110 protein-coding genes, 1 tRNA gene and 3 pseudogenes (2 of these 114 only partly in view) are annotated in these 113078 nt (G+C 62.3%); 48 read left to right on the top strand and 66 right to left on the bottom strand.

The features are described 5' to 3' along the window. Window positions 1–244, bottom strand: the 5' end (the start) of a protein-coding gene (locus RQ479_RS10810; RefSeq protein WP_352469002.1) for a Do family serine endopeptidase. It extends 1313 nt beyond the left edge of the window; only the first 244 of its 1557 coding nucleotides appear in the window; it begins with the start codon at window positions 242–244; the stop codon falls past the left edge of the window. Window positions 245–438: 194 nt separating this feature from the next. Here RQ479_RS10810 and RQ479_RS10815 point away from each other — a divergent pair, with 194 nt between their 5' ends. Together RQ479_RS10815 and RQ479_RS10820 are read left to right on the top strand one after the other, a co-directional pair. Next, window positions 439–708, top strand: a complete 270-nt coding sequence (locus tag RQ479_RS10815; protein ID WP_376705905.1) for a CopG family ribbon-helix-helix protein — start codon at window positions 439–441, stop codon at window positions 706–708. Beyond that, window positions 705–1013, top strand: a complete 309-nt coding sequence (locus RQ479_RS10820) for a type II toxin-antitoxin system RelE/ParE family toxin (RefSeq protein WP_376705047.1) — start codon at window positions 705–707, stop codon at window positions 1011–1013. Before RQ479_RS10815 ends, RQ479_RS10820 begins: the two co-directional genes overlap by 4 nt. A gap of 4 nt (window positions 1014–1017) precedes the next feature. On the opposite strand, the gene RQ479_RS10825 is transcribed toward RQ479_RS10820, so the two are convergent. The 10 genes from RQ479_RS10825 to RQ479_RS10870 all read right to left on the bottom strand — a co-directional run bounded on the left by RQ479_RS10825 (window position 1018) and on the right by RQ479_RS10870 (window position 10286). Beyond that, on the bottom strand, window positions 1018–1479 hold the full coding sequence (locus RQ479_RS10825; protein ID WP_376705048.1) for a cytochrome c-type biogenesis protein: 462 nt from the start codon (window positions 1477–1479) through the stop codon (window positions 1018–1020). Continuing rightward, window positions 1476–3464, bottom strand: coding sequence for a heme lyase CcmF/NrfE family subunit (locus RQ479_RS10830; protein WP_376705049.1), 1989 nt, complete (start codon window positions 3462–3464; stop codon window positions 1476–1478). The genes RQ479_RS10825 and RQ479_RS10830 overlap by 4 nt, the downstream gene beginning before the upstream one ends. A 71-nt stretch (window positions 3465–3535) precedes the next feature. After that, window positions 3536–3979 (bottom strand): cytochrome c maturation protein CcmE, encoded by a 444-nt coding sequence (gene ccmE / locus RQ479_RS10835; RefSeq protein WP_352717407.1) that lies wholly within the window; start codon window positions 3977–3979, stop codon window positions 3536–3538. Between the two features lie 3 nt (window positions 3980–3982). After that, on the bottom strand, window positions 3983–5119 hold the full coding sequence (gene ccmI / locus RQ479_RS10840; RefSeq protein ID WP_352469006.1) for a c-type cytochrome biogenesis protein CcmI: 1137 nt from the start codon (window positions 5117–5119) through the stop codon (window positions 3983–3985). A 161-nt stretch (window positions 5120–5280) separates the two neighbouring features. Next, the gene (locus tag RQ479_RS10845) at window positions 5281–6216 is read right to left on the bottom strand and encodes an IS110 family transposase (RefSeq protein WP_352469387.1); all 936 of its coding nucleotides are present in this window, start codon (window positions 6214–6216) and stop codon (window positions 5281–5283) included. Between the two features lie 281 nt (window positions 6217–6497). Beyond that, window positions 6498–6932: a hypothetical protein gene (locus RQ479_RS10850; RefSeq protein WP_376705050.1), complete on the bottom strand. Its 435-nt coding sequence runs from the start codon at window positions 6930–6932 to the stop codon at window positions 6498–6500. Window positions 6933–7055: 123 nt separating this feature from the next. After that, a complete protein-coding gene (locus RQ479_RS10855; RefSeq protein WP_376705051.1) occupies window positions 7056–8441 on the bottom strand; it encodes an ATP-binding protein in 1386 nt (461 codons plus the stop codon). A 37-nt stretch (window positions 8442–8478) separates the two neighbouring features. Next, complete coding sequence (locus RQ479_RS10860; protein WP_376705052.1) at window positions 8479–9144, bottom strand: response regulator transcription factor; 666 nt, start codon at window positions 9142–9144, stop codon at window positions 8479–8481. Between the two features lie 64 nt (window positions 9145–9208). Beyond that, window positions 9209–9508 (bottom strand): hypothetical protein, encoded by a 300-nt coding sequence (locus tag RQ479_RS10865; RefSeq protein WP_352468910.1) that lies wholly within the window; start codon window positions 9506–9508, stop codon window positions 9209–9211. Between the two features lie 367 nt (window positions 9509–9875). Further along, on the bottom strand, window positions 9876–10286 hold the full coding sequence (locus RQ479_RS10870) for a DUF3168 domain-containing protein (RefSeq protein ID WP_376705053.1): 411 nt from the start codon (window positions 10284–10286) through the stop codon (window positions 9876–9878). A 229-nt stretch (window positions 10287–10515) separates the two neighbouring features. Between RQ479_RS10870 and RQ479_RS10875 the strand changes: the two genes are divergently transcribed. Together RQ479_RS10875 and RQ479_RS10880 are read left to right on the top strand one after the other, a co-directional pair. Beyond that, window positions 10516–10770: a hypothetical protein gene (locus tag RQ479_RS10875; protein ID WP_376705054.1), complete on the top strand. Its 255-nt coding sequence runs from the start codon at window positions 10516–10518 to the stop codon at window positions 10768–10770. 44 nt (window positions 10771–10814) lie between these two features. Further along, window positions 10815–11039, top strand: a complete 225-nt coding sequence (locus RQ479_RS10880; RefSeq protein WP_376705055.1) for a hypothetical protein — start codon at window positions 10815–10817, stop codon at window positions 11037–11039. Here the strand turns inward: RQ479_RS10880 and RQ479_RS10885 are convergent. Both RQ479_RS10885 and RQ479_RS10890 read right to left on the bottom strand, forming a co-directional pair. Next, entirely contained in the window at window positions 11036–11302 is a 267-nt protein-coding gene (locus tag RQ479_RS10885; protein ID WP_376705056.1) for a DUF1488 domain-containing protein, read from the bottom strand. The two genes, RQ479_RS10880 and RQ479_RS10885, sit on opposite strands and share 4 nt — an antisense overlap. Then, on the bottom strand, window positions 11299–11571 hold the full coding sequence (locus RQ479_RS10890; RefSeq protein WP_376705906.1) for a hypothetical protein: 273 nt from the start codon (window positions 11569–11571) through the stop codon (window positions 11299–11301). The genes RQ479_RS10885 and RQ479_RS10890 overlap by 4 nt, the downstream gene beginning before the upstream one ends. 244 nt (window positions 11572–11815) lie before the next feature. On the opposite strand from RQ479_RS10890, the gene groES reads away from it, so the two are divergent. The 3 genes from groES (at window position 11816) to RQ479_RS10905 (ending at window position 14140) form a co-directional block, all read left to right on the top strand. Then, complete coding sequence (groES, locus tag RQ479_RS10895) at window positions 11816–12178, top strand: co-chaperone GroES (RefSeq protein WP_376705057.1); 363 nt, start codon at window positions 11816–11818, stop codon at window positions 12176–12178. Between the two features lie 98 nt (window positions 12179–12276). Beyond that, window positions 12277–13896, top strand: coding sequence for a chaperonin GroEL (gene groL, locus RQ479_RS10900; RefSeq protein ID WP_376705058.1), 1620 nt, complete (start codon window positions 12277–12279; stop codon window positions 13894–13896). Window positions 13897–13978: 82 nt separating this feature from the next. Then, the gene (locus tag RQ479_RS10905; protein ID WP_352525670.1) at window positions 13979–14140 is read left to right on the top strand and encodes a hypothetical protein; all 162 of its coding nucleotides are present in this window, start codon (window positions 13979–13981) and stop codon (window positions 14138–14140) included. 80 nt (window positions 14141–14220) lie between these two features. Here RQ479_RS10905 and RQ479_RS10910 read toward each other — a convergent pair whose 3' ends face one another. After that, window positions 14221–14925, bottom strand: coding sequence for a TetR/AcrR family transcriptional regulator (locus tag RQ479_RS10910; protein ID WP_376705059.1), 705 nt, complete (start codon window positions 14923–14925; stop codon window positions 14221–14223). 19 nt (window positions 14926–14944) lie between these two features. Between RQ479_RS10910 and RQ479_RS10915 the strand changes: the two genes are divergently transcribed. The 5 genes from RQ479_RS10915 to RQ479_RS10935 all read left to right on the top strand — a co-directional run bounded on the left by RQ479_RS10915 (window position 14945) and on the right by RQ479_RS10935 (window position 20551). Next, window positions 14945–15544, top strand: a complete 600-nt coding sequence (locus RQ479_RS10915) for a cupin domain-containing protein (RefSeq protein ID WP_376705060.1) — start codon at window positions 14945–14947, stop codon at window positions 15542–15544. A gap of 244 nt (window positions 15545–15788) precedes the next feature. Further along, a complete protein-coding gene (locus tag RQ479_RS10920) occupies window positions 15789–17948 on the top strand; it encodes a transglycosylase domain-containing protein (protein WP_376705061.1) in 2160 nt (719 codons plus the stop codon). 97 nt (window positions 17949–18045) lie between these two features. Further along, on the top strand, window positions 18046–18630 hold the full coding sequence (locus tag RQ479_RS10925; protein WP_376705062.1) for a DUF1214 domain-containing protein: 585 nt from the start codon (window positions 18046–18048) through the stop codon (window positions 18628–18630). After that, complete coding sequence (locus RQ479_RS10930) at window positions 18623–19171, top strand: DUF1254 domain-containing protein (RefSeq protein WP_352468921.1); 549 nt, start codon at window positions 18623–18625, stop codon at window positions 19169–19171. The genes RQ479_RS10925 and RQ479_RS10930 overlap by 8 nt, the downstream gene beginning before the upstream one ends. 387 nt (window positions 19172–19558) lie before the next feature. Continuing rightward, the gene (locus RQ479_RS10935; protein WP_376705063.1) at window positions 19559–20551 is read left to right on the top strand and encodes a DUF2336 domain-containing protein; all 993 of its coding nucleotides are present in this window, start codon (window positions 19559–19561) and stop codon (window positions 20549–20551) included. A gap of 10 nt (window positions 20552–20561) precedes the next feature. On the opposite strand, the gene RQ479_RS10940 is transcribed toward RQ479_RS10935, so the two are convergent. The 3 genes from RQ479_RS10940 to RQ479_RS10950 all read right to left on the bottom strand — a co-directional run bounded on the left by RQ479_RS10940 (window position 20562) and on the right by RQ479_RS10950 (window position 23491). Beyond that, entirely contained in the window at window positions 20562–20909 is a 348-nt protein-coding gene (locus tag RQ479_RS10940) for a DUF1491 family protein (RefSeq protein WP_376705064.1), read from the bottom strand. Between the two features lie 94 nt (window positions 20910–21003). After that, window positions 21004–21771, bottom strand: coding sequence for a peptidoglycan-binding protein (locus RQ479_RS10945; protein ID WP_376705065.1), 768 nt, complete (start codon window positions 21769–21771; stop codon window positions 21004–21006). After that, the gene (locus RQ479_RS10950) at window positions 21746–23491 is read right to left on the bottom strand and encodes an ATP-binding protein (protein ID WP_376705907.1); all 1746 of its coding nucleotides are present in this window, start codon (window positions 23489–23491) and stop codon (window positions 21746–21748) included. The genes RQ479_RS10945 and RQ479_RS10950 overlap by 26 nt, the downstream gene beginning before the upstream one ends. 519 nt (window positions 23492–24010) lie before the next feature. On the opposite strand from RQ479_RS10950, the gene RQ479_RS10955 reads away from it, so the two are divergent. After that, entirely contained in the window at window positions 24011–24379 is a 369-nt protein-coding gene (locus tag RQ479_RS10955) for a DUF5330 domain-containing protein (RefSeq protein ID WP_352468925.1), read from the top strand. A gap of 110 nt (window positions 24380–24489) precedes the next feature. Continuing rightward, a complete protein-coding gene (locus RQ479_RS10960) occupies window positions 24490–24918 on the top strand; it encodes a SufE family protein (protein WP_352468926.1) in 429 nt (142 codons plus the stop codon). A 111-nt stretch (window positions 24919–25029) separates the two neighbouring features. Here RQ479_RS10960 and RQ479_RS10965 read toward each other — a convergent pair whose 3' ends face one another. Together RQ479_RS10965 and RQ479_RS10970 are read right to left on the bottom strand one after the other, a co-directional pair. Continuing rightward, window positions 25030–25455, bottom strand: a complete 426-nt coding sequence (locus RQ479_RS10965; RefSeq protein ID WP_023677844.1) for a MucR family transcriptional regulator — start codon at window positions 25453–25455, stop codon at window positions 25030–25032. A gap of 414 nt (window positions 25456–25869) precedes the next feature. After that, window positions 25870–26241, bottom strand: a complete 372-nt coding sequence (locus RQ479_RS10970) for an SH3 domain-containing protein (RefSeq protein ID WP_376705908.1) — start codon at window positions 26239–26241, stop codon at window positions 25870–25872. A gap of 114 nt (window positions 26242–26355) precedes the next feature. Between RQ479_RS10970 and RQ479_RS10975 the strand changes: the two genes are divergently transcribed. After that, on the top strand, window positions 26356–28485 hold the full coding sequence (locus RQ479_RS10975) for a S9 family peptidase (RefSeq protein ID WP_376705066.1): 2130 nt from the start codon (window positions 26356–26358) through the stop codon (window positions 28483–28485). A 90-nt stretch (window positions 28486–28575) separates the two neighbouring features. After that, the gene (locus tag RQ479_RS10980; RefSeq protein WP_292658453.1) at window positions 28576–28959 is read left to right on the top strand and encodes an SET domain-containing protein; all 384 of its coding nucleotides are present in this window, start codon (window positions 28576–28578) and stop codon (window positions 28957–28959) included. Here RQ479_RS10980 and RQ479_RS10985 read toward each other — a convergent pair. The 5 genes from RQ479_RS10985 to RQ479_RS11005 all read right to left on the bottom strand — a co-directional run bounded on the left by RQ479_RS10985 (window position 28956) and on the right by RQ479_RS11005 (window position 34824). Further along, window positions 28956–31550: an AMP-binding protein gene (locus tag RQ479_RS10985; RefSeq protein ID WP_376705067.1), complete on the bottom strand. Its 2595-nt coding sequence runs from the start codon at window positions 31548–31550 to the stop codon at window positions 28956–28958. The two genes, RQ479_RS10980 and RQ479_RS10985, sit on opposite strands and share 4 nt — an antisense overlap. Before the next feature lie 114 nt (window positions 31551–31664). Continuing rightward, the gene (locus tag RQ479_RS10990) at window positions 31665–32615 is read right to left on the bottom strand and encodes a c-type cytochrome (RefSeq protein ID WP_376705068.1); all 951 of its coding nucleotides are present in this window, start codon (window positions 32613–32615) and stop codon (window positions 31665–31667) included. Window positions 32616–32624: 9 nt separating this feature from the next. Next, window positions 32625–33068, bottom strand: a complete 444-nt coding sequence (locus tag RQ479_RS10995) for a c-type cytochrome (RefSeq protein WP_376705069.1) — start codon at window positions 33066–33068, stop codon at window positions 32625–32627. A 173-nt stretch (window positions 33069–33241) separates the two neighbouring features. Then, window positions 33242–33838: a superoxide dismutase gene (locus RQ479_RS11000; RefSeq protein WP_023677850.1), complete on the bottom strand. Its 597-nt coding sequence runs from the start codon at window positions 33836–33838 to the stop codon at window positions 33242–33244. A gap of 107 nt (window positions 33839–33945) precedes the next feature. Next, entirely contained in the window at window positions 33946–34824 is an 879-nt protein-coding gene (locus tag RQ479_RS11005; RefSeq protein ID WP_292658468.1) for a branched-chain amino acid aminotransferase, read from the bottom strand. Window positions 34825–34975: 151 nt separating this feature from the next. Here RQ479_RS11005 and RQ479_RS11010 point away from each other — a divergent pair, with 151 nt between their 5' ends. Both RQ479_RS11010 and RQ479_RS11015 read left to right on the top strand, forming a co-directional pair. Beyond that, a complete protein-coding gene (locus RQ479_RS11010; protein WP_292658470.1) occupies window positions 34976–35638 on the top strand; it encodes a haloacid dehalogenase type II in 663 nt (220 codons plus the stop codon). A gap of 174 nt (window positions 35639–35812) precedes the next feature. Continuing rightward, on the top strand, window positions 35813–36637 hold the full coding sequence (locus RQ479_RS11015; protein WP_376705070.1) for a L,D-transpeptidase: 825 nt from the start codon (window positions 35813–35815) through the stop codon (window positions 36635–36637). A gap of 26 nt (window positions 36638–36663) precedes the next feature. Here the strand turns inward: RQ479_RS11015 and RQ479_RS11020 are convergent, their stop codons facing one another. Further along, window positions 36664–38196 (bottom strand): helicase HerA-like C-terminal domain-containing protein, encoded by a 1533-nt coding sequence (locus RQ479_RS11020; protein ID WP_376705071.1) that lies wholly within the window; start codon window positions 38194–38196, stop codon window positions 36664–36666. Between the two features lie 275 nt (window positions 38197–38471). Between RQ479_RS11020 and RQ479_RS11025 the strand changes: the two genes are divergently transcribed. The 4 genes from RQ479_RS11025 (at window position 38472) to RQ479_RS11040 (ending at window position 42721) form a co-directional block, all read left to right on the top strand. Next, on the top strand, window positions 38472–39914 hold the full coding sequence (locus RQ479_RS11025; protein ID WP_376705072.1) for a methylmalonyl-CoA mutase subunit beta: 1443 nt from the start codon (window positions 38472–38474) through the stop codon (window positions 39912–39914). Then, window positions 39911–42034 (top strand): methylmalonyl-CoA mutase, encoded by a 2124-nt coding sequence (scpA, locus tag RQ479_RS11030; protein ID WP_376705073.1) that lies wholly within the window; start codon window positions 39911–39913, stop codon window positions 42032–42034. The genes RQ479_RS11025 and scpA overlap by 4 nt, the downstream gene beginning before the upstream one ends. A 73-nt stretch (window positions 42035–42107) precedes the next feature. Beyond that, window positions 42108–42338, top strand: a complete 231-nt coding sequence (locus RQ479_RS11035) for an AbrB/MazE/SpoVT family DNA-binding domain-containing protein (RefSeq protein WP_376705074.1) — start codon at window positions 42108–42110, stop codon at window positions 42336–42338. After that, a complete protein-coding gene (locus RQ479_RS11040) occupies window positions 42335–42721 on the top strand; it encodes a type II toxin-antitoxin system death-on-curing family toxin (RefSeq protein WP_376705075.1) in 387 nt (128 codons plus the stop codon). The genes RQ479_RS11035 and RQ479_RS11040 overlap by 4 nt, the downstream gene beginning before the upstream one ends. On the opposite strand, the gene RQ479_RS11045 is transcribed toward RQ479_RS11040, so the two are convergent. Beyond that, window positions 42718–43191 carry a GreA/GreB family elongation factor gene (locus RQ479_RS11045; RefSeq protein ID WP_292664410.1) on the bottom strand — a complete coding sequence of 158 codons (474 nt, stop codon included), beginning with the start codon at window positions 43189–43191 and terminating at the stop codon, window positions 42718–42720. The two genes, RQ479_RS11040 and RQ479_RS11045, sit on opposite strands and share 4 nt — an antisense overlap. Window positions 43192–43265: 74 nt before the next feature. After that, window positions 43266–44144: a class I SAM-dependent methyltransferase gene (locus RQ479_RS11050; RefSeq protein WP_376705076.1), complete on the bottom strand. Its 879-nt coding sequence runs from the start codon at window positions 44142–44144 to the stop codon at window positions 43266–43268. Window positions 44145–44300: 156 nt separating this feature from the next. Here RQ479_RS11050 and RQ479_RS11055 point away from each other — a divergent pair, with 156 nt between their 5' ends. Beyond that, window positions 44301–44891 (top strand): TetR/AcrR family transcriptional regulator, encoded by a 591-nt coding sequence (locus tag RQ479_RS11055; RefSeq protein WP_376705077.1) that lies wholly within the window; start codon window positions 44301–44303, stop codon window positions 44889–44891. 154 nt (window positions 44892–45045) lie between these two features. Further along, entirely contained in the window at window positions 45046–46422 is a 1377-nt protein-coding gene (locus RQ479_RS11060; RefSeq protein WP_376705078.1) for a TIGR03808 family TAT-translocated repetitive protein, read from the top strand. Here RQ479_RS11060 and RQ479_RS11065 read toward each other — a convergent pair. Together RQ479_RS11065 and RQ479_RS11070 are read right to left on the bottom strand one after the other, a co-directional pair. Continuing rightward, entirely contained in the window at window positions 46415–47419 is a 1005-nt protein-coding gene (locus tag RQ479_RS11065) for an asparaginase (RefSeq protein ID WP_376705079.1), read from the bottom strand. The genes RQ479_RS11060 and RQ479_RS11065 overlap by 8 nt on opposite strands. A 26-nt stretch (window positions 47420–47445) precedes the next feature. Then, complete coding sequence (locus RQ479_RS11070; RefSeq protein ID WP_376705080.1) at window positions 47446–48612, bottom strand: acetyl-CoA acetyltransferase; 1167 nt, start codon at window positions 48610–48612, stop codon at window positions 47446–47448. On the opposite strand from RQ479_RS11070, the gene RQ479_RS11075 reads away from it, so the two are divergent. From RQ479_RS11075 to betB, 6 genes are read left to right on the top strand one after another with little or no spacing between them, the layout of a single operon-like run. Beyond that, complete coding sequence (locus tag RQ479_RS11075; protein ID WP_376705081.1) at window positions 48611–48787, top strand: hypothetical protein; 177 nt, start codon at window positions 48611–48613, stop codon at window positions 48785–48787. The two genes, RQ479_RS11070 and RQ479_RS11075, sit on opposite strands and share 2 nt — an antisense overlap. Window positions 48788–48836: 49 nt before the next feature. Continuing rightward, entirely contained in the window at window positions 48837–49427 is a 591-nt protein-coding gene (gene betI, locus RQ479_RS11080; RefSeq protein ID WP_376705082.1) for a transcriptional regulator BetI, read from the top strand. Continuing rightward, window positions 49424–50953 carry a choline-sulfatase gene (betC, locus tag RQ479_RS11085; RefSeq protein ID WP_376705083.1) on the top strand — a complete coding sequence of 510 codons (1530 nt, stop codon included), beginning with the start codon at window positions 49424–49426 and terminating at the stop codon, window positions 50951–50953. Before betI ends, betC begins: the two co-directional genes overlap by 4 nt. Next, on the top strand, window positions 50953–51960 hold the full coding sequence (locus RQ479_RS11090) for a pyridoxal-phosphate dependent enzyme (protein ID WP_376705084.1): 1008 nt from the start codon (window positions 50953–50955) through the stop codon (window positions 51958–51960). The genes betC and RQ479_RS11090 overlap by 1 nt, the downstream gene beginning before the upstream one ends. 3 nt (window positions 51961–51963) lie before the next feature. Next, on the top strand, window positions 51964–53616 hold the full coding sequence (gene betA / locus RQ479_RS11095) for a choline dehydrogenase (RefSeq protein ID WP_376705085.1): 1653 nt from the start codon (window positions 51964–51966) through the stop codon (window positions 53614–53616). 58 nt (window positions 53617–53674) lie between these two features. Next, complete coding sequence (betB, locus tag RQ479_RS11100) at window positions 53675–55138, top strand: betaine-aldehyde dehydrogenase (RefSeq protein ID WP_376705086.1); 1464 nt, start codon at window positions 53675–53677, stop codon at window positions 55136–55138. Here betB and RQ479_RS11105 read toward each other — a convergent pair. Both RQ479_RS11105 and RQ479_RS11110 read right to left on the bottom strand, forming a co-directional pair. After that, on the bottom strand, window positions 55102–57372 hold the full coding sequence (locus RQ479_RS11105) for an AGE family epimerase/isomerase (protein WP_352468528.1): 2271 nt from the start codon (window positions 57370–57372) through the stop codon (window positions 55102–55104). The two genes, betB and RQ479_RS11105, sit on opposite strands and share 37 nt — an antisense overlap. Window positions 57373–57389: 17 nt before the next feature. After that, entirely contained in the window at window positions 57390–58904 is a 1515-nt protein-coding gene (locus RQ479_RS11110) for a phosphomannomutase/phosphoglucomutase (RefSeq protein ID WP_376705087.1), read from the bottom strand. A 205-nt stretch (window positions 58905–59109) separates the two neighbouring features. Between RQ479_RS11110 and RQ479_RS11115 the strand changes: the two genes are divergently transcribed. After that, window positions 59110–59186, top strand: a tRNA-Pro gene (locus RQ479_RS11115). A 38-nt stretch (window positions 59187–59224) separates the two neighbouring features. On the opposite strand, the pseudogene RQ479_RS11120 reads toward RQ479_RS11115, so the two are convergent. Next, window positions 59225–60413 (bottom strand): annotated as a pseudogene (locus tag RQ479_RS11120) (integrase core domain-containing protein). Window positions 60414–60638: 225 nt separating this feature from the next. Between RQ479_RS11120 and RQ479_RS11125 the strand changes: the two are divergent. Beyond that, window positions 60639–62015 carry a hypothetical protein gene (locus RQ479_RS11125; protein WP_376705088.1) on the top strand — a complete coding sequence of 459 codons (1377 nt, stop codon included), beginning with the start codon at window positions 60639–60641 and terminating at the stop codon, window positions 62013–62015. Here the strand turns inward: RQ479_RS11125 and RQ479_RS11130 are convergent. The 4 genes from RQ479_RS11130 to RQ479_RS11145 form a co-directional block, all read right to left on the bottom strand. Then, window positions 61990–63609, bottom strand: coding sequence for an ABC transporter ATP-binding protein (locus RQ479_RS11130; RefSeq protein ID WP_376705089.1), 1620 nt, complete (start codon window positions 63607–63609; stop codon window positions 61990–61992). The genes RQ479_RS11125 and RQ479_RS11130 overlap by 26 nt on opposite strands. A 1-nt stretch (window position 63610) precedes the next feature. Then, complete coding sequence (locus RQ479_RS11135) at window positions 63611–64729, bottom strand: ABC transporter permease (protein WP_376705090.1); 1119 nt, start codon at window positions 64727–64729, stop codon at window positions 63611–63613. Then, on the bottom strand, window positions 64722–65645 hold the full coding sequence (locus RQ479_RS11140; RefSeq protein ID WP_376705091.1) for an ABC transporter permease subunit: 924 nt from the start codon (window positions 65643–65645) through the stop codon (window positions 64722–64724). The genes RQ479_RS11135 and RQ479_RS11140 overlap by 8 nt, the downstream gene beginning before the upstream one ends. 166 nt (window positions 65646–65811) lie before the next feature. Then, window positions 65812–67404 carry a peptide ABC transporter substrate-binding protein gene (locus RQ479_RS11145; RefSeq protein ID WP_376705092.1) on the bottom strand — a complete coding sequence of 531 codons (1593 nt, stop codon included), beginning with the start codon at window positions 67402–67404 and terminating at the stop codon, window positions 65812–65814. Window positions 67405–67789: 385 nt separating this feature from the next. On the opposite strand from RQ479_RS11145, the gene RQ479_RS11150 reads away from it, so the two are divergent. Beyond that, window positions 67790–68269 (top strand): TadE family protein, encoded by a 480-nt coding sequence (locus tag RQ479_RS11150; RefSeq protein WP_376705093.1) that lies wholly within the window; start codon window positions 67790–67792, stop codon window positions 68267–68269. A 1-nt stretch (window position 68270) separates the two neighbouring features. Then, window positions 68271–70055 (top strand): pilus assembly protein TadG-related protein, encoded by a 1785-nt coding sequence (locus RQ479_RS11155; protein ID WP_376705094.1) that lies wholly within the window; start codon window positions 68271–68273, stop codon window positions 70053–70055. A gap of 16 nt (window positions 70056–70071) precedes the next feature. Here the strand turns inward: RQ479_RS11155 and RQ479_RS11160 are convergent, their stop codons facing one another. From RQ479_RS11160 to RQ479_RS11205, 10 genes are all read right to left on the bottom strand, one after another. Then, the gene (locus RQ479_RS11160; protein ID WP_376705095.1) at window positions 70072–71700 is read right to left on the bottom strand and encodes an alpha-glucosidase family protein; all 1629 of its coding nucleotides are present in this window, start codon (window positions 71698–71700) and stop codon (window positions 70072–70074) included. Then, window positions 71690–73696: a glycogen debranching protein GlgX gene (gene glgX / locus RQ479_RS11165; RefSeq protein ID WP_376705096.1), complete on the bottom strand. Its 2007-nt coding sequence runs from the start codon at window positions 73694–73696 to the stop codon at window positions 71690–71692. Before glgX ends, RQ479_RS11160 begins: the two co-directional genes overlap by 11 nt. Window positions 73697–74097: 401 nt before the next feature. Beyond that, a complete protein-coding gene (locus tag RQ479_RS11170) occupies window positions 74098–75726 on the bottom strand; it encodes an alpha-D-glucose phosphate-specific phosphoglucomutase (RefSeq protein ID WP_376705097.1) in 1629 nt (542 codons plus the stop codon). A gap of 3 nt (window positions 75727–75729) precedes the next feature. Beyond that, a complete protein-coding gene (glgA, locus tag RQ479_RS11175; RefSeq protein ID WP_292653627.1) occupies window positions 75730–77175 on the bottom strand; it encodes a glycogen synthase GlgA in 1446 nt (481 codons plus the stop codon). 3 nt (window positions 77176–77178) lie between these two features. After that, the gene (glgC, locus tag RQ479_RS11180) at window positions 77179–78444 is read right to left on the bottom strand and encodes a glucose-1-phosphate adenylyltransferase (RefSeq protein ID WP_376705098.1); all 1266 of its coding nucleotides are present in this window, start codon (window positions 78442–78444) and stop codon (window positions 77179–77181) included. Between the two features lie 35 nt (window positions 78445–78479). Beyond that, window positions 78480–80693: a 1,4-alpha-glucan branching protein GlgB gene (glgB, locus tag RQ479_RS11185; protein WP_376705099.1), complete on the bottom strand. Its 2214-nt coding sequence runs from the start codon at window positions 80691–80693 to the stop codon at window positions 78480–78482. 145 nt (window positions 80694–80838) lie between these two features. Next, window positions 80839–83307: a glycogen/starch/alpha-glucan phosphorylase gene (locus RQ479_RS11190; RefSeq protein WP_376705100.1), complete on the bottom strand. Its 2469-nt coding sequence runs from the start codon at window positions 83305–83307 to the stop codon at window positions 80839–80841. Between the two features lie 174 nt (window positions 83308–83481). Then, window positions 83482–84264, bottom strand: a complete 783-nt coding sequence (locus tag RQ479_RS11195) for an ATP-binding cassette domain-containing protein (RefSeq protein WP_352624589.1) — start codon at window positions 84262–84264, stop codon at window positions 83482–83484. A 2-nt stretch (window positions 84265–84266) separates the two neighbouring features. Continuing rightward, window positions 84267–85328 (bottom strand): ABC transporter permease, encoded by a 1062-nt coding sequence (locus RQ479_RS11200; protein WP_376705101.1) that lies wholly within the window; start codon window positions 85326–85328, stop codon window positions 84267–84269. A gap of 154 nt (window positions 85329–85482) precedes the next feature. Continuing rightward, window positions 85483–86460 (bottom strand): sugar ABC transporter substrate-binding protein, encoded by a 978-nt coding sequence (locus RQ479_RS11205; RefSeq protein WP_376705909.1) that lies wholly within the window; start codon window positions 86458–86460, stop codon window positions 85483–85485. A gap of 266 nt (window positions 86461–86726) precedes the next feature. Here RQ479_RS11205 and RQ479_RS11210 point away from each other — a divergent pair, with 266 nt between their 5' ends. The 5 genes from RQ479_RS11210 to RQ479_RS11230 all read left to right on the top strand — a co-directional run bounded on the left by RQ479_RS11210 (window position 86727) and on the right by RQ479_RS11230 (window position 90945). Next, window positions 86727–87956, top strand: a complete 1230-nt coding sequence (locus RQ479_RS11210; protein ID WP_376705102.1) for an ROK family protein — start codon at window positions 86727–86729, stop codon at window positions 87954–87956. A gap of 2 nt (window positions 87957–87958) precedes the next feature. Continuing rightward, window positions 87959–88405, top strand: coding sequence for an RbsD/FucU family protein (locus RQ479_RS11215; RefSeq protein ID WP_376705103.1), 447 nt, complete (start codon window positions 87959–87961; stop codon window positions 88403–88405). Then, window positions 88402–89325, top strand: a complete 924-nt coding sequence (locus tag RQ479_RS11220) for a carbohydrate kinase (RefSeq protein WP_352467353.1) — start codon at window positions 88402–88404, stop codon at window positions 89323–89325. Before RQ479_RS11215 ends, RQ479_RS11220 begins: the two co-directional genes overlap by 4 nt. A gap of 252 nt (window positions 89326–89577) precedes the next feature. Beyond that, a complete protein-coding gene (locus tag RQ479_RS11225) occupies window positions 89578–90720 on the top strand; it encodes a DegT/DnrJ/EryC1/StrS family aminotransferase (protein ID WP_376705104.1) in 1143 nt (380 codons plus the stop codon). Between the two features lie 18 nt (window positions 90721–90738). Next, a complete protein-coding gene (locus tag RQ479_RS11230; protein WP_292653636.1) occupies window positions 90739–90945 on the top strand; it encodes a hypothetical protein in 207 nt (68 codons plus the stop codon). Window positions 90946–90967: 22 nt separating this feature from the next. Here RQ479_RS11230 and RQ479_RS11235 read toward each other — a convergent pair whose 3' ends face one another. Together RQ479_RS11235 and RQ479_RS11240 are read right to left on the bottom strand one after the other, a co-directional pair. Continuing rightward, complete coding sequence (locus tag RQ479_RS11235) at window positions 90968–91372, bottom strand: type II toxin-antitoxin system VapC family toxin (protein ID WP_352467355.1); 405 nt, start codon at window positions 91370–91372, stop codon at window positions 90968–90970. After that, on the bottom strand, window positions 91369–91602 hold the full coding sequence (locus RQ479_RS11240) for an AbrB/MazE/SpoVT family DNA-binding domain-containing protein (protein ID WP_292653638.1): 234 nt from the start codon (window positions 91600–91602) through the stop codon (window positions 91369–91371). Before RQ479_RS11240 ends, RQ479_RS11235 begins: the two co-directional genes overlap by 4 nt. Window positions 91603–91856: 254 nt before the next feature. On the opposite strand from RQ479_RS11240, the gene RQ479_RS11245 reads away from it, so the two are divergent. Continuing rightward, window positions 91857–92876, top strand: a complete 1020-nt coding sequence (locus tag RQ479_RS11245; protein ID WP_376705105.1) for an LLM class flavin-dependent oxidoreductase — start codon at window positions 91857–91859, stop codon at window positions 92874–92876. A gap of 59 nt (window positions 92877–92935) precedes the next feature. On the opposite strand, the gene RQ479_RS11250 is transcribed toward RQ479_RS11245, so the two are convergent. Continuing rightward, window positions 92936–93562 carry a CDP-alcohol phosphatidyltransferase family protein gene (locus RQ479_RS11250; RefSeq protein ID WP_376705106.1) on the bottom strand — a complete coding sequence of 209 codons (627 nt, stop codon included), beginning with the start codon at window positions 93560–93562 and terminating at the stop codon, window positions 92936–92938. A 343-nt stretch (window positions 93563–93905) separates the two neighbouring features. Here RQ479_RS11250 and RQ479_RS11255 point away from each other — a divergent pair, with 343 nt between their 5' ends. From RQ479_RS11255 to RQ479_RS11265, 3 genes and pseudogenes are all read left to right on the top strand, one after another. Further along, window positions 93906–94289 carry a phosphatidylglycerophosphatase A gene (locus RQ479_RS11255; protein ID WP_376705107.1) on the top strand — a complete coding sequence of 128 codons (384 nt, stop codon included), beginning with the start codon at window positions 93906–93908 and terminating at the stop codon, window positions 94287–94289. 97 nt (window positions 94290–94386) lie between these two features. Next, window positions 94387–94834, top strand: a pseudogene (locus RQ479_RS11260) (isocitrate/isopropylmalate family dehydrogenase); the annotation flags it as partial. Then, window positions 94831–94992 carry a hypothetical protein gene (locus RQ479_RS11265; protein ID WP_376705108.1) on the top strand — a complete coding sequence of 54 codons (162 nt, stop codon included), beginning with the start codon at window positions 94831–94833 and terminating at the stop codon, window positions 94990–94992. The pseudogene RQ479_RS11260 and the gene RQ479_RS11265, both read left to right, overlap by 4 nt. Before the next feature lie 89 nt (window positions 94993–95081). On the opposite strand, the gene RQ479_RS11270 is transcribed toward RQ479_RS11265, so the two are convergent. The 6 genes from RQ479_RS11270 to RQ479_RS11295 all read right to left on the bottom strand — a co-directional run bounded on the left by RQ479_RS11270 (window position 95082) and on the right by RQ479_RS11295 (window position 100874). Continuing rightward, complete coding sequence (locus tag RQ479_RS11270; RefSeq protein WP_376705109.1) at window positions 95082–96389, bottom strand: type II toxin-antitoxin system HipA family toxin; 1308 nt, start codon at window positions 96387–96389, stop codon at window positions 95082–95084. Then, complete coding sequence (locus RQ479_RS11275) at window positions 96389–96640, bottom strand: helix-turn-helix domain-containing protein (protein ID WP_376705110.1); 252 nt, start codon at window positions 96638–96640, stop codon at window positions 96389–96391. Before RQ479_RS11275 ends, RQ479_RS11270 begins: the two co-directional genes overlap by 1 nt. A 270-nt stretch (window positions 96641–96910) precedes the next feature. After that, window positions 96911–98089 (bottom strand): hypothetical protein, encoded by a 1179-nt coding sequence (locus tag RQ479_RS11280; RefSeq protein ID WP_376705111.1) that lies wholly within the window; start codon window positions 98087–98089, stop codon window positions 96911–96913. Between the two features lie 56 nt (window positions 98090–98145). Beyond that, entirely contained in the window at window positions 98146–99156 is a 1011-nt protein-coding gene (locus tag RQ479_RS11285; protein WP_376705112.1) for a succinylglutamate desuccinylase/aspartoacylase family protein, read from the bottom strand. 9 nt (window positions 99157–99165) lie between these two features. Next, window positions 99166–99510: a RidA family protein gene (locus RQ479_RS11290; RefSeq protein WP_292653647.1), complete on the bottom strand. Its 345-nt coding sequence runs from the start codon at window positions 99508–99510 to the stop codon at window positions 99166–99168. Between the two features lie 44 nt (window positions 99511–99554). Then, window positions 99555–100874: an alanine racemase gene (locus RQ479_RS11295; RefSeq protein WP_376705113.1), complete on the bottom strand. Its 1320-nt coding sequence runs from the start codon at window positions 100872–100874 to the stop codon at window positions 99555–99557. Between the two features lie 74 nt (window positions 100875–100948). On the opposite strand from RQ479_RS11295, the gene RQ479_RS11300 reads away from it, so the two are divergent. Next, window positions 100949–101890 carry an amidohydrolase family protein gene (locus RQ479_RS11300; protein ID WP_376705114.1) on the top strand — a complete coding sequence of 314 codons (942 nt, stop codon included), beginning with the start codon at window positions 100949–100951 and terminating at the stop codon, window positions 101888–101890. Here RQ479_RS11300 and RQ479_RS11305 read toward each other — a convergent pair. Genes RQ479_RS11305 through RQ479_RS11320 form a run of 4 tightly spaced genes read right to left on the bottom strand, consistent with a single transcriptional unit; the run spans window position 101864 to window position 106373 of the window. Continuing rightward, the gene (locus RQ479_RS11305; RefSeq protein WP_376705115.1) at window positions 101864–102835 is read right to left on the bottom strand and encodes an ABC transporter permease; all 972 of its coding nucleotides are present in this window, start codon (window positions 102833–102835) and stop codon (window positions 101864–101866) included. The genes RQ479_RS11300 and RQ479_RS11305 overlap by 27 nt on opposite strands. Further along, window positions 102832–103797, bottom strand: a complete 966-nt coding sequence (locus RQ479_RS11310) for an ABC transporter permease (protein WP_376705116.1) — start codon at window positions 103795–103797, stop codon at window positions 102832–102834. The genes RQ479_RS11305 and RQ479_RS11310 overlap by 4 nt, the downstream gene beginning before the upstream one ends. Next, the gene (locus tag RQ479_RS11315; RefSeq protein WP_376705117.1) at window positions 103794–105302 is read right to left on the bottom strand and encodes a sugar ABC transporter ATP-binding protein; all 1509 of its coding nucleotides are present in this window, start codon (window positions 105300–105302) and stop codon (window positions 103794–103796) included. The genes RQ479_RS11310 and RQ479_RS11315 overlap by 4 nt, the downstream gene beginning before the upstream one ends. A gap of 18 nt (window positions 105303–105320) precedes the next feature. Then, a complete protein-coding gene (locus tag RQ479_RS11320) occupies window positions 105321–106373 on the bottom strand; it encodes an ABC transporter substrate-binding protein (protein WP_376705118.1) in 1053 nt (350 codons plus the stop codon). A 241-nt stretch (window positions 106374–106614) separates the two neighbouring features. Between RQ479_RS11320 and RQ479_RS11325 the strand changes: the two genes are divergently transcribed. Both RQ479_RS11325 and RQ479_RS11330 read left to right on the top strand, forming a co-directional pair. Beyond that, window positions 106615–107415 carry an IclR family transcriptional regulator gene (locus RQ479_RS11325; RefSeq protein WP_376705119.1) on the top strand — a complete coding sequence of 267 codons (801 nt, stop codon included), beginning with the start codon at window positions 106615–106617 and terminating at the stop codon, window positions 107413–107415. A gap of 113 nt (window positions 107416–107528) precedes the next feature. Then, window positions 107529–107789, top strand: a complete 261-nt coding sequence (locus tag RQ479_RS11330) for a hypothetical protein (protein WP_376705120.1) — start codon at window positions 107529–107531, stop codon at window positions 107787–107789. Window positions 107790–107956: 167 nt separating this feature from the next. Here the strand turns inward: RQ479_RS11330 and RQ479_RS11335 are convergent, their stop codons facing one another. Next, a complete protein-coding gene (locus tag RQ479_RS11335) occupies window positions 107957–108229 on the bottom strand; it encodes a TetR/AcrR family transcriptional regulator (protein ID WP_376705121.1) in 273 nt (90 codons plus the stop codon). 206 nt (window positions 108230–108435) lie between these two features. On the opposite strand from RQ479_RS11335, the pseudogene RQ479_RS11340 reads away from it, so the two are divergent. Together RQ479_RS11340 and RQ479_RS11345 are read left to right on the top strand one after the other, a co-directional pair. Then, window positions 108436–108630, top strand: a pseudogene (locus RQ479_RS11340) (hypothetical protein); the annotation flags it as partial. Window positions 108631–108691: 61 nt separating this feature from the next. Then, window positions 108692–109315: a hypothetical protein gene (locus RQ479_RS11345; protein WP_376706084.1), complete on the top strand. Its 624-nt coding sequence runs from the start codon at window positions 108692–108694 to the stop codon at window positions 109313–109315. 51 nt (window positions 109316–109366) lie between these two features. Here RQ479_RS11345 and RQ479_RS11350 read toward each other — a convergent pair whose 3' ends face one another. From RQ479_RS11350 to sctQ, 6 genes are all read right to left on the bottom strand, one after another. Beyond that, complete coding sequence (locus tag RQ479_RS11350; RefSeq protein ID WP_376705122.1) at window positions 109367–109918, bottom strand: protein-L-isoaspartate O-methyltransferase; 552 nt, start codon at window positions 109916–109918, stop codon at window positions 109367–109369. Window positions 109919–110058: 140 nt separating this feature from the next. Further along, window positions 110059–110901 carry a D-glutamate cyclase family protein gene (locus RQ479_RS11355; RefSeq protein ID WP_376705123.1) on the bottom strand — a complete coding sequence of 281 codons (843 nt, stop codon included), beginning with the start codon at window positions 110899–110901 and terminating at the stop codon, window positions 110059–110061. A 161-nt stretch (window positions 110902–111062) separates the two neighbouring features. After that, window positions 111063–111878 (bottom strand): type III secretion system export apparatus subunit SctT, encoded by an 816-nt coding sequence (gene sctT, locus RQ479_RS11360; protein WP_376705124.1) that lies wholly within the window; start codon window positions 111876–111878, stop codon window positions 111063–111065. A 9-nt stretch (window positions 111879–111887) separates the two neighbouring features. Beyond that, complete coding sequence (locus tag RQ479_RS11365) at window positions 111888–112157, bottom strand: EscS/YscS/HrcS family type III secretion system export apparatus protein (protein ID WP_376705125.1); 270 nt, start codon at window positions 112155–112157, stop codon at window positions 111888–111890. A gap of 18 nt (window positions 112158–112175) precedes the next feature. After that, entirely contained in the window at window positions 112176–112829 is a 654-nt protein-coding gene (gene sctR, locus RQ479_RS11370) for a type III secretion system export apparatus subunit SctR (protein ID WP_376705126.1), read from the bottom strand. Next, window positions 112822–113078 carry the end of a type III secretion system cytoplasmic ring protein SctQ gene (gene sctQ, locus RQ479_RS11375; RefSeq protein ID WP_376705127.1) on the bottom strand. 877 nt of this gene lie beyond the right edge of the window, so 257 of the gene's 1134 nt are visible here — the last part of the coding sequence; its start codon lies beyond the right edge, outside the window — the gene reads right to left on this strand; its stop codon occupies window positions 112822–112824. Before sctQ ends, sctR begins: the two co-directional genes overlap by 8 nt.

Genomic DNA, 113078 nt, shown 5'->3' on the forward strand with positions numbered 1-113078 from the left:
CGTCATCGGCCGTCGACTGGATCTTGGCCTTGACGCGCACGCTGACGACCGCTGGCGAAACGCGCTCGACCACATCGGCGAAGCTCGGGACCTGCGGTGCCTCGACACGCACGGCGTCGGCCAGCACCGGGGCTGTCCCGGTGGCAACAGCACCAAAGCCGATCGCGCCGGCAATGGCCAGGGATGCGGCTGCGGCCAGCAGGCGTTTGCGGGTGCGCAGATATGAATTGGGGGCAACATTCATGGTTCTCGTATCCTCTTTTCAAGGGACGCCCCTTGATTGGCATCCTCGACAAAGGAAATAGAGAGCCGCACATTACGGCGCCATTTCCGGTACATGAAACTTTCGTAATGTATCACCAACAAGGGCGCATAAATCTCTTGGTCGTGCCCGTTCGGTGCCCTATGTTGTACACAGTTCAGCACAAGGCTTTCACTATGACAGCAAGCGCCACCATGACGATTCGGGTTTCGTCCGAAACCAAGCTGAAGCTTGAGCAGATCGCCGCCAACACTCGGCGCAGTAAATCCTTCCTCGCGGCCGAGGCGGTTTCGGCCTATGTCGATCGCGAGCTTGAGATCATCGAAGGCATCAAACGCGGCATAGCCGACGCGGCAGCCGGCCGTGTCGTGCCTCACAACGAGGCCATGGCGGAAATCGACGCCATGATCGAAGCGGCGGAAGCCAAACGCGCGAACAAGGCGTGAAGCGGTTCGTCGCCTGGTCGCGAGAAGCGCTGGACGACGTTAAGCAGCAAGTCGCCTTCGTCGCACGAGAGAACCCGGCCGCCGCCAGACGCCTCGCGGACCGTATTCGCGACACGGGCCGGAGTCTTGGCGATATGGCGACCGGCCGGCCGGGCCGGGTAACAGGTACCTATGAGAAACCCATCAGCCGCCTGCCCTACATCATCGTCTATGAGCTGCGGCCGATCGCCAGCCGTGAGAGCGTTGTTATCTTGCATGTCATTCACACGTCGCGGGACTGGCCGCCTGAGGAATGGCCGGATTAGCGGATTAGTTACCCAGCATCTTGTCCAACGCCGCCTGTTCCTCGGCACTTAATGCAGCGGTTGCCGTCGAGCGGCGCGAGCGGGCAGCCAGCAGGATGAACATGCCGCCGGCCAGCAGCAGAAGAACTGGCGTTCCCCAGAGCAAGACATTGCGCAGATTGAAGCGTGGCTTCAGCAGCACGAATTCGCCGTAGCGCGAAACGACATAGTCCATCACCTGCCGATCGGTATCGCCGGCGACCAGGCGCTGGCGCACAAGAATGCGCAGGTCACGGGCAAGATCGGCATCGGACTCGTCGATCGACTGGTTCTGGCAGACCATGCAGCGCAAGCCTTCCGACAAAGCGCGCGCCCGCGCCTCGAGCGCAGGGTCGGCCAGCACCTCGTCGGGCTTGACTGCCTGGGCGGCGCCGGCGAACAACAGCGCCAGCAGCAGGATCAGCGAGGCCAGTGTGACCCTTCTCATTGCGGGCTCGCCGATGGCACAGCGGCCGCAGCCTTGCGGCGCGACGGTGCGCCGACGCGCAGGCGGCGGTCGAGCAGTGACATCGCCGCACCCGCCATCATCACCAGTCCGCCGCCCCAGATCAGCGTCACCAGCGGCTTCCACCACAGACGAACGACCACAGAGCCATCGCTGCCCTCGTCGCCAAGCGAAAGATAGAGCTGGCTGAAGCCGATCGTCCTGATGCCAGATTCGGTCGTGGTCATCTGGCGCACCGGATATGAGCGCTTGGCCGAGGTGATCTCGCCGGTGACGCTGCCGTCGGCGCCAAGCAGGGCGAAGCGGCCGCGATCCTCACTGTAGTTGGGCCCCTGGGCCGGGTAGAGCCCCTCGAAGCGCAGCTTGTGGCCGGACAGTTCGACGGTCTCGCCGGCCTGCATCGACAGGATTTTTTCGGTGCCGAAGCAAAGCGTGCCGACAATGCCGAGCGTCGTCAGGCCGAGACCGAGATGCGCAAGTGCTGTGCCGAAGACCGAGCGCGGCAGGCCGGCGAAGCGCCTGAGCATGGTGGCGGGCGCGACGGTGCCGAAGCCGGATTTGACGGCGAGATCGGTGAGCGCGCCGCAGATCAGCCAGAAGGCAAGGCCGACACCGAGTGCCGCCAACACCGAAGTGCCATCGATGAACAGGGCCGTCACCAGCACGGCGAGCAGCGCCGCCGCGAAAGCCGCCATCAGGCGCTGGGCGACCGCGAAAATGTCGCCGCGCTTCCAGGCGAGCAGAGGCCCGAACGGCACGACGACCAGCAGCGGCACCATCAGCGGGCCGAATGTCAGGTTGAAGAACGGCGCGCCGACCGAAATCTTGTCGGCAGACAGGGCTTCGATGACCAGCGGGTAGAGCGTGCCGACCAGCACGGTGGCGGTGGCGGTGGTCAGGAAAAGATTGTTCAGCACCAGTGCGCCTTCGCGCGAGATCGGGTGAAACAGGCCGCCGGCCGTCAGCCGCGAGGCGCGCAAGGCAAACAGCGCCAGCGACCCGCCGATGAACAGCGTCAGAATGCAGAGGATGAAAACGCCGCGCGTCGGATCGGTGGCGAAGGCGTGCACCGAGGTCAGCACGCCGGAACGCACCAGGAAGGTGCCGAGCAGCGACAGCGAGAAGGTCAGGATCGCCAGAAGCAGCGTCCAGATCTTCAGCGCCGAGCGCTTTTCCATGACGATCGCCGAATGCAGCAGCGCCGTGCCCGCCAGCCACGGCATGAAGGATGCGTTCTCGACCGGATCCCAGAACCAGAAGCCGCCCCAACCGAGCTCGTAGTAGGCCCAGTAGGAGCCCATGGCGATGCCGCCGGTGAGGAACATCCAGGCAACCAATGTCCACGGCCTTACCCAGCGCGCCCACGAAGCGTCGATGCGGCCCTCGATGAGGGCAGCGACCGAGAAGGAAAAGCAGATCGAGAAACCGACATAGCCGAGATAGAGCAGCGGCGGATGGATGGCGAGGCCGAGGTCCTGCAAGATCGGGTTGAGATCGCGGCCTTCGATAGGCGCCGGATTGAGCCTGACGAACGGGTTCGACGTCGTCAGGATGAACAGGAAGAAAGTGGCGCCGATCGCTCCCTGCACGGCAAGCACATTGGCCCGGAGCGTCGCCGGAAGATTGCCGCCGAAGACGGCGACGAGCGCGCCGAAGAAGGTCAGGATCAGCACCCAGAGCAGCATCGAGCCTTCATGATTGCCCCAGGTTCCGGTGATCTTGTAGATCAGCGGCTGCAGCGAATGCGAGTTCTCCCAGACGCTTTCCACCGAGAAGTCGGAGCCGGCGTAGGCAGTTGCCAGCGCCACGAAAGACAGCGCCGTCAAGGCAAAGCCGGTCAGCGCGGCCGGTGCGCCGACGGCCATCATCTTGTGGTTGCCGGTGCGCGCACCGAACAGCGGCACCATCGTCTGCACCAGGGCCAGCGCAAACGCCAGGACCAGGGCGAAATGTCCGGTTTCAACCATTGTCGCCGCGCTCGCTAGGTTTTGCCGCAGGTTCTTGCCGCAAAACCGTGGAACACTTTTGCGGAACCACTCTAGTCACTCTTGCTCTCCTGCCATACGCCCTTGGCCTTGAGGCCGTCGGCCACTTCCTTGGGCATATAGGTCTCGTCATGCTTGGCCAGCACGCTGTCGGCAACAAAGACCCCGTCAGGGCCGAACGAGCCTTCGGTGATCACGCCCTGCCCTTCCCGGAAAAGGTCGGGAAGAATGCCGGTATAGGTAACCTTGACGTCCTTCTGGTTGTCGGTCACCGAAAAGGCGACGGTGGCGCCTTGGCTACGCTCTACTGTACCTTTTTCGACGAGTCCGCCGAGCCTGATGCGCTGGCCCGGCTGAAGGCTGGCGGCGGCCAAATCGGCCGGCATGTAGAAATAGGAGGCCTTCTGGCCAAGCGCATAGAAGGTCAGCCCGGTTGCAACACCGAGAAACGCCAGTCCTGCGACGATCACCGACAGTCGTTTCTGCTTGCGCGTCATCGTCTACTCCGTCGCCGTCACGCCGAGCGAGGCGGCAAAGGCGGTGAATTTCCTGGCCTGGTCGCTGTCCGCGCCAAAGACGGCGATACCGCGATTGAGCGCGTCACGCGCCTGATCTGTCTTGCCCAGCACGGCATAGGAACGAACGAGCTGCATCCACCCTTCCTCGTCGCGCGGATTTTGCCGAAGCTTTTCGTCGAGGCCGGCAACCATCGTGCTGATCATGGCTTGCCGGTCCTGCGGCGACATCGAGGAAGCAGCATCGATATCCTCGGCGCTCGGCCCTTTCGCAGGCGTTTCCGAAGCAACGCTGCGGGCGGCGGATTCGGCCAGCGCCTGCTCGACGGCACCGCGCCACGGCGAGCCCTGCGGCAAGGCGGCCAGCATCTTTTGCCAGGCCGCCGTGGCTTCAGCTAAGCGGCCCTCCTGTGCCATGCCCATGGCGAGATAGAACGAGGCCTTCGGGTTGGCCGGATCGAGCTTCAACGCCGCCTCGAACGCCGCCTGCGCTTCGGCCGAGACAATGCCGCCGGCCGCATTGGCGATCGCCTCGCCAAGACCCGCCTGACGGGCAGCGCTGTCGCCGTCGAGGCGGATGGCGTTGCGATAGGCGGTTACCGCATCGGCGTATCGCTGCATGCGCAGATAGACCGGCGCCAGCACGTCCCAGCCGCGGCCATCGGATGGGTTGGCCGCCAGGTGCGCCTCGGCGCGGGCTATCAGCTCGTCGACCGAGCTATCGGCGGGGTTCTTGGCCAGGCGTTCGCTGAGCGGCTGCGACGGCAGGTCGGGTGAGCCGAGCTGGCCATAGAGGCCCCAGCTGACCAGCGGAACAACCAGCACGGCAGCCGTCGCCACCAGCCTTGTCGACCGCGACGGCTGCGTCGCCGTGTCGTCAGCCTGGCCGGCATTGCTCAGGCGAAGGATACGGCGGGCGATTTCGGCGCGAGCCTCTTCGGCCTCAATTGGCTGGATCAGGCCACGCGCCATATCGCGGTCAAGCTCGGCCAACTGGTCGCGATAGACTTCAAGGTCGTGATCGCCGGCAGCGGACGCGTTCTTCGAACCGCCGGTCAACGGCAGCAGTACCGCCAGGCTCGCGCCCAGCGTCAGGATTGCGGCTATGACCCAGAACAGCATGGCTCTTCCAATAGAACGAGACCCTTGCCCTGCCAACACAAGCATGCTGCGACGCTTTGGCGGGACCGCTCCGATCGATAATGCATGTCGCGCAAAAAGTGTGCAGCGGTTTTGCGATAACGAACATGCATCAAAACAAAAACCTGAAGTATCCGTTTTGATCAAGGGGTTTTAGGGGCCCATTTTCGCTGCGCCTTGAGGAGAGCGTTTGCGAGGATGATGAGCTTTCGCATCAATGCGGTGATGGCGACCTTTGCGGGTTTTCCTGCCGCCTTTAGCGCCTGGTATTTTGCCTTGAGGTCCGGGTTGAAGCGCATGGCGACGAGGGCCGGCATGTAGAGAGCCTGGCGAACATTGGCCCGGCCGCCGCGAATGAAGGCGCGGCCGGTCCATGTGCCCGATTGACGGGCGACCGGAGCGAGGCCGGCGAGGCTTGCGGCCTGTGGCGGCTCGAGGGTTCCGAGTTCCGGCATGTCGATGATGAGTGCGCATGCGGTGGCATCCGAGACGCCGGGTATGCTGGTCAGGATGTCGAGGCGCTGGGCAAGGTCGGGATCGGCTTTGAGGAGCGTAAGGATCGTCTGATCGATATCGCCGAGCTGACGTTGGATCTGCTTCAGGCGCTCGTTGTTGTGGCGCCTGAGCAAGGCAAGGGTCAGGGTTTTGGCTCTGTTGCTGGCTGCGGTGCGATCCTTGATCAGAGCCGCACGGGCCAGGTGCAGGTCCTTGAGTTCATTGAGTAGTGCGCTGCCAAGCGGCCGCGCCGTCAAAGCCAGCACTGCCCCCATGCGCGCCAGCATGGCGGCGTCGCATCGGTCGGTCTTGGCCAGCTTGCCGGTCGCCTCCGCGAAGCGGCGCGCCTGGCGCGGATTGACCTTGACCAGTGGCAGTCCGGCCTTGGCGAGGCGGCGCTCAAACCCGCGATGGTAAGCTCCGGTCGGCTCGTAGACGATCCGGGTGACCCCGGAGCCGATCCAGCGCATCAGCGCCTTGTGGCCCTTGGCCGTGTTGTCGAAGCGGCAGCTCTCGCCGCTTGGGAAGCGATAGGCGTCCAGCGCCTCTTTCGAGATGTCGACGCCAATGGTAATGTCTGTCATCTTTTGCCGTGCCTCTGCTTGTCATGCGCAGCTCAAACTGCGCGTATCCGTTCAGGCCTTCGGGAAAAGACGAGGGTGATCAAACTTTAGCTCGGCCCTCAAATGGCCAGCGCGTCGACGATCCATCCCTCGCCGCTGACGAGAGAGCTGCTACTCTCTCCCAGCGGTTCATTCTCGCCTCTTCGCAATGAATGTCATAAGACAAGCGCGTCGCATGAGGCCGGTCGAACACGACGCGCTTTAGTGCCGGACCGGAATCGGCGGATCGACGGCCGGGCCAGCTACGTCAGCGGCGTCCAGCTGCCGTCGGCATTGCGGCAGGCGGTTCCACGCGCGGTGGCGCCGGCGGTGCCGGTAAACACCGTATGGGTGTATTGCCGGCAGTCCTGCGAGCCGACGCGATAGGGCTGGGCGGCGACCACTTCGCCGCGATGGGCCGAACTGTCGCTCTTCCAAGCCACTTTCTGGCCGCTCGCCGTGTATTCAAGTGCCTTGTATTCCGCCTCGAGCGCGCTGCGCTTCTCGGTCTCGCTCAGGCCGGCGCCGATCGAGCCGCCGACGAGGCCGCCGCCCATGGCGGAGATGATCGTCGTCGCCACCTTGGCGCCGCTGGGAGGCGTGGCGGCCGGCGTTACCGTAACGGTCGAGCCCTTGCCGAGCGTCGTGCAGCCGGAGACGGCGAGCAGGGCGGAAACGAGCGCGACGCGAATCTTCATGCCAATACCGGCTTTCTTGAGCTGGACCGCCGCGCTGTCAGCAGGCTGACGCGGCCATAATGTCGATGTTTGTCGGAAATTTGGCCGCGGCCGGCCACCTGAGAAAAGCAATCTGGAAAAGCATTACTGAAGGCTCCGCAACCGAACCATCGCCTTCAATCCACCCATGACGGATCGTTCCAGCGCCAGAACGCCTCCATACTCGTTGACAAGGTCGGCGACAATGGCAAGTCCGAGCCCGCTGCCCGGTTTTGTCTCGTCGAGACGCCGTCCGCGCTGCAACACTTCGCGCGCTTTGTCGTCGGGAATACCGGGGCCGTCATCCTCGATGCTAATCTCGAACAAACTGGCCGCACCTTCCTCGCCGGCAACGGGCTTGACGGAAACGGCGACCGCGCTCCTTGCCCATTTCATCGCATTGTCGAGCAGATTGCCGAGCAGCTCCTCCAGGTCCTCGCGTTCGCCGGCAAAGACGATGTCGGTGGCCGGCAGTGAAAGCGACAGCGCCGTCTGCGGGTTGAGCTTCTGCAGCACCCGCACCATGCGCTGGACCAGCGGCGCCACCGGCGTCCGGTAGACGACGCTGTCCCGCTGCGCGGCGACGCGGGCACGTTGCAGATAGTGATCCACCTGCTTTTGCATGGAAGCGGCCTGCTCGGCGATCAGCTGGCCTTTGGCGCCACCCAGCGCCCGCCCCTCGTTGAGCAGCACGGCAAGCGGCGTCTTCAGCGAGTGCGCCAGATTGCCGACCTGCGTGCGCGACCGCTCGACGATGCGCCTGTTGTTCTCGATCAGCGCATTGGTCTCGTTGGCGAGCGGCTCGATCTCGGCCGGGAAACGGCCGTCTAGGCGCTGCGCGGTTCCTTCGCGCACCATGGCAAGCGCATTCCTGACCCGGCGCAATGGCTGCAGGCCGAGCAGGATGGCAATCGCATTGATGGCGATCATGCCGACGCCGAACAGCGACAGATAGGTCAAAAGGCGCCGCTGGAAGGTGGCGATTTCCTGCTCGAGCTCGGTCTGGTTGCCCATGACACGGAAGCGCGCGGCGCGGTTTTTCGCATCGAGGACGAACTCGCTCTCGAACACCTCCAGTTGTTCGCCTTCGATGCCGTCCGCTGAATAGCTACGCTGGAAGCTGGCATTGAAGGGCACCTCGGCAACGCTTGGCGACGGGATCGCCTTGGTCATCGACGACGAATGGAGATCGCCGTGCACGCCTTCCGAGGCAGGCTCGACCGACCAGTACCAGCCGGAATTCGGCTCCGAGAACCTCAAATCACCTAGGTCGGGGGCTCCGGTCAATTGGCCGCTTTCGGAAACGCCGACCGAGCCGATCAGGTTGAACAGATGCGCCGAAAGCAGGCTGTCGAAACCGCGCTCGCTGGCCTGGCGATAGAGCGTGGTGATCAAGGTGAAGATGACGACCAGAGTGAGGATTGCCCAGACCGTGGAAAAGGCAATGACGCGAAACGCCAGCGAACGCGGCCATGACCGCAGCGACGGCATGTTCGAGACGGCGGGTTTTGCAGGCAGCGGTTCCGCGTTACGCCTCCGGCTTACGCATGCGGTAGCCCATGCCGCGAACGGTTTCGATCATGTCGATGCCCATCTTCTTGCGAAGCCGTCCGACAAAGACCTCGATCGTGTTGGAATCGCGGTCGAAATCCTGGTCGTAGAGATGCTCGACCAGCTCGGTCCGGGACACCACCTCGCCCATGTGGTGCATGAGGTAGGCAAGCAAGCGGAATTCGTGCGAGGTCAGCTTCAGCGGCACGCCGTCAATGTCGGCCTTGGAGGCCTTGGTGTCGAGACGCAGCGGCCCGCAGGTCAGCTCGGACGAGGCATGCCCGGCAGCGCGCCGGATCAGGGCGCGCACCCTGGCCAGGATTTCCTCGATGTGGAAAGGTTTGGTGACGTAGTCGTCGGCGCCGGCGTCGATGCCGGCAACCTTGTCGCTCCAGCGGTCGCGTGCCGTCAGGATCAGCACCGGCATCTTGCGGCCGCCGCGCCGCCAGCGCTCGACCACGCTGATGCCGTCCATCTGCGGCAGGCCGATGTCGAGCACCACGGCATCGTAGGGCTCGGTGTCGCCGAGAAAGTGCCCTTCCTCGCCGTCGAAAGCGCGGTCGACGACATAGCCGGCATCGACCAGCGCGTCGCCGATCTGCCGGTTGAGATCCTTGTCATCTTCGACGACGAGTACGCGCATGCGGAAGGCCTGTTGAAGCTGTTCAGATATAGGCCGATTCCGGCAGACTGGGAAACGGCACGGTTCAGTTCAGCGGAACGACGATCTCCGAGCGACGGGGACGCTGCCCGTCCTTGCCCGGAACGAGCACGACGATGACGCAGACCGGCTGGCCGCCGCGTGTCGACTGCGAGGCCTTGGCCAAGGTGCCGCCATTCTGCTCCGCCACCTGCTGGCCGATCGCGTAGCAGTCGGACGCGGCGAGGACGACCGGCTGGGGCTGCTCGGGCGCGACAGCGGGGATCGCCATCGCTTGCGACGCAAGCAGACCGGCGGCTGAGAGCGCCAGTGCCGCGGTCCGGAAGTGGGAGCGAAGGGTTTTCATGGCCAGCGTTCTAACGCGCCGGTGCTGAACGTGATATGAACGGTGAACGCTCGAATGCATGCCCGCCACACCCCTGAAGCGCGAGATTACCGGATTGCCATTTCGCCACCCGGCCCGCGAAATCGCCAATGTTTAACCTAGCCCTCCAATCCTTCGCCGACAACCGGCATCATCTGGCGGGCAGGACCATTTGGGAGGACGAAGCATCCGGCCCAAGGCAACCGATGGCAGTTCAGGCGAACCGAACCTAAAAAAAAACCCGCCTCGGGGCGGGTCGCTGGGGCCAATCAGCACCATATCCAAATTAGTAGCATAGCTGCCGGCACAAAGCAAGAACAAAATTGTCTTTGCGAAAAGTGCCCGGCGGTCAGCCCTCGTCCTTGATCTCGGCGCGGAAGCGCAGCAGCCCGTGATGGGCCGAAAGGTCCTCGTCGTAGCGGGCTTCGGCGAATTCGAGCTTGAGATGGACGCGGCGATGCTCGCCAAGCGAGAGCGCCGCATCTCGCAGGCGGGCGCCGACCAGGTCCATGATGTCGTTGGTTTCCTTGCTGGCCTCGGATTTCGACCAGACATGCAACGTCAGCAGCTGTTCGGCGTCGTTCTCCATCCCCGTTGCCCAGTCGTAGACGCTGGTGCGACCGAAGGTCATGTGGGGGAACGCAACATTTTCCGGCGCATGGTCGAACAATCTTGCATCGCCCAGTGCCGCCGACAGGTCGGGATCGCCGTTCACTGCCTCAAATATGGCCCTCTGCAATTCGACGGCCGGCGCGGTCATTGTCTTGCCCCTCGCCCGTCGCGTCGACCTCCCGGCTGCGTAGCTGCGTTGCATGAAGGCATCCCGGCAAAGCGCGAATCAGCGCGTCCTATGCGGATTATGAACCTTCATGATCTCGGGAATAAGTCCTACTCCTGGAACCCGCGACGTTTCGCGTCACGAACGCCCTTGAGGGCAATGCCAACCGGCGAATTCATTTGGCATGCATGGAGTTTGAAAAAACGGTGCTATGAAGATCCCCGGTTTCCAAACATTCGAGGTCGTTTTCGTGCGCGAGCCATCGCTGCTGCCTGTTTTCGGAAAGCTTGGAGTCAGGGCGCCGACGGTCGCGATTGCGGCGCCGACCATGTCGATGACCATCAAGAATTTGGTCAACCGCACGCGGGAGCTGCTCTCGGCGCACGGTAGCCTGGCCCTGAAGCTGTCCGTCGTTTTGTGGACGGTGCTTGTCCTGGCGGCGGTATTCTTCGTCGCCCAAGCCTGACCGAGCGACATTCATCGATCGGGCGGAAACTAAAGGACGCCAAGATGGCAAACCGCTACGCGCTGCGTATGGAACGTCCTCACAGCTGGACCGTCTTCGACGTCTTCACAGGCCAGCGGGTCGAGCTCAAGCAGCAACCCATGGTCGGCATAAACACGCGCGATGCGGACGCGATGGTCGATCGGCTGAACAGTCGTGACATCGCGGCGGGCGAAGGCGGACCGGAAGCCCCAAGAAAGCGTCCTGTGGACGGATCGCGACCGATCTAGCGAAAATCGGCCGCAGTCAGCACATATATGCTCCTGCGGGTGCGGGCATAGGCATTCCTGGCGACATCGTGGATCGCGCTGGAAGCCGTGTCGAAGGCCGCCAGATAGGTAGCTTCCGAGGCCGCCGTTCCCGGCTGCACTTTGGAGATGGCATCGGTTGCGACAGAGAAGGAAATCTGGAACATGCCGTCATGGCCGACGAAGCGGATGCGTTTGCTTGCCTCGTCGTAGCTGCGGCTGGGATTGGGAAATGTCAGGCTCATGATTTGGCCTCCGTCGATGCGGATACGGCCTGCTTGACTGTCCGCGCCGCCCGCTTCTTCTTTGGGGCGGCCGGATTCAGAGCTGCCGCCGCGCGATCCGCCTCTTCCTTGGCCAGTCGCAATTCCCTCAGCTTCGCCGTCTTGATCATCCTGGCCTTCGCCTCCGAGAGATATTCGGCAGTTGCTTTGTTCCGCTCCGCTGTTTTCTTTTGATTTTCCATGAAGCGAGCCTGAGCTTTTTCCATGATGTTCTGATTGCCTTCGGCCATCGGTAAAATCTCCCTTGCAGCGAAAGTCGTGAATGTGAGCTTCACCGTAAAATAGGTGTTCAAGGACAGAAATTCAATTTCATTAATATTCGGCAAGGCCCCGAACACCGGGGGATGGCCTAGCAAAATAATACATTCAATATTTGACATGCCCTATGAATATTTTTTGGCACTCCTATCAATCGAGTGCCAGAGCGCCTATAGAGAGGGGCGGCCGCCTAAGCCGGCCCCAGAAAGAGTCCCCATGAAATTCCGGCCACTCCACGATCGCGTCGTCATTCGGCGCGCCGAAAGCGACTCCAAATCCAAGGGCGGCATCATCATCCCCGACAATGCCAAGGAAAAACCGCAGGAAGGCGAAGTGATCGCCGTCGGGCCGGGCGCGCGGGACGAAAGCGGCGTGCTGATGGCGCTCGACGTCAAGGCCGGCGACCTCATCCTGTTCGGCAAATGGTCCGGCACCGAGGTCAAGATAGACGGCGAGGACCTTCTGATCATGAAGGAGGCCGACATCATGGGCATCATCGACAAGAGCGAGATGGGCATCATCGACAAGAGCGAGATGGGCATCATTGCCAAGAGCGTGGCTGCCAAGAAGGCCGCCTGATTGGAATGCCGCGCGCCCAACCGGGCGCAAAGGATGCTCCAAGCTTTGATTCAGGCGCTGCAAGCGTCTTGCCACGACCAACCGAACTGGAAAAAATCATGTCTGCCAAGGAAATCAAATTCTCCACCGACGCGCGTGACCGCATGCTGCGCGGTGTCGAAATCCTCAACAACGCCGTCAAGGTGACGCTCGGCCCCAAAGGCCGCAACGTCATCATCGACAAGGCCTATGGCGCGCCGCGCATCACCAAGGACGGGGTGACGGTGGCCAAGGAAATCGAACTTTCCGACAAGTTCGAGAACATGGGCGCACAGATGGTGCGCGAAGTGGCCTCGAAGACCAACGACCTCGCCGGCGACGGCACCACCACCGCCACAGTGCTTGCCGCTTCCATCCTGCGCGAGGGCGCCAAATTCGTCGCCGCCGGCATGAACCCGATGGACCTCAAGCGCGGCATCGACCTTGCCGTCAGCGCCGTCGTCAAGGAAATCCAGGCCCGAGCCAAGAAGGTCAAGTCCTCAGGCGAGATCGCGCAGGTCGGCACCATTGCCGCCAATGGCGACACCAGCGTCGGTGCCATGATCGCCAAGGCGATGGACAAGGTCGGCAATGACGGCGTCATCACCGTTGAGGAGGCCAAGACCGCCGAAACCGAACTCGACGTCGTCGAAGGCATGCAGTTCGATCGCGGCTATCTCTCGCCCTATTTCGTCACCAATGCCGAAAAAATGCGCGCCGAGCTGGAAGACCCCTACGTGCTCATCCACGAAAAGAAGCTCGGCAATCTGCAGGCGCTGCTGCCCATCCTCGAAGCCGTGGTGCAAAGCGGCAGGCCGCTGTTGATCATCTCCGAGGACGTCGAGGGCGAAGCGCTGGCGACGCTGGTCGTCAACAAGCTGCGCGGCGGCCTCAAGGTCGCGGCCGTCAAGGCGCCTGGCTTCGGTGACCGCCGCAAGGCGATGCTGGAAGACATCGCCGTGCTCACCGCCGGACAGATGATTTCCGAGGATCTCGGCATCAAGCTGGAGAACATCACCATAGACATGCTCGGCCGCGCCAAGCGCGTGCTGATCGAGAAGGACACCACCACGATCATCGACGGCGCCGGCGAGAAGACCACCATCCAGGCGCGCGTCCAGCAGATCAAGGGGCAGATCGAGGAAACCACTTCCGACTACGACAAGGAGAAGCTGCAGGAACGTCTCGCCAAACTGGCGGGCGGCGTTGCCGTCATCCGCGTCGGCGGCGCCACCGAATCCGAGGTCAAGGAAAAGAAGGACCGCATCGACGATGCGCTGAATGCCACGCGCGCCGCCGTCGAAGAAGGCATCGTTCCCGGCGGCGGCGTCGCGTTGCTGCGCGCCAAGGCTGTGCTGAACGGGCTGACCGGAGCCAATGCCGATGTGACGGCGGGCATTTCGATCGTGTCGAGAGCGCTCGAAGCGCCAATCCGGCAGATCGCCGAGAATTCCGGCGTCGAAGGTTCGATCGTCGTCGGCAAGCTCGCCGACAGCAAGGATCACAACCAGGGCTTCGATGCCCAGAACGAGGTCTATGTCGACATGATCAAGGCCGGCATCGTCGACCCCGCGAAGGTGGTGCGGACGGCGCTGCAGGACGCGGGGTCCATTGCCGCGCTCCTGATCACTGCTGAAGCCATGATCACCGACGTTTCGGCCAAGGAAGCCGCTGCTTCGCCCGGCGGCATGGGCTATTGACCAGCCGCTGCCGCAAACCGGCCTGAAAGACAGCCGCCGGGGTATCTTCCCCGGCGCGCACCATCGGCAAGGAGATCGATCCATGATCGCATTCGTCCCGAAGCCAAATGCGGCGGCGAAGACCAAAGTGGCCGAGGAAAGCCGCTTCGATCGCATTCGCAGGCTTGCCGACAAGCACAGGAAAGCCGACGCCGGCACGATAGGCCGCGACCCGAAAAAGATCGCGGACAAGCGTCCCATGTGATCCGCGAGATCAGCGTCAGATCATGAGACCGGCGGCCAAAAGTCTACAAGCATCCGTTTCCAGCGCCGACGGTTGTCAAGTCAACGGCTGGTTACCTCGGCATCCCGCAAACTCGACCTGACGCTGCGGACGAGGACGAGCATGGTTTCCACCGCCTCTTCGTCAGAGAGGCCCTGGTTCTCGACAAGCGACAGCCAGGTCGTGAAGTCCAGCGCATGTCCTATCGCGGCAACGAGCAACCTTGCAGTTCCGCCATCCGGGTCGAGGTAGCCTTGTGAAAGGATCGCGACGCCTTTTGCGAGAACCTCTCGCCGGCGGGCCAGTGCGGCAGCGACAACCGGCATTTCGGCATCGCGATACAAATTGGCTAGGAGCTGCCGCTTGCGCCTGTAGTAGCTGTACAGTTGGAAAAGCGCCGTCCGGAGCCGGACTTCCGGTTCGACGATCGATCGCCAGGCTTCAGGGTTGGGAGGCGGGTCCTGGCCGAACGAATATGCCGAGCAAGCATTGAAGACCGCTTCCTCGTCGGGAAAATGGCGGTAGACGGTCAGCCGCTGCACTCCGGCCTTCTCGGCGATGGCGCTCACCGTCGTTCGCGATGGACCCACCGAACAGTGCAGATCGAATGCTGCGCGGGCGAGCGCAAGATGGGTCTCGGCCTGCTTGATCGCGCGTCGCTGCAACCGGTATGAGCGCCGCTGGCCTTCTTTCAGTGAACTCATGTGATCACCGATATTGACTTGGGTTTGAATGGCGCGTAGAAATGGGTGATCGGCAGCGTACACCCATTTTCAGGAGGATGATATGGAACGCGCAGTGCCTGAACCAAGCCTCCAACGTGCGACGGCTTACTCGCCTCACAGCCACTCATCTGATCCCATCACAATTCTGCCTGGAGCCGGTGATCGCTTTGACCTGGGCGGTTTCGGCATCCACTGGAAGATAGACGGATTCCACACCGGGGAGCGCTTCTCCATCGTGCACCATCCGCTCGCCCCTCGTGCGCTGGCCGCGCCCTTGCACCGGCATCACCGTGAAGACGAATATTCATATGTGCTGAGCGGCAGTTTGGGCGCGTTACTGGGAGAGAACGTGGTTACCGCCGGGCCGGGCACATGGCTGTTCAAGCCGCGAGGCGAATGGCATACGTTCTGGAACGCGGGCGACACGCAGTGCGAAATCATCGAGGTGATTTCGCCCGCCGGCTTCGAGAACTATTTCCGCGAACTGGCCGTCATCTGGCCAGACAGAATAAAGTCGGGCGAACTTTTGCGGAAGTACGAACTGGATATGGACTTCGACAGTGTTCCAGGCCTCTGCACCCGATTTGGACTGACATCCGCACGCACCGCCGCTGCAACGGCCGCACGGCAGAATAGATACACGCCTGATCGCCCGACGTAGCGGCCTTCATACTCGCCCAGATCAACGACACCACCTACTCGCGCAGGGCAGTCAGCATCTTTCGCTGACGCAGCACGGGAGCCGTCTTCCCCTCGACAAACCTCCCGCTATATCTTCACCGCCCTTATCTTCATCGCCCTTGTAGGCAGCGCCAAAATGGACGAATAGTCATAGCGGCGCGCCGCCGTGAAATTGCCGGCATGCGGTTTCTCAGTTGGCGGCATCCCCGCAGCCGGATCCTGGAATGGCCAGTCCTTTGGAACCACGCAAGAAAAGAGGTCCGATCGCTGCAAGGCTGCTGGCGGTGGATGCGTGGATCGATTCCTCGGTCTACGAAATCGGCTTCAGGGCGCGCCAGTTCTGGGAGGCGGCGACCATCTTCTCGCGGCGTTTCCGCGTCGGCGGCTGGCGCCGCAGCCTGATCGAACTGTTGAGTGAAGGCTTTACGCTCGGTGCCGGCGGCATCGTCGTGCTTTTGGCGCTGGCCTTGCCGGCCTTCCAGATAACCGCCGGCGACTGGCGCACGCAAGGCGACTTCGCAGTCACCTTCCTCGACCGCTACGGCAACGAGATCGGCCAGCGCGGCATCATCCAGCGCGATTCGGTGCCGGTCGACGAGATGCCCGACCATGTCATCAAGGCGGTGCTGGCCACCGAGGACCGGCGCTTCTTCGACCATTACGGCATCGATGTACTCGGCCTGTCGCGCGCCATATTCGAGAATGTGCGGGCAAATTCCGTCGTCCAGGGTGGCTCGAGCATCACCCAGCAGCTGGCCAAGAACCTGTTCCTGACCAATGAACGGACGTTCGAGCGCAAGATCAAGGAAGCCTTCCTGTCGCTGTGGCTCGAAGCCAATCTGTCGAAGAAGGAAATCCTGCAGCTTTACCTCGACCGCGCCTATATGGGCGGCGGCACCTTCGGCATCGAGGCGGCAGCCGATTTCTATTTCGGCAAGAGCGTCAAGGACCTGAACCTCGCCGAGGCGGCGATGCTGGCCGGCCTGTTCAAGGCGCCGACCAAATATGCGCCGCACATAAACCTGCCCGCCGCCCGGGCGCGGGCCAATGTGGTGCTGTCCAACCTGGTCGATTCCGGCTTCATGACCGAAGGCCAGGTGCTGCAGGCAAGATTGCACCCGGCCGAAATCGTCGACCGCGGCGAGCAGAAGAGCCCCGACTATTACCTCGACTGGGCCTTCGACGAGGTCAAGAAGATCGCCGCCAAAGGCGGCCCGCACTCGCTTGTCGCCCACACCACCTTCGATGCCAACATCCAGAAGGCGGCCGAAGAATCGATGGAGTTCCACCTCCGCCAGTTCGGCAAGGAATACAACGTCACCGAGGGCGCCATCGTCGTCATCGAGACCAATGGCGCGGTCAGGGCGATCGTCGGCGGCCGCGACTACGGCGCCAGCCAGTTCAACCGCGCCACCAAGGCGCTTCGCCAGACCGGCTCCTCGTTCAAGCCCTATGTCTATGCGACGGCGATGGAGCATGGCTTCACGCCGGATTCGGTGGTTTCCGGCGGCCCCATCTCCTGGGGCAGCTGGTCGCCCCACAATTACAATGGCGGGTCGGCCGGCAAGGTGACGCTGATCACGGCGATGGCCAAATCGATCAACACCGTGCCGGTGCGGCTGGCCAAGGATTATCTCGGCATCAAGCCGATCAAGGCGATGGCCGAGGCGATGGGCGTCGAGTCGCCGCTGGAATCACACAAGACTATGGTGCTCGGCACGTCGGGCATGACTGTAATGGACCAGGCGACGGGCTACAGCGTGTTCGCCCAGAACGGCTTTGCCGGAACCCGGCACGGCGTCAGCCAACTCTTCACCCGCACCGGCGAGGTGGTCTACGACTTCGCCAAGGATGCGCCGCCGCCGCACCGGGTGCTGTCGGAGCAGGCGCTCAAATACATGAACACCATGCTGGCGGCGGTGCCGGTGATCGGTACAGCCCGGCGCGCGGCCCTTCCAAACATCGTTGTCGCCGGCAAGACCGGAACGACCCAGTCCTACCGCGATGCCTGGTTTGTCGGCTTTACCGGCAACTACACGGCCGCCGTCTGGCTCGGCAATGACGACTTCACCGCAACCAACAAGATGACCGGCGGCACGCTGCCGGCAATGGTGTGGCAGCGGCTGATGCTCTATGCGCACCAGCACATCGATCTCAAGCCGATCCCCGGCCTCGATCACCCCTTCGTCGATGCCGAAATCGCCGCCAAGGCCGAGGAAGCGGAAAAGAAGAACGCCGAACAGGCAGCAGCCGATGCCGCCGCCGAGCGTCCGCCGGTGCTGTCCAGCCGGACCACCCAGACCCTGAAGGAACTGACCAGGCTGTTCCAGGCGGCCCCCGTGCTCGACGCGCCCGCTGCGCCGGAGACCCTGTCGGCGCTGTGACGGCCAATTGCGCGGGGCCGCTTGCCATAAGGCCCTGCGCCGCGATATCCCCGGGCGGCAATCTTTCTGTCCCCGGCCTTCGGTTCCCTGCCTCCTCATGCTCAAGAACGCCTTCCTGACACTGCTTTCGCTTGCCATCGCCATCGCCGGCGGTGGCGGCAGTGTCTGGTACGCGCTGAAGCTGCAGGACGGCGTCGGCGCCATCAGGATCGGCCAATGGACCGCCTTCCCCGATATCGGCACGCCGACGGCAGATCCCTATTCGAAGGCCCGCGTGGCTCGCGAAGGCGTGCTGGCGCTCGGACAGGCGGAAGGACTGTCCTTCATAGCCGAGCGCGATTCCGGCGGCGAACAGCTCAAGCGGCAATGCACCTACAAGATTGCGGGCGGCTTTCCCACCGCCCGGTTCTGGACGCTTTATGCCGCCGACCAGTCGCTTGGCGTGGTCGAGACCGGCAAGCCGAGGCCGGCTGCCCTGCAGTCCTATCAAGTGCTGCGCCAGGCCGACAATTCGGTGGTCATTTCTGTCGGCAGCCGCCCTGCACCCGGCAACTGGCTGCTGACCAGCGGCGCCGGCAAGATGTATTTGGTGCTTACGTTCTACGACACGCCGATCGCCAGCAGCACCGGTCTCTCGGACGTCACGCTGCCGCAGATCCAAAAGGTCGGCTGCAATGCGTAGCCTGCTGCATGCCGTGCTGCTCGGCCTGCTCGGCGCCGGCATCGTGCACATCATCGTGCTGCTGCTCGTCCCCGAGTTTTCCGAACGCGACGCCTGGTCGCGATTGGCCATGGCTTCGGATCTCTACAAGATGACCAGGCTCGACGCGGAAGCCGGCGGCGCGCCGGTGGTGAAATCGGTCGATCCGCTGTTTTATGCGGCGGCTTGCCGCTTCGACCTTGCGGAGGGGATGGTGCGGGTCAAGGCGCCGGGAAAGGTGCCGTTCTGGTCGATATCGGTCTATGATCGCAGCGGCCACAACATCTACTCGTTCAACGACCACAGCGCGACCGCAGGCGTGCTCGACACCGTTGTACTGACGCCGGCTCAGATGATCGAGGTCCGCAAGGATCTTCCCGAGGAACTGCAAGGGGCCATCTTCGTCGAGGCGCCGATGGAGGAAGGCGTGTTCGTCATCCGTTCGTTCGTGCCCGACGACAGCTGGAAGCCGATCGTCTCGCGGTTTCTCGAACAGAGTTCCTGCGAACTGCAGGATTTTTAAGCCGGTTCCGATGCTCAGTGATGCGGTACCGGCAATGTCCCCGAAGGTCCAGGCTTGTCGGGGCCGGCCGGCCGCGTTTGGCCCGTCAGCGGCCGCTGCTCGTAGCGCACCCCGGGAAAGATAATCACTGCCGCCGGCGCGGTTTGTTGTGCTCGATTGGTTGCCGCCGTTCGCGGCACGAAAGACAGTACCATGCCCATGGTTCGCGTATTCCTCTCGGTTGCCCCGGAGCACAACGCAACGCCTCCATAGTCGATTAAGAAGGCAGTAGGTTAACGGAGCGCTAACGGATCGCCGCTAAATTGATCTTTGTTCTTGGGAAACGCGAAACCGGTACAGCCCGGCAGAGCGCTGTCCAGATCGTGTCGAGTGTCGGGCGTATCCTTCGTGTCAGCTTCGGATTTCAGGCAAATCGCAGCAGGAGCTGAATCGGGAAAGGCCGAAAGGCTGTTTCGTGCGGCGGTATCGGCGTTCTGCTCGCTCACCCGCCCTTCGCGCCGGGAGATCGCGCAGCTCGAAGACTTGACGCTGCCGCTGTTCGACAATGTCTCGGTCGAATCGCGCCGCTACGTCGCGGCAGCCCTTTCCGAATGCGAATATGCACCCGCCGCGCTGGTGCGGCGGCTTTGCCAGGAGCGGGTCGACATCGCCGCTCCGCTGCTCATCCGCTCGCGCGCCCTCAGCGACGTCGACCTGATCGCGCTGATCGGGCGTCACGGCCTGCCGCATGCCCGTGCCATTGCCCGCCGCAAGGATCTCAATCAAACGATCGCGGATCTCATCAAAGTGCTCGAAAGGCCGACGCTGGTACGGTCGCAGCAGCCCGAGGCGACTGCCAGCGCCGCGTCCGAAAACGCCGAAGTGGTTGCGGGCGAGGCCAGCAGGCAGGAGGCTTCCGATGCCGCCGCCGAAACTGTACGCCGCCGGCTGCGATCCATGATGCGCGCCGGTTCGTTCGTCGAGCCGCAAACCTACGTCAAGCTGCGCGAGACCGCACTGACCGGCAATGCGGCGTTCTTCCAGACAGCGCTCGCCGATGCGCTCGAAGTCGATTTTTCAACGGCGCGGACGCTTACCGTGAGCCACAACTACACGCCGCTGCTGGCCGCCCTGCGCGCGCTCGACCTCAGCGAAGACAAGGCGTTCCTGATCACGGCCGCAATCTATCCGACCGAGTTTCCGCACCCGCAAGCGATCCGCATCTTCCTCGACCGCTACCGCCTGCTGCACCGCGACGCGGCATTGGATAGGCTCCGGGGCTGGAAGGCCGACACCGTGTCGAAAATCGTTCGCAAGCCCGGGCGCGTCGCCGCAAATGCCGACCTGCGCAAGCCGAACAACGCCGATATAACCGCCGCCCCAAAGGCGCGTCGCGTCTGAAGGCTTGCCGTTACGACGCCTTGACCGAGATAAGCTCCTCGACGGGAATGGCGCCCGCCTCGATTTCGACCACCCAGATATCCGGATCGAATCTCTTCTCGCGCTCCAGCCGCGCGTCGAAGATGGCGGCATCGTCGCCTTCGCCGAGCAGGCTGAAAAAGCGGTCGTCCGGCCTGGCCGAATCGTAGCTCGTCTGCGGCGCCGGCCCGAACAGCGCCATCTCCCCCAGCCTGCCACGCGCCAGCACGAAAACCGCGCCGGCTTCCGTCGCGCCGCGCTTGACCACGGCGGCAAAGCCGCCGGCGCTGAAAACCCGGCGCAACAGCGCCGACACCCACAGATCGGTGGTTATCCGCATGGAGAATTCCTGGACATGCGGCGGTCCTTACAGCATCGGCCGGAAAACCGTAACCGGTCTTTGCCGAGCGACCGGCGAGCGGCCGTCACGACCCTCAGTTGGTCAGGCCGATCTCACGCATCTTGACGTAGACGATCTCGTCGGGCTCGCCGGTCTCGGGTAGGCCGAACAGCGCCTGGAATTCCTTGATCGCGGCCTTGGTGCGCGCGCCTACGACGCCATCCAATTGCATGTCGTCATTGCCGAACGCTTTCAGTCCGGCCTGGATCTTGATGATGCGGGGATCCGGCGCCACCGCATTTGCCGGTGCGGACGCTGGAATGGCGGCTGGAACAGCGGCCGTTTCGACCGGCCGCGGCACCGGACGCGGAACCACGGCCGCGGTCTTTGGCGTGGCGCCCAGTTGATCCAGCAGGACGCCGTCGATCTCGCCGGAGGCATTCAATCCGACCTTCTGCTGATAGGCCTGGATGGCCTTGCGCGTATTCGGTCCGGGGATACCGTCGACGGTGCCGGAATAGAAATCGAGATCCTTCAATATGCCCTGGACCTGCTCGACGACCGGGTCGCTCTTGATCGGCGCAGCGGCCGGACGCACGATATTGATGGTTGTTTCGGGCTCGTCGCTCTCCGCCCGGGGAAAGCGCTCGATGCTCCTGGTGACGAAAAACGCGCCGGCATGGGGAAAGGGCTGATACCAAAGAGCGTTCGCCGAAACGTAGAACAGCGTCACCAGGAATGCGGTGGAGCCGCCGACCACAACAGGATTGCGCGAGATCAGGCTGCCCAGAGCCATCGCTCCGTGCTCGAAGGCATTGCCGCGGCGTTTGACCGCCTTAGGCTGTTTTGCGGAGCGACCCATTACTCTCCCCTTTGCCACCGTCCGCTCTGGCTTTGGCTGCGGACATCGGCACCACGCCAGTCTTCTCCGTCGAGCGGCCCGTCGGGCCGCTCACGGGAAGGCTGATCGTCACCGTGGTGCCCTCGCCCGGCATGCTTTCGATCGACATTGTGCCCTCGTGCAGCGCCACCAGCCCCTTCACCAGCGAAAGCCCAAGCCCGGTGCCTTCGAAACGGCGGGTATAGTCGTTCTGGATCTGCATGAACGGCTTGCCAAGATTGGCGAAATCTTCCTCGGCGATGCCGATGCCGGTGTCCCGGACCCAGAAATGCAGCCGCGAGCCGATCCGCTTGGCGCCGATGACGACATTGCCGCCTTCGGGCGTGAACTTGATCGCGTTGGAGACGAGATTGATCAGGATCTGCTGCACGGCGCGACGGTCGGCATTTATTTCGCCTGCGTCCGGCGCGATCTGGGCCTGCAGATCGATGGCCTTTGCCTCGGCTTGCAGGCGCATCATCGACTGGCACATCTCGACCGCTTCGCGGAAGCGGAACGGTTCCGGTTCGGTCGCGTAGGCGCCCGATTCGATCCGCGATACGTCGAGTATCGAGGTGACGACGGCAAGCAGGTGCTGGCCCGAATCCCTGACCAAGCCGACATATTCCTTCTGGCGCGAATCCTTGAAGGTGCCGAACATCTCGTGCAGCAGCATGTCGGAAAAGCCGATGATAGCATTGAGCGGAGTGCGCAGCTCATGGCTGACGACGGCAAGGAAGCGTCCTTTCGCCACCTCGGCCGAAGCAGCCGCCTCATTGGCTGCGGCAAGCTCCTGGCGCAGTCCGGCCAGTTCATCGTTCTCGCGCAGAAGAAGCGTGAAGACAGTCCCCTGCCCCGGCGCGCGCATCATCTCGAGCGAGAACGGCCGGTAATTGTCGGCCGTCACGCCGCTGTTCTGCGGCAGCCGGACGCGAAGGTCGAGCCGGCGCGACAGGGCGCCATCGCGCATATCGGCCAGCGCACTGAGGTACGGGACGCGATCAGACAGATGGATGCGATCGAAAAGTCCGGTGCCGAAAAGCAGCTCCGGCGGCAGCCTCAGCATCGTGCGTGCCTTAGCCGAGGCGTCCAGAACCTCGCCATGCGCCGCGATTCGCAGCACGACGGCGTCGATGAGGTCTTCGAGCCGGTCGCTGCCGGCCGGATCGAGCTGTGCGTTGGCGGCGCCACGAAGTGGAGAGACACGCGGAATGAGTGTGAGTGCCCAGGCCAGTGGTACCAGCCAGTGCCATGCGGCGATTTCGGTCTGGTCGAGTGGCAAGACGGAACCGGCTAAAGGCTGCAGCAAGACTGCGACAAGGGCCGATATGGCGCCCCAGATCACGGCACGGCGCGACTGGCCGATCCACCAGGCTTCAAACGGCAGCGCCACCGCAAGCACGGCAACCGGCGAAGCCAGACCGCCGGCAGCAGCGATAAGGGCACCGAGCGCAACGCTGCCGACGACCAAGGCGAGTTGGCCGGCCAGGGTCATCTTGCCCGATGCAGCCACCAGCAGGGCGGCGAACCAGCAAAGGCCGAACGCCGCAAAGATCGCAGCCACAGTCACGGCCGCGCCCATGCCCGACGTGACCAGCGTCACCGCTGCACCCGCGCTGAAGAAAGGAGCCGCCAGCATGACGCCAATGAACCGGCTGTGGCGGCGACGATCGCTCTGACCGAGGACGGACGGATGAACCATCCGTTCGCAACCGGCGGCTATCGCGCCTGGCAACTCGGCGTATCTGGCCTTGATCGCACTCAACTCAACGCACCCGGTCGTGAACGGCCCTGCTTTGCAGGCGGCTTTTGTCGATCCGAAACTCGCATCCAGCGTTTAAGGAATGGATAAGGCTGGGCCGATCGTCCCCCGGCAGGCTGCAAATATCCGGATACCGGCGGGGAAAAACCGGGGCAAATGCCGCCATAGTAAACGGAGCGTTATCCGGACCGCCCGCGGCTGCACCTGCGGCCGATGGCATCAAACTGTCGCCGGTTAAGAAAATGACCAGGAAAAACAATAGGTTGGATGGTTATCAATTGCTGAATAAAATCTGAGCCTTTCGAGGCAAATGAACTTCAAAACGCTTCGTTTCGATTCTGCCTAAAATTTGAGGAAAACTGTTGCTTTCGAGACAAGCCGTCCTTTGCGCGTCTGTGCCAATATCGCGGTACACGGGTCGTCCGGTTCGAATGCATGACCCTCATAAAGGACAGACAGATGGGCTTTCTGATAAGAGCTGCTTTCTGGTTTTCGCTGGTGCTTTTGGCGCTGCCGCTGGGTGCCGGCTCCGATGATGCGGGCCGCGAAAGCGTCGGGCCGCTCCAGGCGCTGTTTGCCGCGCGCGAAGCCGTCGGCGACATCGCCGGCATCTGCGAGCGCAAGCCGGACGTTTGCGAGACCGGCAAATCGGCAATGCACACCATCACCGCCCGGGCAAAGGAGACCGCCAAGATCGCGGCTGCCATGCTGGACGACAAGGCCGCTGAACCCGATACGGTGACGACCACCGGCAGCGTGCCCGAGGAAATCGTCTTGCCGGCGAAAGTCGATTTGCCGCTGAAAGTGCACTTGCCGGCAAAGAACTGACTGTTTCGGCCGAATTCATCGCCAGACCGCAAGGCTTCCCGCGCCCGGCACCTGCGGCGTTTCTCCTCTTTTTCCGTGACGTGGCAGCGCCGGATGACTATATCCGGGGAATGACGACGACGATCCAGACCATCCGGGACGACTTTTCCCTGCTCGACGAGTGGGAAGACCGCTATCGCTATGTGATTGAACTGGGTGAAGCGCTGCCGCCGTTTCCCGACGAGCAACGCATACCGGCCAACAAGGTGCCCGGCTGCGTCAGCCAGGTCTGGTTGACCACCGAACAGGGCGAAGGCGGCGATCCCGTTATCACCTTCAAGGGCGATTCCGACGCCCATATCGTGCGCGGCCTGGTCGCCATCATGCTGGCGCTGTTTTCGAGACGGCCGGCCAGCGAAATCCAGAGGACTGACGCAGAGGCAACGCTAAAGGCGCTCGGACTTGACGAGCACCTGTCGCCGCAGCGCGCCAATGGTCTTCGCTCGATGGTCAAGCGCATCAAGCGTGACGCCGAGGCAGCGCTGAAGCAGACCGCCTGACCGGACGGCAGTTGCCGGCAGCATGGCGGGTTCGACCTTGACCCCATAATACAAAAATACAAAACGGCGCCCGCAGGCGCCGTTTGAGTGTCAAACCGGAAGAGCCGCTTGTCAGCGTCCCTTGCGCTTGCGGCCGAGACCCATCTTCTTGGCGAGTTGCGAACGGGCGGCCGCATAATTGGGCGCAACCATCGGATAGCTCGGGTCCAGGTTCCACTTTTCGCGATACTGGTCCGGCGTCAGATCATAGTGGGTCATCAAGTGACGCTTGAGCGACTTGAACTTCTTGCCGTCTTCGAGACAGATGATGTAGTCGTCATGCACCGAACGCTTCGGATTTACCGCCGGCTTCTGCTTGTCGGCAGGCGGCTGCTCGGCGGCCCCGCCGACGCGCCCGAGAGCGGCATGGACATCGGCGATGAGGTTCGGCAATTCGCCGACCGGCACGGGATTGTTGCTGACATAGGCGGCCACCACGTCGGCGGTGAGCTCGATCAGCGCGTCACTGTTTCTGGAAGGTGTTTCGGTAATATCCATGGCGTTCAGGCCCCAACGAGAATTGTTTCTGTTTGCGCCCGTTCTGATAGGCTGGGCATCGCGCGAACTTGTGCAGGAAAAAGCCTCCGCGATTCGCGTCGCGGTATCTTAATGGGCCTGGGCGGCAAGTAAGTCAATTCGCTTCTTGCGGTCTATTCAGCGATGCAAGTCAAATCTTTCATATTCAGCTTCACTCTTTCGTGCAGAGTGTAACTTTGCCGTTTTTTCTGGTCAGACCAGCATCGACTGACGCTGCGGCAAGCGGCAATTACACAGACGGCAGCAGGTAAATAGAGCTCAATGCTTGATCCTGCCGGCAGCATTACAGCCTGGCCGATCGCCGGATTCAGTAAAATCATAGGTTGCGAAGCGTTACTGTTGCTCGTGAGCCTTCGGCCGGAGCGACGTGCTGCGTCACTGAAACGGGGTGATGTATTTTCCGTAGACCCAGCCGGTGACGAACTGGCCGTTCTGTGCCGGATCGTACCAGACTTCGCACCAGCGATGGCGGATCTTCTGTTTCTGCTGCCAGTACGAATGGTGGGCGAGATCGAGCAGGTTTATCCCACCGGTGCATTTGCCGGTCATCTGCAGAACCGTCCCGTTTGGATAGGCGGCCTGCTTCTGCGAAGTTCCTGAAGGATACTTGCGCACGTTGAGCGTGTCGCCGAACGGCACATTGGCCACTTGCCAAGCCGCAAAGGCAGTTGCATGAGATTGACCGGCATTGGCCAGGGTCATCGCAGCGACGGCGAGGGCCGCGGCAATCCGAGAAAAAATATTCATTGTCCTCTCCTCCGCCCATCTTCTGAAGGCACCACGACAATAGATCGTAGCCCTTGAACCCGCGCTGATCGGCGTGTTCATTCGCCATTCAAGTAACTTCCATAGCGAGACGTAATGACCAAAACCCCAGTGTTTCCGACCGCCACCCCACCGCAGCCGGAGAAGCGGCCGATCTTCGACACGCATCACGGCATGACGCGGACGGACGACTATGCCTGGCTGAGGGCCACCAATTGGCAAGAGATGTTCAGGGATCCGTCCCTGCTCGACGGCCAAATCCGCGCCCACCTCGAAGCCGAGAATGCTCACCAGGCGGCGCTGATGGCCGATACGGTCCAGCTGCAGAAGCAGCTTTTCGCGGAAATGAAGGGACGCATCAAGGAAGACGATTCTTCCGTGCCGATGAAGGACGGGCCTTACGCCTACGGCTCCTCCTTCAAGCTTGGCGGCCAGCAGCCGCGTTATTTCCGCACGGCGCGCGACGGCGGCGACAAGCAGATATTGCTCGACGGCGATGCCGAGGCCGAGCGCAAGCCCTATTTCCGCCTGGGCGGCGTCGACCATTCGGACGACCACAGCAAGCTGCTCTGGGCCTTCGACGACAAGGGTTCCGAATTCTACACGCTGCGCGTCCGCGATCTGGCCGGCGGCAACGATCTGGCGGACAGGGTCCCGGACACCGGCGGCGGCGGTGTGTGGGATGCCGGCAATGACGGTTTTTTCTACACCCGCCTCGACCCCAACCACCGTCCTTCCAAAGTGCTGTTCCATGCGCTTGGCGACAATCCTGAAAACGACCGGCTGATCTACGAAGAAACCGATCCCGGCTTCTTCATGGATGTCGGCGGCACGCGCTCCAACGAGTGGATCATGATCGGCATCAACGACCATGAGACCTCGGAATACCGCATCATGAACGCCAACGATCCGTTCGCAGAGCCGAAGCTGGTTGCGGCGCGCCAGACCGGCCTGCAGTACGAGCTCGAGGAAGGCGGCGACATCTTCTTCATCCTCACCAATGCCGACGGCGCCAAGGACTTCAAGATCATGACGGCGCCGGCCCATGATCCGGTGCGCGCCAACTGGCAGGAACTGGTGCCGCACGAAGCGGGCCGGCTGATCCTTTCGGTGATCGGCTTCAAGGACCACATGGTCCGGCTCGAGCGCAAGGAAGGCCTGCCACGCATCGTCGTACGCGACCGCAAGAGCGGGGAGGAGCACCTGATCTCCTTCGAGGAAGAAGCCTTCTCGCTCGGCCTGTCCGGCTCCTACGAATACGACACCGAGATCATGCGCTTTTCCTATTCGTCGATGACGACCCCGGCGCAGGTGTTCGATTACAACATGCGCACCCGCGAGCGGGTGCTGCTCAAGACCCAGGAAGTGCCGTCCGGCCACGACCCGGAGCACTATGTCACGCGCCGGCTGATGGCGCCTGCCGCCGAAGGCGAACTGGTGCCGATCTCGCTCCTCCACCACCGCGACACGCCGCTCGACGGGTCGGCGCCTTGCCTGCTTTACGGCTACGGCTCCTACGGCATCACCGTGCCGGCCGCGTTCAACACCAATCTGTTTTCGCTGGTCGACCGCGGCTTTGTCTACGCGATAGCCCATGTTCGCGGCGGCAAGGACAAGGGCTATGGCTGGTACGACGACGGCAAGCGGGCGAACAAGATGAACACGTTCACCGATTTCATCGCGGTCGCCCAGCACCTCGTCGCTGAACGCTACACCGCGCATGACCGCATCGTCGCGCAAGGCGGTTCGGCCGGCGGCATGCTGATGGGCGCGGTCGCCAACATGGCGCCGCAGTGCTTCGGGGGCATCGTCGCCGAGGTTCCCTTCGTCGACGTGCTCACCACCATGCTCGACGCCAGCCTGCCGCTGACGCCGCCGGAGTGGCCGGAATGGGGCAATCCGATCGCCTCGGCGGAGGATTACCGGACCATCGCCGCCTATTCGCCCTACGACAATGTCGCCGCACTCGATTATCCGCCGATCCTGGCGCTGGCCGGCCTGACCGACCCGCGCGTCACCTACTGGGAGCCGGCCAAATGGGTGGCACGGTTGCGCGACCGCAAGAGAGGTGAGAATCCGGTGCTGTTCAAGATCAACATGGATTCGGGCCATGCCGGCGCCTCCGGCCGGTTTTCCAGGCTGGAGGAAATCGCCTTCACCTACGCCTTCGCGCTCAAGGTGACAGGCAAGGCCAGGCTTGCCGCTGCAGCCCCGCCCGAAGCCTGATTTTCCGCTCGCAATTGCAAAAGTCGCGCGCTACCCAGTGCGCGGCCTGGTCACAGCCGCCGCCAACACTCAATCACCCAGGGATCTGCCATGTTGCTCGTCGATGTTTATCTCGACAAATCGCCCATCCAGGGCATCGGCGTCTTTGCCAAAAATCACATTCCCCGCGGCACGCTGGTCTGGAAGCTCGACCCGAAATACGATCGCCGCATCGAGGTGGCGGCCTACGAACGGGAAACCGGGCCGGTGAAAACCTATCTCGACCGCTACGCCTACCCGGACCGGCGCGACCCGAACTACATCGTCTTCGAGGCCGACGATGCGCGCTACATGAACCATGCCGACGACCCGAATTGCGACGTCTCGCAGCCGGAGGAGACCTATGCCTCGCGCGACATTGCGCCCGGCGAGGAAATGACCTGCGACTACAATCACTTCTTCGAAACCGGCTTCGACTTCCTCGGCGACCGCTAGACCGAGTGCAATTCCGGCTGGCGTCCCATCGCAGATCTGCTGAGCAGGTTACGAAGACTTGCCCAGGCCTTGCCGGCGACGATACCGATGCCAATGCCGCCCGTAATCGCCAGCAGATGAAAGAACGGAGCCGGTAGCGTGCGTGCCACGGGCGCCAGCAACGCCTCCGGGACGAAGCGGTGCGACAGATAGATAGGAAAGGCAGAGACAGCAATCAGTGTCACCACACGGCCCACCCCGCCCGGCAAGCGAACACGCGGCACGTAAAGAACAGCCAGAAGCGCCGCGAAAATGGTTAGATACTTGACCGTTGTGCCGAGCCAAACTGTCTCCCAGAGAGCGAGATAGCCTAGTACTGCCGCGGCCAACGCCGTCAAAATGAGCTTTCTTGCCGGATTGTCGGCAAAACCGGCACACCAACCGAAGACGGCGAGGTGGAAGACCCAGTAGATCGTAAAGATCTGGCGGTTGCCGATGTCGACGAACGGGGGGATGGAAAAACGCGCAGCGACGGCAAGCCCCAGCAGGCCGAGCGAGAAGGCGAAGGGTCGCACCTGCGCCAACCTGCGCGCGGCCGGCGCGGCGAAGATGAGGGAGAAGACGAGAAGGGTCTGCGCATAGGCCTCGATGAACCAGTAAAGATAGGGAATCATCTCGTGGCGCTCCGGCTCGGCATAGCCGAAATTGCCGGTAAGCGTTATCGAGGCCCAAGGAACTGCCTGCCAGGCGACTGCATAGGCCGCGACGATGAGGAAATAGGGGACCAGGACGTCGATCGCAGGCCTTAGCGCGTGTCGGAATCGACCGGTTAGGAAATGGGTTGACTGGAAGCGGGCCAGGCTGAAGCCGGCGAGCAGCATCATAACGCCGGAGCCGCCGGGAATTGGCCACAGCGTCTCGTGATGTACCACCACCAGCAGGATCGCCATCGCCCTGAGCACCAACTCGGTCGGCAATCCGCCTGCCTCTTTGCGCTTGAAGGGCCATCTCCCACCGCGGTTGCCAAGCTCGGCGATGCTCTGGTGTTCCCAGCCGTCCGGCAGGTGAACATCAAGGCGTTCGAGTTCCATGACCAACTGCAAGAAGCGGAGGGAATCCCCGCCGAGCGTGACGAAACTGTCGTTGCAGCCAACGGTGAGTGGGTAGAATACGCGACGATAAGCACCAAGCACGCTGCCCGTCTCAGAGCGGACCTCCGCCCGTCTTTTCAGCCTCTCCTGCTCAAGGCATGCGTAGTCAATCTTGCCGGAAGCAAGCCTGGGAAAGTTCTCGCGCGCAGCAACGCAAACCAGGTTGGCCGGGAGACGACTGGCCTCGGTGAGGATGCGCTGTGCCCTTCCGGTCATGTCTGCGTCGGTCACATAGGCTTGCAGCCCTTCATCGTCACCCAGTACCGCGGCAGCAATGCCCGCCCGCCCCAGCACCTGCTCCATAATATCGAAGCCGATCCTGAGGCCTGCAATCTTGGCGAAGCGGCTCTTGCGCCCGACAATGCGGAAGAAACCCTGTTCGTCCCGCATGGCAATATCGCCAGTATTCAGTGCCTCGAGTTCGGCGCCGCGTGCGAGGTCACAGCGCCGATCGCCATACCCCATCATCACGTTTGGGCCGCGATAGACAAGTTCCCCAGGAGTGCCCGATTGGCTAATCGGCTTTCCTTCGGCATCGACAAGGCCAAGGCTGCCTCCGGGGATGGCTATGCCGATCCGCTCCTCGCTGTCGGAAAGGCTTTCCGGCGGGACGAAAGCAATGCGCGCCGTCGCCTCGGTCTGGCCATACATGACGAAGAAGCGGCCGCTCTTGGCGTGCATGTGGTCTCGGTAGAGGCGGACAAGGTCGGATCTGAGTTGTCCGCCCGCCACGGTCATCATGCGCAGCGCCTTGAGCTCGGCGGCGCGGAAGCGCGCCCTCTCCAGGAGTTCGTAGGAGTACGGTACGCCGGAAAAATTTGTGCAGCCGGCGTCGCCGATCACCCCGAGGAAATCGCCGTTCATGACCGACACGCCAGGAAAGAGCACGCTGCCGCCGGCAATCAGATGGGAATTGAGGACCGACAGCCCATAGGAATAATGGAGTGGCAGGACCAAAGCGGCCCGGTCGGCGGACGATAGTTCGAGATAGGCTGCGATCGAGCGCGCATTGGCTTCGAGATTGCCGTAGGAAAGCCGTACCGCCTTGGCAGCGCCCGAGCTACCGGATGTCATAAGCAGCAGCGCGAGATCGGGGTGCAACGGCTGCGCGTCCCTCCCGGGACGAGTCTCTTTGATGAGACGCCAGCGGCCATCGGCTGGCCGGAAAGTGAAATCCGGCTGGAAGGCCGCCAGAAAATCATTCCACAGCCTCTCGTCGCAAGGCGGCATCATGGCCACCGCGTGGCCCGCCCGCAGGGCCCCGAGATAAGCGACAACCACATGCTCCGAGGCTTCCGCCGAGATGGCAACGAGTAGCTTTTCTCCTTGTCCCAGCTGCGTGGCGAAGCGCAGCGTACGGCTGTTGAGTTCCGCATAAGAGAGAGCTCGCCCGTCGGCAAACAGAAGGGCCGTGCGACTCTCGCCACGGGCGATTTCGGGCACAAGGTCGATGGAGGGCATGAGCAAGCTTCGGATTACAAGAAAACCAGCCGAAGCGCCTATGATACTTGAGTATTCAAGTCAACTAATACGCAGACGTTTGCAATGCGCCTCGTGACTCCCAGGGTTCCCGGATCAGCTCGACGGCTTCTTGCGAGCCGGATAGCCGTTGGGATGCGGCGGCACGGCTTTCAGATAGGTGGCGATCGCCGAGCGGTCCTCCGGGGTCAGCACGGCCATGTTCCGTTGCACATCGACCATCGCGCCGCCGACCGTATCGAAGTCCGGCGTAAAGCCGGTTTCGAGATAGTTGGCGATGTCGGCTTCGGACCAGTCGGCGATGCCGCCCTCGCCCGACGTGATGTTCGGCACGATGCCGCTGCCTTCGGCGGCGGCGGCACCTGCTAGCCATTGGCTCTTCCTGGTGCCGCCGGTAAGGTCCCGCGGCGTGTGGCATTCGCCGCAATGGCCGGGGCCTTCGACCAGATAGCGGCCGGCCTGCACCGGCTGCGGCGTGCCGTCGGGAAAAGAAACGACCGGCTGGTTACTCAGATAGAGCAGTTTCCACAGACCAAGGCCGCGTCGGACGTTGAAGGGAAACCCCAGCGAATTGGCGGGTGCCTTGCCGGCGACCGCGGGCAAGGTCTTGAGGAACGCATAGAGATCGGCAATGTCGGCCGGCTTCATGCGCGCGTATGAAATATAGGGAAATGCCGGATAGAGATGCTCGCCCGACGGTGACACGCCCTTCAGCATGGCGTTGGCAAAGTCCTCGACCGACCAGGCGCCGATACCGTCCGTTGCGTCTTGCGAGATGTTCGGCGGCACGAAGGTGCCGAATGGCGTCTTGAGTTCAAGGCCGCCGACCAGCTGAAGGCGGGCGTCGCCTTGCGAGCCGGGCTTGGCATGACATGATGTGCAGCCGCCGGCGTAGAAGATGCGCTTGCCCCTCGCGGCGTCGCCAGGACCAAGCTCAGCCAGCGTTGCGGCATCGAGCCTGACCGGAGCCGACAGGAACCAGCCGGCAATCGCTGCGAGGCCGCCCAGAACGAGGGCGGCGCCGACGATCTTCTTCAGCAAGGGCATCGGCCGGGATCAGCCTTTTTTTACCCTGTAGCCCTTGTGGCAGGTGCCGCAGTCGCCGCCGATGGTGTCGAACTGTACCTTCAACGCCTCGGCATCCGCAGGTGCTGCGGCAACCGCTGCCTTGACGTCGGCGAGGTACTTGCCTTCAGCCGTCTTGAAGCCGGCCATGTCTTGCCAGATTTTTGGGGACGCCGTGGTGTCGCCGGTGTCGCTGCCCGCCGGGAAAAGCGTGTCGACGCCGGCATGGAATTTCTCGGCATTGGCCTGCAGTGCCTGCAACGCCGTCAGCACCGAAGCTGCGTCGTAGGGCGTCTCGCCCTTGACCACTTTCGACAAGCCGGCGGCGATCTTGCCACGTTCCTTCATCAGGGCCTGCCGGTCAGCGACCGGGTCGGCAAATGCCGCCGAACCGGCGAAGGCGAGCATCGAGATGGCGAGGATAAGCTTTCTCATTCACTTGGCTCCATGTTGAAGGCAATTCAGGATGCGGTCCACCCCGATGACAAACGGCAAGGACGGCATAAAAATTCCGACGCTTCGCCTCACGCTTGCGTGAATTTTTTGCAACTGTCGTTCTGATGCTGAAAAAGAAAAGCCCCGGTTCTGCCGGGGCTTTCTGGAACGGATCAGGCCTTTTCGTAGAGTTCGAGCACATAGTCCCAGTTGATGAGACTGTCGACGAAGGCTTCGAGATATTTCGGCCGGGCGTTGCGATAATCGATGTAGTAGGAATGTTCCCAGACATCGACGCCGAGGATCGGCGTCGCGCCATGGACTAGGGGATTCTCGCCATTCGGCGTCTTCGAGATCGCCAGCTTGCCGTCCTTGACCGAGACCCAGGCCCAGCCCGAACCGAACTGGGTGGTGCCGGCGGCGATGAAGTCCGCCTTGAACTTGTCGTAGCCGCCAAGATCGCTGTCGACCGCCTTTTGCAAGGCGCCCGGCAGCTTGTTGCCGCCGCCGCCCTTCTTCATCCATTTCCAGAAATGGATGTGATTGTAGTGCTGGGCGGCATTGTTGAAGAGGCCCGCATTCTTGCCGAAGGACTGTTTGACCGCCTCTTCGACCGACAAATCGCCCATGCCCGCTTCGGCGGCCAGCTTGTTGCCGTTGTCGACATAGGCCTTGTGGTGCTTGTCGTGGTGATATTCCAGCGTTTCCTTGGACATGTAAGGCTGCAAGGCCTCGTAGTCATAGGGCAAAGCGGGCAATTCAAAAGCCATCGGTCGTACTCCCTCGTGAAAAAATCCGGTGTCGATACCGAACTAACATAGGACTGGATTGGTCTGGAACAACTCCGGAAACGAAGCGCCGGCCGCTTTTTAGCGGGTCAGCCGGGCGAAGTCGAATGCGCCCATTCCCAATAGAGTTCGCGCGCCTTCTTGGCCACCGGTCCGGGCTGCAGATTGCGATCCTCGATGCGGGTGACCGGCACGACTTTCGAGTGGTTTCCGGTCGAGAAGATTTCGTCCGCCTCAAGGAAATCGCGGATCGACAGCGTCTTTTCCGTCGTCGTGAACCCGTATTCGCCTAGCAGGGCCATGGTGCGCGCGCGGGTAATGCCGGACAGGAAGGTGCCGTTCGGCGCCGGCGTCAGGACATGGCCGTCCTTGACCAGAAAAATATTCGAGGTCCCGGTCTCGGCGACATTGCCCAGCATGTCGAGCACGAGCGCATTGTCGAAGCCGCGCATCTTGGCTTCGAGGATGGCCCGGCCGTTGTTGGGATAAAGGCAGCCGGCCTTGGCGTTGGTCGGCATGGTTTCGATGGTCGGGCGCCGGAACGGCGACACCGTCACCGAAAACCCCGCCGGCGAGATCATCGGCGATTCGTAGAGGCAAAGGCAGAAACGCGTCGAGGCCGGGTCGGCCGGCACGCCCATATAGCCGCCATGCTCGGCCCAATACATTGGCCTGATGTAGACCGCCGTCTTGCCGTCGAACTTCTTCAGCCCATCCCAGGTCAGGCCGACGATCTTGTCGGTGCTCATCGTCGGCTTCAGGCCGAGCGCGATCGCCGAGGCGTTCACCCTTGCTGCATGGCGATCGAGGTCGGGGGCGACGCCCTCGAACCAGCGGGCGCCGTCGAATACGCTGGTGCCGAGCCACATGGCGTGGCTGCGCGGCCCGAGGATGGCAACGTTGCCCTCGTACCAGTCGCCGTCGACGAAGGTCCATGTCGCGGATTGCGCCGCAGTCGCCAGTGTCATTGCCAGGTTCCGTTCGATGCTTGTTGCGGCGCATTGGAAGATGCTTTGGCGGCCGCCGTCAACCGGCCTGGCTGAGATTTGTTGAGGCCAGCGGGCTGGCGGACTGCAATCAGCGCTTGCGCCTTGCCTTGCGCAGCCTCAAAACTGTTGCATGCACCATGCGGCTTACGTTTTCGATGCCTATGGCACGTTGTTCGACGTGCACGCGGCCGTGCGCCGTCACGCCGACCAGATCGGGCCGGACGGCCAGTTACTGTCCGAGATATGGCGCGCCAAGCAGCTGGAATATTCCTGGGTCAGGACGCTGATGGGAGCCTATGCCGATTTTTGGCAGCTCACCGAGCAGGCTCTCGATTTCGCCCTGCGCAAGGTTCCATCCGCGGATGCCGGGCTGAAGGCGAAGCTGCTCGAAGCCTATTGGCGGCTGGACTGCTATCCTGAGGTGCCGGCCGTGCTCAAAGCGCTCAAGGCATCGGGAGCAAGGCTGGCGATCCTGTCCAACGGTTCGCCTGAAATGCTGGAGGCGGCCGTCAAGTCCGCCGCGCTCGACCAGGTCCTGGACGACGTCTTTTCCGTCGACAGCGTCAGGCGCTTCAAGACCGATCCGTCGGTCTACGATATGGTCACCACGGGCTGGCGCCTCTATCCAGGCGCTGTCTCTTTCCAGTCCTCCAACCGCTGGGACGTCGCCGGCGCCACCAAATTCGGCTTCCGGACGGTGTGGATCAACCGCACGAACCAGCCAGAGGAATACCGGGATTTTCCACCGGCCCTGATCCTGCCGTCACTCGAAGGTCTGATCTCCGGGGTTTGATGCCGGACATGTTGCCTCGGCGCAACAGTGACGATCCAGTCACAGCTTTGCCTTTGTTTGTCCACCCTGCGGCCAGAATTGGAACCGCCTATCGCGCCGGGCATTGCTCGAGCACCTGCGCGCAACCGGACGCATTTATGCATTGTTGCGATTTGAGACTTAAAAAAGGCAATCATGTTCACACCCCCATCGTCCTCTCTGCGCCTGAGCCGTCGCGATTTCCTCAACGCAGCAGCCCTTGGCGCCGCCTCGGTCGCGGTCTCCAGTTGCACCACGCTGTCGCAGCAGCCGGTCGAGCCACCGCCGCCGACCTATGTCGAGCCGGCGCTCAGCGACTACGTGACGATGTATGGGCCGATGTCGGATGGCGGTTTCGAGCTGCCGGCCATACCGGTCGACAAGATCGACCCACAGTTCCTGCGCCAGATCGTTGACGATCCGACCGGTCAGCAGCCGGGCACCATCGTCGTCGACACGACCAATCACTTTCTCTACCTGGTGCGCCCGGGCGGCCAGGCGATCCGCTATGGCGTTGGGCTCGGCCGCGCCGGTTTCGAATGGTCGGGCGATGCCGTGGTCCAATGGAAGCAGAAATGGCCGAAATGGACGCCGCCAGACGAAATGATAGCGCGGCAGCCGGAGTTGAAGCCGTACAGCGCCGATAATGGCGGCATGCCGGGGGGGCTCAAGAACCCGCTAGGCGCGCGGGCGCTCTATCTCTTCCAGGACAACCAGGACACGCTCTACCGCTTGCACGGTTCGCCGGAATGGCGGTCGATCGGCAAATCGGTGTCGTCCGGCTGTGTGCGCCTGATGAACCAGGACATCATCGATCTCTACGATCGTGTGCCGAACAAGAGCCCGGTCGTGGTGACGGCCGATATCGGCCAGCCGATGGTGGCGACAGCAAACCGCAAAGCCATTCCGATCGACGCCGGCGTGCCGGAAGGATCGATCCTGCTCGGCCCGATAAAATCGATCACAAATTCGATCTTCTGAGCTGGTCCAAAGCGCTGGAGCGGGCCTCATCGCCCCCTGGCCAAACTCCCCAGAATACCCCGCACGATCGCCCGTCCGACCGACGAGCCGACCGAGCGCACCACGGATTTGATCGCCGCCTCCGCCACCGTCTGGCGGTTGGAGGGCCGCGGCGCGCGGCGGCCGCCAGCTGGCTGAGGATCGTCATTGCCGAAGCCGGGAATGGTCCAGCGCGAACGGCCGCCCTCCTGCTGCTGGGCTTGCGCCTCCTGGGCGTCCTTGGCCTTTTTCTGCAGCATCTCGAAAGCCGATTCGCGGTCGATGGTCTGATCGTATTGTCCCGCAACCGGGCTCTCAGTGATCAGCTTGCGGCGCTCTTCGGGTGTGATCGGGCCAAGGCGCGAGGACGGCGGGCGGATCAGCGTCCGCTGCACCATGGACGGCACGCCCCTGGCTTCCAGCGTCGAGACCAGCGCCTCGCCGGTGCCGAGCTGCGTGATCACGGTCGCGCAGTCGAAATCGGGATTGGGTCTGAACGTCTCGGCGGCCGTCTTGACGGCCTTCTGTTCGCGCGGCGTATAGGCACGAAGTGCGTGCTGCACGCGGTTGCCGAGCTGGGCCAGCACCGTTTCAGGGATATCCAGCGGATTTTGCGTGACGAAATAAACGCCGACGCCCTTCGAACGGATCAGCCGGACGACCTGTTCGACGCGGTCGACCAGCACCTTCGGGGCGTCGTCGAACAGAAGGTGCGCCTCGTCGAAGAAGAAGACCAGCTTCGGCTTGTCCGGGTCGCCGACCTCGGGCAGTTCCTCGAACAGTTCCGACATCAGCCACAGAAGGAACGTCGCATAGAGCCGTGGATTCATCATCAGCTTGTCGGCGGCGAGCACGCTGATGGCACCGCGTCCATCGCGCGTGGTGCGCATGATGTCGGCGATCCGCAATGCCGGCTCGCCGAAGAAATTGGCAGCGCCCTGCTGCTCCAGAACCAGCAGCGTGCGCTGGATGGCGCCGACCGAGGGCTTTGTCACATTGCCGTAGCGGGCGCCGATCTCTTCGGCGCGGTCGGCGATGTTGGCCAGCAGTGACTGCAGGTCCTTCAAGTCGAGCAGCAGAAGGCCTTCCTCGTCGGCGATGCGGAAGGCGATGTTCATAATGCCTTCCTGCGCCTCGGAGAGGTTCATCAGCCGCGACAGAAGCAGCGGCCCCATCTCCGAGATGGTGGCGCGGATCGGGTGGCCCTGCTCGCCGAACAGATCCCAGAAGATGACCGGGAATTCCTGGAACTCACAGGGATCGAGCTTGACCTGCTCGGCCCGCTTGATCAGGAAATCCTGCGCCGTGCCCATCATGGCGATACCCGACAGGTCGCCCTTGATGTCGGCGCAGAATACCGGCACGCCGGCATTGGAGAAACCCTCGGCCAATATCTGCAGGGTCACCGTCTTGCCGGTGCCGGTCGCGCCGGTGACCAGGCCGTGACGATTGCCATATTGCAGCAAAAGCTGTTCGGGCCGCTGATAGCTGTCGTCCGGCTTGCGGCTGGCTCCTATGAAGATACTGGTATCGTCGGCCATGTCTCCGGTCTCCGCAAACCTATAGGCTTGAATGCCCTGATCCCTTGAAGAAAAGGGAGCCCCGCCGCAGGTATAGTGAGGCCATTGCACAGCGACAATGGGCGTCGTCGAAAATGGCTTTTGGAGCTTGCGGAACCTGCCCATGTTTGGCAATCGGTTGACGGTCACCATCACGGAAGGCGTGTTGCACGGCATGTGTGCTGCATTGTGATATCGGGCCGGGGACCGTAGACTGACATAGTCGGCCGCTGCGGCCGCTAGAACGAGGAGAACCGATGGGCGCCGGTGCCTTGACCCAGGATGCCGACCTTCCGAACGCCGACCGGCAACGATGGCGGGCGCTGGCAGAGAAGGCGCTGGCCGGCGGGTCCTTCGAGGAAAAGCTCGTCTCGCATACGGACGACGCCATCCGCATCGAGCCGCTCTACGAGCGTTCGGTAACCGCCGAGCCTGTCGTGCGCGCCAACCCGGAATCACCGTGGATCGTCAGCCAGCGTATCGACGATCCGGACATAGGCCGCGCCAGTGCGCAGGCGCTGGAAGACGTCGCGCAGGGTGCTACCGGACTGTCGCTTGTCTTCGAAGGTGCGCCGAACGCCTTCGGCTACGGCTTGCCGAGGACGGCGGAGGCGCTGGAGGGTGTACTCGACGGCGTGCCGCTCAACCGCATCCAGATCCGCATCGACGCCCATCCCTGGAGCCGCGCCGTGGCCGACTGGCTGGTGGCGTTTTTGACCAAGCGCCGCTCCGACCCGGCAAAGCTCAACCTCTCCTTCGGCATCGATCCGGCGGCGATCTTTGCCGGGACCGGCAGGCTGCGCATGTCGATCGAGGCTTTACAGGCTTCGATGCCGCAATCGCTGGCGCATTTCTTTTCGATGGGTGTGCCCGGCGTGCTGCTGGAAGCCGACGGGCGGGTGTTCCACAATGCCGGCGCAACCGAGGCGCAGGAGCTCGGCACCATGCTCGCCTCGGCCGTCTCCTATTTGAGGCTGTTCGAGAAGGCGCGCCAGCCGCTCGTCTACGCGGCGCCGCATATCGGTTTTGCGCTGAGCGTCAACCAGGACCAGTTCGTGTCGATGGCCAAGGTCAGGGCGTTGCGCAGGCTGTGGGCGCGTGTCCAGGAGGCCTGCTCGATACCGCCCTCCACCGCCAGCATCCATGCCGAAACCTCCTTCAGGATGATGACGGCGGCCGACCCGGAAACCAACATCCTGCGCACCACCATCGCCGCTTTTGCGGCTGCCGCCGGCGGCGCGGATTCGATCGCCATCCTGCCGCACACGATCGCACACGGCCTGCCCGCGGGTTTTGCCCGCCGCGCTGCCCGCAACGCGCAACTGGTCATGGCCAATGAAAGCCACATCGACCACGTCGCCGATCCGGCTTGCGGTTCGGGCGCCGTCGAAGCGCTGACTGCGGAGCTCTGCGCGGCGGCCTGGCAGGAGTTTCAGCAGATCGAGGCTGAAGGTGGCGTGCTGTCCAGCCTTGAGCAAGGCGATATCCAGAAACGCGTCCAGGCAGCTTCCGCCCGCCGCAACGCTGCCTACCAGGCGGGCGAACGGGCGATGATCGGCACGACGCTGCACCCACCTAAAACCGAGCGTCCTGTCGAGACACTGGCGGCGGAGCGGCGGCCAGCCTTCACCGAAGGCGTTGCGATGTGCGAGCCGCTGTTTCCGATCCGCATCGATCAGTCGATCGGAGCCGCACCATGATCCCGGATTTCAGCCAGATCGGCTGGTCGCCGCCACGGCGGGTTCCGATCGAGGTCAAAGGCCAGCGGATGACGCCGGAAGGCATCGCCGTCAAGCATCTCTACAACCAGGGCGATCTCAAGGGCTTGGCGCATCTCGATAGCTATCCGGGCCTGCCGCCTTTCGTGCGCGGCCCCTATCCGACGATGTATGTCCAGCAACCCTGGACGATCCGGCAATATGCTGGCTTCTCGACGGCCGAAGAGTCCAACGCCTTCTACCGACGTAACCTTGCCGCCGGCCAGAAAGGCCTGTCGGTCGCCTTCGATCTCGCCACGCATCGCGGCTACGACAGCGACCATCCGCGCGTCGCCGGTGATGTCGGCATGGCCGGCGTCGCCATCGATTCCATTCTCGACATGCGCCAGCTGTTCGACGGCATCCCGCTTGACGAGATGACGGTATCGATGACGATGAACGGCGCGGTGCTGCCGATCATGGCGCTCTATATCGTGGCGGCGGAGGAACGGGGCGTCGCGCAGAAGGATCTCGCCGGGACCATTCAGAACGACATCCTGAAAGAGTTCATGGTGCGCAACACCTACATCTATCCGCCAAAACCTTCGATGCGGATCGTGTCGGACATTTTTTCGTACACCTCGACGCATATGCCGAAGTTCAATTCGATCTCGATCTCCGGCTACCACATGCAGGAGGCGGGAGCGACGGCGGACCTTGAACTCGCCTACACGATTGCCGACGGTATCGAATATGCCCGCGCCGGCGTCGCGGCCGGCCTCGACATCGACCGTTTCGCGCCGCGCCTTTCCTTCTTCTGGGCGATAGGCATGAATTTCTTCATGGAAGTCGCCAAGCTGAGAGCAGCGCGCCTTTTGTGGGCCAGCCTGATGCTGAAGAACTTTTCGCCGAAGGACGAGCGCTCGCTGTCACTGCGCACCCATTGCCAGACTTCGGGCTGGTCGCTGACGGCGCAGGATCCCTACAACAACATCATCCGCACCATGATCGAGGCGATGGCGGCGACTCAAGGGCACACGCAGTCGCTGCACACCAATTCCTTCGACGAGGCAATGGCGCTGCCGACCGACCATTCGGCCCGCATCGCCCGCAACACACAACTCATCCTGCAGAAGGAATCCGGCACGACGCGCATCATCGACCCGTGGGGCGGCTCCGCCTATCTCGAACGGCTGACGCATGATCTGGCGGCGCGTGCGCTAGCACATATCGAGGAGGTCGAGAACCTCGGCGGCATGGCCGCGGCGATCGAAAAGGGCCTACCGAAGCTGCGTATCGAAGAGGCAGCCGCGCGCACCCAGGCGCGCATCGATTCAGGCGAACAGATCGTCGTCGGTGTCAATGCCCACCGGCCTGGGACGGATATCGACGTCGACGTGCTGAGGATCGACAATGCCGAAGTCAGGGCGCGGCAATTGTCGAAGCTGCAGCGGCTGAAAGGCACGCGTGATGTCGCCGCCGTCGAGAGCGCGCTCGATGCGCTTACCCGTGCTGCCGGGAGTAACGGAAACCTGCTGGAATTCGCCATCCGGGCTGCACGCGCCAACGCAACGGTCGGCGAGATTTCGCTGGCGCTGGAAAAGGTTTTCGGCCGCCATGTCGCCTCGGTGCAGACGATCTCCGGCGTCTACCGCAACGCGCTCGGCGACAATCCAGTGGTCGACCGGCTGCAGGACAAGATCGTAGCATTCGAGGAAAAATTCGGCGGCAAGCCGCGCATCCTGGTCGCCAAAATGGGGCAAGACGGCCATGATCGCGGCCAGAAAGTGATCGCCACCGCCTTTGCCGACCTAGGCTTCGACGTCACCGTCGGGCCGATGTTCCAGACGCCGGACGAGATCGCCAGGCTGGCCGTCGAGCATGACGTACACATCGTCGGCGCCTCGTCGCTGGCGGCAGGCCATTTGACGCTTATTCCCGAACTCAAACAGGCGCTGAAGAGGCTCGGCCGCGACGACATGCTGATCGTCGCCGGCGGCGTCATCCCGCCGCAGGATTACGACGCAGTTCGGCAGGCAGGCGCCACTGAGATTTTCCCGCCCGGCACGGTCATCCCGGAAGCGGCGGACCGGCTGATGGACCGGCTGCTGCAGGCCGGCTGACGCTTTGTTATAATGTCTGTTGTAACGAGAAACACGCAGAGTTATAATCAGCGTTGCAACAGGATGTCTCACCATGAACACGACCATTCGCAAGATCGGCAATTCCGAAGGCGTGATCCTGCCGAAGGAAATTCTCGACCGCATGAACCTGAAGGCGGGCGACAGCATCGTCATCGTTCAGGAAGGCGATGAGCTTCGTCTGCGCCGCAGCGAGGACACTGCTGAAGAATTCGAGCGCAAGATGAAGATCGCGCGCGAGCGGATGAAGAAGTATGAGGTTGCCTACCGCGCGCTCGCAAAATGACCGAGCATCATTCGCGGGAATTCGTGGAGGCGCTTCACGCCGAGCAGCTGCGCCTCCACGGCGGCGCAGCGGGCATCCGCGACGAAGGAATGCTGGAGTCGGCGCTCTACAGGCCGCAGCAGAGGGAAATCTATGGCGAGCCCGATCTCTGTGAGCTGGCGTCCGCTTATCTTTTCGGTATCGCCAAAAACCATCCATTCGTCGACGGAAACAAGCGTACTGCTTTCGCGGCGGCCGATCTGTTCCTTTATTTCAATGGCTTGAGCATCGAAGCCGAGCAGGCGGACATTATTCAACTGGTCATGATGGTCGCCGCCGGCGAAATCGACGAGGCCGGTGCCGCGGCGTTCTTCCGCGACGATGTCGTCAAGCTCGAAGACTAACTGTCGGAGAGCTTGACGATCTCCCATTCCTTGCCATTGACCACGGCAACTTCGCCGACCTTCTTGCCGAACAGCGCCATCGCCATGGGCGACATGTGGGAAATTGTTCCCTTGGCCGGATTGGCTTCGTCCTCGCCGACGATCTTCCAGTGCACCTTCTTGCCGCCGTCGCTTTCCAGGGTGACGCCCATGCCGAAGCGAACCATGTCGCTGCCCGGTTCCGGCACGGAAAGCTCGGCGCTTTCACGCCGCGCCGTCCAATAGCGGAGATCACGCGACACCAGCGCGATGCGCTCGCGGTCGGCCCTCTTTTCGGCTCTGCCCAGTTCGTCGCGCAGAGCGGCCACCTCCGCATCGATCAGCGCCAGGCCGCGTTCCGTCACCAGATTGCGGTGATGACTGATCGGCCGCTCGCCGATGCCGGCGATGGCGTTTTCGCTGTCTTCCTCGCGGGTGAAGGCCCTGCTCATCTGTCGAACTTAGGCTTGGAATGGCGACTCCACAAGCCATTGCTGATGAAGAGGCTAGTGACGAAAATCTGAGTTCAATGCCCGGCATTAGACAGCCGCTTGGGGTCCGGTTGCGCAACTAGATAGCGGAGCCGCTTGGTTCCGACATCGCCTCGCTCAACGACATTGAAGCCTTGCCGCCCGAGATCCGCTGCAACTTTGTCCAAATCGACGTGCCCATGCCGGTGGAACCGAAAGGTACTCTTCTGGCGCGGCGGTTTTGCAAAATCGACGATGAGCGCACGACCGCCCGGCTTCAGGACGCGCAAGGCTTCTCCGCCGAATTCCTCGCGGCCCTTCTTTGGAAGATGGTGGAACATCAGCGTGCTGAGGACGACATCAAATTCCCCATCCTTGAAAGGCAGTTCCTGGGCGGTGGCGGTCGAGAACCCGACTTGTAACCCTGCTCGCCGGGCCTTTGCCGTCGCGCGCGCAACCATTTCGGCGGAGGCGTCGACGCCGTCCACACGCCCCGCCGGCCCCACCTTTCTTCTGGCGAGGAGCGCGGTGGTGCCGGTACCGCACCCGACATCCAGGACCACTTCTCCCGGTTTCAGCTTCGCAAAGCTTAGTATCCTTTCGCGAAAAGTGCGTTCGCGGCCGAAAGTCAGAAGCCACGCCAGCATATCGTACAGGGCGGCGGAATGAAGCGTGATGCCGACATGCGGCGCCTTCTCCTCTCCGGCGACCGGTCTGCGGGCCTTGGCGGACAGCCGTCCGTGAGCGCTTTGCCATATCAATAGGCTTGCGATTACGGCGAGTGCACCGGCATGAAGCAGAAGGACGGGAATTCCCAAGGAAAAGAGCGCATTTGCCTGTCCCAAAGAGAAAAATGCCGCAAGCACCACGGCCACTTTGACGAGCGCGACCAACGCATGCCCGCCAACTATTGTTCCAAAAAGGCGTTGGTGCATTGCCTCATCTCCTGCCGGCCGGCCTCGCGATGGGCCTTCCATAGGAGCATATGATATTGGACACTGTGTCCAGTATCAGTTTTACTGGCCACATCGCACCGGCGCGCCCAATACTGGACGGTTTGGTGGCCTATGACCGGAAAAAGGATGTTGCCGATGCCAGCCGGATCGATCGATCGTCGGGTCGCCAGGACCCGTAGCCGACTGCAGCAGGCGCTCTTCAGGCTGACCACAGAGAACGGGTATACGGCGATCACGGTCGAGGATATCTGCAGGGAAGCCGATGTCGGCCGCTCGACTTTTTACACGCATTATCCCGACAAGGACTGCTTGAGGAAAGCAACGATCGACGAGCATATTAAGAGCTTGCAGGCACGCGGTGCCGAACGCCATTCGCAGAGAAATGCAAAGGGTTTTTCCTTCAGCGGTCCGGTGTTCGAGCATGCTCACGCCACGCGGGAGATGCACCGTGCGCTGATGGGTGGGAAAAAGCGCGAAATGCCTGAAGAGATCCGCGGCTGGATAAGCAGGCAGGTTCGCAATGAATTGGCGAATATCCAAGGTGATGAAGGCGGAGGCAGACTTGAGATCGCCACACGCTTCATCGTTGGCGCGTTCTTTGAAGTGATGCACTGGTGGCTTGAGACGGATACGAAGCTGTCCCCCGCGGAGATCGACCAGATATTCCGGCAACTTGCCTTCAACGGGGTAAATGCGGTGTTCGCCGAGCCAACGAGGATCGAATAGAAGCCAAAAAGAGGCTTCGTTTGATCGCCCATAGAAAGGTCGCAAGCGATATTCCGTCTTGACTAGCAAGCTTCAGATTTTCACCACGAGTTCGACCGGGCTAGTCTGGCACGAATCCTGCGGTGCGACCGTCGAACGCAAGGAATCTGTGCCGATGTTGAACAGACGAACGCTGCTTGCACAGACCGCCGGCTTTGCCGTCGTGGGGCTTTCACTCGGCAAGGCAGCGGCGAAAAACCTGCCCGGCATCGAGAAAGCCGCGATGCGTGGCGCGATCAACGCGACCGAGCTCGGCGTCCGGCCCGGCGCGCTTGACGATCAGAGCAAGGCTTTCACCAAGCTGCTGCGCGACGCGCACGACCGCGACATGCCGGTGTTCCTGCCGCCGGGGAACTATATCGTTTCCAACCTGTCGCTGCCCGGCCGCGTGCGCCTGTCCGGCGTGCCGGGCGCATCGCGGATCGTCTACGGCGGCAATGGCCATCTCATCATGGCCGAACAGGCCGAGCATATCGAACTCAGCGGGCTCGTGTTCGACGGCAGCAATCGCTGGATGGGCGACTACACGCAAGGCCTGCTCGATCTGCGCCGCATCGTCCATCTGGTCGTCGACAATTGCCAGTTTACCGGCAGCGGCAAGAACGGTCTGGCGCTCGAGCACGCCTCGGGCCGTATCGAGCGCTCGGAGATATCCGGTGCAGCCGATGCCGGAATCTATTCGGTCGAGGCCGATGGCCTGGAAATATCAGGCAATAGCGTCTCCGACTGCGCCAATGGCGGCATCCTCGTGCACCGCTGGCAGGCAGCGGAAGACGGCACCATCGTCAGCGGCAACCGCGTCGAACGCATCCAGGCGCGCGGCGGCGGAACCGGCCAGAACGGCAATGGCATCAATGCCTTCCGCGCCGGCAATGTCATCATCTCCGGCAATATTGTTTCGGACTGCGCGTTTTCGGCGATCCGCGCCAACAGTGCCAGCAATTTGCAGATCGCCGGCAATACCTGCTCGCGCTCGGGTGAAACGGCCGTGTATTCCGAATTCTCATTCGAAGGCGCGGTCATCGGCAATAACATCGTCGATGGCGCCGCGAGCGGCATTTCGATCGTCAATTTCAACGAAGGCGGCCGCATGGGCGTCTGCTCCGGCAACATCGTCCGCAATCTGTCGACCAGCGGCCCCTACCCTGCCGACGCGCCCGGCTTCGGCGTCGGCATCAGCGTCGAGGCAGACACCACAGTTTCCGGCAATGTCGTCGAGAATGCGCCGCTCTATGGCATGCAGATCGGCTGGGGACCGTTCATGCGCAATGTGGTCGCCACGGGAAACGTCATCCGCAAGGCAGGGACCGGTATCGTCGTCACCGTGGTCGAAGGTGCCGGGACGGCAATCATTTCCGACAATGTCATCGACGGGGTCCAGAACGGCGCGATCGTCGGCCAGCGCTGGGCCGAGCCGGTAACCGGCGACCTCGCCGCGTCAGGCAATGCCGGCTATGCGCATTTGACCGTCGAGCGCAACCACGTCAGTTGAGGGCGGCGGTGGGCCGGAGCGCGCCGACCTTGGCGCCGATCCGGCTTTCGATAGGCGCATTTGCCTGTTCGATCAACTTTGCAGCCAGCGCCTGATCGGCTTGCAAAAGCTTTGCCAGCACGGCCGCGACCATGACTTCAGCGGCGCGGCCGGCGCCATCGTCGCACTTCAGCGCGACGCCAAGGCCAAGCTCCGGAAGGGCTGCACAAAAAACACCTTCGGCGCCTCCCTTGACGAAAATCCGCCCGGGCGCGGCCTCCATCATCGCGACGTCGGACCTGCCCGTGCCGGCGACGAAAAACGGCTCGGCCATGCAAGCAGAAAGCAGCCGCTTCGCCGCCCGGGCGCGCACCGGCTCGAAGCCGGCACCTGTCGCCATGCGGGCAAAGCCAAGGGCAAAGCTGCGCAACGGCACGGCATAGGTCGGAATCGAGCAGCCGTCGGTGCCGCGGTGATCGGCGTCATGGGCAGCACCGGTCACCGCCTGCATCGCTTCGCGCACCATCTCCTGCAAGGCATGGCCAGCCTTGACGTAACCACGATGGGCGATGCCGCTGTGAACGCAGGTGCATAGGAAACCTGAGTGCTTGCCGGAACAATTGTTGTGCAGCGCGTTCGGCACGCTGCCGGCGCGGGCAAGCGCCAGCGTCGCCCCATGGCTCGACGGCCAATGCGCGCCGCATTCGAGTGCCGTCTCGTCCAGGCCGGCCTTCGCCAGCATGGCGCGCGCGAGCTCGACATGTGGCGGCTCGCCGGAATGCGAGGCGCAGGCCAGCGCCAGCTCCCGATCGCCGAAGCCGTAGGCATCGGCAGCGCCGCTCTCGACCAGCGGCAGCGCCTGGATCGCCTTGACCGCCGAACGCGGGAACACCGGCTGTGCCGTGTCGCCGATCTCCCAGACGGCCTTGCCGTCGGCGTCGAATACGGCAACAGCGCCGCGATGCGCGCTCTCGACGATTGCACCGCGCAAAACTTCGACCAGAACCGGATTTGTCATGCCACCTCCCGCAACTGCGGGCGGGTTTATCTGATCCGGTCGAGAATGGAAACGTAGTTGGCGACCGCGGCGCCGCCCATGTTGAAGATGCCGCCGAGCTTTGCTCCCGGTACCTGGATGCCGCCCGCCTCGCCGACGAGCTGCATGGCGCTCAGCACATGCATCGATACACCGGTGGCGCCGATCGGATGGCCCTTGGCCTTCAGCCCGCCCGACGGATTGACCGGCAGCCTTCCATCTTTCGCCGTCTCGCCATCCAAGGCCAGCTTAGCGCCCTCGCCCGGCTTTGCCAGGCCCATCGCCTCATACTCGATCATTTCGGCGATGGTGAAACAGTCATGCGTCTCGACGAAGGACAGGTCGCCGAGCGTCACGCCCGCCTGCTTCAGCGCCTGGTTCCAGGCCTGCTCACAGCCTTCGAAGGCGAGAATGTCGCGCTTCGACATCGGCAGGAAATCCTGCACATGCGCATTGGCGCGGAAGGCGACCGCGCGGCGCATCTTCAGCGCCGTGGCCGTGTCGGCAAGGACAAGCGCGGCGGCACCGTCCGACACCAGCGAGCAGTCTGTGCGCTTCAGCGGACCGGCGACGAAGGGGTTCTTCTCGCTTTCCTGCCGGCAGAACTCGTAGCCGAAATCCTTGCGCATCTGCGCGTAGGGATTGTCGACGCCGTTCTTGTGGTTCTTGGCGGCGATCATCGCCAGCGCATCCGACTGGTCGCCGTAGCGCTGGAAATAGGCTTGGGCGATCTTGCCGAAGACGCCGGCGAAGCCTGCCGGCGTGTCACCGTCCTCCGGCAGATACGAGGCCTTGAGCAGGTTCTTGCCGATCTCGGGACCGGGCGTCGTCGTCATCTGCTCGGCGCCGACCACCAGCACGATACGGGCGGCATTGGCGTCGATGGCGCGGATGCCTTGCCTGACCGCCGCCGAGCCGGTGGCGCAGGCGTTCTCGACGCGGGTCGCCGGCTTGAAGCGCAGCCGGTCATCGGCCTGGAGGACTAGGCTCGCGGTGAAATCCTGGGCGGAAAACCCGGCGTTAAAGTGGCCGAGCACGATCTCGTCGACGTCATCCGGACCGATGCCGGCATGATCGAGCGCCTCGACTGCCACCTTGGTGATCAGGCCCTCCAGCGTCTCGCCTTCGAGCTTGCCGAAGCGCGAATGCGCCCAACCGACGATGCATGCTGTCATGGCGATCTCCATCCTGTGGACCGGGCTACGCGATACTGCGCGCGCATCAGCATTGTTCAAGCATGAACCGTTGCGCCGGCTTCGTGAAGGGGCCAGAACCGCACAATCGCTTGATCTTGATCATCTGGTCATCGTGCCTGGCTTTTGCCAGCAAATTAGGCTGGATTTTTGTTGATTGATGCGTCAATAAAAAATAATCTTTGCCGCAAAAGGCCGGAGCAGGAATGCCGAAACTCGGAATGGAGCCGTTGCGCCGCAGGGCGCTCATCGACGCAACGATCTCGGCGATCGGCGAGCGCGGCTCGCTTGATGTGACGATGTCGGAAATCGCCGGGCGTGCCGGCGTGTCCTCGGCGCTTGCCCACCATTATTTCGGCGCCAAGGACGAATTGCTGTTGGCGACGATGCGGCATATCCTGAGCGAGCTCACCGCCGACACGCGCCGTGCACTTCGCGCGGCCGGCACGGCGCGCCGGCGCGTCTCGGCAGTGGTCGCGGTCAATTTCTCCGACATCCAGTTCCAGCCCGAAACGATCGCCGCCTGGCTCGCCTTCTATGTCGAGGCGCAGAAATCGGTAGCACTTCGCCGGCTGCTCAAGGTCTATGCGCGGCGGCTGCATTCCAATCTGCTCAGCGGGCTGGCCGGCATCCTGCCGAGAAGCGAGGCCGACCGGGTCGCCGAAGCGACGGCGGCACTGATCGACGGGCTCTATATCAGGCGCGCGCTGAAGGACGGCGTCCCCGATGCCGCGACCGCGATTGCACTGGTCGAGGACTATCTCGAAACGAAGCTCAGCGGACGGCAGAAGCAGTGACATCCAAGCGACCCAACATTCTGATCGTGATGGTCGATCAGCTCAACGGAACGCTGTTTCCGGATGGGCCGGCGGACTTCCTGCACGCGCCGCATCTGAAGGCGCTGGCCACACGTTCGGCGCGTTTTTGCAACAATTACACCGCCTCGCCGCTCTGCGCGCCGGGCCGCGCCGCATTCATGAGCGGCCAGTTGCCGTCACGCACCGGGGTCTATGACAACGCCGCCGAATTCGCGTCTTCGATCCCGACCTTTGCCCATCATCTGCGCGCCGCAGGTTATCACACCTGCCTCTCCGGCAAGATGCATTTCGTCGGGCCGGACCAGTTGCACGGTTTCGAGGAGCGGCTGACCACCGACATCTATCCGGCCGATTTCGGCTGGACACCCGACTATCGCAAACCCGGCGAGCGCATCGACTGGTGGTATCACAATCTCGGCTCGGTGAGCGGCGCCGGTACCGCCGAGATCACCAACCAGCTGGAATATGACGACGAGGTCGCCTTCCATGCAGTGCAGAAGCTTTATGATTTTGCCCGCGTCTCCGACGATGCCGCACATCGGCCCTGGTGCTTGACGGTTTCCTTTACCCATCCGCACGATCCCTACGTCGCACGGCGGCGCTACTGGGACCTCTACGAGGATTGCCCGGCGCTTGAGCCTGAGGTCGGCTTCATTCCTTACGACAGGCAGGACCCGCATTCGCAGCGACTCTACCGCGCCAGCGACTATGACAGCTTCGATATCACCACGGAGCAGATCCGCCGCGCGCGGCGCGGCTATTTCGCCAACATCTCATATCTCGACGACAAGCTCGGCGAATTGCTGTCCGTGCTCGAGCTTACGCGCATGCTCGACGACACGATCATCCTGTTCTGCTCGGACCATGGCGACATGCTCGGCGAGCGCGGGCTGTGGTTCAAGATGTGCTTTTTCGAGGGTTCGGCGCGGGTGCCGCTGATGATCGCCGGCAAGAGCATACACGCCGGGCTGATCGAGACGCCGGTTTCCAATCTCGACGTGACGCCGACGCTTTGCGATCTCGCCGGCATCGACATCAGCGCGATTGCGCCGTGGACCGACGGCCAGTCGCTGCTGCCGCTGCTAAGCGGAAAGAAACGCTCCGCGCCGGTGCTGATGGAATATGCGGCCGAAGGCTCCAATGCGCCGATGGTGGCGATGCGCGAGGGCCGCTACAAATTCATCCATTGCGAGATCGACCCGCCGCAACTGTTTGATCTTGAATCAGATCCGCGGGAATTGACCAACCTCGCCGCCGATCCGGCCAATGCGGCTTTGGTGGCCGCTTTCACCGACAAAGTGCGGGCGCGCTGGGACATGGCGGCGTTCGATGCCGCGGTGCGTGCCAGCCAGGCACGCCGCTGGGTGGTCTACCCGGCGCTGCGCAACGGCACCCATTATCCTTGGGAATTCCAGCCGCTGCAGAAAGCATCGGAGCGCTACATGCGCAATCACATGAACCTCGACCTGCTCGAAGAGCAGAAGCGCTTCCCGCGAGGCAAATGATGGCAGACAGTCTCGTCCCCTCTGTCGACCACCTCAGGCAGGCCTATGCCGTCACCTCGAAGGCGACGCAGATCACACCGCTGCTGGAATCGGCGGCACTCGCCCGCGAGACCGGCGCCGCCCGCGTCTTCGTCAAGGCCGAGTCGCTGCAATGGGCCGGATCGTTCAAGGTGCGCGGCGCCTATTGGCGGCTGAAGCGGCTGTCGCCCGACGAAGCCAAAATGGGCGTCGTCGCCTATTCCTCCGGCAATTTCGCGCAAGGGCTGGCAGCGGCAGGCCAGGCGCTTGGCATTCCCGTAACCATCGTCATGCCGATCGACGCGCCGGCCGCCAAACGCGATGCCACGTCGGGCTATGGCGCCCGTGTCGTGCTGACCGACCATGGCGAGCGCGCGCGTGAGGAAGTCGCCGCCGCCAAGGCGCACGAGATCGCCGCGAGCGAAGGCCTGGCACTGCTGCACCCGTTCGACGATCCGGAGATCGTCGCCGGCCAGGCCGGTGCCGGGCTGGAGGCACTCGACCAGCTCGCCGCCAGGCAAGCCGAGGCCGATCTCTTGTTCTGCTCGGTCGGCGGCGGCGGCCTGATCGGCGGTGTTTCGCTGGCCTTCCACTACCTGTCGCCAGCCACGAAGATCATCGGCGTGGAGCCGGAAGGTTTTGACGGCATGGGCTCGTCGTTGGCGCATGGCGCGATCGAAACCATGCCGATCGGGCCGAAATCGATCTGCGACGGGCTGATGTCGCGGCGGCCCGGCGACGCGCCGTTCGCAGCGGTGAAGGCCGCCGGCGTTCGCGGCGTCACCGTCGACGATGCTTCGGTGCGGCGCGCCATGCGCCTCGCCTTCGAGCGGCTGAAGCTGGTGCTCGAACCATCCGGCGCTGCTTCGCTGGCGGCGTTCTTCGGCAGCAAGGTCGACGTGACCGGCAAGACCGTTCTCGTAATGGCAACCGGCGGCAACGTCTCGCTGGCCGATTTCATTGCGCATATGAACCATGGACGCGCATGAACTATGCTTGAAGCGGATTTCGTCATTATCGGCTCCGGCTCGGCCGGTTCGGCCATGGCCTACCGGCTGTCGGAGGACGGCAAGCATTCGGTGATCGTCATCGAATATGGCGGCAGCGATATCGGGCCGCTGATCCAGATGCCGTCGGCGCTGTCGATCCCGCTCAATATGAGCCTCTACGACTGGGGCTTTGCCAGCGAGCCGGAGCCGCACCTCGGCGGCCGCGTGCTGGCGACGCCGCGCGGCAAGGTGATCGGCGGCTCGTCGTCGATCAACGGCATGGTCTATGTGCGCGGCCATGCCCGCGACTTCGACCACTGGGCTGAACAGGGCGCGGCCGGCTGGGGCTTTGCCGACGTGCTCCCCTATTTCAAGCGCATGGAGGACAGCGCAGGCGGCGAGGATGGCTGGCGCGGCCATGGCGGCCCGCTGACTGTGCAGCGCGGCTCGAGGACGAACCCACTCTATGGCGCCTTCGTCGAGGCAGGCCGTCAGGCCGGCTTCGAGCTGACCGACGACTATAACGGCGCGAAGCAGGAAGGCTTTGGGCCGATGGAGCAGACCATTCGCGGCGGCCGTCGCTGGTCCGCGGCGAGCGCTTATCTGAGGCCGGCGCTGAGGCGGAAAAATGTCAGCCTGGTTAAGGGTTTCGCCCGGCGGGTAATCATCGAGAATCAACGCGCCACCGGCGTCGAGATCGAAGTGCGCAAACGGATTCAGGTGGTCAGAGCGCGGCGCGAGGTGATCGTTGCCGCGTCCTCGATCAACTCGCCCAAGATCCTGATGCTGTCCGGCATCGGCCCCGGCCAGCACCTTAGGGAGAACGGCATTCCGGTGATTGTCGACCGGCCCGGAGTCGGCCGCAATCTGCAGGACCATATGGAACTCTACATCCAGCAGGAATCGACGAAGCCGATCACGCTGAACTCGGTGCTGAACCCGTTTTCGAAGGCGCTGATCGGGGCACAATGGCTGTTCTTCAAGTCCGGCCTCGGCGCCACCAATCATTTCGAGGCGGCCGCCTTCGTGCGCTCGCGCGCCGGCGTCGATTATCCCGATATCCAGTATCACTTCATCCCGGCCGCGGTCCGCTATGACGGCAAGGCGGCGGCGAAGGCGCATGGTTTCCAGGCGCATGTCGGGCCGATGCGGTCGAAGTCGCGCGGTTCGGTCACGCTGCGCTCGCCCGATCCCAAATCGAAGCCGGTGATCCGCTTCAACTACATGTCGCATCCGGACGACTGGACGGAGTTCCGCCACTGCATCCGGCTGACCCGCGAGATCTTCGGGCAAGCGGCCTTCGATCCGTACCGCGGCAAGGAACTGTCGCCGGGCTCGCATGTGCAATCGGATGAGGAGCTCGACGCCTTCATTCGCGACCACGCCGAAAGTGCCTACCACCCTTGCGGCACCTGCAAGATGGGCCGTGCCGATGATGCGATGAGCGTCGTCGATCCGGAATGCCGCGTCATTGGCGTCGAAGGGCTTCGGGTCGCCGATTCCTCTATCTTTCCACGCGTCACCAACGGCAATCTCAACGCGCCGTCGATCATGACCGGCGAGAAGGCCGCCGACCACATTCTCGGGCGTACGCCGCTGCCACCGTCCAACCAGGAACCATGGATCAATCCGCGCTGGCAGGCGTCGGACAGATAGGCCATGATCCGGCGGACGCATATTCCGATGCCGCGAAAAGACGATTTGGAGAACAGTCATGCGCGCCCAGCCAACGGCATCGCATTATGTCAACGGCCGCTATATCGACGACGAGCGCGGCGCGCCGCTGCCGGTAATCTATCCTGCAACCGGCGAGACCATCGCCATGCTGCGCTCGGCGACGCCGAACGTGCTGGAGCTCGCGATCGAGGCGGCGCGTGCGGCACAACCCGCCTGGGCGCGGCTGAAGCCGGTCGAACGCGGCCGCATCCTGCGCCGCGCCGCCGACATTTTGCGCACGCGCAATGCCGATCTGGCGCGCATCGAGACGCTGGATACCGGTAAGCCGATCCAGGAGACGCTGGTTGCGGACGCGCCTTCAGCCGCGGACTGCCTCGAATATTTCGGCGGCGCGGTCGCCGCCTTTAATGGCGAGGCCGTCGATCTCGGCGGACCCTTTGCCTATACCAGGCGCGAGGCGCTCGGCGTCTGCGTCGGCATCGGTGCCTGGAACTACCCGATCCAGATCGCCGGCTGGAAATCCGCACCGGCGCTCGCCATGGGCAATGCGATGGTGTTCAAGCCGTCGGAGAGCACGCCGCTTTCAGCGCTGGCGCTCGCCGAGATCTATACCGAGGCCGGGCTGCCGGACGGGCTGTTCAACGTCGTGCAGGGTTTTGGCGACGTCGGCGCCGGCCTTGTCGGCCATGAGGTCGTCGCCAAGGTCTCGGTGACCGGCTCCGTGCCGACCGGCCGCAAGGTGCTGTCGCTTGCCGGCTCGAAGATGAAGCGCGCGACGATGGAGCTCGGCGGCAAGTCGCCGCTGATCGTCTTCGAAGACGCCAACCTCGAAAACGCCATCGGCGGCGCGATGCTCGGCAATTTCTATTCGACCGGCCAGATCTGCTCCAACGGCACGCGGGTGTTCGTGCAGAGCAGCATCCATGACCGTTTCGTCGACAGGCTGACCGAACGGACCAAGAAAATCCGCATCGGCGATCCGCTCGATCCGGACACGCAGATGGGGCCGCTGGTCTCCAAGGCGCAGCACGACAAGGTGGTCTCTTACATCGAAGCGGGCAAACAGGATGGCGCGGTACTCACCTGCGGCGGCAATGTGCCTTCGCTGCAGGGTTTCCAGGGCGGCTTCTTCGTCGAGCCGACCGTGTTCACCGGTGTCACCGACACGATGCGCATCGCGCGCGAGGAGATTTTCGGGCCAGTGATGAGCGTGCTGAAGTTCGACAGCGAGGACGAGGTGATCGAGCGCGCCAACGATACCGAATTCGGGCTCGCCGCCGGCGTGTTCACACGCGACCTGGCGCGCGCCCACCGTGTCATCGCCGAATTGCAGGCCGGCACCTGCTGGATCAACGCCTACAATCTGACGCCGGTCGAAATCCCCTTCGGCGGCTTCAAGCAGTCCGGCATCGGCCGCGAGAATTCGCTCGCGGCACTGGCACTCTATTCGCAGCTGAAGTCGGTCTATGTCGAGACGGGGGACGTCGCCAGCCCATACTGATCCTTGCGGGCGGTGCCGTCCAGATACTGCGTCAGCGCGCAGACGAGATGATAGAAGATGCTGGCCGGCACCTCGCTTGCCAGCGAGCGGCCACGCTCGTCGATGCGGTCGATCCACAGGCCGAGCGGTGCCGGATTGATGTGCCAGCGGAACAGCCGGCCGACACGCGCCTCGATTTCCGGCTTCAGGTCGGGACCGCCCGAACCGTCCAGCGCGATCGCCGCCTTGATCGCTTCGGCCTGCGGCCAGCTGCGCGAGACGCGGTCGAGCGGCAGTCCTTGCCGCGAGACCGCGCCGTAGGCGAGGCCTGTGGCGCGGTTCAGGCCATTGGCAATTGCCGACGCATAAAGTTTCCGGGCGAGCCCTGTCAACCCGCTCTGGCCACTACGGCCGGCGAAGTCGACCAGCAGCGAGGCCCATTCGAAATGATGGCCCGGTTCGGTCCACGTGCCCTTCTCGCCAGGGGCCGGCCGCCATTCATTGTCGAAATACTCACCCAGTGTCCAGCTCTCCGGGTCGAAGAAATGGCTGCGGAACAGATCGACGATACGCGCGGCGCGGCGAAGATAGGCGCGCTCGCCGGTCGCCTGATGCCAGGCCAAAAACGCCTCGAGCAGATGCATGTGCGGGTTGGAGCGGCGCTCGCCCTCGCCGCTCGAGGTCTCGCGGAAGCCGGTCAGGCGCTCGTCCTCGAGATGCGCGTCGATGAACGCAAAAGTCTCCTCGCCAAGCCGCAACGCATCGGGATTGCCGCACATATGGGCATGCGCCAGCGCCAGGAGCACGCAGGAATGGTCGTAAGCATCCTCGGCTGCGTCGGCGACGGTGCCGTCGACGTTGAGCGTGCGTACCCAGCCGCCATTGTCGGTACGTCCGTGCCTGGCCATGAATTCGAGGCCGTGGCTGATCAGCCGATCGGCTGGGCCGTTCCAGCCGCGCGCCTTAGCGACGGCGAAGGCGTAGATCTGCCTGGCCTGTGTGCGCATGCGCTTGGGTTTCATCAGCGGGGCGGCATCGAAGCCGAGCGCTTCGTGGAACCCGCCATGGCGCTCATCGACGCCGACCGTCGACCATAACGGCACCGTCTCCTCGAACAGCCAATGGTGCACGCGGCGCTGCCAGGCGCCGCTTTCGATGACACGATCGTCGGCGGGCGTGAACCTGGTCTCCAGGCGGCCGCTCTTTTCGAGCTGCTCGACGATCTTCTTGACGTTCTGGCTGTGGCTGACCGGAGCGACGAAAGTGGCGTCGGCGGTCGACACGATGGCGACGTCCTTCAGGCCTATGGCCGACAGCAGGCGGCCGTCGCTGCGGATATAGGAGTTCTCGCAATCGATGGCGACGACGTCGCCGACGATGACATTGCCCTGCGTGTCGGAGGGGCCGACGTCGAGCAGCGATTGCCACGAGCCGAGATCGTTCCAGCGAAAGCCGGCCGGCACCATGGCGATGCCGCTGGCGCGCTCCATGATCGCATAGTCGATCGATGTCGATGGGATGGCGGCATAGAGCTCCAGAGGCATGTAGAGGCCGGAAAGGTCCGATGTCGCAGCCTGGTAGGCAGCCTCTGTGGCGCTCCAGATGTCTGGCTGGAAAGCCATGAACGCGTCGCGCATGGCACTGGCGCGAAACAGGAAGATGCCGGTGTTCCAGTAGAAATTGCCGGCCTCGAGATAGCTCTGCGCGGTGGCGAGATCGGGTTTTTCGACGAAACGCGAGACATCGCAGATACCATCGCGCTCGCCGGCCACCTCGATGTAGCCATAACCGGTCTCGGGTTGGGCGGGCTTGATGCCGAACACCACCAGCCTGCCTTGGCGCGCGGCCGCCGTGCCGGCCTCGACGCTCCGCCAGAATTGCTGCGCGGTCGCGATCTCATGGTCGGACGGCACCACCAGCACCAGGCTGTCGCCGAATTCCGACAAGGTGCGCAGGCTTGCTAAAGCGACGGCCGCGGCAGTGTTGCGTCCGGTCGGCTCGAACAGTGGACCGCCGCCGGAAAGCTCGTGACCGGCAATGTCGGCATGAACGCGGTCGGCATGCCTTTCCGACGCAATCAGGAAAACCGGCGTTTCGCCTTCCGGCCGCGCGGTCAGCCGGCGCAGCGTCTTGGCCAGCATCGAGCCGTCGCCTGAGAAATCATGGAACTGCTTGGGATTGTCCTCGCGCGACAGCGGCCACAGCCGCGAGCCGACGCCGCCGCTCATCACAAAACTGACGATCCGTTCGGTCATGAAAACAAGCCCCGCGTTCAAAAGGTCTGATTGTAGGCGCCGACTTCCGGGCTGCGGCGCAGCACCGCGTCGACGGCTTCGAACATCTGCCGCCGCCGCTCGGACGATATCGGGCTTTCGACCACCACCACAAGCTCCGGCTTGTTCGATGATGCCCGCACCAGCCCCCAGGTACCATCCTCCGCCACGACCCTGACGCCGTTGACGGTGATCAGTTCGGCTATCTTCTGGCCGGCGAAGACCGCGCCCTCGTCCTTCATCTTGCGAAAGTCGCCTACGACGCGCTCGACGACGCCGTATTTGAGCTCGTCGGCGCAGTGTGGCGACATGGTCGGCGTGCCGAAGGTTAGCGGCAGATCGCGATAGAGGTCGGCCATGCTGCTTTGCGGGCTGCGATCCAGCATCTGGCATATGGCGATGGCCGTTACCAGGCCATCGTCATAGCCGCGGCCGATCGGCGGATTGAAGAAGAAATGGCCCGATTTTTCGAAACCGGCGGCGGCGCCGAGTTCGGCGACGCGCCGTTTGATATAGGAGTGACCGGTTTTCCAATAGTCGGTGACCGCGCCATTTTCCCGCAGCACCTTGTCCGTCATGAACAATCCGGTCGACTTGACGTCGACGACGAAAGTCGAGCCTGGGTAGAGGTGCGAGATGTCGCGCGCCAGCATGACGCCGACCTTGTCGGCGAAGATCTCGTTGCCTTCATTGTCGACCACGCCGCAGCGATCGCCGTCGCCGTCGAAACCGAGCCCGACATCGGCGCCCGTTTCCAGCACCTTGTCGCGAATGGCGTGCAGCATCTGCATGTCTTCGGGGTTGGGATTGTAGTTGGGAAACGTATGATCGAGCTCGACGTCGAGCGGGATCACCTCGCAGCCGATCCTTTCCAGTGCCTCGGGAGCGAAAGCCCCGGCGGTGCCGTTGCCGCAGGCGGCTACCACCTTGAGCTTCCTGGAGATACGCTTGCCCGCTGTCAGGTCGTCAAGGTAGGTTTTGCGGAAATCCGCAACGAAGTCATAGGAGCCACCACCGACAAGGTCGAAATCGCCTGAGAGCACGATCGCCTTCAAGGCGCTCATCTCCTCCGGACCAAAAGTCAGCGGGCGCGCCGCGCCCATCTTGACGCCGGTCCAGCCATTCTCGTTATGTGAGGCAGTGACCATGGCGACGGACGGCGTGTCGAGCGCGAACTGGGCGAAATAAGCCATAGGCGACAGGGCCAGCCCGACATCCCTGACCCGTGCGCCGGCCGCCATCAACCCGGAAACCAACGCCAGCTTGATGGCAAGCGAATAGGAACGGAAATCGTGACCGGTGACGATGTCGGGTCCGGCACCCAGGCGACGGATCAGCGTGCCGAGCCCCATGCCGAGCGCCTGGACGCCGATCAGATTGAGTTCCGGCGGCTCGTTCGAGCCGGGATGGCCGAACCACCAGCGCGCATCATATTCGCGAAACCCGGACGGCTTGATCAGCGCCGAGGTTTCAAACTCAAAAGTGTTTGGTCTGACATCGCTAACGATCTTCATCGACAAGGCTGCAAACTCCAGGCGGCTGAATCAGGTGCTTCGAGGCAAGTGGACGATTACCCAGAAGCCCCTTTAAGCCGTGTTTGTGCGACAGGAAACTGAAACCTGTAGACGTGGCGGCGAAACCGAAAGAAATGCGACAGAAGCGCTGCCATTGGCGCTTGCAGTAACCAAACGCGGCGGCTATAAGCCCGCGGTCTGGTCACGGAGTGTAGCGCAGCCTGGTAGCGCACATCGTTCGGGACGATGGGGTCGCAGGTTCAAATCCTGCCACTCCGACCAGAAAAAACATGGTCCATTCTGGACACATAGGTTACGGTTTATACCGGAGACATGGGTAACAACCTCGTGCCGAACGGGTTGTCGATGGTCTGCAAGGTCCTCTGTTCCAAGTCGATATATCCCAGATCATAGTGCATGAAGGAGACGAGCCAAATGCCGTCGTCGACTTCGGTGATACCAAGCCTCTGGCCGGCGAGCACGGTGGAGATGTTGATCTTCTTCCTGTGCATGCAGATGCGGCCGCAGGCGGTGACGAGAATGTCCTTGTCATGGAAGGGATATTCCAGCTCGGGGAGACCTTGATAGGCTCTTGAAGAACCTCTGTAGAGTTCGGCCGGCATCTTCATTTGGATCGCCTCGTGAGGCCTCTCGTCATTGAATTCGCTCATGAAAGCATCGAACCTGGCCTGCTGCTGGAGGGCGTTCATGCCCGGCGGCCGCGTGGTCTCGGCCTTGAGCGTGCGGTGCATGCGCTCGTGGCGGCCGTTCTCGTGCGGGTTGCCGGGCCGGATGCGCTCGATCGCGATGCCGAGCCTCAGCCAGAACACCGACAGCCTTGATAGATTGTAGAGGCCGTTGGGGCTTGCGAAGGGAAGGCCATTGTCGCTTCTGATCGCTTCCGGCAGACCGCGTTCCTTGAAGAGCCGGACGAAAGCCTCGATGACCGGAACCTCCTTTGTCGATTCAAGGGCTTCGCAGGCCAGCAGATAGCGCGAAGCCTGGTCGGTGACGGTCAGCGGGTAACCCGTTGCCGAGCTTGAACTCGCCCTTGAAGTCGGCGCACCACAGATCATTGGGCCGCGTCGCCTGGGACAGTTGCGTGCCCACGGCCTTGTTCGCCCGGTTCCTCTTGCGGGCCTGGCTCACAAGGCCGTGGCGGTCGAGCACGGCATGAACGGTGCTCTTGGCCGGAATGCGTACATCGCCTGCGAGCTTGCGCACCAGCAACTCGCGTATCTTCCTGGCGCCCAAGTGCGGCTTCTCCCGCTTGCTCTCTATGATCATCCGTTCGATCTGGACCGGCAACTGGTTGGCATAGCGCACCGGCCGGCGCGAGCGGTCCGTCAGGGCCTCGAGGCCCTCATCCTTGTAGCGATTGAAGATCTTGTAGCCCGTCTTGCGCGAGATGCCGAACTCCCGGCATACATCGCTCATGCCTTCCCCGTCGAGAAGGCGAGCTACAAAACGAAGACGTTCCTCCATCACCGAACACTCTTTCCACGGCATCAACACCTCCGGCCAAAAGCCAAAAGTGTTACCCATGTGTCCGGTACAAAACGTCACCTATGTCTCGGGTCGCTCACATGTCCACCCCGGGAGGCATGGTTCAGGGCCCGTAGGCGCTCTTTCCAAATTGCGCCTACACATTCGACAAGAAGGCAGGTTTGGCCGAGGAGAGGCTCAGCGGTGCCCGCAGTGGCATCGGATCGCGGTTATTGCCGACGCGAGCGGATGTTCGTCACCGACAAAAAGCGAGATTTCCGAGGCAGCGGAAACCTCCCCCGCTTCGGAATGCCAAGTCGTCCCGTGAAGGCCGGCGTGAAATTTACACCTCAGTTGCAACCGGAACGTGAGATAGCCCGAGCCACCATTTTGATGCGGCTGTCAGCTACCCTCCGGGAACTCACCAAAACTCATTCCGGCGGGAAAGCCAAGCCGGTGCGATTCCTCCGCCGCATTTCGCAAGCCTTTGTATCTCGCGGCGCTATCGCCCATTTTGCTTGTTGCAGAGCCGGTCTTGTACCTCTTCTAATGATCCCCGTCCGCAGGACGAACAAGTTCGCAGCGAAAAGGGGGACCACCGTGACGACCCATCATCATGCCCGCACGGCAGCGGTGTCTAGCGGCGCAGGTATGCTGCGCCCTCAACTCGGGCCTGCCACCGCCGACAAATATCAGCAGCCGATCTCTAAGACCGATGCGCGCCGCCTGACTGTCGGTGACATCCTCGCCGCCTATACCGAAGCGCGCCAGGCCAAGATTGCCGGTCGCAAGGGATTTCTCGCCAGGATGCGTTTTCTGAACGAATTCTTCGGCACCGAGCCGGTCGCCAGCATCAATGGAGATCGCTGCCGCGCCTATGTCGAGCACCGTTCGCGCGAGCGCAATCGGATACAGCGTGAGCGAATCGCCAAGCTCAACGCCGCGGCGATGGAGACCCGCCTTGCGTTACTGCCGGCGTGGCAAGACAAGGACTTTACATCAGGCCCGCGTCGCGATCTTGAGGACCTCCGCTCGGCGATCAACTTTTGCGCCAAGGAATACGGTCTCGATGCGAAGCCGTCCGTCACCTTGCCAGACAAACCAGCAGCGCGCGCGCGCTGGCTGACGCGCGAGGAAGCAGCGGGACTGCTACGCGCGGCCTTGCGGCTGCGCCGGAAGCACGGTCAGTATGCTCATCTCTGCCGCTTTATCATTGTGGGGCTCTACACTGGCTGCCGACATCGTTCAATCCTGCAACTCAATTGGGATGGCGAGACCGCAGAAGCTTGGCCAGACCTTGGCCGCGGCGTGCTCTATTGCAAAGATCAGCACGCGAAAAAAAGCAAGAAATGGCGTCCGCCGGCGCGACTGCCGTCACGGCTGATCGCCCATATGCGCCGCTGGAAGCGTATCGATTGCGACTGCGGGCCAGTCGTCCATGGCAGTCTGGGCGAACCGATAAAGCGCATCGAGAAGGCGTTCCGCACCTGCCGCGTGGAAGCCGGGCTCGGCGACGATGTCACCCCGAATGTGCTTCGCTATACCCGCGCCATGTGGCCTGTGCTGTGCGACGTCGATATGTGGCAGATCGCCAGCAAGGCTATGCGCTCAGGCGAAATCGCGTGACATCGATGGCCGCGGCCATCAGTGTCTGCGTGTAGGTGGCCTGCGGATTGCTGAAGATCGCCTCGGCCGGTCCCTCCTCGACGATCTTGCCCTGCTTCATGACGATAATGTAGTCGGCCATGGCGCGCACGACGGCGAGATCGTGGCTGATGAACAGATAGGACAGCTCGTGGTCGGCCTGCAGCTTGCGCAGCAATTCGACGATCTGCTTCTGCACGGAGCGGTCCAGCGCCGAGGTCGGCTCGTCCAGCACCACCACTTTCGGCTTCAGTATCATGGCGCGCGCAATGGCGATGCGCTGCCGCTGCCCGCCGGAGAATTCGTGCGGATAGCGGTTGCGCGTGTTCGGGTCGAGCCCGACTTCAAGCAAGGCATCGACCGCGCGGAGATCGCGCTGCCTGCCCGACAGATTGGGCTCGTGGACCAGGAGCCCCTCGGTGATGATCTGGCCGACGGTCATGCGTGGCGACAGCGAGCCGAATGGATCCTGGAAAACCAGCTGCAATTCGCGCCGCAGCGGCCGCATCGCCTGCCGGTCGGCGTGGGAAATGTCGCGATCGCCAAGCCGGATGATGCCATCGCTGGGCAGGAGCCGCAGCAAGGCGCGGCCGAGCGTCGATTTTCCCGAGCCGGATTCGCCGACGATGCCGATGGTCTGGTTGCGCTTCAGCTGGATCGAAATGCGATCGACAGCGCGCAATGACAGCGGTTCTCCGCCAAGAAATCCGCCGCCGATCTTGAAGGTCACCTCGACGTTCCTGCCTTCAAGCAGGACAGGGGCATTCGGAGGCGGCGGCGCCTTGGTGCCGGTCGGTTCGGCGGCGAGCAGCATCTTGGTATAGGCGTGCTGCGGGTTGGCGAAGATCGCTTCCGCCTCGCCCTCCTCGACGACCTCGCCATAGCGCATCACATAGACCCGGTCGGCAAAGCGCCTGACGATGCCGAGATCGTGGGTGATGAAGACGATCGCCATGCCGAGCTTGCGCTGCAATTCGGCGAGCAGCATGAGGATCTGCGCCTGGATGGTGACGTCAAGCGCGGTCGTCGGCTCGTCGGCGATCAATATGTCGGGGTCGTTGGCCAGCGCCATGGCAATCATGACGCGCTGGCGCTGGCCGCCCGACAACTCGTGCGGATAGGATTTCATCCGCCGCTCCGGATCGGGAATATGGACCAGCCGCAGCAGCTTGAGCGCCTCCTCGCGTGCCGCAGCGGCGCCAAGTCCGCGATGCTTGCGGATCGGCTCGATCAGCTGGTTACCGATCGAATAGAGCGGGTCGAGCGAAGTCATCGGCTCCTGGAAGATCATGCTGATCTTGCGGCCGCGGATCTTGTTGAGCTCGGGCTTACTCAAGATCAAAAGATTGCGACCGCGATAATCGACGGTGCCGGTGGCTTCGCCGTTCGAGGCGAGCAGGCTCATCGCCGCCATCATCGTCTGGCTCTTGCCGGAACCGGATTCGCCGACGACGGCAACAGTCTCGCCTGATTTGACGTGGATATTGATGCCCTTCACCGCCTCCACAACACCGTCGAGGGTGCGGAAGCGGACGCGAAGGTCCTTGACGCTGAGTATGGTTTCGGAAGCAGCCATCTCAACGATCCTTCGGGTCGAGCGCGTCGCGCAGCCCATCGCCGACGAAATTCAGCGCGAACAGCGTGGAGACGAGAAAGAAGGCCGGGAACAAAAGCAGCCAGTTGGCCGAGCCGATGTTCTGGGCGCCGACCGAGATCAGCACGCCCCAGCTGGTCATCGGCTCCTGGACGCCGAGCCCGAGGAACGACAAAAAACTCTCCAGGATGATGACCTGCGGCACCAGCAGCGTCATGTAGATCACCACCGGCCCGAGCAAATTGGGGATGACGTGGCGCAGCAGAATGCCGCGCTGGCCGACGCCCATCGCCTCCGCCGCCTGGACATATTCCTGCCGGCGGATCGACAGCGCCTGTCCGCGCACGATGCGCGCCATGTCGAGCCACAGCACCGCGCCGACCGCCAGGAACATCAGCACGAAGTTCCTGCCGAAGAACACCACCAGCATGATAACGAAGAAGATGAACGGCAAAGAATAGAGCACGTCGACGACACGCATCATCACCTCGTCGACCCTGCCGCCGGCGAGGCCGGCGGTGGCGCCGTAGAGCACGCCGATGACCACGGCCACAATCCCGGCAAGCAGGCCGATGGCCAGCGATATGCGCCCGGCCATCAGCGTTCTGGACAGGAGATCGCGGCCGGTATTGTCGGTGCCGAACAGGAAATATTGCTGCTTGATCGAGGCACTCATCACCATTTCGAGACCGTCCGGCGATTTGCTCTCGATCTTTGTGTTATCAAAGGTGTCGGAACGATCAAGGTAGCGAATGTTGCGGTCGTCGATCGGCTTGGACGATTTGACGGTAACGAACACACGGCTGCCCTCCTGCCGCCACTCCTTGATGTCGACGCGCATGCGCCTGATCGCCTCGTCGAGAGCGCCTTCGATCATGTCGGCCTTCGGATAGGCGGAGAAGCTCGGCGGCGTGCGGACATAGTGGGCATAGATGGTGGTGTATTGGTGCGGCACGAAATAAGGCCCAAACACACTGATGACGGCGATGAAGGCAAGATAATAGAGGCTGAACATGGCCGCGCGATTGGCCTTGAGGCGTGCCCAGGCGTCACCCCACAGGGACCGGCCGACGACCGGTGCGGCAACTGCGATATCAGTCATAGCGCACCCTCGGATCGACGACCCCATAGAGGACGTCGACGATCAGGTTGAAAACGATGGTGAAGAGCGCGATGACCACCACCGTCCCCATCACCAGTGTGTAGTCACGGTTGAGCGCGGCAACGACAAAATGGCGGCCGATGCCCGGGATAGAGAAGATGGTCTCGACGATGATCGAGCCAGTGAGAAGGGCCGCGGCTGCCGGACCCGTGAAGGAGACGATCGGCAGGATGGCGCCGCGCAGTGCATGCTTGACGACGACTGACCAGTCGGACAGGCCGAGAGCGCGCGCGGTGCGGATGTGATGCGAGTGCAGCGATTCGATCATCGAGCCGCGCATCAGGCGGGCAACGATGGCGATCTGCGGCAGAGCGAGCGTCAGTACCGGGCCGACCTTGTTGATGAGGGCTCCATCGCCCCAGCCACCGATCGGCAGCAGCTTCCAGGTCAATCCGAATACAAGCTGGATTACCGGGGCGATGACGAAGGTCGGTATGGTGCTGCCGGCAGTCGCCAGCGCGATCACCGAATAGTCGGCAAGCTTGTTCTGGTTGAGCGCGGCAACAGTGCCGAGCACGCTGCCGAGGAGCAGCGCCAGAACGAGCGCCGAAGCGCCGAGTTGGATCGAGATCGGCAGGCCTTCCCTGAACAGCTCGCCGACGGTGAAATCCGGCATGTTGTAGCTGGGGCCGAAATTGCCGCGCAGAAGATTGCCCAGATAATGGAGGTACTGCAGCCAGAGCGGGTCGTTGAGCCCGAACTGGGCCTCGAGATTGGCTCTGATCTCCGGGCTCAGGCCCCGCTCCTGGTTGAACGGTCCGCCCGGTGCGACGCGTATCAGGAAGAACGCCATGGTCACGATGACGAACAGCGTCGGGATGGCGGTCAGCAGCCGCCGGAATACGTAACGCAGCATCGATGCCCCGCTTGATCCAGAGCAGCGCGCGTCCGGCTGGACGATTGCGCTCTAGCCTTCAAATCTTCGCACCGGCATTGTCGAAAATCGAATCCGGTTCCCGGGCCGATGCGATGGCAAACCAGCACCGCCGCGCATTGAGTTGCGCGGCGGCCTGGCTAGTGGATCAATCCTTGCTGATGAAGCGGGACGGATGGATGTCCATCACATTGTCGTCGAAGCCATGCAGCTTCGAGGAAACGATGTCGTGATAGCTATAGTAGAGGATCGGAATGTTGCCGACCTCATCGACGAGGATGCGCTCGGCCTTGGCGAGTTCCTTCATGCGCTCTTCGGGCTTGCCGCCGGCGGCGGCGGCCTTGTCCATGGCCTCTTCGTATTTCGGGCTGTTGTAGATGGAATAGTTGTTGCCACTGGCCTTGCGGGAGATGCCAAGGAAGGTTTCCGGATCCTTGTAGTCCGCAATCCAGGCGGCACGCGCGACGTCATAGTCGCCCTTCTGCTCGAGGAACGAGTAGTGGGTCTTGGTATCGGTGTTGAGCAGGCTGACCTCGACGCCAAGCGGCTTCAGCTGTTCCTGGATGGCGACAGCGGTGTTCTTGTGGTTTTCCGAGGTGTTGTAGCGGATTTCCATCTTCAACGGATGCTCGGGCGTATAGCCGAGCTTTTCCAGGATTTTCTTGGCTTCATCCTCGCGGTCGATCTGCGACATGTCGGCGTATTTGGCCAGTGCCGGCGTGTAGCCCTCGATGCCCGGAGGCACCATCGAATAGCCGGGCAGCATCGAATTCTGCCAGACTTTTTCGGCGAGGAAGTCGCGATCGATCGCCATCGAGATGGCGTTGCGCAGTTCGACATTGTCCCACGGCGCCTTGTCGGTCTTGATCGCATAATAGTAGGTGCCGAGATATGGTCCGACACGGACCTGGTCGCCGAATTTGGCCTTGAGGTCGGCGAGCTGTTCGGTCGGCAGGTCACCGTAGCTGTCGAGTTCGCCGGCCTCGAAGCGCTTCATCGCAGACGACCGATCCTCGGTCGGGATGTAGTTGACCACGTCGAACTTGACGCTGGCGGCATCCCAGAATTTCGGATTCTTGACCAGCTTCAGATGGTCGTTGGGAATCCACTCCGCTGCTGTAAAGGCCCCGTTGGAGACCAGCTTGCCTGCCTTGATCCAGTCGGCGCCAAGCTTTTCGATAGACGCCTTGTTAACCGGATAGGTCGCCTGATGGGTCAGCATCTCCAGGAAGTAAGGGGTTGGCGCCTTGAGCGTGACTTCGAGGGTATTTGCGTCAATCGCCTTGACGCCCATATCCTCCGGCTTGCCCTTCTTGGTGTTGACTTCCTCGGCACCCTTCACTGGATAGAGCATGGAAGCGTATTCGGCAGCGGTGGCCGGATCTTCCAGCCGACGGAACGAATAAACGAAATCGTCCGCCGTCACCGGGCTGCCATCCGACCAGAGGCCGCCCTTGCGCAGCTTGAAGGTGTAGACAGTGCCGTCGTCGGACACCGTCCAGCTTTCGGCGGCGCCCGGAATGAGGTTCGTCTTCTTGTCATGCATGACGAGGCCCTGGAACAGGTCGCGTATGATATCGGCTTCGTAGACCGTCGAGGTCTTGTGCGGATCGAGCGTCTCCGCTTCGGCGGCGGCCCCGCGGTTGTAGACAGTTTCGGCGAAAGCCGGCGTGTAGAACGTACCGGCGGCCAAGACCATGGTCGTGGCGAGTACCGTCGCCTTCAGCACATGTTTCAGCATGGAGTTCTCCCTAATGACGTCGCCCTTCAGCCACGTCTCTAAGTGTTGACGCCCCGAAACCGATTGGCTGGTTCCTTTCGAGCGCGCAGCCGGTTCCCTTTCCGGCAGCTGGTGGCCAAACAGTAACGTGGAGATTTTTTATTTCAACAGACTCTCGGGGTCACCCAAAGTAAGGCGCCGGGACAGTCGCCTTGCGAGCTGCCAATCAATGGTCGAAATCATTGGCCTTGGCTGCGTTTCATCGCCCAGAAAACGCCCGTCCGTGGGAGATAATCTGGCGGATCATTTCAGTTTGCGAGAATGTATTAATTAGTTTTTAGTCAACCATGGGTTACATATTTGGGCGGCTTCGGCACATCTCTCTTAAGTTCCGTGGACAAGGGCAATGGATAAGACAGACAGTAAAACTGTCTCATTAGCGGCAAAAAACATACGCCAATTAAGGACAAAGCTACGCCTGATTGGGGAAGAATCTGGAACTTCTGCGGTCGAATTCGCCCTGCTTTCACCGGTCTTTATCCTGCTCCTGCTCGGAATGGTTGCATACGGTATCTATTTTGGTGCAAGCAACTCCTTGCAGCAAATCGCCGCCGATGCCGCCCGCACTGCAATTGCCGGATTGAACCAAACCGAGCGCCGGGCGCTGGTGGCGAGTTTCGTCAAAAACAATGCCAGTGGATACCCGTTCGTCGATTCCGGCAAGCTGACCTATCAGGCGACGGACAGCACGGCCGACGGAAATCAGTTCGTCGTGTCGATCCAGTACGATGCCAGCAACCTGCCGATCTGGAACCTGTTGCCAAGCCTTGCAATGCCGCAAACCACGATCTCGCGCAGATCGACCATCAGGATTGGAGGCATCTGAAATGCCACATTGCTTGGTGAGGAGCATCGACCGGATCGGGCGCTCGATGTTTGGTGACGTGAAGGCGAACTTTGCCGTCATGACGGCGCTGATAGCGCCATTCGCGCTGGGGCTGGCGGCCTTCGCTGTTGACGAAGGTTCGATCTACACGGAGCGCAGGGAAGCCCAGGCCATGACCGATCTGGCGGCGATCACCGCGGCATCGAACATCAACAATATGGAAGCCGCGGCAGTAACGACGCTCAGCGACAACCGAATGCCCGGCATCATTGTTCAAAAGCCAGGTCAGACAATCGTTCCCACGGTTGGAAAAACCGTCGTGTCGGTCACCGGCGGCCGATACTCAGCGGTGTCCTCCGTTGGTGTCGACAAGCGCTTCGAGGCCGGTAAAACGCCTTACAACGCCGTTCGCGTCACTCTGCAAAAAATCCCCGCCCGGTATTTCGCCAGTTCGCTCATCCCTACTCCGGTTGTCGGCACCGAAGCCATTGCCAGCGTAACCCCGCAAGCGATGTTCTCGGTCGGGTCCAGGCTCCTCAGCGTCAATGGCGGCATCCTCAACGCGCTTCTCAGCAAGTTGTTGGGCGCCAACATCTCGCTCAGCGTCATGGACTACAACGCGCTGATCTCGGCCGATGTCAACGTGCTTTCGTTCGTCGATGCCCTTGCCGTGCAGTTGCAACTGACAGGTGTCAGCTATTCCGACGTGCTGGCGTCAAAAGCGACGGTAGGCCAGATCGCGACCGCCATGGCCAATGCGTCCGGGTCGGGCAGCGCCAGCAAACTTGTGTTGCAGACGATCGCGTCCAGGGCCACCAACACGGTCAAGATACCCCTCAATCATCTTGTCGATCTTGGCTCGATCGGCAAGCTCGGCCTCGGACAAAAGTCTCCTGGCTTTTCCGTCGACGCAAGCGCGATGGGCATGCTGGGTGCCGCCGCCTCGCTGGCCAATGGCTCAAACCAGGTCCAGGTCGATCTCGGCGCCACTATTCCGGGACTTACCTCCACCACGCTCGCCATCGCCATCGGTGAACCGATGCAATATTCACCCTGGCTGGCCGTCGGCGAAAAAGGCACCGTGGTGCGCACCGCGCAGACACGAATCAAGCTGGTCACCACAGTCGGCATCGGCAATTCCAATCTCGGCGGCGGCATCAGTCTGCTGTCCGTCAACCTGCCTCTGCATGTCGAAGTCGCCTATGCGGAAGCTAAGCTAACCGACATCAGCTGCCCGACGGGCCGGCCGGATAGCATCAAGGTCTCGATCGCCGCGCAGCCAGGCGTGGCCTCGCTGCACCTTGCCGCCAGCGACGCCGACAACAACCCATCGGCCTTCGCCGATTTCAGCAATCCGCAATCGTTCTCCGACGCCACGATTGCACAGGTAAGCGTGAAGCTTCTGCTGCTTACCCTCAATCTGCTCGATGTGAAGGGTTCGTCCTCACTTGCCATCACCAACAACGATCCGACCACATTGACGTTCGACAGCACCGATATCGCCAACAAGACGATAAAAACTGTCGCCACAAAAAACCTGACGCAATCGCTCACGACATCGCTGGTCAGCGGCCTCTCGCTCTCGGTCAATGCACTGGGCCTCGGGCTGGACGTGACGGCCCTGCTCGGAACGGTGAAGCCGGCGGTGGTAACGGTTCTGAACGGCGTGACGGCGCCTGTCGACGCACTGGTCTATAACGTGCTTGCGGCGCTTGGTATGCATGTGGGCGAGGCCGATGTTCGGGTTGTCGGCGCGACTTGCGGGCGCTCCGTGCTCGTTCAATGAGATGACGAAATAGAGCTCAGCCGATCCGGCCGAGGAAGCAGCCGAGCGGCGGCTGCGACAGAGTTCTTTCCTGCAAGACCCCGTCAGCACCGCCAAGATCTACCAGCTCTATCGCATCCAGATCCGGCGGCAATTGCCAGCCGGCGGGCTCGTCGGCGAAATTGAAGACACAGAGCAGCTTTTCGTCACCGCCTTCTCGAATGAAAGCAAGGACGTCGCCTTCGGCATCGAGGAACCGGATCGAGCCTCGAACCAGCGCCGGATGCTGCTTGCGCAAGGCCAGCATCGCCCGGTAGCTCGCCAGGACGGACGTTTGCTCGCCGTACTGGACGTCGACCGCCCGGGCGCGATGGCTTGCCGGGATTGGAAGCCACGGCTTGCCGGTCGAAAAGCCGGCATTGTCGACGCTAGCCTCCCAGACCATCGGCGTTCGGCACCCATCCCGCCCCTTGATTGCCGGCCAGAAGCGGACGCCGAAAGGATCGCGCAAATCCTCGAAGGCCAGTTCGGCCTCCTCCAGCCCGAGCTCCTCGCCCTGGTAGAGGCAGATTGATCCGCGCAGGCAGGAAAGCAGCACAATCGAGAATTTCGCCAGCTTGTCCGGCGCGCCGCCCTGCCTTGCCCAGCGGCTGACATGGCGCACGACATCGTGGTTGGAAAATGCCCAGCAAACCCAGCCGTCGAACACCGTACTCTCGAAGGCCTCGACACAGCCACGCACATGCGCCGCCGAGAATTGCGGGCCGAGCAGGTCGAAGGTGTAGGACATTTGGAGCTTGTCGCCACCGCCGGTATAGGCGGCGAGTGTCTGCAACGAACGGGTTTCGTCGCCAATCTCGCCGACCGCGGCGCGGCCTTCATATTCGTCAAGCAAGGCCCGGAAGCGCCTGAGGAAAGCCAGGTTTTCCGGCTGGCTCTTGTCGAACAGATGCTCCTGGTAAAGATAGGTGCTGGTTGCCGTATTGATGCCGGCGACGCTTTCCGCCAAAGGCGGGTTGCTGCGCAGCCAGCGGTCGTGGACATAGTAGTTGACCGTGTCCAGCCGAAACCCGTCGACGCCGCGCTCGAGCCAGAACCGCACCGTTTCCAGCAAGGCGTCCTGCACCTGCGGATTGTGGAAATTAAGGTCCGGCTGCGAGGCGAGGAAATTGTGGAGGTAATATTGCCTGCGCGTTGCGTCCCATTCCCAGGCCGGGCCGCCGAAAAGCGACAGCCAGTTGTTGGGGGCGGTGCCGTCGGGCTTCGCATCGGCCCAGACGTACCAGTCGGCCTTGGGGTTGTCGCGGCTCGTGCGGCTTTCGACGAACCATTCGTGCCGATCCGACGAATGCGACAAGACCTGGTCGATGATCACCTTCAGGCCGAGTCGATGCGCCTCTGCAATCAGCGCGTCGAAATCCTCTGATGTGCCGAACATCGGATCGACGGCGCAGTAATCCGAAACGTCGTAGCCCATGTCGGCCATTGGCGACTTGAAGAAAGGCGACAGCCAGACTGCGTCGACACCAAGCGATGCGACATGGGCCAGCCTCGAGGTGATGCCGCTGAGATCGCCGCTGCCGTCGCCTGTCCTGTCCTGGAAGGAACGCGGGTAGATCTGGTAGATGACGCAGCCGCGCCACCATTCGGCATTGTCAGCCATCATGGCTCTCCTCTGCGCCCGCCTGCGCGGTCCTGCGTTCGATCATGAACATGACCGTTCGCCCAGGCACCGGCCGTGAGATATCGCAAGAATCGGTTTCGGTGGCCGTGCGCCAATGAAAACCCGCCCGTACCGGCAGCGTGAACATGCAGGCCCGGCGGTCGCCGTTGATGATCACTGCAAAACGACTGTCCCGATCGCTAGTGAGAACCATGACCAGCCGATGCCGCCTAGCGTCGTGCCAGGCTGCCTCGTCAAGCGTCACGCCGGTTTCCGTCAGCCAGGCAACGTCTGGCATTTCCGAGCCGGCCGCTGGCTCGCCGGTGAGAAAGCTTGTGTCCAAAAATGCCGGCACAGCACGACGCATCTTGGCGAGCAGAACGGTGTACTGCTCGAGCGCCTGGTCGCGCCCGGCCCAGTCGAGCCAGGTGATGTCATTGTCCTGCGCGTAGGCGTTGTTGTTGCCGCGTTGCGTGCGGCCGAACTCGTCGCCGGCCGTCAGCATGATCGTGCCGCGCGAGGCAAAGAGCGTCGCCAGCAGAGCGCACAGGTCATCGAAACGGGCCGTAACGATCGCGCGGTCGTCGGCCTGGCCCTCGACGCCATTGTTCCAGGACAGGTTATCGTCGTGACCATCGCTGTTCTGTTCGCCATTGGCCTCGTTGTGCTTGTGCTCATAGGCAACGATATCGGCCAGCGTCATGCCGTCATGTGCAGCGATGAAATTGACGCTGCGGCTCGTTGTCTGGCCTGCTTGGGAAAAGACGTCGGACGAACCGGCAAGCCGCGTCGCCAGCGCACCGATCATGCCGCCGTCGCCGCGCCAGAAGCGGCGGATATCGTCACGGTATTTGTCGTTCCATTCGAGGAAGGGCGGCGGAAAATTGCCGAGCTGATAGCCATCCGGTCCGATGTCCCAAGGCTCGGCGATCAGCACCCGGTCGCCAAGAACAGGGTCGTTGCGGATGGCGTTCAGAAGCTGCGCATCAGCGTCGAAAACGCCGTCAACGCGGCCGAGGATCGGCGCCAGATCAAAGCGGAACCCGTCGACACCGGCGCGCTGGGCAAAGTGACGAAGTGCGTCGAGGACCATTTCCCGGACGACAGGATGGTCGCAGGCGAGCGTATTGCCGGTTCCGGTGTCATTGACCAGAGCGCCGTCGGCCTCGTGCCGGTAGTAGGCGCGGTTGTCGAGCCCGCGCAGCGACAATGTCGGGCCGAGCCGGTCGCTTTCGCCGGTGTGGTTGAACACCAGGTCGAGGATGGTGCCGATGCCGGCCTCACGCAGCGCGGCAACCGTGGCGCGCAACTCGGCCAGACCACCGGGCGCCAGTCGCGGATCGAGCGCCATGAAGGTCACGGGATTATAACCCCAGGCGTTGCGCAGACCGAGCGGCGGCAAATGCCGTTCGTCGATCGATGCAGTCACCGGCATCAACTCAATGGCTGCGACGCCGAGTTTTTGCAGGTACTCGATAACAAGGGGATGAGCGAGCGCTGCAATGGTGCCGCGTTGCTTCTCGGGAATGTCCGGATGCAGCTTTGTGAAGGCGCGTACCGGCACTTCGTAGATGAGGCCGCCGGGCCGAAACAAAGGCGGCAATGCGGGCAAGGGTTCCGGCAAGGCGCCAGCAATGGCCTTCGGCATCAGCGACGCCGTGTCGGCCCCCTCGCCCCGGCGCGCGACCAGCCGGCCGTCATAGGCATAGGGCCTGTCGATCTCGACGGCATAGGGATCGGCCAGCAGCTTGTCGGGATCGAACCAGAGACCGTGTTCCGGCGCGTAGTCGCCGTCGGCGCGGAACCCATATCGGGTGCCGGCGGCGAGACCGGCAACAAAAAGCGTATGCACGCCGTCGCCCTCGGGCTGGAGTTCAAGCCGCTCGATCTCGCGGTTGCCGCGCTCGTCGAAGATCGAGACCCAGATGCGCCGAGCCGACGAGGACCATGCGGCGAAGCGGATACCTTCCTTGGTGATGGTTGCGCCGAGCTGGCTCACGCGGACCAACCTTGTTGTTGAGCAGCGCAAAGGTTCGGGATTGGCCGAGCAGGCCTCTCCAACTTCATCATTCCTGGGCGAAGCAGGAGCGAAGCTTCGTCGCGAAGACCCTGGGATCCATGCCGTGGCCTCGGCCGAAGTGCACGGCCGAACAGAATTCTGCACCGGGGCATCGCTCCGGAGTCATGGCATGGATCCTGGGGTCTGCGCCGCGTCGCTTCGCTCCTTGCTTCGCCCCAAGATGACGAAACGACAGGTGTTGTGGTCGATCTCCAAGGCATTCGATCCGCCAGCGCAAGCACATCCGACCTGTCAAATATCTGCGTCGCGAAAGCAGCACCCCGATCGGCAATACGGTCCAACCCTCCTGATAAGCGCGAGGACAAAGTTGGACGCCAAGCTCACGTAATCACGCTCGGCTTGGCGCGGCCGGTATGGCTGCGAATCCCGGCGATATCGTCGGCGGCCGCAATCAGGTCGGCAAGCGCCTCCTGGGTGTCGAGATCGTGGCGGCTGTTGTCCGGCTCGTAGCGCTCCACATAAAGACGTAGCGTCGCGCCCGAGGTGCCGGTGCCTGACAGGCGGAAGACGACGCGTGAGCCGCCTTCGAACAACACCCTGATGCCCTGGTTCTTGCTGACCGAGCCGTCGACCGGATCGTGATAGGCGAAATCATCGGCGCTGGCGATCGTCATGCCGCGCACGCTGGCGCCAGGCAGCGAGCCAAGCTTGGCGCGCAGCTCGTCGACAAGCGCATTGGCGCGATCGGTCTCGACCTCCTCGTAGTCGTGGCGCGAATAGTAGTTACGGCCATAGGCCGCCCAATGCTGGGTGACGATCTGCTTGGCGCTTTCGCCGCGCACGGCAAGGATGTTGAGCCACAAAAGCACGGCCCACAGGCCGTCCTTTTCGCGGACATGGTTGGAGCCGGTCCCGGCACTCTCCTCGCCGCAGATCGTTGCCATGCCGGAATCGAGCAAATTGCCGAAAAATTTCCAGCCGGTTGGCGTCTCATAGATGCCGATTCCGAGCTTTTCGGCGACCCGGTCGGCAGCACCGCTGGTCGGCATCGAACGGGCGATGCCTTTCAGCCCGGCCTTGTAGCCCGGCGCCAGATGGGCGTTGGCGGCGAGCATCGCCACCGAATCCGACGGGGTGATGAAAATGCCCTTGCCGATGATCAGGTTGCGGTCGCCGTCGCCGTCGGAGGCAGCGCCAAAGTCTGGCGCATCCGGCCCCATCATCTCGTCGTAGAGGTGTTTTGCGTGGACCAGATTGGGATCGGGATGGTGGCCGCCGAAATCCGGCAGCGGAATGAAATTGCGGGCGGTGCCGTTCGGCGCGCCTAGCCGGTTTTCGAGGATCTCCTTGGCATAGGGGCCGGTCACCGCATGCATCGCGTCGAAGCGCATGCGGAAACCCGATTTGAACAGCGCCCGCAAGGCATCGAAATCGAACAGGCTTTCCATCAGTTCGGCATAATCGGCGACCGGATCGATGATCTCGACGGTCATGTCAGCCGTCTTGACCGTGCCGATCGTGTCGATGTCGACCGGTCCGATATCGGCGATCTTGAAGCTTAAGATCGCCTTGGTTTTTTCGAAGATCGCGTCGGTCAGCTTTTCCGCCGCCGGGCCGCCATTGCCGGCATTGTACTTGATGCCGAAATCCTCATGCGGGCCACCCGGATTGTGGCTGGCCGACAGGATGATGCCGCCGAAGGTCTTGTATTTGCGGATGACATGCGAAGCGGCGGGCGTCGACAGGATGCCGCCCTGCCCGACCATCACCTTGCCGAAGCCGTTTGCCGCGGCCATGGCGATGGCCTTCTGGATGACCTCGCGGTTATAGAAGCGGCCGTCGCCGCCGATCACCAGGGTTTTTCCCTCGAATCCGTCCAGCGCGTCGAAGATCGACTGGATGAAGTTCTCGGCATAGTGCTCCTGCTGGAACACCGGGACCTTTTTACGCAGCCCGGAGGTGCCGGGCTTCTGGTCGGGATAGGGTTTGGTGGCGATAGTGCGGATCATCAGTCAGGCAGCCCTTTTCGAAAGCAGCAAGCGATAGAGTTCGACATATTTTTCGGCGCTTTTGTCCCACGACACGTCGGCCTTCATGCCTTGCCGCTGCATCGACGTCCACACCGCGGGATTGGCATGCGCCTCGACAAGGCGGCGGACGGCGTGCAGCAAGGCGCCGGCATTGGCGGGGGCAAACTGGAAACCGGTCGCCACGCCGGCCGAGATGGCGGCTTCGTTGGCATCGATGACCGTGTCGGCAAGGCCGCCGGTGCGGGCGACGACCGGCACACAGCCATAGCGCAGGCCGTAAAGCTGTGTCAGCCCGCAAGGTTCGAAGCGCGACGGGATGATGATGGCGTCGCAGCCGCCCTGCATGGTGTGGGAGAGTCCCTCGTCATAGCCGACGACGACGCCGATGCGACCACGATGGCGGGCTGCGGCGGCAAGCAACGCGCCTTCCAGCCCAGCGTCGCCAGACCCAAGGATTGCCAGCCGTGCACCTGCCGCGACAATGCCATCGACGGCCGCCGCCAGTATGTCCATGCCCTTTTGCCAGGTCAGCCGGCTGACGACGCAGACGATCGGGCTATCATCGCGATCGAGGCTGAAACGGTCCTCGACCGCGGCCTTGTTGGGCATTCGCGCCTTAAGCGTCTTTGCCGTGTAATTGGAGACCAGATGCTTGTCGGTTTCCGGGTTCCAGATCTCGGTATCGATGCCGTTGACGATGCCATGGAGATCGACGGAGCGCATGTTGATCAGGCCGTCGAGGCCCATGCCGAATTCGGGCAAGCGGATTTCCTGCGCATAGGTCGGGCTGACCGTGGTGATCGCCCAGGCGGCCTGCAGGCCGGCCTTGAGGAAGCCGACGCCGCCATAATATTCGACGCCGTCGAGCGCCATCGCCGGTGCCGGCAGGCCAAGCTCGCCAAAAATGCCGGCGCCGAACTGGCCCTGGAAGGCGAGGTTGTGCACGGTGATCATCGACGGCGTGCCGACCGCCTTGCCGTAGCGCATGTAGGCGAGCGTCATCGCCGACTGCCAGTCATGGGCATGGACGATATCGGGCAGGTAGCCTGAGATCGCGCCGCCGGCAATATCACCGCCTACCTGGCTCAAGGCCGCGAACCGCCGCCAATTGTCCGGCCAATCGGCGCCGGTCGCGTTGCCGTATGGGCCGCCGGGGCGGTCGAAAAGATGCGGCGCGTCAAGCACGAACAGGTCGAGCCCGGCGATCTGGACGGCATGCACCGAAGCCTTGCCGCCCTGCAGCAATGAATATTGCTGAACCGCCTTCTTTTTCCTGAAGGCGCCCATCACCTGGGGATAGCCCGGGACGAGCGTGCGCATGGTGACGCCGTTGCCGGCCAACGCCACGGGCAAGGCGCCAGTCACGTCGGCGAGCCCTCCGGTCTTGACCAGCGGAAAGATCTCGGGCGCCACCGACAGAACCTGCATGCACTACGATCCCAGCCTGTTGATCATGTCCTGCGTGACGAGGCAGATGCCTTTTTCCGAAACGCGGAAACGCTTGGCGTCGAGGACAGGATCCTCGCCGACCACCAGCCCCTCCGGGATCCTGACGCCGTGATCGATGACCACGCGCTTCAGCCTGGCGTTGCGGCCGACATGGACGTCGGGCAGCATGACGACCTCCTCCAGCGTCGAATAGGAATTGATGCGCGCGCCAGTGAAGATCAGGCTTCGCTTCAGCGAAGCGCCCGAAACGATGCAATCGCCCGACACGAGAGACGACACGGCCGACCCGCGGCGGCCATCCTCGTCATGCACGAACTTTGCCGGCGGCTTCAATTCGGCATAGGTCCAGATCGGCCAGTCGCGGTCGTAGAGATCAAGTTCCGGCGTGATGTCGGTCAGGTCGATATTGGCTTCCCAATAGGCGTCGACCGTGCCGACGTCGCGCCAATAGGCCTCGTTCTCGGCGGTCGAGCGCACGCATGATTTGGCGAAGCGATGCGCGATCGCCTTTCCGTGTTCGACGATGTAAGGGATGATGTCCTTGCCGAAGTCGCGGCTCGAGCCGGGCTCCGCCGCATCGCGACGCAATTGCTCCATCAGGAACTTGGTCTTGAACACATAGATGCCCATCGAGGCCAGCGCAAAATCCGGCTTGTCGGGAATGCCCGGCGGATCGGCGGGCTTTTCGATGAAGGAGATGATGGTGTCCTTGTTGTCGACATGCATGACGCCGAAGCCGGTGGCTTCCATGCGCGGCACTTCGAGGCAGCCGACTGTGACGTCGGCGCCGGCCTCGACATGCTGGCGCAGCATCAATTCGTAGTCCATTTTGTAGATATGGTCGCCGGCCAGGATGACCATGTATTCCGGCCCATAGGCCTCGATGATGTCGATGTTCTGGTAAACGGCGTCGGCGGTGCCCTCGTACCATTGCGTTTCCGACACACGCTGGCTGGCCGGCAAAATGTCGAAGCTCTCGTTGCGCTCGGGCCTCAGGAAGTTCCAGCCGCGCTGCAGGTGGCGGATCAGCGAATGCGCCTTGTACTGGGTGGCGACGCCGAGGCGGCGGATACCGGAATTGAGCGCATTGGACAGCGCGAAATCGATGATGCGGGTCTTGCCGCCGAAATAGACCGCCGGCTTGGCGCGGCGGTCGGTCAGTTCCTTGAGCCGGCTGCCACGGCCGCCGGCCAGCACGTAAGCCATGGCGTCGCGTGCCAGCGGCTGTGTTCGTTTTATTTCAGCCATTCCTATCCTCCCAGGTTAGATGCTCCAGACATAGCTCAGTCCGGGACGAATTCGAGCATGATCGTCGACAGCGGCGGCAAAAGCATCGTTGCCGAAATGCCTCCTCCTTCCGCCCGAGCCTCGACGCCGCCGCTATTGCCCTTGCCGGAACCGCCATAATCCGTGGCATCGGTGTTGATGATCTCGCGCCATTTTCCGGCCTGCGGCAACGGCACGCGGTAATTGTCGCGCGGCACCGGCGTGAAGTTGGAAATGACGGCGACCGGATTGCCGCCCGGCGCGCTGCGTAGCCAGGCAAATACCGAGTTCGCGCTGTCGTCGACGATCAGCCAGGAAAAGCCCTCCGGCTCGCAGTCGCGGGCATGCAGCGCCGGGCGCGAGCGGTAAAGATAGTTCAGATCGCGCACCGTCTGCCAGACGCCGCGGTGGAGCCGGAAATCGAGCAGGTTCCAGTCGAGCGCGCGCGCCTCGCTCCACTCGCGGCGCTGTGCGAACTCCTGGCCCATGAACAACAGCTTCTTCCCGGGATAGCCCCACATGAAGGCGTAATAGGCGCGCAGCGTCGCGAATTTCTGCCAGTCGTCGCCGGCCATCTTGTTGAGCAGCGTGCCCTTGCCGTGCACCACTTCGTCATGGGACAGCGGCAGCACGAAATTCTCGCTGAAGGCGTAGACCAGGCCGAAGGTGATGTCGTTGTGGTGATGCTTGCGGAAGATCGGCTCCTTGGAGAGATATTCCAAAGTGTCGTGCATGAAGCCCATGTTCCATTTGAAACCGAAGCCCAGTCCGCCTTCATGCACCGGCTGCGAGACTTTCGGCCACGAGGTCGATTCCTCGGCGATGGTCATCACACCCGGATGGTGGCCGTAGACCTCCTTGTTCATACGCTGCAGGAAGCTGACCGCTTCGAGATTCTCGCGCCCGCCCTTCTCGTTGGGAATCCATTCACCGGCCTTACGCGAATAATCGAGATAAAGCATCGAGGCGACCGCATCGACGCGCAGACCGTCGACGTGATATTTCTCTGCCCAGAACAGCGCATTGTTGACCAGGAACGAAATCACCTCGCGACGACCGAAATTATAGATCGCGGTGTTCCAGTCGGGATGGAAGCCCTTGCGCGGATCGGCATGTTCGTAGAGTGCGGTGCCGTCGAACTTTGCCAGACCGTGTTCGTCAACCGGGAAATGCGCCGGCACCCAGTCGAGGATGACGCCGATGCCGGCGCGGTGAGCACCGTCGACGAAGCGGGCAAAACCGTCCGGATCGCCAAAGCGGGCAGTCGGCGCATAGAGACCCGTCGTCTGGTAGCCCCAGGACGGGTCATAAGGGTGTTCGGAGATCGGCATGAATTCGATGTGGGTAAAACCGGTCTCGACCACGTAAGGGATCAGCCTGTCGGCGAGCTCGTCCCACGACAGGAAGCTGCCGTCGTCGTGAAGCCGCCATGACCCGGCATGGACCTCGTAGATCGATACGGCTTCGCGCCTGTGGTCGGCATTGCGCCAGTAGTTCCGGTGCGCCTCGTCGCCCCATTCATGCGCCGGCGGCAATGCCGTCACCGAGGCGGTGGCCGGGCGCAGTTCGGACTTGAAGGCGAACGGATCTGCCTTGAGCGGCAATCTCACGCCATCCGGCCCGATGATCTCGTACTTATACGGGCGGCCAGCGCCGATGTCGGGAATGAACAGCTCCCAGATGCCGGTGTCGCGGCGGACGCGCATGGTGTGCCTGCGGCCGTCCCACTCGTTGAAGTCGCCGACCACCGAGACGCGCCTTGCATTGGGCGCCCACACCGCAAAATGCACGCCCGATGCACCTTCATGGTCGATGAGATGGGCGCCGAGCTTGTCGAACAGCCTGAGATGCGATCCTTCGGCGATGTAATAATCGTCCAGCGGGCCGAGCACGGGGCCGAAGGAATATGGATCGGTCAGCCACCAGTCACCGCCGGAATTCCTGGCATGATAGCGCAGCGGCTGGCGTTTGCGCAGCGACAGTTTGCCTTCGAAGAAACCGCGATCGTCGCGTCTCGACAGCTCGCCGGCCTTCTTGCCGGTCAGCGTGTAGGCGGTGACGACCTCGGCATGAGGGACGAAGCAGCGGGCGACAAAGCCCTTCCCCGCCTCATGCACGCCGAGCACGGCAAACGGGTCGCCATGCGTGCCGGCGACAATCGCCGCGACATCGCCGGCTGGCGCCAGTCCGTCCGGCCCGCTTGTCGCAACGGTCGCGCGCGGCTTGCTCATCAGGCAGTGTCCCTCCTCGGGCACCAAGTGTGTGTTTCTAGTGAAGTTTTGAATTCGACAGTCGCAGGCCGCCTGACCTTCCAAGGGATGCGAAGGTCAAATCACTCCACTAGGGCCACATTGTTCCTGGTCTCATGCAATCACATCAGGCGGGCACGTGCCAGATGTCTTTCGCATATTGGCGGATCGTGCGGTCGGACGAGAACCAGCCGACGCGGGCGACATTGCGGATCGCTCTGGCGTACCAGTCCGGGCTGTTGCGCCAGACGGCATCGACGTCGCGCTGGGTGGCGGCGTAGGCATCGAAATCCGCAGCGACCATGAACCAGTCGCTCTGGTAAAGGCCGTTGATCAGGTCGCGATAACGGTCCGGATCGCCAGGCGAAAAGACCCCGGACGAAACCGCGGCAAGCGCCTGCGCCAATTCAGGCGATCCCTCGATTGCGACGCGCGGATCGTAACCATTGTTGCGCCGCTCGGCGACTTCCTCTGTGGTCAGGCCGAAGATGAAGATGTTGTCGTCGCCGACGCATTCCTTGATCTCGACGTTGGCGCCGTCGAGCGTGCCGATGGTCAGCGCGCCGTTCAGCGCGAACTTCATGTTGCCGGTGCCGGACGCTTCCATGCCGGCGGTCGATATCTGCTCCGAAAGATCGGCGGCCGGCATCATGATCTCGGCAAGGCTGACATTGTAGTTCGGCACGAACACCACTTTCAGCAAACCGCGCACCGCCGGGTCGCGGTTGATGACCCGGGCGACGTCGTTGGCAAGTTTGATGATCAGCTTGGCGTTGTGATAGCTGGGCGCCGCCTTGCCGCCGAAGAATTTGACGCGGGGCATCCAGTCGCGCTCCGGATGCGAGCGGATCTGGTCGTAAAGCGCGACCGCTTCGAGAATGTTCAAGAGCTGGCGCTTGTATTCGTGGATGCGCTTGACCTGGATGTCGAACAGCGCCGAGGGGTCGACCTTGATACCGAGGCGGTCGGCAACGAGATTGGCAAGCCTCGTCTTGTTCGCCCGTTTGACAGCGGCGAACTTGTCGCGGAAGGCGGCGTCCTCGGCGAAAGGATCAAGCCGCTTTATCTCGTTGATGTCGTCGAGGAAACCGTCGCCGATCGCCTCTCGGGTGAGTGCCGTGAGGCCGGGATTGCACTGTATCAGCCAGCGCCGCGGCGTGATCCCGTTGGTCTTGTTGTTGATGCGGTCCGGGTAGAGCTTGTGAAGGTCGGCAAACACCGTCTCCTTCATCAGCTCGGTATGCAGTGCCGAGACGCCGTTGATCGAGTGCGAGCCGACAAAGGCCAGATTGCCCATGCGCACGCGGCGATCGCCATTTTCCTGGATCAGCGAGATGCGGCTGATCTGCTCGTCCGAGAACTGGTCGGAGGCGCGCGCCTCGAGCAGCACCTCGGCGTTGATGGCGTAGACGATCTGCATGTGGCGCGGCAACAGCCGCTCGAATAGCGGCACGGGCCAGCTTTCCAGCGCTTCGGGAAGCAGCGTGTGGTTGGTGTAGCCGAAGGTGCGCCTGGTGATGCTCCAGGCCTGATCGAAATCCATGCCGTGGACATCCATCAACAGGCGCATCAGCTCGGGGACGGCGATGGCCGGGTGGGTGTCGTTGAGATGGATCGCCGCCTTGTCGGGCAGCGATTGCAGGTCGCCATACTGGCTGAGATGACGCTGGACGATGTCCTGCAGCGAGGCGGTGGAGAAGAAATACTCCTGCCTGAGCCGCAACTCCTGGCCCGCCTTGTGGGAATCTGCGGGGTAAAGGACGCGCGACAACGCATCGGCCTTGTTGCTTTCGGCGAGCGCACCGATGTGATCGCCGGCGTTGAACTTGTCGAGCAGGATCGGGTCGACCGGCATGCCGGACCACAGACGCAGCGTGTTGACGCGGTTGGCCCGCCAGCCGACAACCGGCGTATCGTAAGCAACGGCCAGAACATGTTCGGTCGGCTTCCAGACGTGCCGCTCGAGCCGGCCGTCCTTCGAGGTGACCGATTCCACCGAGCCGCCGAAGCCGACCTCGAAGGAGCGTTCGCGGCGCTCGAACTCCCAGGGGTTGCCGTGATCGAGCCATGTCTCGGGCAGCTCCACCTGCCAGCCGTCATGGATCTCCTGCCGGAACATGCCGTTGGCGTAGCGGATGCCGTAGCCATGCGCGGGGATATTGACGGTAGCCATACTTTCCATGAAGCAGGCGGCGAGCCGGCCAAGACCGCCATTGCCAAGGGCAGCGTCCGGTTCGAGCGCGGCAATGATGTCGAGGTCGACGCCAAGCGACGACAGCGCCTCGCGCATATTGTCCATCAGGCCGAGATTGGAGAAGGCATCGCGCATCAGGCGGCCGATGAGGAATTCCAGCGACAGGTAGTAGACGCGCTTTTCCTGCTGGGCGTAGGCCTCTTGGGTCGCCTGCATCCAGTGATCGACGATGCGGTCGCGCACAACCTTGATCGAGGCGGTGAGCCAATCGTACTGTGTTGCAACGTTGGTGCCCTTACCGACCCTGTATTTGAGGGCCTGCAAGACTTCCTCGGCGAGCGTCTTGGGATCCGGGTTTTCGAGCGTGGGCAGAGGAGCTTCGGTTGTCATCGCGCGCGTCATGCTGCCTCTCGTGAAATTGCCAGGATCATGCGGCTTTCACCATCTGTGCCAATGCTAACGCATCTCACCGAATGTTCAATCGATTCAGGCGACCGCAAGCCGGGTTGCCCTGCGGCAATTTGGTATTTTGAAACAGCGCGTTTGGGCCCCTCGGCGATGGCCTCAAATTCTTGCTCAAGCCGCCAGCGCCGCTTCCGGCGGCACCTTGGCGCCGGTCATGAAGGCGACCGCGTCGGACATCGTATACTGCTTCGGATCGATCACGCACAGGCGACGGCCGAGCCGGTGAATGTGGATGCGGTCCGCCACCTCGAAGACATGCGGCATGTTGTGTGAAATCAGCACGATCGGCAGGCCCCGCTTCTTCACGTCGAGGATCAATTCGAGCACGCGGCGGCTCTCCTTGACGCCAAGTGCTGCCGTCGGCTCATCCATGATCACCACCCGACTGCCAAACGCGGCGGCGCGCGCCACTGCCACGCCCTGGCGTTGACCGCCGGAGAGAGTTTCCACGGCCTGGCTGATGTTCTGGATGGTCATCAGGCCAAGTTCGGTGAGCTTGTCGCGGGCACGCTTTTCCATCGCCGGGCGGTCGAGCATGCGCAGCCATTCGCCGAGGAACCCCGGCTTGCGGATCTCCCGGCCGAGGAACATGTTGTCGGCGATGGACAGCGCCGGCGACAGAGCCAGGTTCTGATAGACTGTTTCGATGCCGGCCTCGCGGGCCTCCATCGGCGATTTGAAGGCAATGGGCTTGCCTTCAAGTCGTATCTCACCTTCGTCGGGCACGACCGCGCCGGAAATCGCCTTGATAAGCGACGACTTGCCGGCGCCATTGTCGCCTATGACGGCAAGGATTTCGCCCGGATAGAGATCGAAATCGGCATTGTCGAGGGCGGTGACGCGGCCATAGCGCTTGACCAGACCGCGCGCGATGAGGATGGGTTCCTGGGTCATGGCTATGCCGAAACCTTTCTGATCCATTGATCGATCGCCACGGCGCCGATGATCAGCACGCCGGTGAGCAGCACCTTCCACTGCGGATCCGCGCCCAGCATGTTGAGGCCCATCGAGACGACGCCGACGATCATGGCGCCGAACAGCGTGCCGAGGATCGAGCCGCGCCCGCCGAACAGCGAAATACCGCCGATCACCGTCGCGGTGATGGCCTGAAGATTGTAGTCGGTCACGGCGGCGGAAGGAGAGATCGAGCCATTGCGGCCGATTGAGACCCAGGCTGCGAAAGCGGCGATCAGCCCGGCAAGGGCATAGACCGTCATCAGCACCTTCTTCGTCTGGATGCCCGACAGTTTCGCAGCCTCCTGATCGTCGCCAACCGCGTAGACATGGCGGCCCCATGCGGTGTGGTTGAGCACGTACCAGAGGACCAACACGAGAACGACCATGGCAATGACGCCAAGCGTCAGCACGGCCGTGCCGACCTTAAAGCTCAAGGCAAACAGGTGCAGCAGAGGCGCCTGAACGTCGACGTCGGTGTCGCGGATCGTCTCATTGGCCGAATAGATGAAGTTGGTGGCCATGACGATGTTCCAGGTGCCGAGCGTCACGATGAAGGGCGGCAGCTTCATGTAGGCGACCAGCACCCCGTTGAGCAGGCCGCATGCGCCACCGGCGACAAGCCCGATCGCCACCGCGAGCACTGCCGGCATACCGTAGCTGACCGCGCAATTGCCCATGATCACAGCCGAAATCACCATGATCACGCCAATCGACAGGTCGATGCCGGCGGTCAGGATCACCAGGGTCTGCGCAGCGCCCAGAATGCCGACAATGGCGATCTGCTGAAGGATCAGCGTCAGCGTATAGGATGAAAAGAAACGCCCGCCGATGGTAATGCCAAAAATAATGATCGCCAGAACCAGCACGATAAGCGGCACCGCGGCCGGCGTAGAATGCAGAAAATGCTGGGCACGCTTGACGGCCGATTTATGCTCGTCGAACGCGGCGACGCTTGTGTCGCTGCTCGATAGAACTTTTTCGAATTCTTGTGCTTGAGCCATGTTTCCTCCCTTGGGCTTCGGCCAACCGCCGACGCCGTCCACGCCTTCCGGTCTGCCGCCGGGACTATTTGCGTTTAGATCGGCACATCGTCCACCCGGAGCGGCCGGGGATCAAGCCCCGGCCGCTCGCGATCTGTTGCCGGTCAGGCCAGGCTCAGCCCCAGCACTTGGCAAGGCCTTCCTTGGTGTCGATGGACTTCACACCGTTGGCGGGCTTGTCGGTGACAAGATTGACGCCGGTATCGAAGAAGTTCTTGCCTTCGGTCGGCTTCGGCTTCGTCCCGTCCTTGGCGAAAGTGGCGATCGCCTCGATGCCGAGCGCCGCCATTTGCAGCGGATATTGCTGCGAGGTAGCTCCGATCACGCCTTCGGCCACCGATTTCACGCCGGGGCAGCCACCGTCGACCGAGACGATCAGCACCTGGCTTTCGAGACCGACAGCCTTGAGCGCCTGGTAGGCGCCGACAGCCGCGGGCTCATTGATGGTGTGGATGACGTTGATGGTGTTATCCTTCTGCAGAAGGTTCTCCATCGCCTTGCGACCACCCTCTTCATTGCCGTTCGTCACGTCGTGGCCAACGATGCGCGCATCGTCCTCGTCGCCGATCTTGTTGGCGTCCTTCACATCGATGCCGTAGCCCATCATGAAACCTTGGTCGCGCAGCACATCCACCGTGGGCTGCGACGGGGTCAGGTCGAGGAAGCCGATCTTGGCATCCTTGGCCTTGTCGCCAAGCGTCGCGGCGGCCCATGCGCCGATCAGCTTGCCGGCTTCCAGATTGTCGGTCGCGAAGGTCGCGTCAGCCGCATCGATCGGATCAAGCGGGGTGTCGAGCGCGATCACCAACAGCCCGGCGTCCCGCGCTTTCTTCACGGTCGGCACGATGCCCTTGGTGTCGGACGCGGTGATGAGGATACCCTTGGCGCCGTCGGCGATACAGCTCTCGATTGCAGCCACCTGGCTCTCGCTGTCGCCGTCGATCTTGCCGGCGTAAGTCTTGAGATCGACGCCAAGCTCCTTGGCCTTGGCCGTCGCACCTTCCTTCATCTTGACGAAGAAGGGATTGGTGTCGGTCTTGGTGATCAAGCAGGCGCCGACCCCGGCGGCCGATGCCGTCGAAGCAAAGGCCATCAGGCTCAGTCCGGCCGCGGCAAACACGGTGGATTTCAACAGTTTTGACGTGGTCACGATTTTCCTCCCATGGAACCATTTAGGATGCCGGCCAACCGGCATCTGCAGCGCGTCCGACGAAATCTCCCAGTGTCGGCGCCGACCTCAAGAGACACCAGTCCGCCAGCACTGTCAATAATTAAATCACTCTTATTTATTATTGACAACGCAGGATTGTTCACTCACTCTAGACCAAAAGCATTGAGGGAAACGACGGGAGGAACAGGGTGGAGACCGGCATTACGAGGCACGGCTCGCCCGATGCGGCCGAAAGCCGCCTGCACCGCGGCACCAATCAAAGCGGCATGCGGGACCACAATGAGCGGCTGGTGCTGTCGCTGGTGCGCCAGCACGGCAGCCTGGCCAAATCCGACATCGCACGTATGACCGGGCTCTCGGCGCAGACAGTATCAGTCATCATGCGTGAGCTGGAGGAGGACGACCTGCTCGTTCGCCAGGCGCCGTTGCGCGGCAAGATCGGCCAGCCCTCGATACCTATGGCGCTCAATCCCGACGGCGCCTATTTCATCGGCCTGAAGATCGGCCGCCGCAGCGCCGAGCTGGTGCTGATCGATTTCCTCGGCAATGTGCGCTCGATGCTGCAGCATTCATACCGCTATCCGGCGCCGCGCGAGACGGTGGAGTTCGTCACAAGCGGCATGAAGAAGATGCGCGGCGAACTCACCCCTGCGCAGGACAAACGCATTGCCGGGCTTGGCATCGCCATGCCGTTCGAATTGTGGAACTGGGCCGACACCGCCGGTGCACCGCGCGAAATCATGGACGAATGGCGCCATCGCGACATCCGCGCCGACATCCAGGCGCAATGCGAATTTCCAGTCTATCTGCAAAACGACGCCACCTCGGCCTGCGGCGCCGAGCTCGTGTTCGGCCAGGCGGCGGGTGCGGCACGCGATTTCGTCTATTTCTATATCGGCGCCTTTGCCGGCGGCGGCATCGTGCTGAACGGCCGGTTGTTTGGCGGCCCAACCGGCAATGCCGGCGCGCTGGGCTCGATGCCGGTGCCCGGGCCGGACGGCAAGCCGACGCAGTTGATCGACGTGGCGTCGATCGCCATGCTGGAAAAGGCGCTCAACGCGCGCGGCGTCGAGGCCTCGCATCTGTGGACGTCACCGGGGGACTGGGGCGAGATCGGCGCCGATCTCGACGGCTGGATCGCCAGCGCCTCGCAGGCGCTCGCCTACGCCATCGTTTCGGCGTCCTCCGTCATTGATTTCGAAGCCGCGGTGATCGACGGGTGGATGCCGCTCGCCGTGCGCCGCCGGCTCGTCGGTGCCGTCATCGAAGCTATCGGCAGGATCGACGGCGAAGGCCTGAGGCTGCCGGGCGTTCGCGAGGGAACCGTCGGCATCCATGCGCGGGCGCTGGGTGGCGCCAGCCTGCCGCTGTCGGAGCGCTTCCTCATCGGCTCGACCACGATTTCCCGGAGCTTCTGAGCATGCTGATCGGCATCCCGGCGCTGCTCGGCCCGGAGCTTCTGGCGATATTGCGCGCCATGGGCCATGGCGATGAGATCGCCCTGGTCGACGGCAACTACCCGGCCGAGCAGCAGGCACGGCGGCTGATCCGCGCCGACGGCCATCATCTCATCCCGGTGCTCGATGCCATATTGAGCGTGTTGCCTGTCGACGACGCCGTGCCTGACGCGCTTTTTCGCGCCTCGGCCAAAGGCGATCCCCTGCTCGCCGATCCGGTTCACCACGAGATGGAAGCGATCTGCGCGAGGCGTGTGCCGGGCCGCAAGGTGGTTGCGCTTGCCGGCGCCGACTTTTATGCACGGGTCAAGGCCGCGCACGCGATCGTAGCGACGAGCGAGCCGCGGCTTTATGCCAACATCATCATCCGCAAGGGCGTGATCTATCCGCCGGAAAGCAAGACTTCATGATCCTCTGCTGTGGCGAAGCCCTGATCGACATGCTGCCGCGCACCACGACGGAGGGCGAGTCGGCCTTTGCGCCCTATGTCGGCGGTGCCGTCTTCAACTCGGCAATTGCGCTTGGCCGGCTCGGCGCGCCCGCTGCCTTCTTCTCCGGCCTGTCGTCGGATCTGTTCGGGGGCCAGCTCAGGGAGGCGCTGGGAGCCAGCAAGGTCAGTTCCACCTATGCACACACCTCGCCGCGACCAACCACGCTCGCCTTCGTGCGCCTCACCAACGGCCAGGCGACCTACACATTCTACGACGAGAACACCGCCGGGCGCATGCTGACCATCGAGGATTTGCCGGAACTCGGCAGCGAGATCGAGGCCATGCTGTTCGGCGCCATCAGCCTGATCTCGGAGCCGGCCGGGTCGGCCTATGAGGAGTTCATGCGACGCGAGCATGAGCGCCGCGTGATGATGCTCGACCCCAACATCCGGCCAAACTTCATTCCGGACAAGGCCAAGCACCTCAGGCGCATCCGCAACATGATGGCGATGGCCGACGTCGTGAAACTGTCGGACGAGGATCTGAACTGGTTCGGCGAAGCCGGCTCGCATGAGGACGTGGTCCGCAACTGGCTGGACCGCGGTCCGAAGCTGATCGTCGTCACCCATGGCAGCGAGGGCGCGGTTGGTTACAGCAGCCAGCACCGGGTCACCGTCGTACCGGACAAGGTCGAGGTGGTCGATACGGTCGGCGCCGGCGACACCTTCAACGCCGGCATCCTTGCTTCCTTGCACGAACAGGGCCTGCTCTCGAAGACGGCAATCGCCAGCCTGCCGGAAGATGCCATCCAAAAGGCGCTGACGCTCGGCGCCAAGGCCGCAGCGGTGACGGTATCGCGGGCCGGCGCCAATCCACCATGGCGGCATGAACTCGCTTGACCGGCTGGTGCGCAGCCCATGGACTGCTCACCGGCGATCACTTTATGTTTCGTCCAGCCTGGCGGGCGGGATGCGAAGCCTGTATCAGGCCGGCCGAAGCCCGGATTTCCCCGCATTTAAGAGGGCAGATCGGAAATCAGAGGTAACAGGCTGCGACACTTGAGCAATTCAGGGTTTTGCCCTGCGGCTTTCTCGGCCGTGCCAAGTCTGCTACCAGCGGCCGGTTATCTGGCTAAACCGTTTGAGGCCGACATGCAGTTCATCGATCTTGGCGCGCAGCGCGAACGCATCCGCGACAGGCTGAAAGCGGCAATCGACCGGGTTGTCGAGGAGGGCCGCTATATTCTCGGACCTCAGGTCACCGAATTCGAAAACAAGCTCGCCGCCTATATCGGCACCAAGCATGTGGTCGCTTGCGCCAACGGCACCGATGCGCTGCTGCTGCCGCTGTTTGCCGCCGGCATCGGCCCGGGCGACGCGGTGTTCGTGCCGAGCTTCACCTTCGCCGCCACGGCCGAAGTGGTGGCGCTGACCAAGGCCGAACCGGTATTCGTCGATGTCGATGCCGACAGCTACAATATCGACATCGCCAGCCTCGAGGCGGCAATCGCCATGATCAAGGCGGAGGGCCGGCTGAGGCCAAAGGCAGTCATTCCTGTCGACCTGTTCGGCCTCGCCGCCGATTACGAGGCGATCATGGCCATCGCCGATCGCGAAGGCCTGATGGTCATCGAGGATGCGGCGCAGGCGACCGGCGGCTCGGCCGACGGCAAGATGTGCGGCTCGTTCGGCACCGTCGGCTCGACCAGCTTCTATCCGGCAAAGCCGCTCGGCTGCTATGGCGACGGCGGTGCGATGTTCACCAATGACGATGCGCTGGCCGAACAGCTGCGCTCGTTTGCTTTTCACGGCAAGGGCGAAACGCAATACGACAATGTCCGCGTCGGCATCAACTCGCGGCTCGATACCCTGCAGGCAGCGATCCTGATAGAGAAGCTGGCCATCCTCGAGGACGAGATGGTGGCGCGGCAAGCGGTCGCCAATCGCTATGCCGAAGGTCTCGGCGATATCGTCAAGGCTGCGCGCAATCTGGGCGGCGGCCGCTCGGCCTGGGCGCAATACGCCATCGAAACGCCGAAACGCGACGGGCTCAAGGCACATCTCGGTGAAAAGGGCATTCCGTCAGTCATCTACTATGTGAAACCGCTGCACAGCCAGATTGCCTATCGCGATTATCCGCGCACGCCGACCGGCCTTGCCGTTTCGGAAGGGCTGCCGAAGCGCATCCTGTGCCTGCCGATGCATCCCTATCTGAGCGAGGCTGACCAGGACCGGATCATCGAAACGATCCGTAACTATATCGGCTCGAATTCGGCGCATGTAGCGGCGGCATAAATTCGAAAGCTTCGAAGCGTGGTCGCGGATTACATCGACGAGTTCATCATGTTCTGCGCCGGGTTGTGGATGGCTGGCGTCGGCTTCGGATTTTTCTCGGACCCCTCTCAAGCTCGCCCCGGCCAACAGCAGGCATGGTGGACCAACTTTGGAACCCATTTTAAATGGATGGGGCCGCTGTTGATCCTCATCGCGATAGTGCTCGCATTCGCGGCACCTTCCTAGCGGACCCTATTCGGCGGGCTATTCACGAGTTCGGTGCGATCAGCTTGAGTGATGGAAAATAGGTACGATAACGACCAACATCGCGAGTGAGCAGCGGCAGCCCATTGACGGCGGCATGGGCGCCGATGAAAAAGTCGGGCAGCACGCCGGAGCGCAACCCGCCCGATCTCCTGTATTGGGTAAAGACCTTTCCCGCGAGGAACAGTGCTGCCCGTGGCATCGAAGCGATTTCGAGACCAGCTTTGTCAAGAAACGCGTCGAGATCCTCGATGCGCCCGTATCGGACGGCCAACTCCGCATAGACAGCATCGTTGATCAACAGCGGTCCATTCAGGCTTTGGGCCTCAAGCTGGGCGATCGACCAATCCGCCCAGTTCGGATCATTGGTGACAAGATCGAGCAGAACGTTGGTGTCGACCAGCGTCACACGTCGCCACGCGTCAGTGCCATGATCGCGTCGGTATCGAGACCCTTGCCGGCATGGCCGCGCAATTTCGCGAAGCGGCTCGCGGGCTGCTTCTTGTCACTGCGCGTAATCACGACGTTGCCGTCATCGGCGCGGCGGAAGTCGACTCTGCTGCCCGGGACGATCCCAAGCAGTTCGCGGACCGGCTTTGGAATAGTCACCTGTCCCTTGGCTGTGACTTTGGTGGTCATGTTCGAACCTCGGTAATACCAATAATCAACAAGGTATTACCCGTCGTGTTGGATTTCAACCGCTAGATCGGTATCCATCCGTCATTTTACGGTCGCACATTGGCCTTCTGCACTGCCAGAACTCATCCCCTGCCCTCTCTCCCAAATCGGCCGGCGCGGCTTTGAAAGATTGCCGTCAGGGCAAAATTTTTGAAGTGCTTTGCTCTGCGCCGAAGCATAGTCTGCACCTGTCTTCCCTCTAGGCTGGCTATTTCATGAAGAAGATTGGTTTCCTCTCGTTCGGGCACTGGACGCCCTCGCCGCAATCGCAGACGCGGACGGCATCCGACGCGCTTTTGCAGTCCGTCGAGCTGGCGGTCGCGGCCGAGGAGCTGGGTGCGGACGGCGCGTATTTCCGCGTGCATCACTTCGCGCGCCAGCTCGCCTCGCCCTTCCCGCTGCTGGCAGCGGTTGGGGCGAAGACCAGCCGAATCGAGATCGGCACGGCGGTGATCGACATGCGCTATGAGAACCCGCTCTACATGGCCGAGGACGCCGGCGCCGCCGACCTAATCGCCGGAGGGCGTCTGCAGCTGGGCATCAGCCGCGGCTCGCCGGAGCAGGTGATCGAGGGATGGCGCTACTTCGGCTACGCCCCGCAAGAGGGCGAGAGTGATGCCGACATGGCCCGCAGACACACCGGAGTGCTGCTCGAAGTGTTGCTGGGCAAAGGCTTTGCGCAGCCCAACCCGCGGCCGATGTTTCCCAACCCGCCTGGCCTGCTTCGCGTCGAGCCGCACTCGGAGGGCCTGCGCGAGCGCATCTGGTGGGGCGCCGCCACAAACGCCACCGCAGAATGGGCTGCGAAACTGGGGATGAACCTGCAGAGCTCCACGCTCAAATTCGACGAAGGCGGAAAGCCGTTTCACATCCAGCAGGCCGAACAGATCCGGGCTTTTCGTGAGGCCTGGAAGGCGGCAGGGCACACGCGCGAGCCGCGGGTGTCGGTCAGCCGGAGCATTTTTGCGCTGGTCGACGATCGCGACCGCGCCTATTTCGGCAGCAACCAGAGCGGAGATCATTTCGGCTATATCGAGGCAGACAGGCTTGCCGTGTTCGGCCGCTCCTATGCCGCCGAACCGGACGTCCTGATCGAGCAGCTAAAGGGCGACGAAGCCATCGCCGAGGCCGATACGCTGCTGCTTACCGTCCCCAACCAGCTCGGCGTCGACTACAATGCCCACGTCATCGAGGCGATCCTGACCCATGTCGCCCCTGGCTTGGGCTGGCGCTGACGCGCGACTTTGTTGGAAAAGCCCACGGCGGTCGATACGATGCTCGCGTTCTAGCGGTCTCACGGCTGCTTCCCGTCGGCTCGTTTCAGCATCGCAAATGCGCGGCTGATCCGTTGCAGCGCTGTCGCGTTGGCCAGCACTGCGTAAAGCGCGAACCCGCCCGCCAGAATCCAGGGCGAAGCCGCGCCCATGGCGTTCGCGACTCCGTCGGCAGCGAGCAGCACGCAAATGAACACCAGACGTTCCATTCGCTCAAAGAAATCCGGCCACCCGTGGTTTTCCACAGGAATTTCCAGCGCCGTCCGCGCCTTGGCGTAACTGGTGAGGATCCCGCCGGCGAACGCGAACATTGCGATCGCCCACAGATCGGCGACCCAGCCGATTGCCGCAAAGACGGCCAGCTCCTGATAGCGGTCGACGACGGCGTCGAAATAGCCACCGGCCTTGGTGCTCATATTTGTCCGGCGGGCGACCGCACCGTCCAGCGCGTCGAAGGTGAAGGCAAACGCCAGGCAAAGGCCAAAGGCAAGACTTGAATGGTGATAGACATAGGCGGCCGACGACAAAGCGACGAGCACGAGCCCGCTGGCCGTAACCTGGTTCGGCGTCATGCCGATCCCGATCAGCGGAGAGGCGGCCTGCTCCCATAGCGGGTCGATGCGACTTTTCATGAGACCGGCGATCATGGCGGCTCCTCTGATGATGTCGTTTCACCGAGCTTTACCAGCAATTTGCGGGTTTGTTCCACCGCTCGCCAGCGTTCGACTTGGTCAACGCAGACGGAGAACTGGCTCAACAGCGATTTCTTTTTGGCGGATGCGGCCGGCGGATTAAGGTGCTCGCCAAGCTGACGGCGCAAATCGACCGGCGGTCTGGCGGCCGCACCCGAACGATGTGACTATGATTGCTTGCCATCCGTCGGAAGCCGGCCGAAACTCGATGCATAAATTTTCACCCAAGTTTGCCTACCTGCTCGCGACCTCTCTTGGCGCGGGATTATCTCCAATATGGCCGGGCACGGCCGGCGCAATGGTTGGAGTGGCTGTTGCCGCGGCTTTGATACCTGCATCGCCTTGGCTGACCGTGCTTGCCTATGCGGCCCTGTTCGCCGTCGGCGTATGGGCGTCATCGCATGTCATCTCCCGAACCGGGACGGAGGACCCGCAGATCGTCGTCATCGATGAGACCTTCGGCGCCGCCGTGACACTTTCCATGCTGCCACTCGACCCACTCTGGTGGGCAGCAGGCTTCCTTGCTTTCCGGTTTTTCGACGTCGTCAAGCCTTGGCCCATCCGTATCATGCATGACAAGGTAAGGGGTGGGGCCGGCATCATGCTGGACGATGCTGCCGCGGCTGTCGTCGCTGGGGCGTTGCTGCTCCTGCTGAACGGTTTGATTGAACATTTGCGGTAACGGCGACATTCGGTCTGCCAAGACCACGTGGTCCATCGGAGTTTAGCGCCACAAGGGGAGACCGGACCAACGCGAAGCTACAGGATTGCGGCCATTCGACATCGCCCGTGAGGTCGCGGCCGATTTCCCGGATGTCGCACGGGACAAAATGCTGGTCGACGCGATGACCGTGCGCATGACGCTCAATCCGCGCTCGCTCGACACGATCGTAGCGACCAATCTTCACGCCGATATCCTGTCGGATATTTCGGCGGCACTTGCCGGATCGATCGGCATCGCGCTGACTGCGAACCTCAACCCTGAGCGGCGGTTTCCGTCGATGCTCGAGCCGATCCACGGCTCGGCGTTCGACATCACCGGCAAGGGCATCGCCAATCCGGTCGGCACGTTCTGGTCGGCGGTGATGATGCTGGAGCATCTCGGCGAGCCGGCTGCCGCGGCGCGCCTGATGCGCCGCCATCGAGCGCGTGACCACGGACGCGTCACTGCACACGCCCAGGCGGGGCTCGCCGAACGGATTCCGTCGCCAAGCGATCGCCGTATGAAACTTGTCAAGCTTACACCAAAGGGTGCTGCAACCATTGAGGAATTGACAAGGGAATATCACAAGCGCCCTGCCGAGATGCTTGCGCTTCCACGCGCTGATCTGAATCAGCTGATTGGCCTGGTTAGAAAGTTACAGGCTGGCAAGTCCTTGGGTTGATTACATCCCGCGCGGCGTTGCCGCTGTTAAGAAAGATCAATTGGACCGTCCCAATGGCTATCAGTCTGGTTGTGCCTCGATCTTCAGCATCACACCTCTTCCAGTCTGCGCACGCGAGCTTTGACCCCATTGCTAATGGCATCTGCGACTTGCGAAGGGAAACCCTTTGGGAGTGATGCAGAAACTAGTTCAATTGCCGTTAGCGCCTGTTGGCGCAGCTCGTCAAAGATCGCCGTGACGGGTTTTTGACCAATTCCTGCCTTGGCGGCGGTCTGGATGAAATGGCGCGGCATGACGCTATCGATAAGGTAGTGGCGTGCATCGCCTATAGCCATCGCCAACTTCATTTTGTTGCGCCTGATCTGTCCCGCATTAAGGCTGCTCTGCGCTGAGATCACATCATATAGCGGCGTCATGCGGAACCGGCCGCCGGGAGAAAGAAAGACGCTAAAATTCTTGGCATGCCCATCTGTGGCGCCGAGAAGCCAAAAGGCGACCACGGCCTTCAGAACCGCAGCTTGATCTAGCTCCGGTTGGTCGCTTCCCTTCATCAGACCAAGGATAGCCGGAACCCCAGGCCCGCCATCGGATTCGTATTTCAGCGACGGAGGCACAGACAAAGCCTGGCAGCAGTCTTCCTGGGGCAAGCGCAGGAGACGGTTGTCACTCGTCCATCGGCGATCGAAACGTTCGACTACGAGCACGCGATTGCCTTCGAACTCCTCGATTGCGGCGACGGCGCACGGGAGCCCCAGGGCGGCTGTCATCTTGAGGCAGAATAATTCGTTTTCAACACTGAAGGAAAGGTCGATGCCATTTGGCAAGCGTCCAATCTGTGGCTTGAGGATGTGCGTTGTAGCAGTCGTCGCCAGCGGCTTGTACCAACGTCCTTTCCAGAACAAGAGCGCAGTCTTTTCCTGAGCGCCAGCGATCGAGATCCGAAAATCCTCATCCTCGCCCAGCCCGAGGGGGGCCGATGCCAGATCGCGGAGGAGACGAGCAATCTCGGTATCGTCAACGGGTTTGCCGTCGACAATACCGGCGGGGCCCGGTTCGACATCATCTGGCAGGAATTGCAGTGCGCCGACACAATCCCGTCCGACAGCGGCAAGCAAGTCATAGGCGTCTATCCCTTGGGCATGAACACGCTCCGCCATACGGCGGCGAATCGGGATGCTGTCGGGCAAGAGATTGTCGAAGACGGCAATGACGGGTGCACCGATATAGCGATCTTCACGTAGAGGCAGAGATAGCGAGACTGGTAGCGCGTGCTCCCAGTCAAGCCAGGACGGATCATACTGAAAATCGATCGCGCCGCTGGATTGTCTATTCAGCCGCCCGACGAGACGGCTGTTCAAGAAGACATTGAGCGGGAGGTGCCGCCGCGGACGAGCCATCAGAAGACGTCCTCGATCTCGGTCGACTTTGCCCTGGTCCGAGAGCGGACAACCAATTCAAGGTCGAGCGCTGCGAGAATGTCGCAAAGCGTTCCGAGCTGTGTCCCGGGCGCACCATTCTCGACGGCCGAGATGGTCGCTTGGCGCAGCATCGTGCGCTCCCCGACAGTGGTCTGGTTCAGACCGAGTCTGCGGCGCTGCCGGCGGATGGCATCTCCGAGTTGCTTGGGCGTTCGGGCGATTTGGTCCACAGCGTACCTCTCTAGCTATGAAATATACGCTTCCGAAGATAAATTTCAATATGCGCTCGCGCGAATAAACTGGAAGATACGCTCGACCGTATAACCCCCTCCCATCCCGCGTGGCCTCTCGCAGCCATGCCTCGACTTTCAGTTAGGCTGCTGGCCGCCGGCCAAAGGCGATGCGAGGATCCATGCGGGAAGTCCTCCCAGCGACTCTCCGGCATTACGCGCAATGCTCGAGGCAAATGAGGTCTATTGGATCGACAGTGGATCGATTGTTCACACAGATCGTGCGGCACTCACCCAATCGAGGCGTGCGGCAGGGACAAGGCCGTAATTGTAGAAATTAATGCCATCGACGCCCGCCGCCAGCGCCGGTTTCAGTTTGGCGGCGAGAATGTCGGGGCCTGCCATTTCCGGATGGAACAGCCGGTAACCGGTCCCAAGGAATTTCTCTGCTCCGAGCGTGGCACGGCCAGTGGCCATCAGATCTGCGACATCGCTGGCCTGCATATCGTAGGCGCACAGGATCGCGCCGTCGCAAGCCTGGCCGAGAGCTGCCAGATCGCAGCCGCCCAACCAGCCGTCCTTCAGGTCAATGATGAGGACACGTGTGCCCGGATCAGCAACGTCGCGCAGCTCGGCAACCAAGCTGGTCACCGGCTCGAACCGCCACAGCAGAAAGTCGTATAATTCTGGCCAGGGCCGGAAGGTATCGAAGCTACCGTTCGGAAAGTCCGGAAAACGCGGTGCCGGAACGGCACGATCACAGGTCTCGACGATCCACCCTCTGACCAGTTTGCGCGCCGCCTCGCCGTCAATGCCGGCATAAGCGGCGCGGGCGAGGCAGGACGGGCAAAAGCACAGCGACAGAAGGAAGTCATCTTCCGCGGTCAGCCCGACACCGTCTTTCTCGTGATGGTATTCGTGGGCGAAGCTCATGAATGACGGGCTTTCGAGCTCGATCCTGTCCGGCTTGTAAGTGTGCGTAACGTCGGCGACCAGCGCGCGAACATAGGCGCGCGCATCCGGATGCGAGGGACAAAGGTTGTAATAATTGGGATCGCCGAAGGCATTTCGGGTAACCACCTGCGGATAAAGCATGCCGGCGCGGGTATTGTGCAGGCACACCGTCCAGCACGAAACACCCAGCCCATTGGCGTCTCGTCTGCGGACGAGCTCGCCAAGCACGTCGCCGCCCTGCGAGATCACGTCCGCCACCTTGGGCTGAATTGCGAGGTCGGCCCATCGCGCGGCGGTTGGCTTGAAGTAGATCGTGCCGTCCTCCGGGAAATAGGCTTTGCGGCGCGGGCTGCGCGGCTGAAGGAAGCGCCCCGCATGATACGAGGCAGCAAGGCTAATCATGTTGAGCCCGGCGCGTTCGACCAGATCGCGCTCGACCATCTCGAAACCCAGATCCTGGACATCCCAAGGGTAGGTCCACATGGAAAGCTGCATAAGATATCCTCAGTTCTCCAGAGTGACGCAGCAGGCAGACGCCGTGCGGTTTCCCTTTAGGCTTCTACGGGTTCGGCGACTTGCATGAGGCAGTCTCCTGCCTCGCACATTGTATGCAGCCGCCGCGAAAGCACGATGCCGTTTTCGGCAAAATGCAAGGCTTCCTCGGCAAGATCGAGCCTTTCGAGATCGTGATACCAGCCAGCCAATTGTGCGGCGTTCACGCTGTCGCCAACCCTCACGGCGGGTTCGAACCAGCCGCGGCGGGTGGCGTAGAGGCCTTGGCTATGCCGCGAAAGCGAAAGCAGTCGCGTCGGCATTGAATCCATTGGCTCCGCGCCAACAACTGGCCCGTCGACCAGGCCTAGCGCAATCAGCAGATTGTCGATCGCGCGAGCGGTGATCGCCATCGTGTCGACCGTGGCGGTGCCGCCGCCCCCGAACTCACCGCTGACGCCGATGGCGCCGGCACGGCGCGCTGCGCCCATGGAGGTCGGCGAGGCCTGGCCATTGTCGGCCACGAAGCCATAGGGCATGCAGAGCGCCCGCATCAGCTCCACGCCGCGCCTGTGGCGCTCGGGATCGGCATTGCGCTCGACGAGTGCAGTCGTCAGATGTTCCATCGAAGTGCCCCCCGAATGGATGTCGAAGACAATGTCGTGTCGGGGGAACAGGTCTGTCTCGAGAAAGTTGGCGAGCCGGCTTGTCGGCGTGCCCGACGGATCTCCGGGAAAGGCGCGATTGAGATTGCCGCCATCGAGCGGCGAGCAGCGTTTGGCGGCCATCACCGCCGGCACATTGGCCATCGGCAGGATGGTGACGCGGCCCCTGACGCGCGCTGGATCGAGCCGGCGGACCAGCTTCGCCAAGGACAGCTCGCCTTCATATTCATCGCCGTGATTGCCGGCCATAAGAAGCAGCGACGGACCCTCACCGTTGCGAATGAGGCAGATCGGGACCTTGATTTGGAAATATGGCGAACGGTCTATCGAGAACGGGATGCTCAGATGGCTGAGCGTCTTGCCGTCCCGATCGAAATCGAGCGAATGGCTGATGCCGGTGTGCATGGCGGTGGTTCACACAGCCGCGACGGCGGTGACCTCAATGCGGAGGTCAGGATCAGCGAGACGCGCCTCGACGCAGGCACGCGCCGGCAAACGGGCGGAATCCACCCAGGCATCGTAGATACTGTTCATGGCGTCGAAATCGCCAATCTGCGGCAGGAAGATGTTGACCGCCACGAGCTTCGACTTGCTGCTGCCTGCCTCGACCAGGAGCGCCTCGACCTTGGAGAGTACCTCGCTCGTCTGACCCTCGATGCCGGCCTTGCGATCCTCTGCGACCTGGCCCGCTATGTGCACGAGGCCGCCATAGACGACCGCCTGCGACATGCGGGAGCCGGACTGGAAGTACTTGATCATATCAGATCCTTTCGAGGTTCTCTGTTTGGAAATCGCGACGATGGTCAGCCGAAATAGGTGGGAAAAGCGTGGCTGACATACCCGGCCGCGTCGACGCCGAAGATCACGCGATAGCGATCGAGGCAGGTGCAGGGATGGGAGATGCCGAATTCAACGGTGTCGCCGACGGCAATGTCGTCGCCCGACGCAATCGTCAGGAAGGCGTGCTGGTCGTTGAGCTTGAAGACCTCGGCACGCGCTATCGGCAGCTGCTTGCCGGCACGAAAGATGGTCAGGACCATCGGAAAGCCCTGGTCGAACGACACGTCGCGCATGCCCATGCCGCAGATCGCAAGACAAGGCTCCGGCCGCGACAGTACCTCGGCCCACAGGCGCAAAGCCGGACGGAACGAATTTCGTGCGGACGCATTGAAGCCGCCGACTGCAAAACCCTCGCGGGCATCGAGTGCGCCGAGCGAGCGGTCGTAGACGCCATGGTCGTGGAAGAAGATGGCGCCGCTGCGCAGCACCAGCGTCGCGCTGCTGTCCCTGGAAACGAGAGGCGAAAGCGCTGCGACCACTTTGTCGAAGTATACCGAGCCGCCTGCCGTGACGATGAGCGGGGTGTCGCCGCCGACGCGGGCGCGCAGCCGCAGGAACATGTCGGCTGTCATTGCCAGCAGGGCGGATATCGCCTCATCGGTGCGGCCAGGATCGGGCTGCGCCGCGGCACCTTCATAGGTTGCGACGCCGGCGATCAGCAGCCGGCCGCCAGCTGCTACAATCGCGTCGGCAATCGCCTCGGCTTCGTCGGTGGTCCGGGCGCCTGCCCTGCCCGCTCCAAGTTCGACGAGCACGCGCAATGGCGGCAGCGTCGCATTGGCCCGCCAGGCTTCGGCAAGCGCATTCACAGCGGCGATCGAGTCGGCGAAAACGTAGAACTCGGCGCGTGGCCAGGCGCTGACAAGAACCGCAAGCCGGTTCGCACCACCTGGTCCGCCGACCTCATTGGCGATGATCAGCCGAGAGAGTCCGGCTTTGAGCATCACCGTGGCCTGCCTTATGTCGGCGACGGTCGTGCCCCATGCTCCGGCCTCGATCAGGGACCGGGCAAGATCAGGCGCCATCGGGGTCTTGGCATGCGGGGCGATCAGGGCGCCCTGTTCTCGCGCATAGCGCAGGAACAGGTCACGATTGGCGATGAAGGCCTCCTCGTCGACGGTCAACACCGGCAACGACATACGCCCATGCGCTGGATGCCAGCGCTCAGATGCGACAAGGCTGCTGTCCAAGCCGAGGGTGCCAGGCGGCACGCCGCGGATACGGTCATCGAGTAGGAAATTTTCTCGGGTCGCCAGCGACAGTACGGGTGAGCTTTCGGTCATCCGATGCTAGTCCTTCCTTCACAGGATGAAGTCCGGATCGATTTCCGATTCCGGCCACACCATGAGAGAGATGCGTGCCAACACCTTACCGCGGACCGATCATCGATGCCCACCATCATCTTTGGGATCTCGGCCTCAGCCGGCACCCCTGGCTCGCCACAACGGCTGGCGAACGCGGCGGTCTGGGGGAGCTTGGCCCGTTGCGGCGAAACTACCTTCCTGAAGATTATTTGCGCGACGCCGGCCGGCACAATGTCGTCGCAACCGTCCATGTCGAAGCCGGCTGGACCGGGGATGACTGCGTCGGCGAAACGCGATGGCTTGAAACGCTCGACAAGTCGCGCGGCGTGGCCGCCCGTTATGTCGTTCACATACCGCTGGCGAGCCGCCAAGCGCCGGCGCTGGTGGAGGCGCAGGCGGCATTCGACCGGGTCGTCGGTGTGCGCGACATACTGAGCTGGGATCCGGATCCTGCCCGCCGTTTTGCTGCCCGTGACGGCATCATGGACGATCAGGCCTGGCGTGCCGGCCTGTCCCTGCTTGGGCGCCACCGGCTGGTTTTCGACCTGATGGTGTTTCCGCGCCAGCTCGCCGGTGCGGCGCGCCTCGCAGCGGCCTTTCCGGACCAGCTCTTTGTTCTCAACCACTGCGGCAGCCCGATCGATCGCGATGCGGACGGGATGCGGGTGTGGCGCGAAGGGCTGCGGCTTTTGTCGGAGTGCGACAACGCTGCCATCAAGATATCGGATCTGGTCGCCTACGATCATGACTGGACACTCGACAGCCTGAAGCCGGTTGTCATGCATTGCATCGACTGTTTCGGTACGCAGCGGGCGATGTTCGGCAGTGACTTCCCAGTCGCCGGCCTGCATGCGTCGTTCGATGCAGTATATGACAGCTTCAAAGCCATTGCAGGAGAGCTTTCCGCGGACGAGCAAACGGCGCTGTTCTTCGGCAACGCAAGGCGTATCTACCGGCTGCACGATATTTCATCGGCGGGCCTGCTCCCTGCCTGAGAGAAGCAGCAGCCCCAGAATCAGCGACCCGAACAGGATACTGCGCCAGCCGGGCGATGCGTTGACGACGGTGATCAGCGCCGTGATCGTGACCAGCAGGATGGCGCCGGGGATAGTACCGGCATAGGTGCCGAGCCCGCCCAGTATCGAGGTGCCGCCGAGCACCACGGCGGCAATCGAGGCGAGGAGATAGGGATCTCCGATCCCGACATAGCCTTGGCCGTTCATGCCGAGGACCAACACTCCGGCAAGTCCCGAACAGAAGCCGCTGATGCCGTAGACCGCGAGCGTGGTCGAGGCGACGGAAACTCCGGAGAGCGCCGCGGCAAGCGGATTGGCGCCCATCGCGAAAATCCGGGCGCCGAGGGATGTCGCATGCATCGTGGTCAGAACGATCACGGAAATGCCCACCCACAAAAGCACGCCTGCCGGAATACCGGCTGGCCGCGCATTGCCGAGCCAGCGGACCAGCGGGTTCTCGGCGGTCACGGCGCTGCCGCCGGCGATGATGATCAGGAGGCCCTGCAGGAATGTCGCCATCGCCAGTGTCATGATCATTGGATGAACGCGCAACAGCGCCACGCCCAGCCCGTTTACGAGACCTATCGCGGTCGTCAACGCAAGCACTGCAAGAACGGCTGTGAGCCCGGTCGGATCCGCCTGCAATGAGAGCAGCGGAAGGCTGACGGCACTGACGGTGACGATCGCCGCGACGGAAAGGTCGATGCCGCCGGCAATCACCACGAAGGTCTGGCCCGCCGCGACCAGGCCGATCACCGCGCCCAACTCGACCAAATAGCGCAAATGACCATAAGCGCCGAAGCCACGTGAAGCGAAGCTCGCCACGATCCACACCGCGGCAACGATAGCGACCGTGAGGAAGGGCCGGCTGCGCAGGATCGTCAACGCCCGCCTGCCGCGCGCGCTCTCTTTCCGTGCTGTCATTGCTGCACCTTGCGGAATTGCGGGATGGCGACCGCCCCGATGATGATGAGGCCTTGGGCGACATACTGAGCAACTGGCGTGAAGCCGAGGAAGAACATGACACTGATCATCAGGCTGAGCAGCAGGCTGCCGGCAAGCGCGCCGCGCATCGTGCCCTGGCCGCCGAGGAAGCCGATTCCGCCGAGCACCGCGGCGGCAATGGAATTCAGCGTGAAGGCCGTGCCTATGACCGGATCGCCCGAACCCGTTTGCGCGGCGACGAACAGGCCGGCGCCTGTGCAAAGCAGACCGCTGATCGCATAGGCCGCGATCCGCGCGCCATCGACCGGCACGCCTGAGCGATAGGCGCCGACCGGATTCTCACCGGCGGCATAGAGGCTCAACCCAAGCGGCGTGGCGAGATAGAGTTTCCACAAAAGCACGACGAGCACCAGCAACACGAATGCCGCCGGCCTGTTGCCGGCAAGCAGGTCCGACAGCCACTCCGGAATGGCGCCGCCCGGCCTCGGCAGGATGAGCAACGCAGCACCGCCGATGATGAAGGAGCCGGCGAGCGTCACCACGATGGCCGGCAACCGAAGTTTCACGACGATGAACCCCGTCGCGGCACCGATGCCGATACCGGTCAGCGCCACCGCGGCGGTACCGCCGGCTACGCCCAGCGGCCCGATCATCGTCGTCGCGGCGATTACCGCGCCGAGACTGACCATTGCGCCGATCGCCAAGCTGATGCCGCCGGTGAGCATGAGGATCGCCTGGGCCATCGCGACCAGCGCCAGCGGAAACCAGCTCTGGGTGAACTTGGCGAAGCCGGACGCCGTCAAGAGGCCGGGGAACAACACGCCGTAGGCAACGAGGAACGCCAGAACCACGGCGAACAGGCTGCGCACGCCAACATTTCGGCGCAGCTGAACCGGCCAGTAGAGGGCGCCGGCTTGGCTTGAGGATACAACCGTGCTCATGCCGCAACTTTCTGCTGTTCGGCGCCCATTGCGGCCGAGACGATGGCTTCCTCGCTCAGTGCCTCGCGCTCGAGCATGGCCTTGATGCGACCTTCGCGGACCACGGCGACGCGGTCGCAAAGGTGCACCAGTTCGGGTGTGTCGGAACTGAGCAGGACGATCGCCTTGCCGGCGGCAGCGAGATTGCGAAGCATCATGTAGATCTCACGCTTGGTCTCAACATCGACGCCGCGCGTCGGATCGTTGAGGAGAAGCACAAGCGGATCGTGTGGCATCCATTTCGCCAGCGCGACCTTCTGCTGGTTGCCACCTGAGAGTGCCTGCGCCGGGCGGTCGAGGTCGCCCTTGATGGCAAGCTGGGCGGCGAGTCCCCTCGCCATGTCGCGCTCGGCACGCCGGCTGCGCAGCTTCAACGCCGGCAGCCTTGCGAAGGCTGGTAGCATCATGTTGGTGATGATGGGATGGATCAGGTGCAGGCCTTCGCGCTTGCGGTCGGCCGGGACATAGGCGAGGCCGAGCGCATTGGCGCTCGGCACGCCGCCCGGCAAACCCGTAGCAGCGTTTACGGTCGCAGATGCCGTCCTAGCCGGGATCGCGCCATAGAGGCCAAGCAGCAGATCTTCCTGCCCCTGCCCGACCAGGCCGCCGATCCCAAGCACCTCGCCCGTCCTGATGTCGAGATCAACGTCGCGCATCAGGCCGGCCGAAAAATTACGAACCGAGATGGCGTTGGCTGGCGATGGCGAAGGCTGCCATCGTGGAAAGAGATCGCCCGGGTCGCGGCCAACCATCAGCCGCACCAGCCCGGCGGCATCAGTTTCTTCCAGCGAGCGGTCCGCCGTGCAGGCGCCGTCCTTCAGTACGGTGACATGCTGGCACAGTGTCATCACTTCGTTCAGCCGGTGTGAGATGTAGAGAATGGCGATGCCCTCGGCCCGGAGCCTTTCCAGCAGGTCCGTGAGGGTTTTTGTCTCGGTTGCCGATAGCGATGAGGTGGGTTCGTCGAGAATGAGCACGCGCGGCCGCCGGTAAAGCGCCTTGGCGATCTCCACCATCTGACGGCGGCCGAGTGACAGATGCCCCACCGGCGTCGACAGCGGTTCGCGAAGGCCGACAAGATCGCATGCGGCCCTGGCCCGTGCGGCCAGTTCGGTGTAATCGACCAAGCCGAATCTCTTGGGATAGGCGCCGAGCCCGATATTTTCGGCGATCGAGAGACTGGCCGTCAGGCTGAGTTCCTGTTGGACAACGGCGATCCCGGCGTGCCGCGCATGAGCGGGGCTCATGCGCGATACCGGGCGTCCATCAACCTCGATCGCCCCGCCGTCCGGGCGCAGGGCGCCGGACAAAAGGTTGATCAGCGTCGACTTCCCCGCGCCGTTCTCGCCGAGCAGCGCATGCACGCGGCCCGGCTGCAGAGCGATGGAAACGTTGCGCAGGACGGGGTTGCCGAAGAAGGACTTCGAGACCCCCCGCGCGGCGAGAAGCGTAGCCGTGGTTGTCAATGCTACAACCCTTCAGGCTTATTTCTGGGCCAGCAGCTTCTTGAACAGATCCTCATCGTACGGCGAATAGATGTAACCGTCAGCCGGGAAATCCTTAGCCCGGGCGAGATATTCGTCGATGTTGGAATTGTCGATCACCGGCAGCGGGATCTTGACGAAAGCCGGCACATCCTTGCCGTCCAGCGCCTGTACGGCGGTGTAGGTGGCGAAAGCGCCGAGCCAGTTCGGCTGCATCGTCGCCCAGCTCTTCAAGCCCTTTTCCTTCCACAGTTCGAGGAACTGGCGCGCATTCTCGCCGGTGATCGGCACCTGGTCGCGACCCTGCTTGTCGAGCGCGAGCACGGCACCCGCCGACAGAGCGCCGCCGAGCGACAGGATGCCGTCGATTTCGGGATTGGCGAAAAGCAGGCTGGTGACGGCTTCCTGGGCGGGCGCGACATTGTAGGGCGTGTTCGTTTCGGCAAGCACCTTCACATCGGGATGAGCCTTAAGCTCGGCATCGGCGCCTTTGCGCCGGTCGTCACTGACCGAAACGCCGGCTGGGCCATTGAGGATCAAAATTTTGCCCTTGCCGCCGATGGCGTCGATCAGGAACTTGGCCGCCTGATCGCCCCACTGTGAGGAATCGGTGTTGACCTTGGCGGTCACCTGGTCGGTGTCGACGAGGCTGTCGAAATTGATGATCGCGATGCCCTTGGAGCAGGCGTCCGCCAGCACGCGCGCCGGCGCGGTCGACGAGCCAGCGATCAGGATGATGGCATCGACATCGGAATCGATCATCGACTGGATTTGCTGAATCTGGACGTTGGCATCGCCTTGGGCGTCGGTCACGACGAGCTTGTCGACCAAGCCTTGCTTCTTCAAAGTCTCGACTTCGGCTTCGATCGTGCCCTGTGTCTGCTTCATCCAGGTCGGCACTGAATAGATGTTGGCCCAGCCGATCGTATACGGCGCCTTGCGGTCGCCCTTGATGCATTTAGCGGCGGCGTTGGCCTGCGAACCGGCGCCAACGCTGAGGAGAAGACCGAGGCAAAGGGCGCTGGCGGATGCGAAAAACGATGATTTGGTCATGATTGTTCCCTTCTGAGGTTATGCCTGGACGTGCGGGGTCGAGACGAGAAAACCCGCCGGTTGCCGCATCTCGGAAACCGCGCTTTTTCTCGTCAGGACTTTCTGCGCCAGGTTCGTTATTGTCCGATATTCCAGACAAGAGACCTATATATCGGACAGATCGGATGCTAGACTGAGCCTTGACATCTTTCAAGCGTCTTGAGACGAGGGCCGAAATGATTTTGCGCGGGGTGCGGCCCACATGAGCGATGGCGTCACTGGTTTGATCGAAACGGAAGTCCGCGCCGAGCCGCGCAATGGCGAACGGCGCCGCGGGATCGACCGCGTTATCACGCTGCTTGAAGCGCTTCTGCGGCAGCGCGCGCCGATGCGCGTCGGCGATATCGCCAAGATGATCGGCGCGCCGCGTTCGACCACTTATGAGATCGTCAACAGCCTGCTGGAAGCCGAAATGCTCGAGAACGTCGGGACGGAAGGCTATGTCTATTTCGGAAAGGCGATGCATCTGTTCGGCTGGGCCTACTCACATCATAATGCCCATTATCGGCGCATCATCGAAACCCTGGACAGACTAGGCGCGGAGACGGGCGAGACCGTCCAACTGTGTGGCCTGCGCGGGAACAAATACGTCGTCCTTGATTGCCGGGACTCGCCCGGCCCGTTCCGGATTTCAAGCGATGTAGGGGTCGAGGTGCCGATCCCGTGGACGGCGTCCGGAAGGCTGCTGCTCGGCCATATGAGCGAACAGGAAATACAGGCCTTCATTCCGCCTGGCGACTACAAGCTTCCCGACGGCCGCGTCATTGCGCCAGCCGAGTTCTTCGGCGATGTAGCTCTGGCGCGCCAGCAAGGTTTCAGCGAGACGGCTGCTCTGGCCGACCGCTTCACCTGGTGCATGGCCGCGCCCATCCGCGACGGCAACGCGGCCATCAACAAGACTCTTTGCTTCGTGTTGCCCGTCGACACACGGGAAGCCAGGCGCAGCGAATTGCTTGCCCTTCTATGCGAGCGCGCCCGTGGGTTGTCGCTGGCGGGAGGCTAGTACAAATCGGCACGGAAGGACCCTCGGCGGCGTGGGCAAATTGGCGGCGGTGAGCAGACCTGCTATTCCTGCTTGAGATGACCTGCTCGCGTTGCGAAAATCTGGATGAGTATGTGCGCTTCAGGACGCGAGGCGAGCTATTTCGTGCTGTTGGCACGATCCGTCAGGCCGTGTCCGATGGAGACATCAAAGAGATCGATGCAGGTCCCATGAAGGGCACGATGGCATTTGGCGATCTATACGAAGCGGGTCCGCTCGACGATCTTTTGCTCTATCGTTTCCGCTGCCCCGACTGCGGGCAAAACTTCGTGCTGGGAGCGGAGACGTATCACGGAAGCGGCGGGTCATGGAGCAAATCTGAGCCTCTCAAATGAGAGTGACTGACGAGGCACGCGCGGGTTGATTCAAGGCTGCTTTTTGGAGGCAGGCTTGAGCAGGGGCGATCTGACCGAAGCGGAATGGCGCGTTCTGAAGGACTTGTTGCCGATCGACCCTGAAAACCGTGGTTGAAGCAGGCGACCTGAGCAGAACCGCTCGATCATCACTCATCGAGCTGCATATCGAGCCGGTCGAAGAACCGGATGTCGGGAGTCGTCCAGAAGCGTTTGATCCGGGCCTCGGCGTTGGCAGCGAAATCCGCGATCAATTCCTCCATCAGCTGACGCTTGTTGCCGAAGTGATGATGGATGTTGGCGCGCATCGGGCCGATCGCCGCCGCTATATCGCCGAAGCTGAAACCGTCGTGGCCGCGCAGGACATAAAACTCGGCCGTGACCTCTTTGATTCTGCTCCGCGTAGAGGTGCGCCTCGTCACCGGGAGGTCCTGAAATGTTGGCTCTCATATGCCTTCCGAAATCAATGCCGCTCGCTGCCGAGACGATCACTATGCCGGAACGAGCCGCAACCGCCCGCCAACCGGCACCAGACGCGATCAGCGTCGCTATCACAAATTTGTCATGCGATGCGTGACCGAGGCCGAACTGGAGAGGGACACATGACGACGGCGCCGGGCCCCAGACCATGGAGCAGAAGAGCGGCTGGGCCACGGACTGCTCGAGATGCCGGCGTTCCAGACTCAACGCTGAACGGGTCCATGAAACTCATTTACCAGACCCACTCCCCTACGCGCGCAAGGTTCTGGTCTTTGTCCACGAGGCCGGACTTGCCGGACGTCTGCGCTTCATTCATCAGGAGACGAGCCCCACCAATCGCAACGATGATGTGTTTGCAATCAATCCGCTTGGCAAGGTGCCCGTTCTCGTTCTCAACGACGGCTATGCCGATCTTCGATTCGGACGTGATCTGCGACTATCTCGACAATCTCGAAAGCAGTCGTCGGCTCATCCCCGAAACAGGGCGAGCAAAATGGTCCGCCTTGCGCCTCCAGGCGCTCGCCGGTGGCATGTGCGACGCAGGCATTTCCATCCGCTGGGAAAACGAGCGCCGCCCTGAACATCTGCGTTATCCTGCCTTGAGCGCAGGCATGACGATGAAGCTTATCGAATCCTATGACTTCGTGGAACGCGAGGTCGAATTCGACGCGCCGCTCCATGTCGGCCACATCGCGCTCGCCACTTGTCTAAGCTGGCTGGAAGTCCGCGGACTGCCCGACTACTTGCAGGGAAGGCCACGACTGGCACCATGGTATAGATCCATGCTTGCCACACCTACTGCGGTGACACGCGAGATTGATGTCGATCGCCAGGCTTTCGAAATCCAGTACGCGTCGGTCGTCAGCCAAGCGTTCTCGAAGCCAAAAAGAAGCCTGCGCTGCAGCCGGCCAGGACCGCGGCTACAATCCGCGCGCGCGGATCGGGGAAATTTCGGACGCAATGATGTTTCGGACTGCTCCCGACGGCATAGATCGGTCGTGGAACGCCGTGGCACGCTACGACGGTGACACACAAGATTGACATCAATCTCTAGGCTTTCGAAATCCAGTATGTGTCGGTCACCAGCCAAGCGTCCTCGAGGCCATTTGCTGGTCGCCCTCGGTGATATTGCGCGAGACTGCCTGCGTTGCATCACCGGACGTCACTTCGACGTGGGCATAATGAGCAAGATTGCTTTGCGCGCGCCGAGCTAGTTCTTCGTCGATCTCATAGGCAATCACGCGTCCTTCAGAACCCGTCAGTTCAGCGAGGATGGCGGTGAAATAGCCAACACCGGCGCCCACCTGAAGGACGGTCTGGCCGGGAGCGATGTTCAGATGGTCGAAAACCAGTGCCCAAAGCGACGGCAAGCCGCTGTTTAGTCCGCGCTTTTCGTCAAGCGAGACCAGAACGTCGTGGTAAATCTCATGAAGTGCGGTTGAAGGGCTGGTATGGACCGCCCCGATTTGCAATCTCGAATGGATACGCCATGGCCCGTTGCCAAGGTAGTGTTCGCGCGGAACCTTTGCGAAGGCGTCGATGACCGCAGGATTGTGCAAGACAGGTGATGAGACTCGCAGGTCTTCGGCAAACCACCGGCGCGCTTCACTAGCATTGGTTCTTGTTGGCATGGAATATCGGCTCCGGATTGCGCGTACTCAGTCATGCTCTCAGAAAACCGAACGGCGGCAAAGGGTGCTTATCCTCGCGTCCGCCCTGCTGTCGAAGTGCTTCGGAGCGTTGGATCAGGCAAGCTCCGACTTGAGCACGATCATTGCAAGCTCGCGCCAAGCTCGAAATTAGGCCAAGACAGCGCGCGTGCATCTACGTCGGTGATCAGCATATGGCCCGGCGAGACTGTGATGGAGATCGCGAGTTCGGCACGAGCAAGAGCGTCTTGGGCGGTCAGGCTGCTGGCCCAGAATACAGGGACCTCCCCTTCCAAGACTTCGACGGCATCACCCCAGTCGGGAGCCATCAAATTTCGAATGCCGATCGTCGTGGGCTCTCCGACATGGACGGGAGACCCATGCGCATGCGGAAAGCGCGCGGTGAGCACGCGAACCTTGTCGACCTCGCTATGCCGTATCGGACGCATGGAGACGACCATTTCGCCACCGAACGGTCCGACTTGGGACGTCTCGATCTTGGTGCGGAATTTGGGGGTGGTTTTTCCATGGCCGATACGCCGGAGTTTCACACCCCGTTCGACAAGTGCGGCCTCGACGGTGAGCGAACTGCCGAGCGCGAAGGCCGCAAAGTCATCTCGCCACAGGTCGATGATGTCTGTGGTCTGGCGGATCATTTCGCCGAAGTGATAGATGCTATACTGTGGTGCATCGGTCCGAATATCGATATCGCCCAGCGCTGGCAGAAATGGGCTGCCCGCACGGCTCACGCCGACCAAAGGGCAGGGTTTCGGATTGCGGACACAAAACTGATAAAAATCGGCGGCAAAGCTGCGCGGCACAATCACGACGTTGGCCTGGAGCTTGCCGCGCGCAAGCCCTCCTGTATGCCCTTCATAGGCACCCATCCTGACGAGTCTGCGCAATCTGCCCGCATCGACCATTCGCAAATCCTCGTAGATCGGTAAAGTGATCGGGCGAGCCATGGCTTCCAACGGATGCGCGTTTCAGAGACACGTCGAGAGCGCGTAAGATCATCGGCGGGTCTGCCGCTTGTCAAATCATCAGAATCTTTCCTCATTGATAAATCGTATTTATTCGCCGGCGAAGGATGGCGCTTTTTATTAGCTTTTGCTCATATTTATTCTCATTGACACTCGCCGCAGCCGATCGCTTTTATCTGTCGGCTTGCCTCATGCAGGAAGCCAAGATCCCGGTTCATGTAGAAGAGCAGGAAAGCCGCATAGAGTACAAAGACGAGACTGAACACCAGCGTCTTGACGATCAGCGACAGTGCAAAAACGTTCAGGTGCGGAGAAGCCCGCGCCAGGAAAGCCAGCACAATGTCGGACAGGAGCATGCTGATGATGAGCGGGAAAACGAGGGTCAGCGCCATCGCCATGATGCGATTCAGCAGACCCAGAAATATTCCAGCAGCATCCTTGCTGAATACAGGCAGAAGACTGTCGATCGGCCACAGGCCGTAGCTCTCGTAGAGACTGGTCAGGGAAAGCTGCAGGCCGCCGGCAGCCAGGTAGATTGTGACCATGATGACTGCGAGCAAGGTGCCGGTAGCACTCGTCTCGTGCGTCATCATAGGGTCGATCAGCGTCCCCATCGTAGAGCCCCGCTGCAGGTCGAGGATGTCGCCGGCAGCCTCCGCTGCCCAGAACGGTATCCCCATACACAGCCCGAGCGTTACACCGACCACAACCTCCTTGAGAATGTAGGCTGCGATCATCGTGGTCGTGATGTCGCTGTTCGTCAGCTTGCTCACGACCATTGGAAAGATTGGAACTGCCAGCGCCAGCGCCACGCCATTGCGTAGAAGCCCTGATAGCGGCACACGCGAAAACAGCGGCATCAGAAGCATGAAACCACCCACGCGTGCGAGCGCGAAAGCGCCTGCCAGGAGATAGACCTGAAGGTCTTTGACAGACGCGAAGAGTGGTTCGACCGGCACCCGCGTGCCTCAACGTGTGACGACCGGGAATTCGTCCAGAGCCGTCGATGCCTGCTGCGCGATCTGCTGCCCAAGCACAGGACCTAAGACGATGATGACCAGCAGGATCACGACAAGCTTGATCGTCTGCGGCAGCGACTGGTCCTGAATCTGTGTCAGCGCCTGGGCAAGGCCGACGAGGATGCCGACCGCCAGCGCCGCAATGATCGCTGGGCTGGACGCGAACAGCACCGTCAAAAGCGCGCTTTGGACCTTCGCCACGATGAAGTCATTGCTCATGCGAACCCGCCAATGTCGTCAGCCGTAACTCAGGATCAGGCCATGCATCAGCCGCGACCAGCCATCTATGGCGACGAAAAGGAATAGTTTCAGGGGAATCGAAATAAGGACCGGCGAGACCATGATCATGCCGAGCGTCATCAGGATATTGGCAACAACGATATCGATGATGAGGAAAGGAAGATAAAGCAGGAAACCGATCTCGAAGGCTCGGGTAAGCTCGGACGCGACAAAGGCCGGAACAAGGATCGAGAGATCGTCGTCCTTCAGGTTCTGCCGCGCCTGTTCCGGCCAAAGGCGGCTCGTTCCATCGAGAAAAAACTGCCGCTCCTGCGGCTGAGTGAATTTCATAAGGTGTCGCTGCAATGGTTCCCTGACCAGTTGTGCTGCCCTGGCGAGGTCGTCAGTCGTCTGGAACTGAACTTGCCCTTCCCGAAGTCGGCCAGACATCTCGCTCAGCAACGGTGTCGTGACATAGACGGTGAGCACAAGCGCTATGCCGTACAGCACCAGATTGGGTGGCATCTGCTGGACGCCGAGTGCGTTACGGATGAGAAACAGCACGACCGAAATCTTCAAGAACCCTGTCATCGTGACCACCGCCAGAGGCAGCAACCCGACGAAGCCGACGGCGATCAGAATACCAAGGAGATTGGGCGAATTCTCAAGCATTGTCGAACATACGAACGATCCGCACGCCCAGGCTTTCCCCAATCCGCACGATCTCGCCACGGCCAACACGTTTACCGTTGGCGATGATGTCGACAATCGCCTCCGTCACATCGGGGAGCGAAACGATAGCGCCGGGCGCAAGCAGCCTCACTTCTCCGAGAGGCATTGCCGTGCGGCCGATTTCGAAAGCGAGTACAACCGGCAACTCGTCCAGAGTTGACTCTTCCAAGGTCTGGCCGACTGACGGCG

Origin of the sequence: Mesorhizobium sp. ISC25, from assembly GCF_042295465.1 — a bacterium.
GTDB lineage: Bacteria > Pseudomonadota > Alphaproteobacteria > Rhizobiales > Rhizobiaceae > Mesorhizobium.

Bases quoted from the DNA above. Each gene is read 5' to 3' on its own strand.
- RQ479_RS11190 (WP_376705100.1), bottom strand. From the start codon at position 83,307: ATGACGCGCGCGATGACAACCGAAGCTCCTCTGCCCACGCTCGAAAAC.
- RQ479_RS11305 (WP_376705115.1), bottom strand. From the start codon at position 102,835: ATGACAGCACGGAAAGAGAGCGCGCGCGGCAGGCGGGCGTTGACGATC.
- RQ479_RS11225 (WP_376705104.1), top strand. From the start codon at position 89,578: ATGCAGTTCATCGATCTTGGCGCGCAGCGCGAACGCATCCGCGACAGG.
- RQ479_RS11110 (WP_376705087.1), bottom strand. From the start codon at position 58,904: ATGAAGATCGTTAGCGATGTCAGACCAAACACTTTTGAGTTTGAAACC.
- RQ479_RS11015 (WP_376705070.1), top strand. From the start codon at position 35,813: ATGTTCACACCCCCATCGTCCTCTCTGCGCCTGAGCCGTCGCGATTTC.
- ccmE (WP_352717407.1), bottom strand. From the start codon at position 3,979: ATGACGCGCAAGCAGAAACGACTGTCGGTGATCGTCGCAGGACTGGCG.
- RQ479_RS10920 (WP_376705061.1), top strand. From the start codon at position 15,789: ATGGCCAGTCCTTTGGAACCACGCAAGAAAAGAGGTCCGATCGCTGCA.
- RQ479_RS11035 (WP_376705074.1), top strand. From the start codon at position 42,108: ATGAACACGACCATTCGCAAGATCGGCAATTCCGAAGGCGTGATCCTG.
- RQ479_RS11150 (WP_376705093.1), top strand. From the start codon at position 67,790: ATGGATAAGACAGACAGTAAAACTGTCTCATTAGCGGCAAAAAACATA.
- RQ479_RS10870 (WP_376705053.1), bottom strand. From the start codon at position 10,286: ATGACCGCGCCGGCCGTCGAATTGCAGAGGGCCATATTTGAGGCAGTG.
- RQ479_RS10860 (WP_376705052.1), bottom strand. From the start codon at position 9,144: ATGCGCGTACTCGTCGTCGAAGATGACAAGGATCTCAACCGGCAGATC.
- RQ479_RS10940 (WP_376705064.1), bottom strand. From the start codon at position 20,909: ATGCGGATAACCACCGATCTGTGGGTGTCGGCGCTGTTGCGCCGGGTT.
- RQ479_RS11205 (WP_376705909.1), bottom strand. From the start codon at position 86,460: ATGGCCTTTGCTTCGACGGCATCGGCCGCCGGGGTCGGCGCCTGCTTG.
- RQ479_RS11155 (WP_376705094.1), top strand. From the start codon at position 68,271: ATGCCACATTGCTTGGTGAGGAGCATCGACCGGATCGGGCGCTCGATG.
- betI (WP_376705082.1), top strand. From the start codon at position 48,837: ATGCCGAAACTCGGAATGGAGCCGTTGCGCCGCAGGGCGCTCATCGAC.
- RQ479_RS11245 (WP_376705105.1), top strand. From the start codon at position 91,857: ATGAAGAAGATTGGTTTCCTCTCGTTCGGGCACTGGACGCCCTCGCCG.
- RQ479_RS11090 (WP_376705084.1), top strand. From the start codon at position 50,953: ATGGCAGACAGTCTCGTCCCCTCTGTCGACCACCTCAGGCAGGCCTAT.
- betB (WP_376705086.1), top strand. From the start codon at position 53,675: ATGCGCGCCCAGCCAACGGCATCGCATTATGTCAACGGCCGCTATATC.
- betA (WP_376705085.1), top strand. From the start codon at position 51,964: ATGCTTGAAGCGGATTTCGTCATTATCGGCTCCGGCTCGGCCGGTTCG.
- RQ479_RS11000 (WP_023677850.1), bottom strand. From the start codon at position 33,838: ATGGCTTTTGAATTGCCCGCTTTGCCCTATGACTACGAGGCCTTGCAG.
- RQ479_RS10945 (WP_376705065.1), bottom strand. From the start codon at position 21,771: ATGGGTCGCTCCGCAAAACAGCCTAAGGCGGTCAAACGCCGCGGCAAT.
- RQ479_RS10850 (WP_376705050.1), bottom strand. From the start codon at position 6,932: ATGAAGATTCGCGTCGCGCTCGTTTCCGCCCTGCTCGCCGTCTCCGGC.
- RQ479_RS11005 (WP_292658468.1), bottom strand. From the start codon at position 34,824: ATGACACTGGCGACTGCGGCGCAATCCGCGACATGGACCTTCGTCGAC.
- RQ479_RS11270 (WP_376705109.1), bottom strand. From the start codon at position 96,389: ATGGCTCGTCCGCGGCGGCACCTCCCGCTCAATGTCTTCTTGAACAGC.
- RQ479_RS11325 (WP_376705119.1), top strand. From the start codon at position 106,615: ATGAGCGATGGCGTCACTGGTTTGATCGAAACGGAAGTCCGCGCCGAG.
- RQ479_RS10980 (WP_292658453.1), top strand. From the start codon at position 28,576: ATGTTGCTCGTCGATGTTTATCTCGACAAATCGCCCATCCAGGGCATC.
- RQ479_RS10925 (WP_376705062.1), top strand. From the start codon at position 18,046: ATGCTCAAGAACGCCTTCCTGACACTGCTTTCGCTTGCCATCGCCATC.
- RQ479_RS10955 (WP_352468925.1), top strand. From the start codon at position 24,011: ATGGGCTTTCTGATAAGAGCTGCTTTCTGGTTTTCGCTGGTGCTTTTG.
- RQ479_RS10865 (WP_352468910.1), bottom strand. From the start codon at position 9,508: ATGAAAACCCTTCGCTCCCACTTCCGGACCGCGGCACTGGCGCTCTCA.
- RQ479_RS11055 (WP_376705077.1), top strand. From the start codon at position 44,301: ATGCCAGCCGGATCGATCGATCGTCGGGTCGCCAGGACCCGTAGCCGA.
- RQ479_RS11075 (WP_376705081.1), top strand. From the start codon at position 48,611: ATGGCGATCTCCATCCTGTGGACCGGGCTACGCGATACTGCGCGCGCA.
- RQ479_RS11250 (WP_376705106.1), bottom strand. From the start codon at position 93,562: ATGATCGCCGGTCTCATGAAAAGTCGCATCGACCCGCTATGGGAGCAG.
- groL (WP_376705058.1), top strand. From the start codon at position 12,277: ATGTCTGCCAAGGAAATCAAATTCTCCACCGACGCGCGTGACCGCATG.
- glgB (WP_376705099.1), bottom strand. From the start codon at position 80,693: ATGAGCAAGCCGCGCGCGACCGTTGCGACAAGCGGGCCGGACGGACTG.
- RQ479_RS11255 (WP_376705107.1), top strand. From the start codon at position 93,906: ATGGTTGGAGTGGCTGTTGCCGCGGCTTTGATACCTGCATCGCCTTGG.
- RQ479_RS11170 (WP_376705097.1), bottom strand. From the start codon at position 75,726: ATGATCCGCACTATCGCCACCAAACCCTATCCCGACCAGAAGCCCGGC.
- RQ479_RS11320 (WP_376705118.1), bottom strand. From the start codon at position 106,373: ATGACCAAATCATCGTTTTTCGCATCCGCCAGCGCCCTTTGCCTCGGT.
- RQ479_RS11020 (WP_376705071.1), bottom strand. From the start codon at position 38,196: ATGGCCGACGATACCAGTATCTTCATAGGAGCCAGCCGCAAGCCGGAC.
- RQ479_RS11125 (WP_376705088.1), top strand. From the start codon at position 60,639: ATGTTCGTCACCGACAAAAAGCGAGATTTCCGAGGCAGCGGAAACCTC.
- RQ479_RS11310 (WP_376705116.1), bottom strand. From the start codon at position 103,797: ATGAGCACGGTTGTATCCTCAAGCCAAGCCGGCGCCCTCTACTGGCCG.
- RQ479_RS11130 (WP_376705089.1), bottom strand. From the start codon at position 63,609: ATGGCTGCTTCCGAAACCATACTCAGCGTCAAGGACCTTCGCGTCCGC.
- scpA (WP_376705073.1), top strand. From the start codon at position 39,911: ATGATCCCGGATTTCAGCCAGATCGGCTGGTCGCCGCCACGGCGGGTT.
- RQ479_RS10855 (WP_376705051.1), bottom strand. From the start codon at position 8,441: ATGCCGTCGCTGCGGTCATGGCCGCGTTCGCTGGCGTTTCGCGTCATT.
- RQ479_RS10995 (WP_376705069.1), bottom strand. From the start codon at position 33,068: ATGAGAAAGCTTATCCTCGCCATCTCGATGCTCGCCTTCGCCGGTTCG.
- RQ479_RS11025 (WP_376705072.1), top strand. From the start codon at position 38,472: ATGGGCGCCGGTGCCTTGACCCAGGATGCCGACCTTCCGAACGCCGAC.
- RQ479_RS10915 (WP_376705060.1), top strand. From the start codon at position 14,945: ATGGAACGCGCAGTGCCTGAACCAAGCCTCCAACGTGCGACGGCTTAC.
- RQ479_RS11070 (WP_376705080.1), bottom strand. From the start codon at position 48,612: ATGACAGCATGCATCGTCGGTTGGGCGCATTCGCGCTTCGGCAAGCTC.
- groES (WP_376705057.1), top strand. From the start codon at position 11,816: ATGAAATTCCGGCCACTCCACGATCGCGTCGTCATTCGGCGCGCCGAA.
- RQ479_RS11285 (WP_376705112.1), bottom strand. From the start codon at position 99,156: ATGCACACCGGCATCAGCCATTCGCTCGATTTCGATCGGGACGGCAAG.
- RQ479_RS11050 (WP_376705076.1), bottom strand. From the start codon at position 44,144: ATGCACCAACGCCTTTTTGGAACAATAGTTGGCGGGCATGCGTTGGTC.
- RQ479_RS11060 (WP_376705078.1), top strand. From the start codon at position 45,046: ATGTTGAACAGACGAACGCTGCTTGCACAGACCGCCGGCTTTGCCGTC.
- RQ479_RS11215 (WP_376705103.1), top strand. From the start codon at position 87,959: ATGCTGATCGGCATCCCGGCGCTGCTCGGCCCGGAGCTTCTGGCGATA.
- RQ479_RS10845 (WP_352469387.1), bottom strand. From the start codon at position 6,216: ATGACAGACATTACCATTGGCGTCGACATCTCGAAAGAGGCGCTGGAC.
- RQ479_RS11350 (WP_376705122.1), bottom strand. From the start codon at position 109,918: ATGCCAACAAGAACCAATGCTAGTGAAGCGCGCCGGTGGTTTGCCGAA.
- RQ479_RS10890 (WP_376705906.1), bottom strand. From the start codon at position 11,571: ATGGCCGAAGGCAATCAGAACATCATGGAAAAAGCTCAGGCTCGCTTC.
- RQ479_RS11290 (WP_292653647.1), bottom strand. From the start codon at position 99,510: ATGATCAAGTACTTCCAGTCCGGCTCCCGCATGTCGCAGGCGGTCGTC.
- RQ479_RS10880 (WP_376705055.1), top strand. From the start codon at position 10,815: ATGGCAAACCGCTACGCGCTGCGTATGGAACGTCCTCACAGCTGGACC.
- RQ479_RS10825 (WP_376705048.1), bottom strand. From the start codon at position 1,479: ATGAGAAGGGTCACACTGGCCTCGCTGATCCTGCTGCTGGCGCTGTTG.
- RQ479_RS10930 (WP_352468921.1), top strand. From the start codon at position 18,623: ATGCGTAGCCTGCTGCATGCCGTGCTGCTCGGCCTGCTCGGCGCCGGC.
- RQ479_RS11140 (WP_376705091.1), bottom strand. From the start codon at position 65,645: ATGCTGCGTTACGTATTCCGGCGGCTGCTGACCGCCATCCCGACGCTG.
- RQ479_RS11160 (WP_376705095.1), bottom strand. From the start codon at position 71,700: ATGATGGCTGACAATGCCGAATGGTGGCGCGGCTGCGTCATCTACCAG.
- RQ479_RS11345 (WP_376706084.1), top strand. From the start codon at position 108,692: ATGCCGATCTTCGATTCGGACGTGATCTGCGACTATCTCGACAATCTC.
- RQ479_RS10975 (WP_376705066.1), top strand. From the start codon at position 26,356: ATGACCAAAACCCCAGTGTTTCCGACCGCCACCCCACCGCAGCCGGAG.
- RQ479_RS10905 (WP_352525670.1), top strand. From the start codon at position 13,979: ATGATCGCATTCGTCCCGAAGCCAAATGCGGCGGCGAAGACCAAAGTG.
- RQ479_RS11145 (WP_376705092.1), bottom strand. From the start codon at position 67,404: ATGCTGAAACATGTGCTGAAGGCGACGGTACTCGCCACGACCATGGTC.
- sctR (WP_376705126.1), bottom strand. From the start codon at position 112,829: ATGCTTGAGAATTCGCCCAATCTCCTTGGTATTCTGATCGCCGTCGGC.
- RQ479_RS10960 (WP_352468926.1), top strand. From the start codon at position 24,490: ATGACGACGACGATCCAGACCATCCGGGACGACTTTTCCCTGCTCGAC.
- RQ479_RS10885 (WP_376705056.1), bottom strand. From the start codon at position 11,302: ATGAGCCTGACATTTCCCAATCCCAGCCGCAGCTACGACGAGGCAAGC.
- glgC (WP_376705098.1), bottom strand. From the start codon at position 78,444: ATGGCTGAAATAAAACGAACACAGCCGCTGGCACGCGACGCCATGGCT.
- ccmI (WP_352469006.1), bottom strand. From the start codon at position 5,119: ATGCTGTTCTGGGTCATAGCCGCAATCCTGACGCTGGGCGCGAGCCTG.
- RQ479_RS11010 (WP_292658470.1), top strand. From the start codon at position 34,976: ATGCACCATGCGGCTTACGTTTTCGATGCCTATGGCACGTTGTTCGAC.
- RQ479_RS11220 (WP_352467353.1), top strand. From the start codon at position 88,402: ATGATCCTCTGCTGTGGCGAAGCCCTGATCGACATGCTGCCGCGCACC.
- RQ479_RS10875 (WP_376705054.1), top strand. From the start codon at position 10,516: ATGAAGATCCCCGGTTTCCAAACATTCGAGGTCGTTTTCGTGCGCGAG.
- RQ479_RS10990 (WP_376705068.1), bottom strand. From the start codon at position 32,615: ATGCCCTTGCTGAAGAAGATCGTCGGCGCCGCCCTCGTTCTGGGCGGC.
- RQ479_RS10950 (WP_376705907.1), bottom strand. From the start codon at position 23,491: ATGGTTCATCCGTCCGTCCTCGGTCAGAGCGATCGTCGCCGCCACAGC.
- RQ479_RS10830 (WP_376705049.1), bottom strand. From the start codon at position 3,464: ATGGTTGAAACCGGACATTTCGCCCTGGTCCTGGCGTTTGCGCTGGCC.
- RQ479_RS11365 (WP_376705125.1), bottom strand. From the start codon at position 112,157: ATGAGCAATGACTTCATCGTGGCGAAGGTCCAAAGCGCGCTTTTGACG.
- RQ479_RS10965 (WP_023677844.1), bottom strand. From the start codon at position 25,455: ATGGATATTACCGAAACACCTTCCAGAAACAGTGACGCGCTGATCGAG.
- RQ479_RS11200 (WP_376705101.1), bottom strand. From the start codon at position 85,328: ATGGCTCAAGCACAAGAATTCGAAAAAGTTCTATCGAGCAGCGACACA.
- RQ479_RS11105 (WP_352468528.1), bottom strand. From the start codon at position 57,372: ATGACCGAACGGATCGTCAGTTTTGTGATGAGCGGCGGCGTCGGCTCG.
- RQ479_RS10815 (WP_376705905.1), top strand. From the start codon at position 439: ATGACAGCAAGCGCCACCATGACGATTCGGGTTTCGTCCGAAACCAAG.
- RQ479_RS11135 (WP_376705090.1), bottom strand. From the start codon at position 64,729: ATGACTGATATCGCAGTTGCCGCACCGGTCGTCGGCCGGTCCCTGTGG.
- RQ479_RS11265 (WP_376705108.1), top strand. From the start codon at position 94,831: ATGAAACTTGTCAAGCTTACACCAAAGGGTGCTGCAACCATTGAGGAA.
- RQ479_RS11280 (WP_376705111.1), bottom strand. From the start codon at position 98,089: ATGCAGCTTTCCATGTGGACCTACCCTTGGGATGTCCAGGATCTGGGT.
- RQ479_RS11295 (WP_376705113.1), bottom strand. From the start codon at position 100,874: ATGACCGAAAGCTCACCCGTACTGTCGCTGGCGACCCGAGAAAATTTC.
- RQ479_RS11040 (WP_376705075.1), top strand. From the start codon at position 42,335: ATGACCGAGCATCATTCGCGGGAATTCGTGGAGGCGCTTCACGCCGAG.
- RQ479_RS11195 (WP_352624589.1), bottom strand. From the start codon at position 84,264: ATGACCCAGGAACCCATCCTCATCGCGCGCGGTCTGGTCAAGCGCTAT.
- RQ479_RS10970 (WP_376705908.1), bottom strand. From the start codon at position 26,241: ATGAATATTTTTTCTCGGATTGCCGCGGCCCTCGCCGTCGCTGCGATG.
- glgA (WP_292653627.1), bottom strand. From the start codon at position 77,175: ATGCAGGTTCTGTCGGTGGCGCCCGAGATCTTTCCGCTGGTCAAGACC.
- RQ479_RS11355 (WP_376705123.1), bottom strand. From the start codon at position 110,901: ATGGCTCGCCCGATCACTTTACCGATCTACGAGGATTTGCGAATGGTC.
- RQ479_RS11065 (WP_376705079.1), bottom strand. From the start codon at position 47,419: ATGACAAATCCGGTTCTGGTCGAAGTTTTGCGCGGTGCAATCGTCGAG.
- RQ479_RS11240 (WP_292653638.1), bottom strand. From the start codon at position 91,602: ATGACCACCAAAGTCACAGCCAAGGGACAGGTGACTATTCCAAAGCCG.
- RQ479_RS10985 (WP_376705067.1), bottom strand. From the start codon at position 31,550: ATGCCCTCCATCGACCTTGTGCCCGAAATCGCCCGTGGCGAGAGTCGC.
- RQ479_RS11045 (WP_292664410.1), bottom strand. From the start codon at position 43,191: ATGAGCAGGGCCTTCACCCGCGAGGAAGACAGCGAAAACGCCATCGCC.